This window comes from Terribacillus aidingensis, assembly GCF_900215625.1.
Classification (GTDB): Bacteria; Bacillota; Bacilli; order Bacillales; family Amphibacillaceae; genus Terribacillus; species Terribacillus aidingensis.
Genome location: NZ_OBEK01000002.1, coordinates 755,339 through 870,681, shown reverse-complemented (window position 1 = coordinate 870,681; position 115,343 = coordinate 755,339). Strand labels below are relative to the sequence as shown.

Annotated in this window: 124 protein-coding genes, 6 tRNA genes, 1 other RNA gene and 2 other annotated features (2 of these 133 running past the window's edge); of the genes, 109 read left to right on the top strand and 22 right to left on the bottom strand. The window is 43.6% G+C overall.

The window, feature by feature from the left end:
* The 6 genes in view from ruvA to yajC are tightly spaced (at most 29 nt apart) and all read left to right on the top strand, a layout consistent with a single transcriptional unit that may run on beyond the window.
* Positions 1-313 carry the 3' portion of a Holliday junction branch migration protein RuvA gene (gene ruvA, locus CRO17_RS09755; RefSeq protein ID WP_097041641.1) on the top strand. Its footprint begins 302 nt before the window's first position, so the window shows 313 of its 615 coding nt (coding positions 303-615); its start codon lies off the left edge, out of view; the stop codon is at positions 311-313.
* 12 nt (positions 314-325) lie between these two features.
* Positions 326-1,327 carry a Holliday junction branch migration DNA helicase RuvB gene (ruvB, locus tag CRO17_RS09750; protein WP_097041639.1) on the top strand — a complete coding sequence of 334 codons (1,002 nt, stop codon included), beginning with the start codon at positions 326-328 and terminating at the stop codon, positions 1,325-1,327.
* Positions 1,324-1,524 carry a DUF2905 domain-containing protein gene (locus CRO17_RS09745; RefSeq protein WP_097041637.1) on the top strand — a complete coding sequence of 67 codons (201 nt, stop codon included), beginning with the start codon at positions 1,324-1,326 and terminating at the stop codon, positions 1,522-1,524. Before ruvB ends, CRO17_RS09745 begins: the two co-directional genes overlap by 4 nt.
* A 22-nt stretch (positions 1,525-1,546) precedes the next feature.
* The gene (queA, locus tag CRO17_RS09740; RefSeq protein ID WP_097041635.1) at positions 1,547-2,575 is read left to right on the top strand and encodes a tRNA preQ1(34) S-adenosylmethionine ribosyltransferase-isomerase QueA; all 1,029 of its coding nucleotides are present in this window, start codon (positions 1,547-1,549) and stop codon (positions 2,573-2,575) included.
* 29 nt (positions 2,576-2,604) lie between these two features.
* Complete coding sequence (tgt, locus tag CRO17_RS09735) at positions 2,605-3,741, top strand: tRNA guanosine(34) transglycosylase Tgt (RefSeq protein WP_097041633.1); 1,137 nt, start codon at positions 2,605-2,607, stop codon at positions 3,739-3,741.
* A gap of 15 nt (positions 3,742-3,756) precedes the next feature.
* Positions 3,757-4,020: a preprotein translocase subunit YajC gene (gene yajC, locus CRO17_RS09730; protein WP_097041630.1), complete on the top strand. Its 264-nt coding sequence runs from the start codon at positions 3,757-3,759 to the stop codon at positions 4,018-4,020.
* Between the two features lie 37 nt (positions 4,021-4,057).
* Here yajC and CRO17_RS09725 read toward each other — a convergent pair whose 3' ends face one another.
* Positions 4,058-4,432 (bottom strand): TIGR04086 family membrane protein, encoded by a 375-nt coding sequence (locus CRO17_RS09725; protein WP_097041629.1) that lies wholly within the window; start codon positions 4,430-4,432, stop codon positions 4,058-4,060.
* Positions 4,433-4,604: 172 nt separating this feature from the next.
* On the opposite strand from CRO17_RS09725, the gene CRO17_RS09720 reads away from it, so the two are divergent.
* Positions 4,605-5,204: a DUF421 domain-containing protein gene (locus CRO17_RS09720; protein WP_179636969.1), complete on the top strand. Its 600-nt coding sequence runs from the start codon at positions 4,605-4,607 to the stop codon at positions 5,202-5,204.
* On the opposite strand, the gene spoVB is transcribed toward CRO17_RS09720, so the two are convergent.
* Positions 5,205-6,758 carry a stage V sporulation protein B gene (gene spoVB, locus CRO17_RS09715; protein ID WP_342748975.1) on the bottom strand — a complete coding sequence of 518 codons (1,554 nt, stop codon included), beginning with the start codon at positions 6,756-6,758 and terminating at the stop codon, positions 5,205-5,207.
* 114 nt (positions 6,759-6,872) lie between these two features.
* Here spoVB and CRO17_RS09710 point away from each other — a divergent pair, with 114 nt between their 5' ends.
* From CRO17_RS09710 to ssrS, 11 genes are all read left to right on the top strand, one after another.
* A complete protein-coding gene (locus tag CRO17_RS09710) occupies positions 6,873-7,169 on the top strand; it encodes a post-transcriptional regulator (RefSeq protein ID WP_097041627.1) in 297 nt (98 codons plus the stop codon).
* A gap of 156 nt (positions 7,170-7,325) precedes the next feature.
* Positions 7,326-9,584, top strand: a complete 2,259-nt coding sequence (secDF, locus tag CRO17_RS09705) for a protein translocase subunit SecDF (protein WP_097041625.1) — start codon at positions 7,326-7,328, stop codon at positions 9,582-9,584.
* An 86-nt stretch (positions 9,585-9,670) separates the two neighbouring features.
* Positions 9,671-10,054 (top strand): LapA family protein, encoded by a 384-nt coding sequence (locus CRO17_RS09700; protein WP_097041623.1) that lies wholly within the window; start codon positions 9,671-9,673, stop codon positions 10,052-10,054.
* A gap of 57 nt (positions 10,055-10,111) precedes the next feature.
* Complete coding sequence (gene recJ, locus CRO17_RS09695; protein ID WP_097041621.1) at positions 10,112-12,454, top strand: single-stranded-DNA-specific exonuclease RecJ; 2,343 nt, start codon at positions 10,112-10,114, stop codon at positions 12,452-12,454.
* Entirely contained in the window at positions 12,444-12,959 is a 516-nt protein-coding gene (locus tag CRO17_RS09690) for an adenine phosphoribosyltransferase (protein WP_097041619.1), read from the top strand. The genes recJ and CRO17_RS09690 overlap by 11 nt, the downstream gene beginning before the upstream one ends.
* Before the next feature lie 169 nt (positions 12,960-13,128).
* Entirely contained in the window at positions 13,129-15,345 is a 2,217-nt protein-coding gene (locus tag CRO17_RS09685; RefSeq protein WP_097041617.1) for a RelA/SpoT family protein, read from the top strand.
* A 16-nt stretch (positions 15,346-15,361) separates the two neighbouring features.
* The gene (dtd, locus tag CRO17_RS09680) at positions 15,362-15,823 is read left to right on the top strand and encodes a D-aminoacyl-tRNA deacylase (protein ID WP_097041615.1); all 462 of its coding nucleotides are present in this window, start codon (positions 15,362-15,364) and stop codon (positions 15,821-15,823) included.
* Positions 15,824-15,903: 80 nt separating this feature from the next.
* Positions 15,904-16,074 (top strand): hypothetical protein, encoded by a 171-nt coding sequence (locus CRO17_RS17490; protein WP_179636941.1) that lies wholly within the window; start codon positions 15,904-15,906, stop codon positions 16,072-16,074.
* A gap of 46 nt (positions 16,075-16,120) precedes the next feature.
* Positions 16,121-16,336 (top strand) — a binding site (T-box leader).
* 74 nt (positions 16,337-16,410) lie between these two features.
* Positions 16,411-17,703: a histidine--tRNA ligase gene (gene hisS / locus CRO17_RS09675; RefSeq protein WP_143596006.1), complete on the top strand. Its 1,293-nt coding sequence runs from the start codon at positions 16,411-16,413 to the stop codon at positions 17,701-17,703.
* Complete coding sequence (gene aspS / locus CRO17_RS09670; RefSeq protein ID WP_097041611.1) at positions 17,696-19,480, top strand: aspartate--tRNA ligase; 1,785 nt, start codon at positions 17,696-17,698, stop codon at positions 19,478-19,480. The genes hisS and aspS overlap by 8 nt, the downstream gene beginning before the upstream one ends.
* A gap of 55 nt (positions 19,481-19,535) precedes the next feature.
* Positions 19,536-19,714: non-coding RNA, 6S RNA (gene ssrS / locus CRO17_RS09665), on the top strand.
* Between the two features lie 58 nt (positions 19,715-19,772).
* Here ssrS and CRO17_RS09660 read toward each other — a convergent pair.
* Both CRO17_RS09660 and CRO17_RS09655 read right to left on the bottom strand, forming a co-directional pair.
* On the bottom strand, positions 19,773-20,537 hold the full coding sequence (locus tag CRO17_RS09660) for an RsfA family transcriptional regulator (RefSeq protein WP_097041609.1): 765 nt from the start codon (positions 20,535-20,537) through the stop codon (positions 19,773-19,775).
* 106 nt (positions 20,538-20,643) lie between these two features.
* Entirely contained in the window at positions 20,644-21,912 is a 1,269-nt protein-coding gene (locus CRO17_RS09655) for a replication-associated recombination protein A (protein ID WP_097041607.1), read from the bottom strand.
* 158 nt (positions 21,913-22,070) lie between these two features.
* Between CRO17_RS09655 and cymR the strand changes: the two genes are divergently transcribed.
* From cymR to greA, 15 genes are all read left to right on the top strand, one after another.
* Positions 22,071-22,490: a cysteine metabolism transcriptional regulator CymR gene (gene cymR / locus CRO17_RS09650; RefSeq protein ID WP_077308472.1), complete on the top strand. Its 420-nt coding sequence runs from the start codon at positions 22,071-22,073 to the stop codon at positions 22,488-22,490.
* A gap of 15 nt (positions 22,491-22,505) precedes the next feature.
* Positions 22,506-23,654, top strand: coding sequence for a cysteine desulfurase family protein (locus CRO17_RS09645; protein ID WP_097041605.1), 1,149 nt, complete (start codon positions 22,506-22,508; stop codon positions 23,652-23,654).
* A gap of 5 nt (positions 23,655-23,659) precedes the next feature.
* Positions 23,660-24,772 (top strand): tRNA 2-thiouridine(34) synthase MnmA, encoded by a 1,113-nt coding sequence (mnmA, locus tag CRO17_RS09640; RefSeq protein ID WP_097041603.1) that lies wholly within the window; start codon positions 23,660-23,662, stop codon positions 24,770-24,772.
* A gap of 54 nt (positions 24,773-24,826) precedes the next feature.
* Positions 24,827-25,501: a tetratricopeptide repeat protein gene (locus CRO17_RS09635; RefSeq protein WP_097041601.1), complete on the top strand. Its 675-nt coding sequence runs from the start codon at positions 24,827-24,829 to the stop codon at positions 25,499-25,501.
* A gap of 13 nt (positions 25,502-25,514) precedes the next feature.
* Positions 25,515-27,851: an SF1B family DNA helicase RecD2 gene (gene recD2, locus CRO17_RS09630; RefSeq protein WP_097041599.1), complete on the top strand. Its 2,337-nt coding sequence runs from the start codon at positions 25,515-25,517 to the stop codon at positions 27,849-27,851.
* Positions 27,852-27,910: 59 nt separating this feature from the next.
* Positions 27,911-28,111, top strand: a complete 201-nt coding sequence (locus tag CRO17_RS09625) for a hypothetical protein (protein ID WP_077308482.1) — start codon at positions 27,911-27,913, stop codon at positions 28,109-28,111.
* The gene (locus CRO17_RS09620) at positions 28,077-29,177 is read left to right on the top strand and encodes an AI-2E family transporter (RefSeq protein ID WP_097041598.1); all 1,101 of its coding nucleotides are present in this window, start codon (positions 28,077-28,079) and stop codon (positions 29,175-29,177) included. The genes CRO17_RS09625 and CRO17_RS09620 overlap by 35 nt, the downstream gene beginning before the upstream one ends.
* A 42-nt stretch (positions 29,178-29,219) precedes the next feature.
* Positions 29,220-29,431: a binding site (T-box leader), on the top strand.
* A 50-nt stretch (positions 29,432-29,481) separates the two neighbouring features.
* Positions 29,482-32,118 carry an alanine--tRNA ligase gene (gene alaS, locus CRO17_RS09615; RefSeq protein WP_097041596.1) on the top strand — a complete coding sequence of 879 codons (2,637 nt, stop codon included), beginning with the start codon at positions 29,482-29,484 and terminating at the stop codon, positions 32,116-32,118.
* A 66-nt stretch (positions 32,119-32,184) separates the two neighbouring features.
* Positions 32,185-32,451: an IreB family regulatory phosphoprotein gene (locus CRO17_RS09610; RefSeq protein WP_077308488.1), complete on the top strand. Its 267-nt coding sequence runs from the start codon at positions 32,185-32,187 to the stop codon at positions 32,449-32,451.
* Positions 32,444-32,872 carry a Holliday junction resolvase RuvX gene (gene ruvX, locus CRO17_RS09605; RefSeq protein ID WP_097041594.1) on the top strand — a complete coding sequence of 143 codons (429 nt, stop codon included), beginning with the start codon at positions 32,444-32,446 and terminating at the stop codon, positions 32,870-32,872. The genes CRO17_RS09610 and ruvX overlap by 8 nt, the downstream gene beginning before the upstream one ends.
* 13 nt (positions 32,873-32,885) lie before the next feature.
* On the top strand, positions 32,886-33,173 hold the full coding sequence (locus CRO17_RS09600; RefSeq protein WP_097041592.1) for a DUF1292 domain-containing protein: 288 nt from the start codon (positions 32,886-32,888) through the stop codon (positions 33,171-33,173).
* A gap of 138 nt (positions 33,174-33,311) precedes the next feature.
* On the top strand, positions 33,312-34,439 hold the full coding sequence (mltG, locus tag CRO17_RS09595; protein WP_097041590.1) for an endolytic transglycosylase MltG: 1,128 nt from the start codon (positions 33,312-33,314) through the stop codon (positions 34,437-34,439).
* A gap of 22 nt (positions 34,440-34,461) precedes the next feature.
* Positions 34,462-35,100, top strand: coding sequence for an O-methyltransferase (locus CRO17_RS09590; RefSeq protein WP_097041589.1), 639 nt, complete (start codon positions 34,462-34,464; stop codon positions 35,098-35,100).
* Positions 35,101-35,128: 28 nt separating this feature from the next.
* Positions 35,129-35,761, top strand: coding sequence for a uridine kinase (gene udk, locus CRO17_RS09585; RefSeq protein WP_077308498.1), 633 nt, complete (start codon positions 35,129-35,131; stop codon positions 35,759-35,761).
* Positions 35,762-35,882: 121 nt separating this feature from the next.
* A complete protein-coding gene (gene greA, locus CRO17_RS09580; RefSeq protein WP_097041587.1) occupies positions 35,883-36,359 on the top strand; it encodes a transcription elongation factor GreA in 477 nt (158 codons plus the stop codon).
* 50 nt (positions 36,360-36,409) lie between these two features.
* Here the strand turns inward: greA and CRO17_RS09575 are convergent, their stop codons facing one another.
* The gene (locus CRO17_RS09575) at positions 36,410-36,661 is read right to left on the bottom strand and encodes a hypothetical protein (RefSeq protein WP_143596005.1); all 252 of its coding nucleotides are present in this window, start codon (positions 36,659-36,661) and stop codon (positions 36,410-36,412) included.
* A 223-nt stretch (positions 36,662-36,884) separates the two neighbouring features.
* On the opposite strand from CRO17_RS09575, the gene CRO17_RS09570 reads away from it, so the two are divergent.
* From CRO17_RS09570 to CRO17_RS09560, 3 genes are all read left to right on the top strand, one after another.
* The gene (locus CRO17_RS09570; protein ID WP_179636939.1) at positions 36,885-37,529 is read left to right on the top strand and encodes a YrrS family protein; all 645 of its coding nucleotides are present in this window, start codon (positions 36,885-36,887) and stop codon (positions 37,527-37,529) included.
* Between the two features lie 27 nt (positions 37,530-37,556).
* A complete protein-coding gene (mtnN, locus tag CRO17_RS09565; protein ID WP_097041580.1) occupies positions 37,557-38,249 on the top strand; it encodes a 5'-methylthioadenosine/S-adenosylhomocysteine nucleosidase in 693 nt (230 codons plus the stop codon).
* 80 nt (positions 38,250-38,329) lie between these two features.
* Positions 38,330-38,557 carry a YrhC family protein gene (locus CRO17_RS09560; protein ID WP_097041578.1) on the top strand — a complete coding sequence of 76 codons (228 nt, stop codon included), beginning with the start codon at positions 38,330-38,332 and terminating at the stop codon, positions 38,555-38,557.
* Positions 38,558-38,588: 31 nt separating this feature from the next.
* Here the strand turns inward: CRO17_RS09560 and CRO17_RS17875 are convergent, their stop codons facing one another.
* The 9 genes from CRO17_RS17875 to sda all read right to left on the bottom strand — a co-directional run bounded on the left by CRO17_RS17875 (position 38,589) and on the right by sda (position 45,239).
* Entirely contained in the window at positions 38,589-38,714 is a 126-nt protein-coding gene (locus CRO17_RS17875) for a hypothetical protein (RefSeq protein WP_281253814.1), read from the bottom strand.
* Positions 38,715-38,768: 54 nt separating this feature from the next.
* Positions 38,769-39,467: an RNA polymerase sporulation sigma factor SigK gene (sigK, locus tag CRO17_RS09555; RefSeq protein WP_217321340.1), complete on the bottom strand. Its 699-nt coding sequence runs from the start codon at positions 39,465-39,467 to the stop codon at positions 38,769-38,771.
* Positions 39,468-39,580: 113 nt separating this feature from the next.
* Positions 39,581-39,967, bottom strand: coding sequence for a monovalent cation/H(+) antiporter subunit G (mnhG, locus tag CRO17_RS09550; protein ID WP_097041575.1), 387 nt, complete (start codon positions 39,965-39,967; stop codon positions 39,581-39,583).
* Positions 39,948-40,259 (bottom strand): Na(+)/H(+) antiporter subunit F1, encoded by a 312-nt coding sequence (locus tag CRO17_RS09545; RefSeq protein WP_097041574.1) that lies wholly within the window; start codon positions 40,257-40,259, stop codon positions 39,948-39,950. Before CRO17_RS09545 ends, mnhG begins: the two co-directional genes overlap by 20 nt.
* A complete protein-coding gene (locus tag CRO17_RS09540; protein ID WP_097041572.1) occupies positions 40,256-40,732 on the bottom strand; it encodes a Na+/H+ antiporter subunit E in 477 nt (158 codons plus the stop codon). The genes CRO17_RS09545 and CRO17_RS09540 overlap by 4 nt, the downstream gene beginning before the upstream one ends.
* Positions 40,733-42,217 carry a Na+/H+ antiporter subunit D gene (locus CRO17_RS09535; RefSeq protein ID WP_097041570.1) on the bottom strand — a complete coding sequence of 495 codons (1,485 nt, stop codon included), beginning with the start codon at positions 42,215-42,217 and terminating at the stop codon, positions 40,733-40,735.
* On the bottom strand, positions 42,210-42,548 hold the full coding sequence (locus CRO17_RS09530; RefSeq protein ID WP_097041568.1) for a Na(+)/H(+) antiporter subunit C: 339 nt from the start codon (positions 42,546-42,548) through the stop codon (positions 42,210-42,212). Before CRO17_RS09530 ends, CRO17_RS09535 begins: the two co-directional genes overlap by 8 nt.
* A complete protein-coding gene (mbhE, locus tag CRO17_RS09525) occupies positions 42,548-44,905 on the bottom strand; it encodes a hydrogen gas-evolving membrane-bound hydrogenase subunit E (RefSeq protein ID WP_097041567.1) in 2,358 nt (785 codons plus the stop codon). Before mbhE ends, CRO17_RS09530 begins: the two co-directional genes overlap by 1 nt.
* A 193-nt stretch (positions 44,906-45,098) precedes the next feature.
* Positions 45,099-45,239 (bottom strand): sporulation histidine kinase inhibitor Sda, encoded by a 141-nt coding sequence (sda, locus tag CRO17_RS09520; RefSeq protein ID WP_077308525.1) that lies wholly within the window; start codon positions 45,237-45,239, stop codon positions 45,099-45,101.
* A 389-nt stretch (positions 45,240-45,628) separates the two neighbouring features.
* Here sda and CRO17_RS09515 point away from each other — a divergent pair, with 389 nt between their 5' ends.
* The 8 genes from CRO17_RS09515 to CRO17_RS09480 are packed head-to-tail and all read left to right on the top strand — an operon-like array spanning position 45,629 to position 50,648.
* A complete protein-coding gene (locus CRO17_RS09515) occupies positions 45,629-46,144 on the top strand; it encodes a YqeG family HAD IIIA-type phosphatase (protein WP_097041564.1) in 516 nt (171 codons plus the stop codon).
* A gap of 2 nt (positions 46,145-46,146) precedes the next feature.
* Positions 46,147-47,250, top strand: coding sequence for a ribosome biogenesis GTPase YqeH (gene yqeH / locus CRO17_RS09510; protein ID WP_097041562.1), 1,104 nt, complete (start codon positions 46,147-46,149; stop codon positions 47,248-47,250).
* A 12-nt stretch (positions 47,251-47,262) separates the two neighbouring features.
* Complete coding sequence (gene aroE / locus CRO17_RS09505; RefSeq protein ID WP_097041560.1) at positions 47,263-48,102, top strand: shikimate dehydrogenase; 840 nt, start codon at positions 47,263-47,265, stop codon at positions 48,100-48,102.
* A 1-nt stretch (position 48,103) separates the two neighbouring features.
* Positions 48,104-48,394, top strand: coding sequence for a ribosome assembly RNA-binding protein YhbY (yhbY, locus tag CRO17_RS09500; protein WP_097041558.1), 291 nt, complete (start codon positions 48,104-48,106; stop codon positions 48,392-48,394).
* Between the two features lie 11 nt (positions 48,395-48,405).
* Complete coding sequence (locus CRO17_RS09495) at positions 48,406-48,972, top strand: nicotinate-nucleotide adenylyltransferase (RefSeq protein WP_097041556.1); 567 nt, start codon at positions 48,406-48,408, stop codon at positions 48,970-48,972.
* Complete coding sequence (gene yqeK / locus CRO17_RS09490) at positions 48,962-49,534, top strand: bis(5'-nucleosyl)-tetraphosphatase (symmetrical) YqeK (RefSeq protein WP_097041554.1); 573 nt, start codon at positions 48,962-48,964, stop codon at positions 49,532-49,534. Before CRO17_RS09495 ends, yqeK begins: the two co-directional genes overlap by 11 nt.
* Complete coding sequence (rsfS, locus tag CRO17_RS09485; protein ID WP_077308539.1) at positions 49,534-49,890, top strand: ribosome silencing factor; 357 nt, start codon at positions 49,534-49,536, stop codon at positions 49,888-49,890. Before yqeK ends, rsfS begins: the two co-directional genes overlap by 1 nt.
* On the top strand, positions 49,890-50,648 hold the full coding sequence (locus CRO17_RS09480) for a class I SAM-dependent DNA methyltransferase (protein ID WP_097041551.1): 759 nt from the start codon (positions 49,890-49,892) through the stop codon (positions 50,646-50,648). The genes rsfS and CRO17_RS09480 overlap by 1 nt, the downstream gene beginning before the upstream one ends.
* A gap of 53 nt (positions 50,649-50,701) precedes the next feature.
* Here the strand turns inward: CRO17_RS09480 and comER are convergent, their stop codons facing one another.
* The gene (gene comER / locus CRO17_RS09475) at positions 50,702-51,526 is read right to left on the bottom strand and encodes a late competence protein ComER (protein WP_245864750.1); all 825 of its coding nucleotides are present in this window, start codon (positions 51,524-51,526) and stop codon (positions 50,702-50,704) included.
* Between the two features lie 93 nt (positions 51,527-51,619).
* On the opposite strand from comER, the gene CRO17_RS09470 reads away from it, so the two are divergent.
* From CRO17_RS09470 to holA, 4 genes are all read left to right on the top strand, one after another.
* Positions 51,620-52,228, top strand: a complete 609-nt coding sequence (locus tag CRO17_RS09470; RefSeq protein ID WP_097041550.1) for a helix-hairpin-helix domain-containing protein — start codon at positions 51,620-51,622, stop codon at positions 52,226-52,228.
* Between the two features lie 66 nt (positions 52,229-52,294).
* Positions 52,295-52,870: a ComE operon protein 2 gene (locus CRO17_RS09465; RefSeq protein ID WP_097041548.1), complete on the top strand. Its 576-nt coding sequence runs from the start codon at positions 52,295-52,297 to the stop codon at positions 52,868-52,870.
* A complete protein-coding gene (locus tag CRO17_RS09460; protein WP_097041546.1) occupies positions 52,867-55,119 on the top strand; it encodes a DNA internalization-related competence protein ComEC/Rec2 in 2,253 nt (750 codons plus the stop codon). The genes CRO17_RS09465 and CRO17_RS09460 overlap by 4 nt, the downstream gene beginning before the upstream one ends.
* A 279-nt stretch (positions 55,120-55,398) precedes the next feature.
* A complete protein-coding gene (gene holA, locus CRO17_RS09455) occupies positions 55,399-56,436 on the top strand; it encodes a DNA polymerase III subunit delta (RefSeq protein ID WP_097041543.1) in 1,038 nt (345 codons plus the stop codon).
* A gap of 59 nt (positions 56,437-56,495) precedes the next feature.
* On the opposite strand, the gene rpsT is transcribed toward holA, so the two are convergent.
* Positions 56,496-56,762, bottom strand: a complete 267-nt coding sequence (rpsT, locus tag CRO17_RS09450; RefSeq protein WP_097041541.1) for a 30S ribosomal protein S20 — start codon at positions 56,760-56,762, stop codon at positions 56,496-56,498.
* Positions 56,763-56,892: 130 nt separating this feature from the next.
* Between rpsT and gpr the strand changes: the two genes are divergently transcribed.
* The 37 genes from gpr to CRO17_RS09265 all read left to right on the top strand — a co-directional run bounded on the left by gpr (position 56,893) and on the right by CRO17_RS09265 (position 94,165).
* A complete protein-coding gene (gene gpr, locus CRO17_RS09445; RefSeq protein ID WP_425444435.1) occupies positions 56,893-58,011 on the top strand; it encodes a GPR endopeptidase in 1,119 nt (372 codons plus the stop codon).
* Positions 58,012-58,096: 85 nt separating this feature from the next.
* Positions 58,097-59,290, top strand: a complete 1,194-nt coding sequence (gene spoIIP, locus CRO17_RS09440; RefSeq protein ID WP_245864747.1) for a stage II sporulation protein P — start codon at positions 58,097-58,099, stop codon at positions 59,288-59,290.
* Positions 59,287-59,613, top strand: a complete 327-nt coding sequence (locus CRO17_RS09435) for a hypothetical protein (RefSeq protein ID WP_097041539.1) — start codon at positions 59,287-59,289, stop codon at positions 59,611-59,613. Before spoIIP ends, CRO17_RS09435 begins: the two co-directional genes overlap by 4 nt.
* Positions 59,614-59,728: 115 nt before the next feature.
* Positions 59,729-61,549 carry a translation elongation factor 4 gene (gene lepA, locus CRO17_RS09430; RefSeq protein WP_097041538.1) on the top strand — a complete coding sequence of 607 codons (1,821 nt, stop codon included), beginning with the start codon at positions 59,729-59,731 and terminating at the stop codon, positions 61,547-61,549.
* Positions 61,550-61,612: 63 nt separating this feature from the next.
* The gene (hemW, locus tag CRO17_RS09425; protein ID WP_097041536.1) at positions 61,613-62,773 is read left to right on the top strand and encodes a radical SAM family heme chaperone HemW; all 1,161 of its coding nucleotides are present in this window, start codon (positions 61,613-61,615) and stop codon (positions 62,771-62,773) included.
* A gap of 76 nt (positions 62,774-62,849) precedes the next feature.
* Complete coding sequence (hrcA, locus tag CRO17_RS09420; protein WP_097041534.1) at positions 62,850-63,878, top strand: heat-inducible transcriptional repressor HrcA; 1,029 nt, start codon at positions 62,850-62,852, stop codon at positions 63,876-63,878.
* 68 nt (positions 63,879-63,946) lie between these two features.
* Entirely contained in the window at positions 63,947-64,507 is a 561-nt protein-coding gene (gene grpE / locus CRO17_RS09415; RefSeq protein ID WP_097041532.1) for a nucleotide exchange factor GrpE, read from the top strand.
* Positions 64,508-64,543: 36 nt separating this feature from the next.
* Positions 64,544-66,370 (top strand): molecular chaperone DnaK, encoded by a 1,827-nt coding sequence (gene dnaK / locus CRO17_RS09410; protein ID WP_097041530.1) that lies wholly within the window; start codon positions 64,544-64,546, stop codon positions 66,368-66,370.
* Between the two features lie 149 nt (positions 66,371-66,519).
* Positions 66,520-67,644 (top strand): molecular chaperone DnaJ, encoded by a 1,125-nt coding sequence (gene dnaJ / locus CRO17_RS09405; protein ID WP_097041528.1) that lies wholly within the window; start codon positions 66,520-66,522, stop codon positions 67,642-67,644.
* Between the two features lie 19 nt (positions 67,645-67,663).
* Positions 67,664-68,602, top strand: a complete 939-nt coding sequence (gene prmA / locus CRO17_RS09400; RefSeq protein ID WP_097041525.1) for a 50S ribosomal protein L11 methyltransferase — start codon at positions 67,664-67,666, stop codon at positions 68,600-68,602.
* A gap of 15 nt (positions 68,603-68,617) precedes the next feature.
* Positions 68,618-69,364, top strand: coding sequence for a 16S rRNA (uracil(1498)-N(3))-methyltransferase (locus tag CRO17_RS09395; RefSeq protein WP_097041523.1), 747 nt, complete (start codon positions 68,618-68,620; stop codon positions 69,362-69,364).
* 10 nt (positions 69,365-69,374) lie between these two features.
* Positions 69,375-70,721, top strand: coding sequence for a tRNA (N(6)-L-threonylcarbamoyladenosine(37)-C(2))-methylthiotransferase MtaB (gene mtaB / locus CRO17_RS09390; RefSeq protein ID WP_097041521.1), 1,347 nt, complete (start codon positions 69,375-69,377; stop codon positions 70,719-70,721).
* A gap of 25 nt (positions 70,722-70,746) precedes the next feature.
* Positions 70,747-71,412, top strand: a complete 666-nt coding sequence (deoC, locus tag CRO17_RS09385; protein ID WP_245864745.1) for a deoxyribose-phosphate aldolase — start codon at positions 70,747-70,749, stop codon at positions 71,410-71,412.
* Between the two features lie 141 nt (positions 71,413-71,553).
* Entirely contained in the window at positions 71,554-71,727 is a 174-nt protein-coding gene (rpsU, locus tag CRO17_RS09380) for a 30S ribosomal protein S21 (RefSeq protein ID WP_077308578.1), read from the top strand.
* A 21-nt stretch (positions 71,728-71,748) separates the two neighbouring features.
* Complete coding sequence (locus CRO17_RS09375) at positions 71,749-72,195, top strand: GatB/YqeY domain-containing protein (RefSeq protein WP_097041517.1); 447 nt, start codon at positions 71,749-71,751, stop codon at positions 72,193-72,195.
* Positions 72,196-72,355: 160 nt separating this feature from the next.
* Entirely contained in the window at positions 72,356-73,057 is a 702-nt protein-coding gene (locus tag CRO17_RS09370; protein ID WP_097041515.1) for an NfeD family protein, read from the top strand.
* Entirely contained in the window at positions 73,054-74,046 is a 993-nt protein-coding gene (gene floA / locus CRO17_RS09365) for a flotillin-like protein FloA (protein ID WP_077308584.1), read from the top strand. The genes CRO17_RS09370 and floA overlap by 4 nt, the downstream gene beginning before the upstream one ends.
* A gap of 22 nt (positions 74,047-74,068) precedes the next feature.
* Complete coding sequence (locus CRO17_RS09360) at positions 74,069-74,515, top strand: hypothetical protein (protein ID WP_097041513.1); 447 nt, start codon at positions 74,069-74,071, stop codon at positions 74,513-74,515.
* 92 nt (positions 74,516-74,607) lie between these two features.
* Positions 74,608-74,889 carry a sporulation protein YqfC gene (gene yqfC, locus CRO17_RS09355; protein WP_179106540.1) on the top strand — a complete coding sequence of 94 codons (282 nt, stop codon included), beginning with the start codon at positions 74,608-74,610 and terminating at the stop codon, positions 74,887-74,889.
* Between the two features lie 23 nt (positions 74,890-74,912).
* Positions 74,913-76,148, top strand: coding sequence for a sporulation protein YqfD (gene yqfD, locus CRO17_RS09350; RefSeq protein ID WP_179636937.1), 1,236 nt, complete (start codon positions 74,913-74,915; stop codon positions 76,146-76,148).
* A gap of 2 nt (positions 76,149-76,150) precedes the next feature.
* Positions 76,151-77,107, top strand: coding sequence for a PhoH family protein (locus CRO17_RS09345; protein WP_097041509.1), 957 nt, complete (start codon positions 76,151-76,153; stop codon positions 77,105-77,107).
* A 58-nt stretch (positions 77,108-77,165) separates the two neighbouring features.
* Positions 77,166-79,280, top strand: a complete 2,115-nt coding sequence (locus CRO17_RS09340) for an HD family phosphohydrolase (protein ID WP_245864743.1) — start codon at positions 77,166-77,168, stop codon at positions 79,278-79,280.
* Positions 79,280-79,753, top strand: coding sequence for an rRNA maturation RNase YbeY (gene ybeY, locus CRO17_RS09335; RefSeq protein ID WP_097041507.1), 474 nt, complete (start codon positions 79,280-79,282; stop codon positions 79,751-79,753). Before CRO17_RS09340 ends, ybeY begins: the two co-directional genes overlap by 1 nt.
* Positions 79,722-80,102 (top strand): diacylglycerol kinase family protein, encoded by a 381-nt coding sequence (locus CRO17_RS09330; RefSeq protein ID WP_097041505.1) that lies wholly within the window; start codon positions 79,722-79,724, stop codon positions 80,100-80,102. Before ybeY ends, CRO17_RS09330 begins: the two co-directional genes overlap by 32 nt.
* Positions 80,103-80,574: 472 nt before the next feature.
* Positions 80,575-81,483 (top strand): GTPase Era, encoded by a 909-nt coding sequence (era, locus tag CRO17_RS09325; RefSeq protein ID WP_097041504.1) that lies wholly within the window; start codon positions 80,575-80,577, stop codon positions 81,481-81,483.
* A gap of 110 nt (positions 81,484-81,593) precedes the next feature.
* Positions 81,594-81,752, top strand: coding sequence for a YqzL family protein (locus CRO17_RS17950; protein WP_077308600.1), 159 nt, complete (start codon positions 81,594-81,596; stop codon positions 81,750-81,752).
* 23 nt (positions 81,753-81,775) lie between these two features.
* Positions 81,776-82,519 (top strand): DNA repair protein RecO, encoded by a 744-nt coding sequence (recO, locus tag CRO17_RS09315; RefSeq protein ID WP_097041502.1) that lies wholly within the window; start codon positions 81,776-81,778, stop codon positions 82,517-82,519.
* 295 nt (positions 82,520-82,814) lie between these two features.
* Positions 82,815-83,705, top strand: coding sequence for a glycine--tRNA ligase subunit alpha (gene glyQ, locus CRO17_RS09310; RefSeq protein ID WP_038561406.1), 891 nt, complete (start codon positions 82,815-82,817; stop codon positions 83,703-83,705).
* Entirely contained in the window at positions 83,695-85,782 is a 2,088-nt protein-coding gene (gene glyS, locus CRO17_RS09305; RefSeq protein ID WP_097041501.1) for a glycine--tRNA ligase subunit beta, read from the top strand. The genes glyQ and glyS overlap by 11 nt, the downstream gene beginning before the upstream one ends.
* A 28-nt stretch (positions 85,783-85,810) precedes the next feature.
* A complete protein-coding gene (gene ccpN / locus CRO17_RS09300) occupies positions 85,811-86,443 on the top strand; it encodes a transcriptional regulator CcpN (RefSeq protein ID WP_097041499.1) in 633 nt (210 codons plus the stop codon).
* Positions 86,444-86,464: 21 nt separating this feature from the next.
* Positions 86,465-87,280: a pyruvate, water dikinase regulatory protein gene (locus tag CRO17_RS09295; RefSeq protein WP_097041497.1), complete on the top strand. Its 816-nt coding sequence runs from the start codon at positions 86,465-86,467 to the stop codon at positions 87,278-87,280.
* Between the two features lie 152 nt (positions 87,281-87,432).
* Positions 87,433-88,533, top strand: a complete 1,101-nt coding sequence (locus tag CRO17_RS09290) for an acyltransferase (RefSeq protein ID WP_097041495.1) — start codon at positions 87,433-87,435, stop codon at positions 88,531-88,533.
* A gap of 170 nt (positions 88,534-88,703) precedes the next feature.
* Positions 88,704-89,174, top strand: a complete 471-nt coding sequence (locus CRO17_RS09285) for a YaiI/YqxD family protein (RefSeq protein WP_097041493.1) — start codon at positions 88,704-88,706, stop codon at positions 89,172-89,174.
* A 23-nt stretch (positions 89,175-89,197) separates the two neighbouring features.
* Positions 89,198-91,021 (top strand): DNA primase, encoded by a 1,824-nt coding sequence (gene dnaG, locus CRO17_RS09280; RefSeq protein WP_097041490.1) that lies wholly within the window; start codon positions 89,198-89,200, stop codon positions 91,019-91,021.
* Positions 91,022-91,060: 39 nt separating this feature from the next.
* Positions 91,061-92,182 carry an RNA polymerase sigma factor RpoD gene (rpoD, locus tag CRO17_RS09275; RefSeq protein WP_097041487.1) on the top strand — a complete coding sequence of 374 codons (1,122 nt, stop codon included), beginning with the start codon at positions 91,061-91,063 and terminating at the stop codon, positions 92,180-92,182.
* Positions 92,183-92,352: 170 nt separating this feature from the next.
* Complete coding sequence (locus tag CRO17_RS09270) at positions 92,353-93,063, top strand: tRNA (adenine(22)-N(1))-methyltransferase (protein WP_097041485.1); 711 nt, start codon at positions 92,353-92,355, stop codon at positions 93,061-93,063.
* The gene (locus tag CRO17_RS09265) at positions 93,056-94,165 is read left to right on the top strand and encodes a Nif3-like dinuclear metal center hexameric protein (protein WP_097041483.1); all 1,110 of its coding nucleotides are present in this window, start codon (positions 93,056-93,058) and stop codon (positions 94,163-94,165) included. The genes CRO17_RS09270 and CRO17_RS09265 overlap by 8 nt, the downstream gene beginning before the upstream one ends.
* A gap of 29 nt (positions 94,166-94,194) precedes the next feature.
* Here the strand turns inward: CRO17_RS09265 and CRO17_RS09260 are convergent, their stop codons facing one another.
* On the bottom strand, positions 94,195-95,142 hold the full coding sequence (locus CRO17_RS09260; RefSeq protein ID WP_097041481.1) for a 4-hydroxy-3-methylbut-2-enyl diphosphate reductase: 948 nt from the start codon (positions 95,140-95,142) through the stop codon (positions 94,195-94,197).
* A 175-nt stretch (positions 95,143-95,317) separates the two neighbouring features.
* Between CRO17_RS09260 and CRO17_RS09255 the strand changes: the two genes are divergently transcribed.
* Both CRO17_RS09255 and CRO17_RS09250 read left to right on the top strand, forming a co-directional pair.
* Positions 95,318-96,634 carry a DEAD/DEAH box helicase gene (locus CRO17_RS09255; RefSeq protein WP_097041479.1) on the top strand — a complete coding sequence of 439 codons (1,317 nt, stop codon included), beginning with the start codon at positions 95,318-95,320 and terminating at the stop codon, positions 96,632-96,634.
* Between the two features lie 10 nt (positions 96,635-96,644).
* On the top strand, positions 96,645-97,535 hold the full coding sequence (locus tag CRO17_RS09250; RefSeq protein WP_097041476.1) for a deoxyribonuclease IV: 891 nt from the start codon (positions 96,645-96,647) through the stop codon (positions 97,533-97,535).
* 45 nt (positions 97,536-97,580) lie between these two features.
* Here CRO17_RS09250 and CRO17_RS09245 read toward each other — a convergent pair whose 3' ends face one another.
* Positions 97,581-97,856 carry a DUF2624 family protein gene (locus tag CRO17_RS09245; protein ID WP_097041474.1) on the bottom strand — a complete coding sequence of 92 codons (276 nt, stop codon included), beginning with the start codon at positions 97,854-97,856 and terminating at the stop codon, positions 97,581-97,583.
* A 117-nt stretch (positions 97,857-97,973) separates the two neighbouring features.
* On the opposite strand from CRO17_RS09245, the gene CRO17_RS09240 reads away from it, so the two are divergent.
* Positions 97,974-98,297 (top strand): hypothetical protein, encoded by a 324-nt coding sequence (locus tag CRO17_RS09240; RefSeq protein ID WP_097041472.1) that lies wholly within the window; start codon positions 97,974-97,976, stop codon positions 98,295-98,297.
* Positions 98,298-98,329: 32 nt separating this feature from the next.
* Here CRO17_RS09240 and ispG read toward each other — a convergent pair whose 3' ends face one another.
* Both ispG and CRO17_RS09230 read right to left on the bottom strand, forming a co-directional pair.
* Positions 98,330-99,439, bottom strand: coding sequence for a flavodoxin-dependent (E)-4-hydroxy-3-methylbut-2-enyl-diphosphate synthase (ispG, locus tag CRO17_RS09235; RefSeq protein ID WP_097041470.1), 1,110 nt, complete (start codon positions 99,437-99,439; stop codon positions 98,330-98,332).
* A gap of 117 nt (positions 99,440-99,556) precedes the next feature.
* The gene (locus tag CRO17_RS09230) at positions 99,557-99,904 is read right to left on the bottom strand and encodes a LysM peptidoglycan-binding domain-containing protein (RefSeq protein WP_097041469.1); all 348 of its coding nucleotides are present in this window, start codon (positions 99,902-99,904) and stop codon (positions 99,557-99,559) included.
* 127 nt (positions 99,905-100,031) lie between these two features.
* Between CRO17_RS09230 and CRO17_RS09225 the strand changes: the two genes are divergently transcribed.
* The 17 genes from CRO17_RS09225 (at position 100,032) to phoU (ending at position 112,765) form a co-directional block, all read left to right on the top strand.
* On the top strand, positions 100,032-100,658 hold the full coding sequence (locus CRO17_RS09225) for an NfeD family protein (protein WP_097041467.1): 627 nt from the start codon (positions 100,032-100,034) through the stop codon (positions 100,656-100,658).
* Positions 100,659-100,777: 119 nt separating this feature from the next.
* Positions 100,778-102,400, top strand: a complete 1,623-nt coding sequence (locus tag CRO17_RS09220) for a Na/Pi cotransporter family protein (RefSeq protein WP_245864741.1) — start codon at positions 100,778-100,780, stop codon at positions 102,398-102,400.
* 185 nt (positions 102,401-102,585) lie between these two features.
* Positions 102,586-102,660: transfer RNA gene (locus CRO17_RS09215), tRNA-Asn, on the top strand.
* 1 nt (position 102,661) lies between these two features.
* A tRNA-Met gene (locus tag CRO17_RS09210) sits at positions 102,662-102,738 on the top strand.
* A 24-nt stretch (positions 102,739-102,762) separates the two neighbouring features.
* Positions 102,763-102,835, top strand: a tRNA-His gene (locus tag CRO17_RS09205).
* Positions 102,836-102,851: 16 nt separating this feature from the next.
* A tRNA-Ile gene (locus CRO17_RS09200) sits at positions 102,852-102,928 on the top strand.
* Between the two features lie 28 nt (positions 102,929-102,956).
* Positions 102,957-103,049 (top strand) — tRNA-Ser (locus tag CRO17_RS09195).
* Between the two features lie 4 nt (positions 103,050-103,053).
* Positions 103,054-103,126 (top strand) — tRNA-Phe (locus CRO17_RS09190).
* Between the two features lie 169 nt (positions 103,127-103,295).
* Positions 103,296-103,907: a superoxide dismutase gene (locus tag CRO17_RS09185; RefSeq protein ID WP_097041463.1), complete on the top strand. Its 612-nt coding sequence runs from the start codon at positions 103,296-103,298 to the stop codon at positions 103,905-103,907.
* A gap of 98 nt (positions 103,908-104,005) precedes the next feature.
* Positions 104,006-105,268, top strand: a complete 1,263-nt coding sequence (locus tag CRO17_RS09180) for an MFS transporter (protein ID WP_097041460.1) — start codon at positions 104,006-104,008, stop codon at positions 105,266-105,268.
* 69 nt (positions 105,269-105,337) lie between these two features.
* On the top strand, positions 105,338-107,410 hold the full coding sequence (locus tag CRO17_RS09175; RefSeq protein WP_097041458.1) for a peptidoglycan D,D-transpeptidase FtsI family protein: 2,073 nt from the start codon (positions 105,338-105,340) through the stop codon (positions 107,408-107,410).
* Positions 107,411-107,581: 171 nt separating this feature from the next.
* Complete coding sequence (locus CRO17_RS09170) at positions 107,582-108,508, top strand: phosphate ABC transporter substrate-binding protein PstS family protein (RefSeq protein WP_097041455.1); 927 nt, start codon at positions 107,582-107,584, stop codon at positions 108,506-108,508.
* Positions 108,509-108,637: 129 nt separating this feature from the next.
* Positions 108,638-109,564, top strand: a complete 927-nt coding sequence (pstC, locus tag CRO17_RS09165) for a phosphate ABC transporter permease subunit PstC (RefSeq protein WP_097041453.1) — start codon at positions 108,638-108,640, stop codon at positions 109,562-109,564.
* Positions 109,564-110,451 (top strand): phosphate ABC transporter permease PstA, encoded by an 888-nt coding sequence (gene pstA, locus CRO17_RS09160; protein WP_097041451.1) that lies wholly within the window; start codon positions 109,564-109,566, stop codon positions 110,449-110,451. The genes pstC and pstA overlap by 1 nt, the downstream gene beginning before the upstream one ends.
* An 18-nt stretch (positions 110,452-110,469) precedes the next feature.
* Positions 110,470-111,297 carry a phosphate ABC transporter ATP-binding protein PstB gene (pstB, locus tag CRO17_RS09155; protein ID WP_097041450.1) on the top strand — a complete coding sequence of 276 codons (828 nt, stop codon included), beginning with the start codon at positions 110,470-110,472 and terminating at the stop codon, positions 111,295-111,297.
* 12 nt (positions 111,298-111,309) lie between these two features.
* Positions 111,310-112,083, top strand: coding sequence for a phosphate ABC transporter ATP-binding protein PstB (gene pstB, locus CRO17_RS09150; RefSeq protein ID WP_097041448.1), 774 nt, complete (start codon positions 111,310-111,312; stop codon positions 112,081-112,083).
* A gap of 22 nt (positions 112,084-112,105) precedes the next feature.
* Complete coding sequence (gene phoU / locus CRO17_RS09145; RefSeq protein ID WP_097041446.1) at positions 112,106-112,765, top strand: phosphate signaling complex protein PhoU; 660 nt, start codon at positions 112,106-112,108, stop codon at positions 112,763-112,765.
* 30 nt (positions 112,766-112,795) lie between these two features.
* Here the strand turns inward: phoU and CRO17_RS09140 are convergent, their stop codons facing one another.
* Together CRO17_RS09140 and CRO17_RS09135 are read right to left on the bottom strand one after the other, a co-directional pair.
* Entirely contained in the window at positions 112,796-113,251 is a 456-nt protein-coding gene (locus CRO17_RS09140) for an endolytic transglycosylase MltG (protein ID WP_097041444.1), read from the bottom strand.
* Positions 113,248-113,595 (bottom strand): helix-turn-helix domain-containing protein, encoded by a 348-nt coding sequence (locus CRO17_RS09135; protein WP_097041443.1) that lies wholly within the window; start codon positions 113,593-113,595, stop codon positions 113,248-113,250. The genes CRO17_RS09140 and CRO17_RS09135 overlap by 4 nt, the downstream gene beginning before the upstream one ends.
* Positions 113,596-113,800: 205 nt before the next feature.
* Here CRO17_RS09135 and rpmG point away from each other — a divergent pair, with 205 nt between their 5' ends.
* The 4 genes in view from rpmG to CRO17_RS09120 are tightly spaced (at most 59 nt apart) and all read left to right on the top strand, a layout consistent with a single transcriptional unit that may run on beyond the window.
* The gene (gene rpmG, locus CRO17_RS09130) at positions 113,801-113,950 is read left to right on the top strand and encodes a 50S ribosomal protein L33 (RefSeq protein ID WP_038561326.1); all 150 of its coding nucleotides are present in this window, start codon (positions 113,801-113,803) and stop codon (positions 113,948-113,950) included.
* Positions 113,951-114,009: 59 nt separating this feature from the next.
* Positions 114,010-114,576: a 5-formyltetrahydrofolate cyclo-ligase gene (locus tag CRO17_RS09125; RefSeq protein WP_097041441.1), complete on the top strand. Its 567-nt coding sequence runs from the start codon at positions 114,010-114,012 to the stop codon at positions 114,574-114,576.
* Positions 114,577-114,631: 55 nt separating this feature from the next.
* Positions 114,632-114,820 carry a hypothetical protein gene (locus CRO17_RS17285; protein WP_101896433.1) on the top strand — a complete coding sequence of 63 codons (189 nt, stop codon included), beginning with the start codon at positions 114,632-114,634 and terminating at the stop codon, positions 114,818-114,820.
* A 55-nt stretch (positions 114,821-114,875) separates the two neighbouring features.
* Positions 114,876-115,343 carry the 5' end (the start) of a rhomboid family intramembrane serine protease gene (locus CRO17_RS09120; RefSeq protein ID WP_097041439.1) on the top strand. Its footprint extends 1,074 nt past the window's final position, so only the first 468 of its 1,542 coding nucleotides appear in the window; it begins with the start codon at positions 114,876-114,878; its stop codon lies off the right edge, out of view.

Below are 115,343 nucleotides of genomic sequence, written 5' to 3'. Positions count from 1 at the left end.
TGAGCGGGAAGACGATAAGTTCCTGACCAGTTTCCCTGGTGTAGGGAAGAAGACTGCCCGTCAAATGGTGCTCGATTTGAAAGGCAAGCTGGTTTATATGGTCTCACTCACTGCGATTGAAGCATCGGCAGGAACTGAGAGCAATACATCGAAGAAACGGGCTGCACTAGAAGATGCTGAAGATGCAATGCGCGCACTCGGTTATCAGGAGCGCGAGATTAAAGCAGTTTTGCCGCAGCTTAAGAAGGAAGACAGCGATAGTGCCGATTATTTAATAAAGAAAGGTTTGGCTTTATTAAGTCAAAAGAAATAAAGGAGTGCGAAGATGGAAGATCGCATGATTACGAACGAATTGAAGCAAGAAGACGAAGTAATCGAGTTGAGTTTGCGCCCGACTACACTCAAGCAATATATTGGGCAGCATAAGGCAAAAGAAAATTTAGCCATCTTTATTGAAGCTGCCAAGATGCGTGACGAACCGCTGGATCATGTGCTGCTGTACGGGCCGCCAGGTTTAGGTAAAACGACGATGGCATCCATCATTGCGAATGAAATGGGTGTGTCGTTTCGAACAACAAGCGGACCAGCCATTGAGAAGGCAGGGGACCTTGCTGCGATACTCAGCTCACTTGAAGCTGGTGATGTGCTGTTTATTGATGAGATCCACCGGCTGCCGCGTGCTGTCGAGGAAATTCTTTATCCAGCTATGGAAGACTTCTGCCTGGATATCGTCATTGGCACGGGGCCGAGTGCCCGCAGCGTCCGTCTTGATCTACCGCCATTTACATTGGTTGGGGCGACAACGCGTGCAGGACTTTTATCAGCACCGTTACGAGATCGTTTTGGCGTGTTAAGCCGGCTGGAATTTTATCATACAGAAGATTTAGCTAGTATCGTGGAGCGGACTGCGGTCATTTTTGATGTTGAAATTGAACCTTCTGCTGCGCTTGAAGTGGCATTACGATCAAGAGGAACACCTCGTATTGCAAACCGCCTGCTGAAACGGGTGCGCGATATCTCCCAAGTAAAGGGAGAAGATTATATAACGCAGGAAACGACGCATGTAGCCTTAAATAAGCTGCAAGTGGACGCAAAAGGGCTTGATCATATTGACCACAAGCTGCTGACGACTATTATCGATCACTTCCGCGGCGGACCGGTCGGACTGGATACAATCAGCGCAACAATCGGAGAAGAATCACAGACGATTGAAGACGTCTATGAGCCGTATTTGCTGCAGATTGGTTTTATACAGCGTACACCGCGCGGGCGGATTGTCACGCCGCTTGCCTATGCCCACTTCGGCCGAGAGGTGCCAAAGGCTTGACCGGCATTGGAAAAATCTTTATTCTTATAGGCGTTGTGTGTATTTTAATCGGCCTTATTATGTCGTTTATCGGCAAGCTGCCGGGAGATATCGTTTTTAAGAAAGGGAACACGACAGTTTACTTTCCAATTGTCACATCGATTGTAATTAGTATTGTACTGTCGCTCATTTTGTTCCTATTCAACAAATTTCGCTGATACAGACTAGGAGTTAACAGGAATGGATATACAGGATTATGATTTTCATTTACCAGAAGAACTGATTGCCCAAACACCGCTTCAGGACCGTACATCGTCAAGGCTGCTCGTGCTGAATAAGGAAGCGCAATCGATGGAGCACCGTCATTTCGCAAATATCGGTGACTATCTGCATCCTGGTGACTGTCTTGTCCTAAATGATACACGTGTGCTGCCGGCAAGGCTGTACGGTATCAAGTCGGACACAGGAGCTAAGTGTGAGATACTGTTGCTGAAACAAGTGGAAGGTGACTGCTGGGAAGTGCTTGTCAAACCAGCTAAAAAAGTAAAAGTAGGCACAGAGCTTTCCTTTGGAGATGGCAAGCTGACTGCTGTGTGTAAGGAATTATTAGAGCATGGCGGACGAATTGTCGAGTTTCACTATGAAGGTATTTTTTATGAAGTACTAGATCAGTTAGGTGAAATGCCGCTTCCGCCGTATATTAAAGAACAGCTTCCTGACCAAGAACGTTACCAAACGGTATATGCAAAAGAGCAAGGTTCAGCTGCGGCACCGACAGCAGGCTTGCATTTCACAAAAGAATTGCTTGCCAGTCTGCAGGAGAAAGGCGTAGAGATTGCTTTTATCACGCTTCACGTTGGGTTGGGTACTTTCCGCCCTGTGAGTGTAGAGTCGATAGAAGAGCATGAAATGCATGCGGAATTTTACCAGATGTCACAGGAAACAGCAGATCAGCTGACAAGAATCCGTGAGAACGGCGGTCGAATTATCTCTGTAGGTACGACATCCACACGTACGCTGGAAACAATTGCAAGAGATAATGAAGGTAAATTCGCAGCGGCGAGCGGCTGGACAGACATATTTATCTATCCAGGCTTTACGTATCGCGCCATTGATGGCTTAATCACGAATTTCCATTTACCAAAATCAACGCTGATTATGCTTGTCAGTGCATTCGCTGGCCGGGATTTTGTACTCGATGCTTACCGTACAGCTGTTGAAGAACGTTATCGTTTCTTCAGCTTTGGCGATGCAATGCTGCTCGTATAGAATGAGAAAAGAAAGGGAATTACTATAATATGGCAATTCGTTACGAATTCATCAAACAAGATAAACAAACAGGCGCGAGGCTCGGTATTGTACATACGCCGCATGGCAGCTTTGAAACGCCTACATTTATGCCGGTAGGTACATTAGCAACAGTAAAAACGATGAGCCCGGAGGATTTAACCGAGCTTAACGCGAAGATTATTTTATCAAACACCTATCATCTATGGCTGCGTCCAGGACATGAGATTATCCGCGAAGCTGGCGGATTACACAAATTCATGAACTGGGATGGTGCGATTCTGACAGATTCGGGCGGTTTTCAAGTGTTCAGCTTGAGTGATCTGCGTGATATCCAAGAGGAAGGTGTTCACTTCCGCAATCACATCAGCGGAGAAAAGCTGTTTCTTTCTCCAGAGAAAGCAATGGATATTCAAAACGCACTTGGCAGTGATATCATGATGGCGTTTGATGAATGTCCGCCGTACCCTGCGTCATTTGATTATATGAAAGCCTCTGTGGAGCGGACGAGCCGCTGGGCAGAACGATGCCTGACTGCACATGCACGACCTGACGTACAAGGCCTGTTTGGTATTGTACAAGGGGGCGAGTATGAAGATTTGCGTAAGCAGAGTGCGCAGGATCTTGTCAGCCTTGATTTCCCGGGTTATGCTGTCGGAGGACTTTCGGTAGGAGAACCAAAAGATGTCATGAACCGAGTATTGGAGTTTACAACGCCTTGGCTGCCGCAAGATAAACCGCGGTACTTAATGGGTGTCGGTTCGCCGGACTCGTTGATTGACGGAGCTATTCGCGGGATTGATATGTTTGATTGTGTGCTTCCGACTCGGATTGCCCGGAATGGAACATGCATGACGTCAAACGGCCGTTTGGTTGTCCGTAATGCACAGTACGCACGTGATTTTGGTCCAATTGATGAAAATTGTGATTGTAAGGTATGCAAAAATTATTCCCGAGCTTACATTCGCCATCTAATCAAATGTAACGAAACTTTCGGATTCCGTCTTACTACTTACCATAACTTGCATTTTCTGATAGAATTGATGAGGAAGGTCAGAGAGGCGATCAAAGAGGATCGACTTGGCGATTTTCGAGATGAATTCTTCGAGAGTTATGGTTTCAACAAGCCGAATGCGAAGAATTTCTAGAAAGGGGGAGCAGTAATGAATGTACAAAGTATAATACTTATCGTATTAATGTTTGTTATTTTCTACTTCCTGTTGATTCGTCCGCAGCAGAAGCGTCAAAAGCAGGTTAGAGAAATGCAGGCTAGCTTGAAAAAGGGAGACAGCATCGTTACTATTGGTGGTTTACATGGTAAGGTGCATGCGATAGACGAGGCTTCTGTAGTATTGACTACGGAAGATGGCAGCAAGCTTACGTTCGATCGTAATTCGATCCGTGACGTAAAGCCAGCAGAAGTATAAAAAGATAAAAGACAGGAGAGCCGCTCTCCTGTCTTTTTTATGTGGTGCTCGTTTTAATATTAACGCCAATCATACCGCCGACAAGGGAAGCGAGCAGAAACCCGCCATGAGTCAGCAGCTGGGCTCCAGAGAAGCCGACCTGATAACCTAGGTATTGATAGAGAAGAACGAAGAGTGTAAAGCCAATTGCTGTCATACCGCCTAGCATCCACCCCTTGTCTTCTCCTTTCACTCCGGCAATAAACCCGCCAATAAAGAGACTGAGTATACCTGCTCCCAGGGTTGTCCAGTCGAGCATCTCTTCCCCCATCTTTGTAAAGCGAAGCAGCAAAGCCAACGTAAAGCTAATAAACAATAGCAGCGAAAAAACAGTAATCCAACCATACAAGATTGCTTGTACATTTTTTTTCACAAAGATCCCTCCAGCATGTCTATATGACTACTGTATGCCTGTTAATACAGTTTGAGAACGTATATAACCTCTCCGCTTGCACAAAATAGGCAAAAAGGGAGGCGAATGTTTGTTGGATACGTTGGAATGGGCAATTATAGGCAGAACAATTCTCTCCTATATTGTTATCGTAATGATTTTCCGCTTGATGGGAAAACGTGAAATTGGTGAACTGAGCATAATTGATTTAGTTGTATTTTTAATGTTAGCCGAAATAGCCGTCTTCTCTATAGAAGACCCGAGCAGCCATTTGCTTCACTTTATTGTACCGATGGTCGTTCTTTTAATCATTCAACGGAGTACTGCATTTCTTGCCTTAAAATTTCCTAAAATGCGTGACTTTATGGAAGGAAAACCATCGATTATTATAAGCAGAGGTAAGATAGATGAACATGAAATGCGTAAACAGCGCTACAGTTTCTCTGACTTGCAGCAGCAGCTGCGTGAGAAAGGAGCAAAAAGTATACAAGATGTTGATTTTGCAATTTTGGAAACGTCCGGTGAATTATCTGTATTTGAAAAAAAAGATACTGCTGATGGAAGCAGTGGTTATGTCACGCCGCTAATTGTCGATGGAGAAATTCAGCAGGAAGCCTTAGAGAAGATAGATAAATCTCCTTCCTGGCTCCGTGGTGAGATGAAACGGCATGGTCACCCTGCGATTGATACTATCTCTTACTGCACGCTGGATAAAGATCATAAGTGGTATATTGATCGAAAAGATGAGAAATGATTATCGCTTTTTCCTCGAAAGGAATTGTTCGTATTCCGCTTTCGTAATAAATCCGAAACAGAGCAGAAACAGACAATAAAGGATGAGTAAGCAAAGCAGCAGCAGCAGGAAAGAAGGAAGCTGATATAAAGAGCCTGCAAATATTCCTTTCAGCATATAGGCGGTAACAAATGTCAGTCCCAGCAGACTGAACATGCGGCCTAGTTCTTTCCATGACAGTTTAAAGCCTGCCACACGAGCGAGTGAAATCAAATGTAAGAGCGTGATCAGTACGACTGTGACTATAAGACTGATAGCAATGCCGATAATACCGAACTTGGCATTGGAGCCTAAAGAGACGAGTATAACGATTTTTGCACCAGCACCGATAACCGTATTCCACATCGCTGACTTGGCAGCATCCAGCGCTTGCAGAGCGGTACTGAGCGGCATCTGGATGTACATCATAATATAGAATGGCGCCATCAGCAGGATAAATCGCTCTGCGCTCTCGCTTCCATACATATAATGCAAAATTGGTCCGGCAAAGATGGTCAGTGTTACAGTCGCAATCGCGCCGGAAGCGAAGCTGAGCCGAATTGCTTGGTGAATACGATAGTGAACGAATTGATGGCGATTCTGTTCATTTGCTTCGCTGATAGACGGTAATAAAGCAGTTGCTAACGAATGGGTAATGAAAGTTGGCAGGAACAGCAGCGGCAGGGCGTATCCTGTCAGCTCACCGTATTGTCTTGTCGCCAATGCGGTCCCAACACCTGCCAGCGCCAAGCTTTGGGCAGTTAGAATTGGTTCTAAGAAATGTGTGCCGCTTGCGATTAGCCTGCTTCCTGTTGCCGGAAGTGCAATCGAAAATAACTGCTCCAGCGTTTCTTTACCTCCTTTTAATGCTGTGAGAAATTGAGATCGTATTTTTACGGTCTTTTTTCGTTTAAATTGATACAGCATATACAGCAGTGAAATAAACTCCCCGATAATGACAGAAATCATTGCTCCTAAAGCAGCGAATTCCACTCCATAAGGCAGCAATAGCTTTACAAGAAAAACAGTACAGCTGATTCGGACAATTTGTTCAATAACTTGGGAGAAGCTTTGCGGCTTCATGTTTTGCTTTCCTTGGAAATACCCTCGCAATACGGCTGCAACCGCTAAGATTGGAATAATTGGCCCAATTGCGAACAGCGGATAGATAACACGTGCATCTTTCAGCAGCTTGTCCGCTAGGAACGGCGCAATAAAATAAAGAAAACCAACAAATACAATACTAATACTCAAGGTGATGGATAAGGAAACGACCACAATTTTTTTAATCTGTACCGTATCTCCGCGTACATCCGCTTCGGCTACCCGTTTGGAAATAGCAATAGGTAAACCGAATTGCGTGATGGCAATGGCCAAGAATAGTGTTGGCATCGCCATCATGTATAGTCCGACCCCCTCTTCTCCCATGACACGTGCGACGACAATCCGATTCACGAATCCTAGGAAGCGGGTGATCAAGCTGGCAGCAATCAAAATGAGAGCTCCTTGTAGAAAAGTCTGCTTTGTCACATCCACAACCTGCCTTCTCAAATAATAGTTTTTCGGCTACAATTAAGTGTATGCAGAAGATGTGTCCAAGCATGACTGGCCTGCACAAAAGCAAGGCAAGTTGTTACAGGAGGTAAAAGCGTGTACGAATTGAAAACAGTAAACGAATGGAAGGCAGAAGTGATGCCTGCTGTCATCAGCAAGAAGGATGAATTTCACTTGCTCGGTTATGAAAAAGCATCAGCTGCAGATATTTGGAGCTGTATGGAAAAAAAAGTGTGGAAAAAAGATGCAGAGAAACCGAAACGATTATATGAAGTAGTTGCAGATATTATGCAGCTCAATATATCGGTTTATATGGGTTATTTGACCATGTCTGTATATGAGGAAGATGAAGATTTAATGGCTTCAATTGCAGCAATCAATGGTCAATCCTGATGGAGGGTATCGTTGACAGTGCTTGCTCGGCTTTTCTATACTATGGAAGTATTTGACGAACGAGCACAGCAGGTACATACATGCAGTACACAATGCAGGCATTTGCTTGCAATATATTAGGTTTCCGTTTTAGCGGATATGGGAGGCAGTTGCATCATGGTGAAAAGAGGCAGAATTGTTGCCTTCTTCTTAATCGTCCTTTTACTTTTGGGAGCGATGGGAACGACAATTCAAGGTATTGCGAAAGATTTGAATTTAGGTCTTGATTTGCAGGGCGGATTTGAGGTGCTTTATGAAGTAAAGCCGCTTGAGGAAGACGACGAGGTGGATACGGCTACGCTGAACGCAACAGCACAGGCGCTGAATGAGCGTGTTAATTCACTTGGAGTCAGCGAAACAAATATTGATATTGAGCAGCCGAACCGAATACGCGTTCAGCTTGCTGGTGTAGAAGATCAGGATCAAGCGCGCGAGATGCTGTCTACCACTGCAAATCTATCATTCCGGGATACGAACGACAAAGAATACTTGAACGGAACAGATATCGAAGCTGGCAGTGCCAAGCAGGCGTTTGATCCGCAAACCAATCAGCCGCTTGTTACAGTAGATATGAAAGATGCTTCAAAATTCGCTGAAGTGACAAGCGAAATCGCTGAGTTACCATTTCCCGAAAACAGACTAGTTATCTGGCTGGATTATGAAGAAGAAGATTCATACGAAGAAGAAGCGCAAAAGCCGGAAGATGAACAAAAATTCATCTCTGCGCCATCCGTTTCGCAGACAATTAATAGTAAGTCTGTTCAAATTGAAGGGAATTTCACAGTTGAAAGTGCCCAAGAACTTGCTGATCTTTTGAATGCCGGTTCTCTCCCAGTGAAAATGGAAGAAGTATATTCAAATTCAGTCGGTGCTCAATTTGGACAACAAGCGCTAGATGAAACAATGCTGGCAGGTTATATTGCATTTGCCCTTATCCTGCTGTTTATGATTGTTTATTACCGACTTCCAGGTTTGATAGCATCGATAACGCTCGCTGTTTTTGCTTATTTAAACCTTGTTGTCTTTGATATGCTGAATGTGGTACTGACATTGCCAGGAATCGCTGCTTTGATTCTCGGTGTCGGTATGGCAGTAGATGCGAATATTATTACTTATGAACGAATTAAGGATGAACTGAAAACGGGCAAGTCACTGAAAGCAGCCTATAAAGCTGGTAATAAGAATTCACTAGCAACAATTACCGATGCCAACATAACAACTTTAATTGCTGGTATTGTGCTGTTTATTTTCGGTACTAGCTCTGTAAAAGGCTTTGCGACAACACTTATTATCAGTATCCTGCTAAGCTTTATCACAGCTGTAGTAGGTTCACGAGCTTTGCTTGGTTTGATGGTGAAGAGCCGAGCATTTGATAAAAAGCCAGCATGGTTCGGCGTCTCCAAGGAAAATATCCGTAAACTGAGTGATAAAGAAGAACGAAGCGCCACTTTCTATGGCATGAGACTAAATCTAGTAAAACACCGAAAAGCGTATTTCACATTTTCGATTGCGCTCACAATTGCCGGTATTATTTGCTTGAGTATTTTCAAACTAAACCTAGGCATTGATTTTACGAGCGGTTCGCGTGTTGAGTTTGATTCGAATAAGACGTTAACAACAGAGCAGGTGGAGCAGCGGTTCGAGGATATCGGATATACATCTAAAGAAACACAGTTATCTGCAGATGGGAAACATGCTGCTGTCCGCTTGGATGATACGCTTTCCAAAAACGAGGAAGATGATGTGAAAGACAGTATTACAGATGCGTATGGAAGCGCGCCTAGCATTAGTACCGTTTCGCCTGTTATTGGGAAGGAACTGGCAAAAAATGCAATGTATGCTGTCATCTTTGCATCGATTGGGATTGTACTGTATGCAACAATCCGATTTGAGTTTAAATTTGCGATGGCAGCAATTGTTGCACTCGTACACGACGCCTTCTTTATCTTGGCGATATTCAGTATTACCAGATTGGAATTTGATATCACGATTATCGCGGCTATCTTAACCATCATTGGTTATTCGATCAATGATACGATCGTAACGTTTGACCGAATTAAGGAGAATATACGTCTGAAGCGGAAAGTGAAAACGTTCGAGGAGCTGGCAAAGATTGTGAATGACAGCTTGCTGCAAACACTAGTCCGAAGTGTAAATACAGTAGCTACGGTCATTGTGGCAGCGATTATTCTCTGGATCTTCGGAGCTGCACCGATTACAAACTTCTCGATTGCACTGGTTATCGGATTAGCAGCAGGAACATACTCCTCGCTATTCATCGCAGCCCAGTTGTGGCTTGTGTGGCGCGGCAAGAATATTGACAAAAAGCCGATCATTCACGAAGAGAAAAAGAAAGTGGAAGGTCCGCAAGTTTGATAATCTAACTCCCGTAGTAGTACGGGGGTTATTTTTTTGTGAATTAGGGAATGTAAGTAATAGCCGCATTCGAAAGGAGACAGCATATGAAAGCACAATGGTACATCATTCTAGCAGTTATCTTTGCAGTACTTATTGCAATATTCGCAGTTATCAACGTTGACAGTGTACAGGTGGACTATCTATTTGGAGTTGGGTCTGCTCCCCTGATTTTAATCATTTTGTTCTCCGTTTTGATGGGCGTTTTAATTACAGCATCTGTAGGAGGGTTGCGTATGTTTAAATTAAACCGAGAAGTACGCACTTTGCGAAAAGATAATGATAAGAAAGCAGCTGAAATAACAGAAATGCAAGAAAAACGTGCAGCTCAAGGACACGAGGAAACGGAGAGAAAGACAACAAATATTTCGGATCCGACAACAAACACGTATCCTACTTCCGAACGTATGAAAGACGAATACAATAGATAACACATTGCCCCGCTGGCCAGGCTCTAGTATAATAGCTTGGTTAGGGGGTCTTTTTTTATGTTGAAAAGCACAATGAGATGGAAGGAAAACAGCGGCCCTTCTGCTCATACAGCACTGGGTTTCGGTGTGTCACCGCTTGTCGAGCAATTGCTGATACAGCGTGGAATTACATCGGCAGAGGAAGCAAAGCGGTTCCTTCGTCCGTCTCTTGAGGACCTACATCGCCCGGAACACTTACGTGATATAGATGTTGCAGCTGAACGAATCCATGCTGCAATAGCGCAAGAAGAAAAAATACTCGTATTCGGCGATTACGATGCAGATGGTGTTTCTTCCACTGTTGTCCTGCTAGAAGCGCTTCGGGAGCTTGGCGCTGATTGCGATTATTATATACCGAACCGTTTTACGGAAGGGTACGGACCGAATGAGGAAGCATTCCGTGCAGCGAAAAACAATGGCTACGGGTTAATTATAACTGTCGATACAGGCATTGCTGCCAATCATGAAGCAGAGGTTGCGAAGCAGATTGGAATTGATGTGATTATTACAGATCACCATGAGGTGCAGGAATCTGTTCCGGCTGCTATAGCGGTTGTGCATCCGAAATGCTCACCTGATTATCCGTTCCACGAACTTGCTGGGGTAGGCGTGGCATTTAAACTTGCAGAGTACTTGCTCGGATACTTTCCAAAACAGCTGCTCGATTTGGTTGTCATTGGAACGATTGCGGATTTGGTTCCGCTTGTTGATGAAAACAGAGTATTAGCTGCCGAAGGATTAAAGGCAATTACTTCGTCCCAAAGACCTGGAATACGTGCCTTAAAGGACAGCTGCGGTTTGGATGGAATTGTAACGGAAGAAGATATCGGCTTCAAAATCGGACCGCGCATTAATGCAGTCGGACGCTTACAAGATGCTGACTTAGCAGTAGAATTACTGCTGGCAGCGACGTATGAAGAAGCAGCCGAAATGGCAGAAGAAATTCAGTCACTGAACACCGAGCGGCAGAATATTGTTGCTAAAATTGCCAAAGAAGCCGAAGCAATGGTCCGAGAACAGCCGGCAGAAGACAGCAGCCACGTTATTATTGTAGCGAAGGAAGGCTGGAACGAGGGTGTTTTAGGAATCGTTGCATCAAAATTGGTGCGCACTTTTGATCGCCCCGCTATTGTGCTGGCAGTACATCCGGAAAAAGGTACAGCGAAAGGTTCGGCCAGAAGTATCGATGCTTTTGATTTATTCCACCACTGCATGCAAGTCCGGGATCACTTTGTTGCTTTTGGAGGACATGCCCAAGCAGCGGGAATGACATTAGAGCTTGAACAAGTGGACAAGCTGCGGAAAGCTTTAAATAAGGCAGCCAGTGATGCGCTGACTCCAGAAGACTTTAAACAGTCATTGTCCATTGATTTAGAAGTGAAGGTACAGGATGTTTCCATTGATCTAATCAAAGATATGTCACAGCTGGCGCCATTCGGTATGCAAAATCCGAAGCCGCTCGTCAAACTTTCTGCGCCAATGCGGGAAGTGAAGCTGATCGGAGCAAATAAAAATCACTTGAAGTTTGTTTTTGCGGAGGAAAATATACAGTTGGATGGTGTTTGTTTCGGAAAAGGAGACCTTTATCCGTTCTTAGCACCAGCAGACGAGCTGGAAGCTGTCGGAGAACTGTCTATTAACGAGTGGAATGGCAGGCAGAAAGCCCAAATCCTAATTGAAGATGTCGCAGTCCGTTCTTGGCAGCTGTTTGATCACCGAGGCAGCAAGCAGCTTCAAAGAACAGTACAGCTAAAGCAGGAAGAAGAAACAGCTGTCATCCGTTTCCGTACAGAGACGGATATAAACTGGCTGTCAGAACAGGTGCGCGTGCTTGATTACGAAACGGAAGGCTTGGCAAATGCAGCAGGCAATATAACAGCTGTTGTGCTGGCAGATCTGCCGCATCGGCTGGAGGACCTTACGTTTGCTTTACGTCATCTACAGCCAGATCTTGTTTATGCTTGCTATGATGTGAAAGAGAACGCCTATTTGCAAGGATTTCCGGATCGGGAACAGTTTAAAATATTCTACGCTATACTGCTGAAACAGAAGATGATAGCTTATCAGCAGCTGGAGGATCACCTTAAAAAGAGCCGTGGCTGGAGTGCGCAGCGGACCAAGTTTATTTCCGACGTGTTTTTTGAGCTCGAATTTGTTAAACTAGATAAGGATCAAATTTCAATCAACCCAAGTCCTTCCAAACGAGATCTGGCAGATTCACAAGTCTACCAGGGATTGAAGGAAGCGATAGAAGTCGAGAAGATCTTATATTATTCCGGCTACAACGATTTGAAGCAATGGCTGGAACAGGCGCTGGAGCGCAGGGAAGTTATCGAGGAGGAAGCAGTAAATGGATTATAAAAAATATATTACAGTCGTAGAGGACTGGCCAAAACCGGGCATTAAGTTCAAAGATATTACAACTTTGATGGATAACGGTCCGGCATATAAATCAGCAGTTAACGAAATTGTTGAATTCGCGAAAGACAAAAATGTAGACTTAATCGTCGGTCCGGAAGCACGCGGTTTTATCGTAGGCTGTCCGGTATCTTATGCGTTGGATATTGGCTTTGCGCCTGTCCGGAAAGAAGGCAAGCTGCCGCGTGAAGTGATCAAGGTATCTTACGGTCTTGAATACGGCGAAAATGTTCTGACTATCCATAAAGATGCAATCAAACCTGGTCAGCGTGTTCTGATTACGGATGACTTGCTTGCCACTGGCGGTACAATTGAAGCAACAATCAAGCTCGTTGAACAGCTTGGCGGTGTCGTTGTGGGTTGTGCATTCTTCGTTGAATTGGGTTATCTTGACGGCAGAGAAAAGCTTGATGGCTACGAAGTCCTTACACTGACTACTTACGAATAATAGCAATTATGATCAAGAGTGCTCCATTTGGGGCACTCTTTCTTGCATCTGCAGGAGAGAGATACTTGTCGAATTGATTGGATATTTGTTAAGCTAATTAAAATAACATGTGACAGTTTATAATCCTCGTCGCATTCGCGGACGATGAGAAGGAGTTTATGGAAATAGAATGCCAAAGGATAAAGTTCTAACGGCCGAAGAGGTCATTCAAGAAGCAACTGGATATCTGTCGGACGAGCATGTCGCTTTTATCCGGAAAGCGTATGAGTTCGCTGAAAAAGCGCATGAAGGCCAATACCGCCGTTCTGGGGAAGCGTATATTATCCATCCCATACAAGTAGCAGGAATACTCGTTCACTTGGAACTAGATGCGGAAACAATAGCTGGCGGGTTCCTGCATGACGTTGTAGAGGACACACCAGTAACTATTGAAGAGTTGGAAGCCGCGTTTAATGCCGAAGTAGCAATGCTTGTCGATGGGGTTACCAAGCTAGGCAAAATCAAATATAAATCAAAGCAAGCCCAGCAGGCAGAGAATCACCGGAAAATGTTTGTAGCAATGGCGAAGGATATGCGTGTCATTCTTATCAAACTGGCGGATCGTTTGCATAATATGCGGACACTCAAGCATCTGTCTCCTGAGAAGCAGCGGCGTATTTCCAATGAAACATTAGAGATATTCGCCCCGCTTGCGCATCGTCTTGGTATTAGCACAATTAAGTGGGAGCTGGAGGATACCGCACTTCGTTATATGAATCCGCAGCAATATTATCGGATTGTCCATTTAATGAAGCAAAAGCGTGAAGAACGGGAAAGCTACATCGGAGACGTAATGGGCGAAATTCGCAGTCAGCTCCATGATATTCATATTGACGCGGATATATTCGGCCGGCCAAAACATTTGTATAGTATTTACCGCAAGATGGAGCATCAGCATAAGCAGTTTAACGAAATCTATGATTTGCTGGCAGTGCGTGTGATCGTGAAAAGTATTAAAGACTGCTATGCCGTGCTAGGTGTTATCCATACTTGCTGGAAACCGATGCCAGGCCGTTTTAAGGACTACATTGCGATGCCAAAGCTGAATCTTTATCAATCGCTTCATACTACTGTAATTGGACCAAAAGGCGATCCGCTTGAGGTGCAAATACGAACAGAAGAGATGCATGAAATTGCCGAGTACGGAATTGCGGCGCATTGGGCGTATAAAGAAGGCAAGCAGCTGCAAGCGAATAATCCAAAGAAATCATTCGAAGAAAAGCTGACGTGGTTCCGTGAAATTCTCGATTTCCAAAATGAGTCGGAAAATGCAGAAGAGTTTATGGAGTCGCTCAAGCTAGATTTGTTTAGTGACATGGTATATGTGTTCACGCCCAAAGGAGACGTCGTAGAGCTTCCGTCTGGCTCGGTACCGATTGATTTTGCTTACCGTGTGCATACCGAGGTGGGCAATCATACTGTCGGCGCGAAGATCAATGGAAAGATGGAGCCGCTGGAGTATAAATTAAAGAACGGTGACATCGTGGAAATGATGACATCTAAGCATTCTTACGGTCCTTCCCAAGACTGGGTGAAGCTTGCGCAAACGACGCATGCGCGAAATAAGATTAAGCAGTTTTTTAAAAAGCAGCGCCGCGAAGAGAATGTTGCAAAAGGAAAAGAGCTTGTAGAGGAAGAAGTAAAACAGTCCGGCTTCGATCCGAAACTCATCTTTACACCAGAGAACATGCGCAAAGCGGTTGAAAAGTTCAATTTTACATCTGAAGAAGATATGTATGCTGCCGTCGGTTACCAAGGTATAACTGCTGCACAGATTACAACCCGTCTGACAGAAACGCTCAGACGTCAAAGCGAGAAACAAGAAGCGATAGACAAAACAATCGAAACAGTCAAGATGGCGAATGCGTCGAAATCGGCAGCTTCCAGCCGAAAACGTGATTCAGGTGTTCGGGTTGAAGGTGTAGATAATATGCTGGTCCGCTTGTCTAAATGCTGCAATCCAGTACCTGGTGACGAGATTATCGGCTATATAACGAAAGGCAGAGGTGTTTCTGTTCACCGTAACGACTGTCCGAATATGCAGACAGAAGAAGCGCAGACTCGCAAGCTGCAAGTCGACTGGGAAAACAGTGCAACAAGTGCCAAACAATATCATGTCGATTTGGAGATTAGCGCGTTTGACAGACATGGATTAATGAACGAAGTCTTGCAAGCTGTCAATGAGACGCGTACACAGATTACAGCAGTTGATGGAAAGTCTGATCGCAATAAGATTGCAACTATCCACCTGACGATACTGATTCATAATGTCGGCCACCTGCGGAAAATTGTCGAGCGGATTAAGCAGATTAAAGATATATATACCGTAACGAGAATGCTGCAATAGAAGAGAGGCTGGAAAAATGAAAGTAGTAGCACAGCTGGCAAAAGAGGCTTCTGTCACAGTCAATGACAAAGTTATTGGCAAGATTGGCAAGGGATTTATGCTGCTAGTCGGTATGACGCATGAAGATACAGAGGCAGACTTGGATTATATCGTAAATAAATTAATCCATCTCCGCGTTTTTGAAGATGCTGATGGGAAAATGAATGATTCCCTTCTTCAAGTAGGTGGGGAAGTTCTGTCTGTTTCGCAATTCACTTTATATGCGGATACTCGGAAAGGGCGCCGTCCCAGCTTTACAGATGCCGCTAAGCCGGAAATTGCCAATACGTTATATAAAAAATTCAATCAAAAACTGACAGAAGCAGGTGTTACTGTCGAAACAGGCGAATTTGGTGCGCATATGGAAGTCCAGCTTATCAATGACGGCCCTGTTACGATTTTGCTTGATAGTGCAGATAGACCAAACAAGGAAGCATAATGCTTTCTTGTTTTTTTGTATAGAGAAATGGAAATAGGTAAATGATAGTAGCAGAATAAAACGATAAAGGTGTGAAAAGCATGCGCAGCAGCGAAGCACAGAATCGTGTATTTGGCACTGTTGGATTAGAAGGTATGCAGCAAAGACAGGATCCGTCTTCTCTATCAAGTGATCCGTATATTCCTGCATTTGGCGGAGCAGCAGATGCACTGGAACGAAAAAAAATACAAGAACAACTAAAACAATCTTGACAATCTTTCTTACAAACAGGTACTATTATTACAATCTAAAGAATCCGGAAATCCAATGAGGGAAAAAGTAAGTCGAACTACCTGTGAACAGAGACTAGGCGCCATAGGCTGGAAGCGCCCGGCACAGCTTCGACTGAAAGACATTCCTTAGGAGCATTGTCGAACTAACAGTAGACAGTGACGTAGCAGGCGTTAACTGCCCAAAGTGGGATACAGTGTATCCAACTAGGGTGGCAACGCGGGAAAAACTCCCGTCCCTTGATGCAAAGGGACGGGGGTTTTTTGTCGTTATTTGGGATTTCCGGAGATTGGGTCACTAGTCGAGGAGGTAATCGTATGGACATGAAAGCGCCAAGAGGCACGCAGGATATTTTACCTGGTACATCAGAAAAATGGCAGTACGCAGAAAAAGTGCTGACAGATTTGGCAAGCAAATTCAATTACAAAGAAATTCGGGTGCCAATTTTTGAACACACAGAATTATTTTTGCGCGGAGTTGGAGAAACAACAGATATTGTACAAAAAGAAATGTACACATTTAAAGATAAAGGTGACCGCAGCTTGACGCTCAGACCGGAAGGAACAGCTTCCGTGGTCCGTGCGTATGTACAAAACAAGCTTTACGGTCAGCCGGAACAGCCAACTAAACTTTTCTATCATGGTCCAATGTTCCGCTACGAACGTCCGCAGCAAGGCCGTATGCGTCAGTTCGTTCAGTTTGGTGTTGAAGCTTTAGGAAGTGAAGATCCGTCCATCGATGCGGAAGTGATTTCTTTAGCGATGAGCGGTTATCAGCAATTTGGCTTGAAATCATTGAAACTGATCATCAACACGCTTGGTGATAAAGAGAGCCGTGATGCACACCGAACAGCTTTGATTGAACACTTCACACCTGTAAAAGATGAGCTGTGCAGTGACTGTCAAAACCGTTTGGAAAAGAACCCGCTGCGTATCCTTGACTGTAAAAAGGACCGGGAACACCCGAAAGTGAAAAGCGCACCATCTATCCACGATTACTTAAATGCAGAATCAAAAGCTTATTTTGACGAAGTAAAAGCAAATCTGGATGCGATGGAGATTCCTTATGTAGTGGATCCTAATCTAGTAAGAGGATTGGATTACTATAACCACACAGCATTTGAGATTATGAGTGATGCTGAAGGCTTCGGCGCGCTGACAACATTAACAGGCGGCGGACGCTACAATGGGTTGGTCGAAGAAGTGGGCGGTCCTTCTACTCCTGGTATCGGTTATGCACTAAGTATTGAACGCCTTTTGTTCGCACTTGAAGCAGAAGGCATCGAACTGCCTGTGAACACAGGCACCGATGTTTATGTTGTTGCTCTAGGTGATGATGCTGTTCAGAAAGAGGCTGCGAAGCTTACATTCCAGCTTCGTCTGGCAGGAGTAACAGCAGATAAAGATTATCTTGGCAAGAAGATGAAAGGTCAATTTAAATCAGCTGATCGTCAGCAAGCGAAATTCGTTGTTGTATTAGGAGAAGATGAGCTGGCAAAAGGTGTTATCTCGCTTCGCAACATGCAGGACGGTCAGCAATATGAAGTAGCAATCAAGGAAGCTGTAGAGACTATTAAGCAGAAGTTGGATGGAGGAAAAGCGGATGAGTGAAAGACAAAAGGCAGGTTTGCTGCGAACGAGCCATGCAGGCGAAACCGTAACAATTAAAGGATGGGTGCAGAAGCGACGTGACTTAGGCGGTTTAATTTTCGCAGATATTCGCGACCGCTCAGGTATTGTGCAAGTTGTCTTTAATCCGGATGTTTCCAAGGAAGCACTGGCAACTGCTGAGCAAATCCGTTCTGAATTCGTTGTAAGTATCACTGGTAAAGTGCTGGAAAGAGAAGAAGCGACGAAAAACGGAAACATGGCTACGGGTGCTATTGAGATTGCAGCAGAAGAAATAAGCATTTTGAACAAAGCGAAAAGCCCAGCGTTCCAAATTGAAGATGATGTTGATGCATCCGAGGACGTGCGCTTGAAATACCGCTACCTGGATTTGCGCAGAAAGCCGCTGCAAGAGACATTCCGTCTTCGCCATCAGGCTACACAAGCAATTCGTAATTTCTTGAATGAAGAAGAATTCTATGAAATGGAAACACCAATGCTGACGAAGAGCACACCAGAGGGCGCTCGTGACTATCTAGTTCCAAGCCGCGTGCATCCTGGAGAATTTTATGCCCTTCCACAGTCTCCGCAGCTATTCAAACAGCTGCTGATGATTTCTGGTTTTGAAAAATACTATCAAATTGCTCGTTGTTTCCGTGATGAAGATTTACGTGCTGACCGTCAGCCGGAATTTACGCAGATTGATATCGAGACTTCATTCATGACTACAGAAGACATCATCAGCATGACAGAGCGGATGATGATGCGTGTCATGAAAGAAGTAAAAGATGTAGACGTACAAGTGCCATTCCCGCGCCTTCCATACGCAGAAGCGATGGAGCGATTTGGATCTGACAAGCCGGATACACGTTTCGGATTAGAGCTGGTAGATGTGAGAGAAGCTGTGAAATCTGCAGAATTCAAAGTCTTCCAGGATGCCATTCAGAATAACGGCCGCGTTAGTGCCATCAACGTCAAAGGACAAGCAGCTAACTTCTCCCGAAAAGATATTGATGCGCTAACGGACTTTGTCAAAATTTACGGAGCAAAAGGTTTGGCATGGGTGAAAGTCGAAGAAGACGGCGCTTTGAAAGGGCCAATTGCTAAATTCTTGGACGAGAACGTACAAAGTCAGCTGAAAGACGTTCTTTCTGCTGAAGCTGGCGACTTCCTTGTATTCGTGGCGGATAAAACGAAAGTTGTCTTTGACAGCTTAGGTGCGCTGCGCAGCAAGCTTGGCCGTGAGTTAGGTTTGATCGATGAATCTCTGTTCAACTTCCTATGGGTAACGGATTGGCCGTTGTTTGAATACGACGAAGAAGAGGGCCGCTACTATGCAGCACACCATCCGTTCACAATGCCGGCAGCTGCAGATATCGACAAACTTGAAACAGACCCTGCATCTGTTAAAGCAGAAGCTTATGATATCGTATTGAACGGTTATGAGCTGGGCGGCGGTTCTCAGCGTATCTACCAAATGGATTTGCAAAATCGCATGTTTGAAGTATTAGGATTCTCCAACGAAGAAGCACAGGAGCAATTCGGTTTTCTATTGGATGCCTTGGAATCTGGTGCACCTCCGCATGGCGGGATTGCACTTGGTTACGATCGTTTTATTATGCTTTTGTCTGGCAGCACAAACCTTCGAGACACCATTTTGTTCCCGAAAACAGCTTCTGCGACCGATCCATTAACAGATGCGCCAGATCCTGTCAGCAAAAAACAGCTGGATGAACTTTATCTGGATATTCAACAGAAATCTGCTGGAAAAGACGAATAGACTTACCAGTTGAAATATGAATTTATCCATGCTAAGATAAGTTCATAAACAAATAGCAATCCTGATGTGTACGTTCTTCATATGTTTTGACCGATTACAATGAAGTACGGGAGTCCGAAAGTCTTCACATGGCGTGCAAGCCTCCAACGAGTGGACGCATAAAGTGTGAATCAGGGCACCCACCTGCTGAGAGCGGGTTCAAAACTTCAATAGGACGGCACGATTGGGATTGCTATTTTCCTTTTAAAACGAACAAAGCAGCACAACCTCCTTTAGGAGATGTGCTGCTTTTTTATTTGGCAACTTGTTCTAAGTTGCCGTTTTTGTCCATTCGGAAAGCGGCTGGAGAGAATGCATCTTGATCGTCGAAGATTACCATTTTTCGTGCACGATCCATGATTTGGATGAGTACTTGGTAGTCTCCTTTCATCGTTTTTAACTGATTTTTTAAAGACTCACATTCGTCAGCCAACTGCTGGTTTTCTTGTCGGAGATTATAATTTTCTGCTTCCAGCTGATGAATCGTATGCTGGTTTGTTTCGCTAGTTTGATAACCTTGCTCCAATGTTTGCAAGAACGTAATAACTTGGGACAAATTTAATTCGTCAGTTTGCTGCTTTTCGCTGACAGTTGGCTGCTTTTCGGTATCATGATTAGGATACTCGGTATGTTCACCAACAATAAATGTCTCTTGCGCTATTTCGGCCTCAAAGCGAGCTGTATCTTCGTCCATTGTAATTGGGAAAGCACCTTGTCTTTCGGGAACTTGTGCCACAGGCTCGGTGCGCATTGCCGGAACAGCTTTTGACTGTGCTCTTTGTTCCGCACGCTTTTTCTCTTTGCGCTGGCGTTTGGCAATTGCTACTGCTTGTTCGTAGCGGTTGCGAATCTCGGCATTCCAGCGGAAACCGCAAGCAGCTGAGGTTCGGTTCAGTTTGTCTCCAACTTCATCAAAAGCGCGCAGCTGGGTGCTGCCTTCTCTTATATGACGAAGCACGGTCTCGGCTAGTAATAAATCGTCTTCATGACTCCAAGCATCCTGTCTTACTTTAACCATATGAGCTAACACTCCATTTCTTATCTGTTAATCTACAAACATAGAAAGTAATAAAAACTGTTAGCCACATTGTTGCCGCAAGCAGCTGCTCCTATACATGGGCAAGTTATTTTCTTTTTGTTACTCGTTCATAGACTAGCTTGAGTGCTTGTTCAAATTTACCAGTGTCGACCGGTTCATAATAGCGTCGTTTCTTTAATAGATCCGGCAAATACTGCTGTTCTACCCAGGCACCTGGATAGTCATGCGGGTATTGATAGCCAACACCGCGTCCCATCTGTTTTGCACCTGTATAATGCGCATCCTTTAAGTGAGCAGGTACCTCGCCGACTTTTCCGGAACGGATGTCAGACAGCGCGGCATTAATCCCTTTATAGGCACTGTTTGATTTCGGCGACAAGCATAGCTCAACGAGGGCATTAGCGAGAGGAATACGAGCTTCTGGGAAACCGACGCGCTCTGCTGCTTCCACAGCAGCCAGGGTCCGGGGCCCTGCTTGCGGGTTAGCTAGACCGATATCTTCATATGCACATACAATCATACGGCGACCAATGCTATCAAGATCACCGGCTTCAATTAAGCGAGCCAAATAATGCAATGCTGCGTCCACGTCACTTCCTCGGATGGATTTTTGAAATGCGCTAAGCACATCATAATGCGCATCGCCATCTTTGTCGTGAGAGAAGCTTTTTTTCTGCATACAAGCTTCTGCTACTTCCAGGTCGATATTGACGATACCATCATGTGCTGGTGTAGAATAAGCAGCTAGTTCGAGTCCATTCAATGCAGATCGCAAATCGCCGCCAGAAGACCCCGCCAAATGATCTAGTGCGTCTGCAGTTATTTCCAGCTGCATGTCGCCTAATCCTTGTGTGCTGTCATGAACTGCTCGCTGCAATGCTTCTTTCACGTCGCTAGGTTCCAGACTATGCAATTCAAACAAATGACAGCGGCTTCGGATTGCCGGATTTATAGAATGATAGGGATTGCTGGTTGTACAGCCGATTAAAGTAATCAAATTTTTTTCGATGTGCGGCAGGAGAAAATCCTGCTTTGCTTTGTCGAGTCGATGCACTTCATCCAGTATAAGAACAAGCTGTCCGCTCATTTTTGCTTCTTCGACAGCGATTTCCATATCTTTCTTCTTATCTACTACAGCATTTAATAATTTATAACGAATTTGCACACTTGAAGCAAGTGCGATTGCCATAGAGGTTTTTCCTGTGCCGGGCGGACCATAAAGAATCATCGAGCTTAAGCGGTCTGCTTCCACCATTCGGCGAATCATTTTTCCTTCTGCAACGAGATGTTTTTGTCCGATGATTTGGCTGATGTCTTTCGGCCGCATACGGTATGCTAATGGTTGCTTCGCCAATTTTATTCCTCCATCCTGTTTCTGCTTGTCTTAGCGTATCCACCAGTTCGGTAAAATGCAAGCCACTTGCTATTCATGATATAATATTTTCTGGTATAATAATCGGTATTGTTTTTGGACTAAAGAATTATTGAAGCAGTTATGAGGAGTTTTTAGAGATGAAAATATCGACTAAAGGACGATATGGCTTAACAATTATGATCGCTTTAGGAAAACAGTATGGAGAAGGACCTGTTTCCTTGAAGACGATAGCGACTGAACATAAATTATCTGAGCATTATTTGGAGCAGCTCGCTGCTCCGCTTCGAAATGCCTGTTTAGTGAAAAGTATCCGCGGAGCAAAGGGCGGCTATATGTTAGCATCACCGCCTGCTGATATTACAGCGGGAGATATTATTCGAACGTTGGAAGGACCAATCACGCCTGTTGAAGGAATTGAAGAAGAAGAGCCGGCAAAGCAGCAGCTGTGGCTTCGTATTCGTGATGCGGTGAGGGATGTTTTGGATACAACGACGTTAGAGGATTTGTGCCGTCATGGTGATGAAGAAAGCAAAGATCCTTATATGTTCTATATTTAATGGAGGCCAGCAGTTATGAAATCAATTTATCTTGACCATGCGGCTACGTCACCGATGCACCCGGATGTCATACAAGCGATGATTCCAGTGATGGAGGGCACGTTTGGCAATCCATCAAGTGTGCACGCCTTCGGCAGAGAAGCGCGTCATATCGTCGACGTTGCACGTGATAAAGTTGCCGCAAGTATCGGCGCATCAGATAAACAAATTATATTCACAAGCGGCGGAACAGAAGCAGATAATATGGCGCTTATCGGTACAGCGATTGCTCGTAAGGAACAAGGTAAGCATATTATTACAACTGCAATTGAGCATCATGCTACACTACATGCAGCCAACTATCTGGAAAGCCAAGGTTTTGACGTCACCTATTTGCCTGTAGATGCGACTGGTGCAGTTAAACTGGAAGACTTGCAAGGAGCGCTTCGTCCGGATACAATTCTTGTTTCCATTATGATGATTAATAATGAGACAGGTATCATCCAGCCGGTGCAAGCAATTGGCGAATTGCTGAAGTCACATTCTGCGTATTTTCATACAGATGCTGTCCAGGCTTATGGGACCGAGGAAATCGATGTGGTTTCACTTGGCGTGGACCTTTTAAGTGTTTCTGCTCATAAAATCAACGGACCAAAAGGAATTGGTGCGTTGTATGTTGCAGATCATGTTCGTATTAAACCGATAACCTATGGCGGAGAGCAGGAGCGAAAACGCCGTGCCGGGACAGAAAATGTCGCATCCATAGCCGGCTTTGGCAAAGCTGCGGAATTGGCAATGAACCAACGCGCAGAACGAAAAGCTGCTTATCAGCAGCTGCAAGATACATTTGTGTCCGAGCTTGAAGCAGCAGGTACCAACTTTTTCATTAATGGAGATACAGGTCCTCGTTCAGCTGGAATAGTCAATCTTAGTTTTCCGGGGACGAATGTGGAGTCTTTGCTGATGAACTTTGATTTATCTGGTGTTACCGTATCGAGCGGAAGTGCCTGTACTGCAGGTTCTGTTGATCCATCACATGTGCTGAAGGCTATGTATGGAGAAGATGAGCGTGTTACAAACAGTATTCGTTTTAGTTTCGGATATGGCAATACAGCAGAAGCTGTCGCAGAGGCTGCACAGACGGTCGCTGCTATTATAAAACGTCTGACAAAAGGAAAGGAGTGACAGAAATGAAAGAAAATAAAGATATCCGTGTTGTGGTCGGTATGAGCGGCGGTGTCGATTCTTCCGTTGCAGCTCTATTGCTTAAACAGCAAGGCTATGACGTAGTCGGCATCTTCATGAAAAACTGGGATGATACGGACGAAAATGGCTTCTGTACTGCTACAGAAGATTATGAAGATGTGAAAAAAGTCGCCAACCAAATTGGCATTCCATATTACGGGGTGAACTTTGAAAAGCAATATTGGGATAAAGTTTTCACTTATTTCTTGGATGAATACAAAGCAGGACGCACACCGAACCCCGATGTGATGTGTAATAAAGAAATCAAATTTAAAGCTTTCATGGATCATGCTATGAGCCTGGGAGCGGATTATTTGGCAACAGGTCACTATGCACAAGTGGCGGAGCGCGACGGCAAAACTGTTATGTTGCGCGGACTTGATGAGAATAAGGACCAAACGTACTTCTTGAACCAGCTGACGGAATCCACGCTTTCTAAAGTAATGTTCCCGCTCGGCGGAATGGACAAGAAAGAAGTGCGCCGCATTGCAGCAGAGCACAACCTTGCTACGGCGACAAAGAAAGATTCAACAGGAATCTGTTTCATCGGAGAGCGTAACTTCAAGAGCTTCTTAAGCGAATATTTGCCTGCACAGCCAGGTGTGATGGCCACACTTGATGGCGTTGTAAAAGGCCAGCATGACGGCTTGATGTATTATACGATCGGGCAGCGACAGGGTCTGCGAATTGGCGGAGAAGGCGAGCCATGGTTTGTTGTTGGTAAGAATCTGAAAGAAAACATTCTTTACGTGGAGCAAGGCTTCGAGCATGACAGCTTGTATTCAGATGCATTGATTGCAAGTGATATGAGCTGGGTTTCTGAAACAGAACTAACTGCTCCGATTCATGTAACAGCGAAATTCCGTTACCGTCAAAAAGACAGCGGCGTAACTGTTACCCCGTTAAGTGATAACAAAGTACGTGTTGACTTCCACGAAGCGCAGCGTGCGATTACACCAGGACAAGCTGTAGTCTTTTATGATGGCGATGTTTGCCTGGGCGGCGGAACGATTGATGAAATCATAAAAAATGAACAACAATTAGAATACGTCGGTTAATTTAGAAACCCTTGTCATTAGGCAAGGGTTTCCCTTACATAGAGGAGTGAAACAATGGATCATATAAAAGAAGGAATTGACTGTCTGCAAAAGCAGGATCTAGAGGGAGCGGCGAAGCATTTTAACGCATCTATTGAAGAAAAACCAAATGACCCTGTCGGTTACGTTAACTTTGGTAATTTGTTAATGCGTATGAATGACTTGGAAAAAGCGGAGCGCTTCTTCCAGCGCGCTATTGAACTGGACAGCAAAGCAGCGACTGCTTACTACGGTTTGGGCAGCTTGTATTACACGGCTGAGCAGTATGAAAAAGCGGTGAAACAGCTGATGGAAGCAGCAAAGCTTGGCCTGGAAGAAGCTGATGTGCATTTTCTTCTAGGTATGTCTTTGCAGCAGACAGGCAAGGAAAAGCTGGCATTGCCTTACTTGCAGCGGGCGGCAGAACTCGAAACACGGGATGCAGCAATTGTATTTCAATATGGTTTAGCATTAGCCAATGCTGGAGAAGTCGATACGGCGCAGCAAGTGCTGCTTGATTTACTGGAATGGAGTCCAAAGCACAGTGATGCGCTTTATAATGTTGGCGTTGCTTATCTGTACCAGCAGCAGCTCGACAAAGCGCATGCGTACATGGAGAAGGCAATTGAAGCACAGCCGGATCACGAGATGGCGATTCACGGCAAAGCGCAAATTGAACTGATTAAGGAGCAAATCGAGAACGAAGAGTAAGGAGCACAGCCGTATGGAATATGGGGAGACAGCCGAAAGCCCAAAAGGTTTCGTCAAAGGTGAATTGCTGCATACGATTTTCAGGAAAGAAGAAGAACAGTTTTCCATCGTGCGCATCAAGGTATTGGAAACGAACGAAAAAATCGAGGAAAAGGATATTGTGATCAAAGGATATATTGGTGAGCTCGATCAAGGCGAGCCATATATGTTTTTCGGCTCGATGGTCAGTCATAAGCGTTTTGGTGACCAATACGAAGTTACAGAATATAAGCGTTATGTACCGGAGACGAAGGATGGGCTGATTCAATACCTTTCCAGCGATCTGTTTTATGGTATCGGCAAACGAATCGCCGAACGGATTGTAACGAAGTTGGGAGAAAACGCGATAGCTGATGTTTTGTCTAACCCTGACTTACTGGACGGCATCCAAGGACTGAACGATGAGAAAAAGGAACGTTTCCTCCATGATTTACGCTCCCACCAAGGCTTTGATCACGTGATGGTGCATTTGTCGAAGTATGGTATTGGCTTGAAGCTCGCACAGAAGATTTACAAAGCATACCGCGTCGAAGCAGTGGCTGTATTGGAAAATGATCCGTATCAATATGTATTTGATATTGAAGGCTTTGGCTTTCACCGGGCAGATGAGGCGGCACGAAAAAATAACCTGCCAATGGACCATAACAGCCGGCTGCAGGCAGCTTGTATGATGGTGCTGCAAGATAGTATGCAGGCGGGCCACGTATACTTGCCAAATGAAGAAGTACTAAAGCAAGCCGGTGTTTTGCTGCGCAGCTCTCAATTCGGCATTAGTCCGGAACAAGTGGAGGAGCAGCTAGGAGTGCTGCATGCCGAGAAGAAACTCGTCAAACAGGAAGACAGAATATATCATCCTATGCTTTATTACGCTGAAACAGGGTTCTGCAGTTCTTTACAGCGACTAGCAGAAAAAGAAACAGAGACAGAAATCGTGCAAGCAGAACTTCTCAAGATCATCGGAAAGCTGGAAGAAGCAGAGACAATCAGCTATGGAAAAGAACAGTTCGAAGCGATTGAACAAGCGCTCCAGTCGAAAGTGATGATTTTAACCGGTGGGCCGGGTACCGGGAAAACGACTGTCATCAAAGGCATCATAAAATCGTACGCTGAGCTGCACGAGCTCTCGCTTGATCCGCAAGATTATAAAGATAAAGATGAAAGCTATCCTTTCGTTTTGACGGCTCCGACGGGAAGAGCAGCAAAGCGCATGCAAGAATCAACGGGAGTGCCGGCTAAGACAATTCACCGGCTGCTGGGCTGGGATGGTACGGAATCTTTTGAACGTGACGAAGATAATCCGCTTGCTGGGAAGCTGCTTATTGTTGATGAGTTTTCTATGGTTGATATCTGGCTGGCAAACCGTTTATTCAAAGCAATCCCAGACGATATGCAAGTGCTGCTTGTTGGCGATGAAGACCAGCTGCCTTCTGTCGGACCTGGACAAGTGTTAACCGATTTGCTTCGTTCGGAGGCAGTGCCGCGTGTCATGCTGAAGGATGTGTACCGACAGAAAGAAGGCTCAAAAATCATTACCATCGCCCATGCGATTAAAAATGCTTCTCTTACGGAGAATGAGCTGGAGAAGGACAAGGACTTCAATTTCATTCCGTGCCGGGAGCATCAAGTGGTTGATGTTATTACCCAGATTGTCGGAAAAGCGGTCGATAAGGGCTGGGATTTACGTGATGTCCAGCTGCTTGCTCCTATGTACCGTTCACAAGCGGGTATTCATGAACTAAACAAACAGCTGCAGCAGCTCGTCAATCCGAAAGACAAGCAAAAGCGGGAAATGAAAACAAAAGATACTGTCTTCCGTAAAGGCGATAAAGTGATTCAGCTAGTCAATGACCCGGAAGAGGGAGTTTTTAATGGGGATATTGGCGAAGTAGTTGCGATTTTCCGAGAAGAAGAAAATGTCGAACAAAAAGAGCAGCTTGTCGTTGCTTTTGAGGAAAAAGAAGTAGTTTATGAAAGCAAGGATCTATCGAATTTGATGCATGCTTACTGTATCTCTATCCATAAATCACAAGGAAGTGAGTTTCCGATTGTCATTTTGCCAGTTGTGCCTGGCTATCGCCGAATGCTGCGGAAAAACCTTCTTTATACTGGTATTACGAGAGCGCAAAAGTCTTTAATTCTAGTGGGGGAAAAACAAGCGTTTCTGCAAGGCATTCAAACGGAAGATACGAACCAGCGCTATACGTCTTTGCTAGAACACCTTGGCGTTTCAGAAGCGGGTGATCTTATCGACCAAATGCTTAAAGAAGCGGAAGCAGAACAGGAAGATATCTCTCCTTACGATTTTATGTAGTATAGACCCGGTAATAATTGGACATTCTAACATGTAAAAAGGATTTGGAGTGATCCAATATGTTAAAATGTCCAAATTGCACAAGCAAGGATATCGGAAAGATTGGTCCTGAGCAGTATTATTGTTGGAGCTGTTTTATCGAATTGTCATATAAGGATGAGATGCTTTCGCTGCATCAAGTAGAAGAAGATGGTTCACTGAGTTCGTTAGACGACTTGTTCACTGATGAAGAACGGAAATGCGACGGCGCATCATTCTAGCCACATGAAAGAGGTATCTCGTCTGTATCGTGTGCTTTTATGGATGGTGACGGTTGTCGTCGCATTGCTGCTCTGTTTTCTATTAATCAAACTCTATCCTTTCTATCGTTCGTTTTTGCTATTTTTAGGCGGGTTATTCCTGCCTTTCATTATCGCTGGTCTAATTGCCTATTTGCTGCATCCTGTTATTGACCGGCTCGCTGCCTGGCGACTGCCTCGCTGGCTTTCAATCCTGATTATTTATGTGCTGTTCTTCGGCTTTAGCGGTTTTTTGTTATACAAAGGCGTCCCAGCCTTGATTAACCAGGTAAAAGATTTCAGCCATAATCTTCCGGAGCTGACCCAGCGCTACGATCATTATGTGCAATATATGTATCAAAGAACTGCATTTCTGCCAGAGACAGTGCATGACAAGATGGATCAAGTGCTGCATAACCTGGAAAATCGTGCTGAAAATTTCCTTACAAAGCTGCTTCGCTTGTGGAATAAGCTGCCGCAGCTGATTATCTTTCTCGTCGTGACGCCTGTTATCGTTTTTTATATGCTGAAAGATGCAGATAAGATTGGATATGCCGGCTTGCGGCTGCTGCCGCGCAAGTACAGAAGCAAGGTAAAAAGTCTCGTGCTGCGAATTGATGATAATCTCGGTCGCTATATTCGAGGTGTTCTGCTCGTCAGCTGTATTGTAAGTTTGCTGACATGGACAGCATTTACATTTATTCGACTGCCATATTCCTTAGTGCTGGCACTTGTGGTAGGAAGCACGAACATCATTCCCTATTTTGGCCCAATTATTGGGGTCATTCCAGCCATATTAGTCGGCATTACAATTAGTCCGAAAACGGCGATTCTTGCCGGAATTGCTGTTTTTATCATTCAGCTGATTGAAGGGAATCTGTTGTCTCCTTACATTGTTGGGAAAAGCATTCATATTCACCCGCTTTTGATCATCTTTGCTTTACTCGTAGGAGGAGAGCTTGGGGGGATTATCGGGATGATTGCAGCTGTGCCTGTCCTGACAATTATCAAAGCGTGTGTGGATACAGCAAAAGATACGGATGTTTGACAAATTCCGCTTTTTTCTCTATACTAACGCTTAGATTTATAACAAGAAGCAATGAAGGTACAAGTACATGACGTCCTTTTATAAAGAGAGGAGATTCCTTGGCTGGAAGAATCTCCATAAAAGTGTGATGGAAAGCTATACCGGAGCTCTGAGTTAATCCTTATCGGCTGCGCACCGTTATCTGCGCCTAAAGGTGATAGGCTGTTTGCAGCCTATAATCAGGGTGGTACCGCGACCATACTCTCGTCCCTGCTATTGCAGGAACGGGAGTTTTTTGTGTTTACATACTAAAGGAGGCTTATTTATGGAAAATTTAACGTCTGCTCAAGTAAGACAGAAGTTCCTTGATTTTTTCAAGGAGAAAGGGCATAGCGTCGAGCCTAGTGCGTCGCTTGTTCCAGTAGAAGATCCAACGCTGTTATGGATTAACAGCGGTGTGGCTACATTGAAAAAGTATTTTGATGGCCGAGTTGTACCGGAAAATCCGCGCATCGTAAACGCGCAGAAAAGTATTCGGACCAATGATATCGAGAACGTTGGCTTTACTGCACGTCACCATACATTTTTCGAGATGCTTGGAAACTTCTCAATAGGTGACTATTTCAAAAAAGAAGCTATTATTTGGGCGTGGGAATTTCTAACGGATAAAAAGTGGATCGGATTTGATCCGGAACGCCTATCTGTAACGGTTCATCCAGAAGATGAAGAAGCATTCCAAATGTGGCGTGATCTTGTCGGTCTTCCGGAAGAACGTATTATTCGTACGGAAGAAAACTTCTGGGACATCGGGGAAGGCCCAAGTGGTCCGAACTCGGAGATCTTCTATGATCGCGGTGAGGAATTTGGCAGCGATCCGGCAGACCCGGAACTGTACCCAGGCGGAGAAAATGAACGTTATTTAGAAATCTGGAACTTAGTATTCAGTCAGTTTAACCATAACCCAGATCACACGTATACACCGCTTCCAAAGCAGAACATTGATACAGGTATGGGCTTAGAGCGAATGGTTTGTGTTATTCAAGATACGAAGACGAACTTTGAAACAGATTTATTTATGCCGATCATTGAAAAGACTGCACAATTCGCTAATGCAGCGTACGGAAAAAACACGGCTGATGATACAGCATTCAAAGTAATTGCCGACCATATTCGTACGGTTTCGTTCGCAATCAGCGATGGCGCACTGCCATCCAATGAGGGCCGCGGCTATGTGCTGCGCCGTTTAATTCGCCGAGCTGTGCGTTATGCGAAAAATATCGGAATTGAAAAGCCATTTATGAAAGAGCTTGTGCCAGTTGTAGGCGAAATCATGGATGCCTTTTACCCGCAAATCATGGAGAAGCGTGAGTTCATTGAGACAGTTATCCAAACAGAAGAAGAACGTTTCCATGAAACACTTGCTGATGGTCTCGCTATCCTGAACCGTATCGTGGCAGAAGAAAAGGAAAAAGGCAGCAACGTCTTTCCTGGTACAGAAGTATTCCGTCTGTATGATACGTATGGATTCCCAAAAGAGCTGACGGAGGAATATGTTAGCGAAGAAGGGTTCACCATTGATGAAGCAGGCTTCGAACAAGAGATGAAACAACAGCGTGAACGTGCGCGTGATGCACGTCAAAAAGTGAACAGCATGCACGTACAAGATAGTGTGCTGCAAGAAGTAGAAGCAGAAAGCACGTACGTTGGTTATGACCGGACCGAAACGGAGTCTAAGATTGCAGCAATCATAAAAGAGAAGCAGCTTGCTGATGTAGCGGTCGAAGGCGATGAAATTTTCTTCATCTTGGATGAAACACCTTTTTATGCAGAAAGCGGCGGCCAAGTATCAGATGAAGGCTGGATAACAACGGAAACAGCGACTGTTTTTGTTCAAGCGGTCAAGAAAGCTCCAAAAGGTCAGAATCTGCATCAAGGAATCGTGAAGCAAGGACAAATTCAAGTAAAAGAAAATGTTCATGCAAAAGTAGATACAAAGAGACGTCAGCATATCGTCAAGAACCATACAGCAACGCATTTGCTGCACCAAGCATTAAAAGATGTTTTGGGCACGCATGTTAACCAGGCTGGTTCTTTAGTAGCACCAGACAGACTTCGATTTGACTTCTCTCATTTCAACGCAGTAACAAAAGAAGAGATGGGGCAAATAGAAGAAATCGTCAATCAAAAAATCTGGGATGAACTTTCCGTCAGCACGTCTTACCAGAGCTTGAGCGATGCGAAAGAAATGGGAGCAATGGCGTTATTCGGTGAAAAATACGGAGACGTTGTACGTGTTGTGCAGGTTGGCGATTACAGTTTAGAGCTTTGCGGCGGTGTACATGTTCAAAACACTTCCCAAATCGGCTTGTTTAAAATTGTATCCGAAAGCGGAATCGGTGCTGGAACACGACGTATTGAAGCAGTTACGTCTAAAGAAGCTTATCGTTATACACAAGAACAGCAGCAGACGCTTGCGCAGGCTGCAGCTGATTTGAAGACGACGAATGAGCAAGTTCCTGCTCGAATCGAAGCAGTGTTTGCAGATCTTAAAGAAGTACAGCGGGAACGCGACAGCTTGCGTGCTAAATTGTCACAGCTTGAGGCTGGCAGCATTCTCGACAAAGTCAAAGAAGTGAAAGGTGTTCATGTACTTGCAGAGCAAGTAGATGTTACCGATATGAACCAGCTTCGCGGCATGGTGGATGACTTGAAACAGAAGCTTGAGAGCGGTGTAATTCTGCTGGCTGCTACTGCTGGAGGAAAAGTCCAGTTGGCTGCCGGTGTGTCGAAGGATCTCATTGGCCGCGGCTTGCATGCGGGCAACTTGATTAAAGAAACAGCAAAACGCTGCGGAGGCGGCGGAGGCGGTCGACCTGATATGGCACAGGCCGGTGGTAAGAATCCAGAACAAGTACCAGAAGCACTCGCATATGCAACAAGATACGTCGAAGAACAGCTTTAATTTTTCAAATCCGACAGAAAAGTATATACTGAAGAAAAGATTGGCAAATTAAGTGAGGTGGCTTCATTGAGTTCGATGGATAACACGATGAAATTCAATTTCCCGGAAGAGCCAATGGACGAAAATGTCCGGGAAGTGCTAATGTCCGTTTATGAGGCATTACGGGAAAAAGGGTATAATCCGATCAATCAGATAGTTGGCTATCTTTTGTCAGGAGATCCGGCTTATATCCCGCGGCATAATGATGCCCGCAACCTCATCCGCCGTATGGAACGTGATGAGATTGTGGAACAGCTGGTAAAATTTTATTTGGAACAGAACCACAATGACTGACATACTAAAAACAATTGGCTTGGATGTCGGATCCAAGACGATTGGTGTGGCAGTCAGTGATGGACTTGGCTGGACTGCTCAAGGTCTGACTACGATCAAATGGAACGAAGAAGATTATGAAACGGCAAGACTGGAATTAGAACAGATTATTAAGACACATGAAATCGCAAAAGCTGTCATTGGCATGCCGAAGAACATGAATGGTACAATTGGTCCGAGGGGAGAAGCATCGCTTGCTTTCTCCCAGTGGATCGAGGAACAATTTGGTATCGAGACAGTACTTTGGGACGAGCGTCTGACGACGATGGCGGCGGAGCGTGTATTACTGGAAGCTGATGTGAGTCGAAAGAAACGGAAAAAAGTAATCGATAAGATGGCAGCGTCCATGATTCTGCAAGGTTATCTTGATTCAAAACAATAAGGAGTGAAGCCGCATGGCATTAGAAGAAAAAGAACGTATCGTAATCCCGGATGAAAACGGAGAAGAGCATTTATTTGAAGTATTATTCAACTTTGACGTTGATGAAACAGGTCATTCCTACATTGCAGTTGTCCCAGCTGAACAAGCTGAGTCAGAAGATGAGGTAGAAGTATTCGCTTTCCGTTACGAGGAAACAGGCGATGATAAAGATTTGACATTATTCCAGATTGAATCAGAAGAAGAATGGGAAATGGTCGAAGAAATGCTGAATACACTAACTGATGAGGAAGACGGCATCTAATCTTGTAATAGGCAGTCCTCTCTTTCCGATAAGGCAGAGAGGATTTTTTCTTGCCTTTTATCCGCATTTATTGTCAAGCGGCTGGAGATATGCTTGACGTTTATTGTATAATAAGGCGGATAAAGGAGGAAAGATAGCTTGACTGCCTCGAATGATGATCTTTATCAACAGAATCAGGACAGAAGATTGGAGGAAGCAAGCGTCGTGCGGAAAATAGTACTAATGACCATATCTGTAATAATTGTACTTCTGCTAATTGGAGCACTAGGAACCTTTATTTACGTGAATGCCAGTATGAAAGCAGTCGATTCAGACAACGATACGACACAGGTAGTCGAAGTTCCGATGGGATCAACGGCATCCTCAATTGCTGCATCTCTGGAAGAACAAGGTCTGATAAAAAATGCCTTCATTTTCCGGCTATATGTAAAATTTTCTGGTGAAGCCAATTTCCGTGCGGGAAACTTTGAGCTGTCCCCTTCCATGTCCATGCAGCAGATCGTCGACAAACTGAACGATCCAGAGGCGGGGAGCACCCCCTCTGCGTCGGCTGCAGTTCCGGAAGGTTCTGACATCGAGGAAATTAGCAGCATCTTGTCTGAAACAATAGGAATAAACCAACAGGATTTTCTGGATAAGATGAAGGATGAAGCTTATATCAGGCAATTAATCAGCGAATATCCAGATATACTGACAGATGACATTCTGCAAGAAGATATCCGTTATCCGCTCGAAGGGTATTTGTTTGCAGCAACGTATAACTTTATATCTGATGACAATTTATCTATAGATAAGATTGTGCATATGATGCTCGACAAGTCACAGCAGATTATCACGCCTTACTTGGACGACTTCAAGCAAAGAGATTTGACTATTCATGAAGCAGTTACTTTTGCCTCGCTTGTTGAGAATGAAGCGAGGAATGAAGATGAGCGTAACATGATTGCCGGTATTTTTTATAATCGACTGGCTGATGATATGAAGCTGCAGACGGACCCGACTGTTTTATATGCGCTAGGCGAGCATAAGCCCCGCGTGTATTACAAGGATCTGGAAGTGGATTCTCCTTATAATACATATAGAATTAAAGGGCTTCCAGTTGGGCCAATTAGTAATTTCTCGGAGAGCTCGCTGCAATCAGTCGTGAATCCGAAGACTTCCGACTACTTATATTTCCTGGCGGGAGACAACGGACAGATTTATTACGCTAGAACTTTTGATGAACACGAAGAGCTGATTGAGAAGCATATGCATGTGAATGAGTAAGCAGGCAAAGTGAGGAAATGATATGTTACAAGCAATAATGGAATATCTGGAGGAGCACGTTGAACCTTCTCCGGAGTGGGCTGTGAAATTGGAAGAGTTGGCTGCAGCAGATCAAGTACCGATTATGGAGCCGCTTGGCATCCAGTTTCTGATGCAAGTCATTCGGCTGCAGCAGCCAAAGAAGATTCTGGAGATTGGCACAGCAATCGGTTATTCCGCACTAATGATGCGGCATGCCAAGCCGGATGTCAGCATCGTGACTGTGGAAAGAGACGAAATTCGTTACAACCAAGCGGTCGCTCATATTCAAGAGCTAGGTGCACAGGACGATATTGTAACGCTTAAAGGAGATGCGTTTGATTTAGAAGAAACAATCAAAGCGCACGGCCCGTATGATTTTATATTTATCGATGCAGCCAAAGGGCAGTATCAGCGGTTTTTCGAAGCTTATAGCAGCATGCTAAGTGATCGCGGTGTTATCGTCAGTGACAATGTCCTTTTCAAAGGCTATGTAGCCGACGATAAAGAAGCGACACCTCGCAAAGCGAATATAGCCAAAAAAATCCGCAAGTACAATGACTGGCTTTTTGAGCATGAAGCATACCACACGACAATCCTGCCGGTAGGCGATGGAGTAGCTGTCAGTGTGAAAAAGAAATGAATGAGCAGCAGGAAGAGGAGTAGAAACAATGGCAAAAAAACCTATCATTATCGGTGTTGCAGGGGGTTCGGGGTCAGGTAAAACGTCTGTTACCAGATCCATTTACAAACGTTTTACGGATAAGACGATTCTCGTAATAGAGCAAGATTCGTATTATAAGGATCAATCTCATCTTCCTTTTGAGCAGCGTCTCAATACGAATTACGACCATCCGTTTGCTTTTGATAATGAGCTGCTAATGCAGCACCTGCGTGATCTTGGCAGTCAAAAGCCAATTGAAAAGCCGATTTATGATTATAAGATTCATACCCGTTCGGAGGAGACAATACCTGTAGAACCGAAGGATGTTATTATCTTGGAAGGTATACTGATCCTGGAAGATGAGCGTTTGCGTGATATGATGGATATTAAAGTATTCGTAGATACCGATGCAGATCTTCGTATCATCCGTCGTCTGCTGCGTGATATCAAAGAACGAGGAAGGACAATCGATTCGGTTATAGAACAATATGTAAATGTTGTCCGGCCGATGCATCTTCAATTTATTGAACCAACAAAACGTTATGCGGATATTATCATTCCTGAAGGCGGCGAGAACCATGTTGCCATCGATTTGATGTCTGCTAAGATCGAAACAATCCTATCTGGCCGGACGAACTGAACTTGTACAGATAAGTATTGAATTTTTAACGTTAATCTGCCATAGTATGGAATATGTATGAAAACGCTATAGCGATTAGGCAAAGGGAAAGCAATCTTTTAGAGCTCAAGGAGTGTTTGAATTGGCTACAGAAAAACAATATTACATGACTAAAGAAGGTTTGGCGAAATTAGAGGAGGAATTGGAGTTTCTAAAGACAACACGTCGTCAGGAAGTTGTAGAGCGTATCAAGATTGCTCGCGGTTTCGGTGACTTGTCCGAGAACTCTGAATATGATGCGGCGAAAGATGAACAAGCATTCGTTGAATCTAAAATCGCTACAACAGAAAATATGATCCGTAATGCGGTCATTATTGAAAGTGATACAGATAACCCTGACATGGTCGGTATGGGTAAGACAGTTACCTTTATCGAATTGCCTGACGGCGACGAAGAAAGCTACACAATCGTCGGCAGCGCAGAAGCAGATCCATTTGAGGGCAAGATCTCAAATGACTCTCCAATTGCCAAAAGTCTGATTGGCCATGAAGTTGGTGAAGAACTTTCTGTCGCGACACCAGGCGGCGATATCCAAGTTAAAATCACAAAAGTTGAATAAGCTAGACATAAAACAAAAGCTGCTTCCGAATTGTATGGAAGCAGCTTGTTTTATTGTGCCTGATTTACGAGTTGCCCGGAAGACTTCTCTAACGGGAAAAAGGGTATAAGTTTTTGCAGGATAAAACGCTCTTTATCAAGTGCGAGCAGAAAAGAGAAGACGACATGTTCTTTCACGCTAGTAAAGGATAAACAACATCCTTCTAATAAGAAGATAGAGAAGGTCTCGGCTTCCTTGTCATAGCCGACATACTCGAACGATTCGTGTCCCCAAAGGTTCGTATCCATTCTTGTCACATTCATCATGGTTATCTTCCTCTCTTTCCACAGGAAGCTTGAAGACTGACGAAAGAAGTTCCACCTGCTTTTCTTGTTTATATAGTTAGATACTTATGCACGTATTCCTTCCTGTATGCCAAAATTAGCGAGTCTTCAACAAAAATACCGAATTAAAAATCTGCCTATATTATGACTTTGGCTATGATGCTGTTCATAGTATAATAGAAACCAATGAGGAGGGATGAACATGGCTGATGAAAATAAGGATTATTCCAGATTAAATAATCGGAACCAGCGAAGAAAACCGAAAAAGTGGCTGAGCCTCGTCTTGGCTTTAGTTGGAGCAGCAGTAGTCGTCGTGTTGCTTATCGCAGTTCTGAATAATAAACCAACTGCCTCAAATGAGACAGCGGATGACGACCAAAATAAGCAGACCATCGCAGATCAGGTGTCAGGTAACAGTGCTTCTGATGACGAGAATAAAGAGCAAAGCGATGAAGAAAAGAAAGAAGAAGAAGATAAAGAGGAAAAAGACAGCAAAAAAGAAGAAGTCGAGCCATCCGATGATAATGTGAAAGAAGCATACAAGAAAGATTGGGAACCGATTGGTACAGAGCAGTCTGGTGCCCATACGACGACTTTCCAAAAAGGCACAACAGATTGGAATGAGATCCTACAGGCGGTAGGAGGAGCAGTTGGATTAGATCCAGCGACTATGACACCCTGGGCCATTGAGAATAACGGAAATGGCGGTAATGATATTTTAGCGACGATTTCTGGTCCTGGTTCGGACGAAACATTCCGTGTATACGCAAGCTGGGTAGATGGAGACGGCTGGAAAGTAACAAAAGTAGAAGTATTGAAAGAAAACGATAAAAAGAATTCTTACTAGATATAGAGAAGTAAAGGAGCAAACAGTATGACTATCGGTATTATCGGAGCAATGGACGAAGAAGTAGCATTACTAAAAGAAACAATGACAAATAAGAAGGAAACAGTTGTAGCAGGCTATGAAATTACCGAGGGTACCTTATCGGAGAAATCTGTTGTACTTCTTAAATCCGGAATCGGTAAAGTAAATGCGGCACTTGCGGCAGCTATGCTGATTGAGCGTTACGCACCTGAAGCAATTATTAATACAGGATCAGCTGGCGGATTCGCGGAAAAGCTTGAAGTAGGTGATATTGTCATTTCTGATGCAGTCGTTCATCATGACGTAGATGTCACGGCGTTCGACTATGCTTATGGACAAGTACCTCAAATGCCTCCAGCATTCCAAGCGGATCAAGCGCTTGTAAAGCTGGCTAAAAGTGTGATTGACCAATTCCCTGATACAAATGCAGAAATCGGTTTGATCGCTACAGGTGACAGCTTTATGTCAGATCCGAATCGTGTTGCATTTGTCAGAGAGAAGTTTCCAGCGATGCTGGCAGCGGAGATGGAAGCTGCTGCTGTAGCGCAAGTTGCTTATCATTACGGCACACCTTTCGTCATCGTGCGTGCATTATCCGACATAGCAGGTAAGGAATCATCTGTATCCTTTGATGCATTCTTAGATCAAGCGGCACGTAATGCGGCTAATCTGATAATGAAGATGGTAGAACACTATTAAAAAGAGTGACAGCAATTACCAGGTAATTGCTGTCTTTTTTTGTGTTACAATGTTGCTAGATTAGAAGAGGGGGCGACAAAATGGAGAAAAGACAGCAGCAGCTGCTAGACAAGATTGCAGATTATCGCCGTTTTGCATTGGCGCTTCTGATTCTTGGAAGTTATTTATATCTTGGATCAATAATTAATGTCTATTTGGAACCTTCAGATAAAGCAAATATACTTTTCGCACTTACCGGTGGATGTGTCGTTACGGCGATACTTATCTGGTTTGCAATAAAGCGCTGGCAGAAAAAATTAGAAAGCTAAAACTCCGATTATCAAATCGGAGTTTTTTTGATTAATCCCATATATTTTCCCAAGCGTAAGTGCCGCCGATAAAGAGTAAAACGAGAAATGCTGCAATCAGTGCACCGGTACTGACACGCTGCTTGTAGGATCCGGGAGGAAGAGGATGAGGGTGCATAATGGTTTTACCTCCTTTTACCTTAGCGTATGCAGAAAGCGAGATATAGGCCTCTCACGTACGGTGCTGACGGTAATATTCATGGAAAATTTTCATTAACGCTCGTTTCTCAATACGAGAAACGTAACTGCGTGAAATATTCAACTTTTTTGCAATCTCCCGCTGTGTCATATCTTCCTCATTATTAAGACCATATCGGCTGACGATCACTTCTTTTTCCCGTCCATCAAGAATACCAATGTATTCCTTAATCTTTTCTACTTCCATATTAAGCTGGATGTATTCAATAATGTCGTCATTCTCGGCTTGAAGGATATCGATCAGGCTGATTTCGTTGCCTTCTTTATCCTGACCTATTGGATCATGCAGGGAAATATCTTTCTTTGTCTTTTTTAAAGCACGCAGATGCATGAGTATTTCATTCTCAATACATCTTGCCGCGTATGTAGCAAGTTTGGTTCCTTTGTCACTGGAGTAGCTTTCGATGCCTTTAATTAAACCAATCGTACCAATCGAGATGAGATCCTCTGCATCTTCACCTGTATTCTCAAATTTCTTAACAATATGGGCGACAAGACGCAAATTATGTTCAATTAATTTGTTGCGGCTCACTTCATCCCCTTGTTTCATACGTTCAATATGGACTGCTTCTTCCTCAGGGGGGAGGGGCTGCGGAAATGCATGGTTCTTCACATAGGAAACGAAGAACATAGCTTCTTTTAAGAGGAGTCCAATTGCACCAATGATACTCAATTTCTTACACCTCCTAATGCGCTTCAGGCAAAAGCCTATACGACACTTTATGTAAAGGAGTCTCTGAAAGTGTCTGTCCATTAGAAAAAGAAAAAGTGAATGCCCCCAGGCATTCACTTTGCATTTTTATCTTGTTTCCGTTTTTCTGCATCAATTGCTTCTTGGTATTGATCCTTTAACGTACCGTATGGTTTGGCTCCGCGCAGGTGAGCCGCCCTGGAAATTAAGTGGCTGGCTACCGGTGCAGTCAGCATGATAAACAGCACACCCAGAATCAGCCTGCCGCTGACAATTCCATATTCCATGTAGTGAAAGATGAAAGCGCCGATAAGGATACCTGCCACGCCAAGTGTGGAGCCCTTACTCGCAGCGTGGAGTCTTGTATAAATATCAGGGAAGCGCAGGACACCAACTGAAGCGGTAAACACGATAAATGCACCGCCAAGTAAGAGTAGAATGACAAGGACATCAAGGATGATCTCAATTATCGTCTGTATCAATCAAATCACCCTTTTCCAAATAAATTGCGATAGCTACTGTTCCGATAAACAGCAGGATACCAATCAGAAGTACGATATCATTAAAGTTCGGTGTTACCAAAATGATAGCCAGTAAGGCTGCAAAAGCCATAATATTAACTCCAATAGCATCCAAAGCAACTGCTCGGTCTGCATTTGTCGGTCCCTTCAGCACACGGATAATCAACAAAATGATAGAGACACTTAGGACAATCAAGCAAATAATCGATACCATCTGAACAATTGAAGCGAAATCATCTTGCAAGGCACTCATCGTGTCACCTCCATGATATGTTTCTCAAAGCTGTTCTTGATGGAATGAACGGCATCTTGCATATCGACAATGTCCATCGCATGGATATAGAGTTTCTTCTTATCAGGAGAAACAGCAACTGTCACCGTACCAGGCGTTAGCGTTATTAAACAAGCTAAGAGTGTAATTTCCCAATCTGTTTCTAGTTCTGTTTCTAACGTAAAGATACCAGGATTGATATCCAAGCGTCTTGCATATACGAGCTTAGTTATATCTAAATTCGATAACAGCAGCTCTTTTATAAAAATGAACACCAGGACAAGCATTTTGTACACGCGCTTCAGATAAAACGGACCTCTAAGGAATCGTCTTAAGAAAAACAATAAAACAATACCGACCAGATAACCGATTACAAAACCGGAGAAGTTATAGGACTCGCCAAGAAAAGTCCACATTACGGCAATCAGTAAATTTATACATATTTGAAAAGCCATTTAGTGATCCCCCTTCAAAACGAGTTCAATGTACGTTTGCGGTTCAAGCAGGTAATCCGCGATCTGTTGCACGCTAGGCAGGATAGCTTCTGCACCGATGCCAAGAAAGACGGTAAACAGCATGAGAAAACCGGCTGAAAAGATTTGAGATCCATGTTTGCCTGCAGGTTCTGCTCCTGTATTGCCTTCTCCCCAGAATACACGGATAAACGCTCTAACAATGGAAAGCAAAATCAGCAAGCTAGTGATCAGCATAATAATAACTGTTACTGTTTCTCCTTTTTCGAAAGCACCGCGGACGAGCAATAACTTGCCGATGAAGCCGCTGAACGGGGGAACACCTGCTAACACAAGTCCTCCAATAAAGAACATCCATCCAAGCATTGGGTGAGAGCGAATCATACCGCCCATTTTATTGATATCTGCTGTACCTGCAAGGCTTGCAATCGTACCAGCGAGCAAGAATAGAGCGGCTTTAATAATCATGTCCTGAAGCAGATAATAAATGCTTCCGCTCAAGCCGTCGATATTGAACATGCCGATACCTACTAGCATGAACCCGATTGCCGGAATAATGTTATAAGCGACAATCAATTTTATATTTCGAGAAGCGAGCGCACCGAGGACACCGAATAGCATTGTCAAATTGCCGACCCAGATGAACAGATTATCAATGATTTCCGGCTGCTGATGAAAGATTAGCGTGAATGTCCGAATTAAGGAGTAAACACCGACTTTCGTCAATAACGCACCAAATAAAGCGGAAATAACCGGATTAGGAACAATATAAGAACGCGGCAGCCAATAATAAAGCGGGAATGCTGCGCCCTTTGTAGCAAAGACAAAGAATAACAGTATGGCGACAGTTGTAATAATACCTGGTGAATCAGATGCCGCTGCACGCTCTGCCAGCTGTGCCATATTTACTGTCCCTAGCACCGCATATACATAAGAAACAGTTGTAACAAAAAGCATGGACGAAAAGAGATTAATGAGTACATACTTGATAGACTCTCGCAGCTGTACTTTTTTTCCGCCATGCGTGATAAGCGCATAAGAGGCCATTAATAAAACCTCGAAGAATACAAACAGGTTAAATAGATCGCCTGTTATGAATGCTCCAGATACGCCTGTTATTAACAGGAAAACAAAAGCATAGAAATAAAAACTTTCCTGCTCTTCTGACACGCTGGATGGTGCATACCAGACAGCTGCAACTAAGATGATGCTTGTTGTCAGGACGAGCAGAGCACTTAAAGGATCCAATACAAGTACAATTCCGTATGGAGCGATCCAATCCCCTGCTTCGAGTACAATACTTCCTTCTGTAAGCACATGGAACGATAGGAAACCCATCGTAATGAGGTGAACGATAGCAAGAAGCATGGCTAATGTTCGCGTCAACCCCAGCCGATTGTGGGTGAATGCAACTAGTACACCAGAAAGGAAAGGGATTAAAATCGGTAAAATAGCAAGATTAGTCATGGTTATTACCTCTTAATTCTTCCATATTATCTGTCCCGTTCGTTTTGACTGCCCTGTATGCTAAAACGAGAAGCAAGCTCGTAACACCGAAACTGATAACAATGGATGTCAGGATCAGCGCTTGCGGCAGCGGATCAGAATAATTCTCTGCACCTTCTCTGAGAACGGGTGCAGCACCACGCTTCAATTTCCCCATTGTCAGGATGAAAAGGTGGGCAGCATGGGATAGCAAGGCAGTTCCGATAACGATACGGAGCAGCCGTTTTTGTAAAATGTTATAAACAGCAAATCCGAAGAGGATGCCTGCGAGTACAATCATTATGATTTCCATTAGCGATCCTCTCCTTTATGGCGCAGCTTGATAAGTGAATAAATGCCTAAAGCTGCAATGGCTAGTACCGTAATTTCAAATAGCGTATCCAATCCGCGGAAGTCGACCAGGATGACGTTAACGATATTATCCCCGCCGCCCAGTTTGTACGAATACTTAACAAAGTAGTCGGAGATGGAAGGGAACAGACGCTGACTGTAAGCTGCCAGTCCGACAAGCGTCATCATAAGTCCGCAGACAGCAGCTATAATGATATTTGTAACTTTCTTTGATAATTTCTCTTTTATGTCCCGCTCCATTTCTGGCAGATGCCGGAAGCATAACAAGAAGAGAACAACTGTAATTGTTTCAATACTTAATTGGGTTAAAGCAAGATCCGGTGCCCGGAAAAGAACGAACAAAATGGATAAGCCATAGCCGACCACACCAAGGATAATAATAGCTGTCAGTTTCTTTTCTGACACAGTCGTACCAATTGCTGCTGTGATCATAATCAGAGCTACTGCCAGTTCAGGCAGACTTCCTGGCAAGGTCACAGGAGACACATCAATATTAGTTAAATCGAAGGCATTTGTTCCGAATAATATGGCTAATGTCACAACCGAAATGACGCTGATGATGACCATATTGTATTGGCGGAGTGAGCCGTTAACTAGACGGTCATTGACTGTTTTTGTTTGTTTTTCACTTACAGTCAGCAGCGCTCTGTAAACAGCATTACCAGACAGCTTTCCGGGAAGAACTTGATACAGACCAGCCCAGTATTTTCTCGTCAGGTAGAATGCAGTACCGAGAATGACGACAATTAATGACATAACCAATGCAGGTGTGAACCCATGCCAGAAGTGAATATGATGCTCCTTTAATGCTTCTCCATAGACTGCGTTAGCTGCCGGGTGAAGCAAATGATGACTAAACCAATTCGGAAAGATACTTATAATCACAACGCCGCAGACAAGCAAAATCGGTGAAATGAGCATGCCAAAATTCGGATCATGCGCTTTTTCAGCTATGTCCTTGTCCCTTTTTCCGGTAAACGTACCGAAGAAGAAGTACATGCTGTAAACGAATGTGAATATACTTCCAGCTACAGCAGCGTACGGGACAACGTGCATTAAGACATCAGCGAATCCGGTGCTGAATGTACGAGTATGCGCAAGTTCCCAAGAACTCGTAAAGAACTCCTCTTTACTTAAGAAGCCATTTAATATCGGCAGCGGTACACCAGCCATTGAGAAGGATGCTAGTACGCTGATGATTCCTGTGACCGGCATGAGCTTCCATAACCCGCCAAGCTTGCGAATATTACGTGTGCCGGTTTCATGGTCGATGATTCCAACTGCCATGAACAAGCTTCCCTTAAACGTAGCATGGTTTAGGATATGGAACATGGCAGCAAAAAGAGCAGCTTCTGTTCCGTAACCGATCATAGACATAATCATTCCGAGCTGGCTGATAGTAGAATAAGCCAGTATGCCTTTTAAATCTGTCTGTCTGACTGCCATATAAGATCCCCAGAATAAAGTCAAGAGACCGATGACCGAGACAGCAATGAAAAATGATTCACTTTCTCTGAATACAGGAGTAAAGCGAAGAAGCAGGAATAAACCGGCTTTTACCATCGTGGCAGAATGCAAATATGCACTGACTGGAGTCGGTGCTTCCATTGCATCGGGCAGCCAGATATGGAAAGGAAACTGTGCTGACTTTGTACAAGCTGCCAGAAGCAGAAGAACAATAATAAGCGGAAACCAATCACTGCTTAAAATTAAGCTTCCTTCTGAAAGAATGGTACGTATGCTTGTGCTGCCGGTAACGATTTGCAGCAGAACCAAGGCTCCAAGCAAAGAAAATCCGCCCAAAACCGTAATGAGCAAAGATTTCAAGGCACCGTCGGTAGAAGCTTTTTTAGTAAACCAAAAACTGATCAATAAGAAGGAAGAAACAGAAGTCAGCTCCCAGAAAGAATAAAGAGCATAAATATTATCAGATGTGACGATACCGAGCATTGCCCCCATAAATAGAAGCAAATAGACATAAAAATGTCCGAGCCGTTCATTTTTAGATAGATAATGAACGGAGTAAAATGCTACTAGTGCTCCTATTCCGCTAATCAGTAAAGCGAAGAACAAAGCAAGTCCATCTGTATAGAATGTTAAATCCAGTCCAAGGGATGGAATCCAGCTGTAATGGTAGAATATGTCCGTCTCTCCGCTGACAAGGAGTGTGAGGAAATAAATGAAAATAGATAAAGCAGTTGCGAAGACTGCATACCCAGTATGTATCTTAGATTTAAATCTTGCGATGAATGGGATGCACATTGCAATTATAAATGGCATCAGGATGGCAAAAATCATGTATTGGCAATCCTCCTCTAGAGATGGTTAGTAGCTAGTTAATTTTGAAAGAGATCCCTCAACAAATGAAACACTATTTCAAAGCATACTATACCCAATTGTAAAGGAGTTCAAGCCCACACTGCAACCGCGATGTGTCTACTTTATGAAAAAAAACCCCGCCATGCCGGCAGGGCTTGCTGGAGATCTTGTTTTAGCTGGTGTAACGGATCTTATGTGATAAGCCCCGTGATTGAATTTCTTTTTCTATTAGATGAATAAACTCTTGGCTCAAGTGGAGTTCGTTGGCCTTGTGGTAAGATTCGATCAGCAATTCGTCAGACATATGTTCCATCTTGCATTCCTCCTGATGGGAGATCTTAATACCTTGCAGATCTTTCTATGCGTGGGTTGGGGAGTTGATAAGTTATTAATAATGTATCACGAAAAAAAAAGGTGGACAAGGCGATAGTTATCTACACTTAACTGTTCATAACCTGTAGATAATTTGTTTATAACTGTTAATAATGACTGTTTCTTGCAGTGGATATTGTGGACATAGTTATCCACAAAACGAAGTATGTAGAGATTTGTCGAAAGATTTTACTTCTAAAATGAGCTTCCAAGACTATACAAAAGTCGAAATTAAGCGATTTGATGAAAGATTTTTTTGAAACCGTCGTAAAAATGCCTTATGATGGGTAAGTAACTGTTGAAGTGTACGAGAACGGAGGAATTCCACAAATGCTAAAGAAGTTCTTGCCGAACGAGCATGTGAAGAGCATATTTGACATAAAACCGGAAAAATTGAAAGCGCAGGGAATCAAAGGAATAATTACCGACCTGGACAACACACTGGTGGCCTGGGACGTAGCTGATGCCACACCAGAAGTGACAGAATGGTTCCGTGAAATGCGCGCACATGATATTAAAATTACGATTATATCTAATAATAATGAACAACGGGTCAAACTCTTTTCTGAACCGCTTGATATACCATTTGTTTACAGCGCCAGAAAACCGCTTGGGCGAGCTTTCAAGCAGGCTGTAAAACAAATGAAGCTGGAGAAGGATGAAATTGTTATGATCGGTGATCAGCTCCTAACAGATGTGTTAGGCGGGAATTTAGCTGGTTTCTATACGATTGTTGTCGTACCGATTGTCAAGACGGATGGTAAGATTACGAAAATCAACCGGATGATTGAAAGACGGATACTAAATTATTTCAAAAGAAAAGGAAAGATAACGTGGGAGGAATAAATGTGGAAGAATTGATTTGCCAAGGCTGCGGTGCGCCAATTCAGACAGAGGATGCTTCGCTGCCTGGTTATATCCCCGCATCAGCATTAGGGAAAAATGATGAAGTCATCTGTAAGCGCTGCTTCCGGCTAAAGCATTACAATGAAGTCCAGGATGTCGCAGTGACCGACGATGACTTCTTTACTTTAATTAGTGAAATTAGTAACAAAGATGGTCTCGTTGTGAAGCTCGTCGACATTTTTGATTTTAACGGAAGCTTCATCGGCAGTATCAAACGTCTAGTCGGAGACAAGCCAATCATCCTTGTGGGAAACAAAGTAGATTTGCTGCCAAAATCAACAAACCATGAGCGTGTTAAGCAATGGCTTCGAGGCGCTGCAAAGGAATATGGTATCCAAGTAGCGGATGTGCATTTGATTTCGGCGAAGCGCGGAATTGGAATGGCCGAGCTTGAGGACAGCATTCAGGAATTGCGACAGGGCGAGGATGCCTTTGTAGTCGGAAGCACAAATGTGGGTAAATCCACATTTATTAATGCGTTGATCAAGCATTCCACTGGCATTAATGATGCAATCACAACATCTTATTTCCCAGGGACAACACTTGGGTTTATTGATATACCGCTAGATGATTCCAGTTCGCTTTATGATACACCAGGAATTGTTAACAGACAGCAGATTGCACATTATGTGACAGACAAGGAATTGAAAACAGTTACACCGAATAAAGAGATTAAATCGCGTATCTTCCAATTAAATGAAAAGCAAACACTTTTTATCGGCGGGCTAGCGCGTATTGATTTTGAATCTGGTGAAAGACAGCCATTTGTTTGTTATTTCTCCAATGCACTTGATATACATCGGACGAAGCTGGAGAATGCGGATGACCTGTACGAACGGCAGAAAGGGGAATTACTCGCGCCGCCTCATAAAGATCAGCTCGATAACTTCCCGGCATTCCAGAAGTCTTCATTCCGGATAAAACAACAGAAAACAGATATCGTTATACCTGGACTCGGCTGGATTACATTGACAGGGGAGCCTGCATCCATAACCGTGCATACACCAAAAGGCGTGCCAGCTACTGTACGCCGGTCGCTAATCTAAGGGGGAATTTTCATGAAGACGTTGAAGCTAGGCTTAATTGGCCATCCTGTAAAGCATTCTTTATCACCATGGATTCATCACCAGTTTATGAAGCAAGCTGGTATAGAAGGAGAATATCATCTCTATTCCATTGAACCAGAAGTATTTGAAGATAAGATCAGCAAATTACTGGAAAGCGGCATCAACGGCTTCAATATCACTGTTCCATATAAACAGCGTATCATTCCGTTTTTGGATGAACTCGATCCGGATGCCGAAAAAATTGGCGCAGTCAACACCGCTGTATACAAGGATGGCAAATGGATTGGGTATAATACCGATGGAGCAGGATATGTCCGCGCTTTAAAACAAGTGTTACCTGCTGACAGCAGTACGCAGCGCGTGCTTATGCTCGGAGCGGGCGGAGCTGCCAGAGGAATTTATCGCGCATTAGTGACGGAAGGTTTCTCTTATGTAGATATCGCAAATCGTACACGTGAGAAGGCTGAACAGCTGCTTCAATTACAAGAGCCTGAAACGGTGACAGAAATTCTAACATTCGCAGAAGCGGAAGAACAAATTAAAAAATATGACATCATCATTCATACCACAAGTGTAGGCATGAGCCCTGCTGATAACGAACAAATTGTTTCTTTATCTGGGTTGAAACCTAATGCAGTTGTAAGTGATATCGTATATAAGCCGATTGAGACGAAACTGCTACGCTCTGCGAAAGAGCAGGAAGCAACAATCCATCATGGTCACAGCATGCTGCTGTATCAAGCGCAATATGCGTTTGAGATATGGTCTGGCAAGCAAATAATCATTGGAGACTTGCTTGATCGGCTGGAACAAAAAGTAACGGAGGCATAATATGTTAACAGGTAAGCAAAAGAGATTTCTACGTGCAGAGGCACACCATGTAAAACCAATTTTCCAAGTAGGAAAGATCGGCGTGAACGATAATATGATCGTTCAAATCAGCGAAGCATTGGAAAAGCGGGAACTAATTAAAGTAAGCCTGCTGCAAAATTGCATAGAAGATAAAGACGAGGTAGCGGAAGCAATTGCAGCAGGAACAGACGCGCACGTTGTTCAAATTATCGGCAGCACAATCGTCCTGTATAAAGCATCTCAGGAGAATAAGCAAATCAAGCTGCCATAAAGGAGTACCTTATGAAAAAAGTCGGGTTATTGGGCGGCACATTTGATCCGCCGCATATAGGGCATCTATTTATTGCACAAGAAGTCCAGCACCGGCTCGGACTAGATGAAGTTTGGTTCATCCCAGCTTATGAAGCGCCTCATAAGGCGAAGTCCAATACCGATGCAGATCTGCGTTTGCAGATGGTTCAAGCTGCAATCAATGATAATCATCAGTTTCGCATGAATGCGATCGAGGTGGAACGTTTAGGTAAGTCGTATACGTTTGATACAATAAAGCTGTTACAGGAAAAGCATCCAAATACTGCATTTCACTTTATCATCGGTGCCGATTTGGTTGAAAGCCTGCACACATGGCATCATATTGATGAGTTAGTCAATATGGTGACCTTCGCAGGTGTTGGCAGACCTGGCTATAAGCTGGAAACCGCCTACCCGGTTACCTTTATAGAGATACCTGAACTTGAGATTTCTTCAAGTATGATTCGGTCTCGCATCGAACAAGGCGCCTCTGTGCGCTACCTTGTCCCAAATGCAGTGTTTGATATGATAAAGGAGCAAGAGCTGTATGCAGAGTGATAAGGCTTTAGCAATCGTTGAAAAACAATTAAAAAAACCGCGTTATGAACATACCGTTCGCGTAATGGAAACAAGTATAAAGCTTGCAGAAAAGTATGGTGCGGATGTGAAAAAAGCAGAAACCGCAGCCATTTTTCATGACTATGCGAAATACCGTCCGCTTGAAGAGATGCAGCGCTGGATTGAAAAAGAACAGCTTCCGAAAGACTTGCTGCAATACCACCATGAATTATGGCATGGTCCGGTAGGTGCATTAATGATAGAACGGGAAGTCGGCATTCGTGATCCAGATGTACTGCACGCGATAACAGTGCACACCACTGGCTGTGCGGGAATGTCTGTATTAGATAAGGTTGTATTCCTTGCTGACTACATTGAACCAGGCCGTGCATTTCCTGGCGTAGATGAAGTACGCAAGGTAAGTGAAGATGATTTAGACAAAGCGTGCTGGATGGCATCACGTAACACGATTAACATGCTCGTCTCGTTACATCGAAAAGTGTATCCGGATACGTTCCACGCTTATAATGATTTATTAAACCCTAATGGAGGTAACGCTTAATGGAGAGTATTGATTTAGCACAAATAGCGGCAAATGCCGCAGACGCAGTAAGAGGGGAAGATGTAGTATTAATGGAGATGACAGAAGTCTCCCTTATTGCTGATTATTTCATGATTTGCCATGGAACGAGTGAAAGACAAGTGCAAGCGATTGCCAGACGTATTAAAGAGAAGGCCGAAGAAGCTGGTGTTGAGGTTAAACGGCTGGAAGGGCTTGAGCAGTCTCGATGGGTGCTTGTTGACCTTGGCGATGTAGTTTGTCACGTATTCCACGTTGATGAAAGAAGATATTATAACTTGGAACGCCTGTGGGGAGATGCACCGCAAGTGGAACCAGTATTTTCTCAGGAAAGCTAATGGCAGCTTATGAACGGCTTGCTGCCGTCTATGAGCGGCTCATGCAGGATGCACCGTATGAAGAATGGCAGCAGTTTATGCAGCAAATATTTCAACGTTACGCAAAGATTCCCATTAAAACAGTAGCAGATTTAGGCTGCGGTACAGGGTATGTGACGAGGCAGCTTGCAGAATCAGGTTATGAGATGACAGGAATTGACCAATCTGAAAATATGCTTGCTTACGCTGCAAGCATGGATGACAAACAAGCTGTCCGTTGGATGCAGCAGGATTTGCGTTCGTTGGAAAACATTCAGGCAGATGCGGCTATCAGCATGTTTGATGTGGTCAACTATATTACGTCACCGGAAGATGTACAAGCAGCTTTCGGACGTATTTGGGACATGCTTGCTCCAGGCGGAGTCTTTCTTTTTGATGTCCACACGATAAGACATATTGAAGAAGATTTGGCTGGGGAGCTGTTCGCTGAGGTACATGAGGATCTTGCCTATACGTGGTTCTGTGAAGCAGGACAAGAACAAGGCGAAGTATACCATGACCTCACTTTCTTTACGAAAGAACTGGAGTCAGAAAAGTATGACCGATTTGACGAATATCATCACCAGCGTACATATCTGCCAGATACGTATATGAAGTGGCTCGAATCAGCAGGATTCCAGGTTTGCGGGCTATTTGGTGACTTTGATATAGAAAAAACAGAGCAATTGGACCAGGCGGATCGACTCTTTTTCGCTTGTTTGAAAAACCAGGAGGCATAATGCTGCAACCTGGTTTTTTTTGTGCAGGAATAAAGGGGAATATGTCGAAAGTTTTATTTGTACGCCCCTTTTTTAATCGCATCTTTCTCTTCGTAGTATTTCCGGTGTGTCGCTTGGAAGAGATGAGAGAACATACCACCTGTTTCCTTCTCCAATACTGCGATACCCTCTCCGGTAATACCGCCCTTCACGCAAACCTTCTTGATGAGTTCATCCAATGTATAATGACCTTTCCCCAGTAAAGTGCCGAGCCCAATCAGCATTTCAGCAGTGAGCTGTGTTGCTTGTTCGCGAGATATATCCGTTTCTTCGGCTGCTCCTTCAATAAAGCGCTGTGCCAGATAGCTGAAAAACGCCGGTCCGCATGAAACGATATCTGAAGCAACGCGTGTTATGTCTTCTGGGATATAAACAGGATCAGAGTAACTGCTGAACAGATTAATAAGGGCAGCTTTATTTTTGTTAGTCAGTGTTGACCCAAACGTTAAAAGTGTTGTACCAGCTGCTGCGCGATTCGTGATGCTTGGTATGGCTCGAGCAACCTGGGAAGGTAAGCGCGTTTCCAATTCCTCTACTGAAAAAGGGCTGGTGATAGAGACGATGACTTGATCCGGGCGTACCAGAGAGTAAAGCTCGGAACATACACCTGGCAAATGCGGCGGTCTTACGCAAAGGAATAGATAATCAGCATAATCTGCTATCGTGCTGAGTGCATCGGCTATTTGTATACCGGGATAAGACCTTTTTAGCGCCACTGCTTTCTCGGCTGACCGATTCAGCACCATAATATCTTCTTCCTGAATTGCTCTAGCAGTTACCCAGCTTTCAAGCAACATACTGCCCATATTTCCGGTCCCAATTATTCCCCATTTTGTCAATGTAACTCCTCCTCTGCAGTTCTGCTGTCTGCGCCCAATACGCTGTTACCCAGTTTATGCTCACTAGTAAAGTAATATGAGAGGAGGCAGTTCATGCAAATCTTGAAACAATACAGCTGGCTTATATTGTTGGCGGCTGTCGCAGCTGTGTTTTTGTTCAGCCGAATATCAAAGCAGGAGGCAGAGACAGTGATGCAACCGGCTGCAAAAGCGGATGCGGAGCTGGAACTAGCAGCTTCTGCAAATGAGACAACTTTGGAAGAACCTGGAGAAGCAGCAATAATGGTAGACATTAAAGGGGAAGTAATAAATCCGGGAGTTTATAAACTTGCTCCAGGCAGCAGAGTAGAAAAAGCGATTGAAGCGGCAGGAGGACTGACTGAGAAGGCGGAGCCGCGCAGCATTAATCTTGCACAAAAGGTAAAAGACGAGCAAATGATTTATGTGACAGCTATTGGCGAAGCTTCATCCGCTGCTGCAATTCAGACTTCCGGCACAAGTGATGCCAGTGAAAAAATTAATATTAACCAGGCAGATGCAAAGCAGCTGACGGAGATAAATGGTGTAGGAGAAGCAAGGGCACAAGCGATTATTTCTTATCGCGAGGAGAATGGGCCGTTTACTTCCATCGACCAGCTGACAGAGGTATCCGGGATTGGGGAAAAATCGCTGGAAAACATGAAAGATCAAGTTAGCTTATAAGGGCTAGTTGACGGATGGAGAGAGGGGATTGTACACTTATTCTAGAATAGAAAGGTGGCTAGCACCATGGAACGAATAGCATGGAATCAATACTTTATGGCGCAAAGCCATTTGCTCGCCTTGCGCAGCACCTGCCAGCGGCTGATGGTAGGAGCGACAATCGTCCGCGATAAACGAATGATTGCCGGCGGCTACAATGGCAGCGTATCAGGCAGTAAACATTGCATAGACGAAGGCTGTTATGTAATTGACGGACATTGTGTACGTACTGTACACGCCGAGATGAACGCGCTTTTGCAATGTGCTAAATTTGGTGTGCCGACGGAAGGAGCAGAAATTTATGTCACCCACTTTCCTTGCCTCCAATGCTGCAAAGCACTAATCCAAGCAGGTATCAAAACAGTATATTATGCAAGTGATTATAAAAACCATCCTTATGCAATTTCATTGTTTGCAGAAGCAGGAGTTGACACGCAGCAAGTAGCTTTGGAAGAGGTGGTAGTAGATACACACCATCGGGAAACACGTCACTTGATGAAGAAGGTTGTAGACAAGCTGAAACAATCTGGTGATCAAGAAAGCCAAGATCTTGCAGTTCAAACGCAGAATCGTTATCAGCTGCCTGATAAAGAACATATATGACGGGAAGATGGCATATTGTTGCGCTAGCGGCCCTCGGCGGGCTGCTGGCGCATACATTACATGCAGCAGTATTGGCAGCCCTGCTTACCTGGCTGGCTCTGTTGTTACTTACAAAACGAATCCCTTTTGTTTTATTTATTTTCTCGATGCTAGTTTGTCTGCTGTTTTTCTTTATTAGCACCCTCAATCAAAATTCTCCGCCTGTTCTTCCTCTTGATGAGCCCTTGCAGCTCACTTCAACCATTTCCCATCTTTCCGAAACAGATGATCATCTATCATTTCGGGTTCAAACACCAACACATTCATCCTTCATTTTAGTAACTTATTTCAAGCAAGATGCGCTCGATCATTTGCCTGGTTTAGCACCTGGTGCAACATGTGTGCTGCAGGGAACGCTCAGTGAGCCTGAACCTGCCACTAATCCAGGTGAATTCGATTATAAGCAATACTTGCAGAAAAAAAAGATTTATTATGAGCTCGAAGTAAAAAAGGTGCAAGATGTTTCTTGTAAAGGTACATCTTTTTTTACATTCCCCCTAAAAATTCGCAGTGCATTCCTGGAAAAAACAGATAATATACTTGATGGTCATACTGCTGCTTGGGTGCAGGCAATGATTGCAGGAGAAGACAGCAATTTGGATGAGCAGACGGTACAATTGTTTAATCGCTGGAGTTTATCTCACATTTTGGCGATTAGCGGCATGCATATTGCACTATTTTCTGCTATTCTTTACTTTCTTCTGACAAAACTTCAGCTTTTGACTCGGGAGAAAACGTATGCCTTCCTTTTTGGATTTCTGGCTATTTATCCTATATTTGCTGGCGGGGAGCCATCTGTTTGGCGGTCAGCGCTTATGGTCATGCTGATCATGCTGTTTAAAGTATTAGGAATTAAACTTTCGATTATAGATAGCATCAGTATTGTTTTTTTACTTCTGCTTATCTTTGATCCGAATTACCTCTTCCATGTAGGCTTTCAATTCAGCTTTCTTGTCAGCTTGGCATTGCTTTTATCCGCAAGAATTTATACGGGATCTTTTGCAAGTGCATTGCTGGAAACAAGTTTGTTAAGTCAGCTCGTTATTCTTCCTCTCCAAGTTTCACAATTCTTCTTTTTAAATCCGCTGTCTGGTTTGATGAACTTGTTTGCTATCCCGTTTTACACGTTTCTCGGAATTCCGCTTCTTCTGCTTATTAGTGTCTTACTTTTTCTGTTTCCAGCTGCCGCAAATAAGCTTGGATATGTGTTTAAACTGCTTAATGAGGCAGTCATTCAATTATTCCATTTGGTGGATGATGTTGCTTTCTTTCCGTGGGTCACAGGAAAACTGCCTATTGGCCTTTCTGTGCTTTATTTTGCAGCACTGGTGCTATTTTGTTCTGCGTGGGAAACAGGTAAACGGAAAAAAGCAGTACACTTTGGTGCTGTTCTTACGGTCATTCCGCTTGCAGCAGCACTTTGGCCATATGCAGATAATACAGGACGCGTGACGATGCTTGATATTGGCCAAGGAGATGCATTTGTAGTCGAATTGCCGTACCGAAGAGGTGTATATTTGATTGATGCTGCCGGCAGTGTCGGGATGGATTTTCAGCCGACCGACAAGGCTTTTGAACAAGTAATAAAGCCATATTTGTATCAAAGAGGGATTAGCAAGGTAGATGGTATTTTTGCCAGTCATGCAGATCATGACCATATTGGCAGTATCGGAAAGCTGACAGAGGAATTCCATGTCGATTGGGTGCGAACATCTCTTTATTTTGATAAGCAGCAAGCGCAGCAATGGAATCCGGATACTAAACTAATCTCGTGGAAAGCTGGAGAGCTATTGCAGTTACCCGGCTGGGAAATCCAGTTATTAGGTCCTGTAACCGATAAGTCAGAACCAAACAAAAATTCACTAGTCATGTACACGATGCTGGGAGGAAAAAGCTGGCTGTTTATGGGGGACGCAGGAAAGGAGGAAGAGATGGAAATACTGAAGCGCTATCCTTCTTTGCGTGCAGATATCTTAAAAATTGGCCACCACGGCAGCAATACGTCAACTGATCCAGCATGGCTGCGTCAGCTGAATCCGCGAGAAGCGCTTATTTCTGCAGGCCGTAAAAACAAATACGGCCACCCCGCTCCAGAAGTAGTGGAAGCTCTAGATAATAAAAACATCCGTATCTGGCGTACAGATACGGATGGGGCAGTCGTCTACAGCTTCTCCAGTAAGACAGGCACATTTAGCCCGTATCTTCCATAAGATACGGTAGATATCATCGAGGCAAACAAACTTCCTCAATTGTTGTAACGGCATGTACTTACCTCCATTGACAAGAGTTGTCACCTATAAGCTGAAGCATATAGGGAGAAGCTAGGGGTAAGAAAAATACCGCTTCGCGTTACAGCCTCCGGAGCTGGTTAACAAGAGCGTTTATATAGATAGGAGGGGAGCAATAAATTTTGTTCTCCTCTGTTCCATCTTGCGTTAATCCTGATTTGCCGATACGATAAAGGGTAGGATTTACGTAGGAGTGAGAGCATGTCATATACTGACGCTTTAAAAGCAATCAAGAAAAAGGATTTTTCACCTATATACTTACTATATGGCACAGAATCTTATTTCATGCAGGATATAAAGGAAAAAATAGAGAAACAATTCGCCCTTTCTGACGGAACAAATGTATCTGTGTATGATTTAGAAGAAACACCGATTCAGGAAGTCATTGCGGACGCAGAAGAATATCCCTTTTTCAGTGACCACAAACTCATCGTGGCCCACCATCCATTCTTTTTAAAAGCAAAGCCGGACAAGTCTGCTGTCGATCATCGTTTGGAAAGCTTGGAACAGTATGCGCAAACGCCAGCTGAATGGACAACGCTTGTATTGCTGGCGCCATATGAAAAAGTAGATGAGCGGAAAAAAATTATCAAGACAATCAAAAAAAACGGACAAGCTGTTGCTTGTATGCCGGTGAAAGAATGGGATCTATCAGATTGGATCGTTACACTGTGTAAGGAAAATAATATCTTACTGGAGGATGCAGTTACTGATTTACTCATCCAAGAATCGGGCAGTGACTTATCCATGCTTCGCAGTGAGATCGAAAAACTTGCATTATATGCGGGCGAAGGCGCGAAAGTTTCTTTAGAAATGGCAGAACCGCTCGTATCCCATCAGCAAACTAGCTCTGGTTTAAAACTGGTGGATGCGTTAATGGCAGGCAATTTAGCAAAAGCTATCTATATTTATCACGACTTAATCAAGTTAAAAGAAGAGCCGATCGCTTTGATTGCACTGTTAGCTTCGCAATTCAGAACCATATTGCATGTGAAGCTGCTGAAGCAAAAAGGATATAATCAAGCCAAAATGGCTGAAGTAATAAAAGGCCATCCATTTGTAATTAAATTGGCTTTGAAGCGGGAAGCACATTTTTCCGAAGATGAATTAAAACATATCTTGTTACGTGCGGCTGAAACGGATGCAGATTTAAAGCAAGGACGCATGGAGAAGAACTTAGCATTTGAACTGCTGCTGCAGCAAATTGCAGCAATACGGAAAAAAGCCCGGATGGTTTAACCTCCGGGCTTTTTCCTATTAAAAAACGATTCCCAGAAGGAATCGTTTCTCTTAGCTTATTATGCACCAATAGCGTTGACTTTTTTAGTCAAGCTAGACTTTTGACGGTTAGCTTTATTGCGGTGGATTACGCCACCTTGAGCTGCTTTGTCAATTTTGCTGGAAGCAGTTAGAAGTGCTTTTTTAGCAGTTTCTGCATCGTTGTTGGAAACAGCTGTTTCCACGTGCTTCACTGCAGTACGCAAGTCACTTTTCAAAGCTTGGTTTCTTAGACGGCTATCGTTGTTCACACGAATGCGTTTAACCGCTGATTTAATATTTGCCATGTTTGTTTCACCTCCGGCACATTTCATCTTACAACAAAAGCCATTGTACCAAAGCACAGCGATGTTTTCAATAGTTGTTTCATTGTTGATGTCACTTTTCGTATGAATAGCAGCGAATCTGCTTATGCTAATGCTGACATTTGTAGAAATGGGAGGGACAACATTGATCAAACAGCTGCAAGTACGTACAGATTTAGCTATCGAGGCAAAGGATCTCTATTTATCCAGTGAACAGAAACAAGGAACGGCAGCAGGTATTTCTGTTACAGAGAAAAAAACGGACGAGATAACCGTAAATTATGTGCAGGTAAATGAAGAAGGCGCCCAGCAGATCGGAAAAAAAGCCGGTATATATATTACCATCTATACCGAAGGAGTAAAAAATCAAGATACAAAGCAGCAGCAGGAAACAGCGCTCGTACTGGCGAAAGAACTGGAACAGATGTTAAAAGAAAATAAAATTGCTTCGGACGCAACCGGTTTGATCGTCGGATTAGGAAACGGCAATGTGACACCTGATGCACTTGGACCGGATGTAGTGGAAAAGATTATGGTAACCAATCATCTTTTTCGTCTGCAGCCTGAATCAGTAGCAGAGGGATACAGACCTGTATCAGCTGTGTCACCCGGGGTAATGGGTACAACAGGCATTGAGACAAGCACCCTCATACACGGAATCATTGAAAAAACGAAACCTGATTTTGTCATAGCTGTCGACGCATTAGCGGCCCGCTCTGTCGAACGAGTGAATAGCACCATCCAGCTTTCTGACACGGGAATTCATCCTGGTTCAGGTGTTGGAAACAAACGCAAAGAACTAAGCAAGGAAACACTCGGAATTCCTGTTTTTAGTATCGGTGTCCCAACCGTCGTTGATGCAGTGACAATTACAAGCGATACAATTGATTATTTATTTAAGCATTTTGGGCGAGAGTGGAATGAGAAAGATAAACCTTCCAAGGCGTTAGTGCCAGCAGGTATGCAATTTGGCAAAAAGGAGCTGACAGAAGAAGATATGCCTAGTGATGAGCAGAAACATGCTATATTTGGTATGGTAGGCGGTCTCAATGAAGCAGAGAAACGGCAGCTGATTCACGAAGTATTGACTCCGCTTGGGCATAACTTGATGGTGACACCGAAAGAAGTAGATGGTTTTATCATTGATATGGCACACGTGATTGCATCAGGTATTAACGGTGCTTTGCATGAAAAGGTTGATCCATCTAATACCTCTGATTATACACGCTGATTTCTTTCAGCGGTTCTACTTGCAGCTTCTCTCTCATAGATTCTAGTAGAGTTCAGCTAGATTCGAAAAGAGAGGAGCTTCTTTTGTGAGAAAAAAGAAGAAAGGCTATCAGCGCAAACGTACGGGTGTGCTGTTTATTTATAAACGTACCTTAATTCTTATATGTTCTGTTTTGTTTTTGCTGATTAGTATAGCAGCAATGACATCTGCTGGTCCGGCTTATCGACTATCCTCTCAGGCGCTCACAGAGTGGACAAGACAGATGGACAGCGGTATCTATCTGCATCTGCTCAGTAATGAAAATAAAGTTTTTCAAAGTATGCAATCAGAAGAAACAGCTTCCATCCAACTAGCAGATCTTTTGCTTCAGATGATGACTACGATAAAGCCAGATGATCCGAGAACACTGCTGGGATCGGAAATTCCGGGCTTCTCTCTCTATGAGAATCAAATCGTTATAGCAGGTGAAGGAACGAACTATACAAACCTTCCGATAGAATCCGGCCAGCCGGACCATGTTATAGAAGAAGAACCTCCAGCCGGTACAGAGGAGGAAAAGGAACCAGAAGAGGAGAAAGAGACAAAACCGGAAGAAAAGAAAAATACAGCTCCTTCTACTGGTGATAAAGATGTTGTGTTCATCTACTATACCCACAACCAAGAGTCTTACCTGCCATCATTAGATGCTAAGCAGCAAGAAACAGCGTATAACAAGAATGCAAATGTAACTGATGCGGGTGAAGCAATGGCGAAACGATTGGAAGAACTTGGTATCGGAACAGTTACTGACCAGACGGATATAGGTGCTATTCTCAATGAGAAGGGCATGGCATATCACCAATCATACGAGGCATCGCGCCCTGTAGTTGAAGCGGCTGTATCAAAGAATAAAAATCTTGCTTTTGTTTTTGATATTCATCGTGACAGCTTGAAACGGAAAGATACGACCAAGGAAATTAACGGAGATGTGTATGCCAAAGTAGTATTTGTAGTTGGTGCGGAAAACAAAGAATACGAAAAGAATTTAAAACTGGCGACAGATCTTCATGAGAAAATTGAAGCTGAATATCCTGGGCTGAGTCGCGGTGTTATCACAAAACAAGGTGCGGGCGTCGATGGGGTGTATAACCAGGATGTTTCTGATAAAGCTGCACTTTTGGAAATCGGAGGAGCTGGCAATACTGTAGAAGAAGCGACTAGAACAGCAGAGCTGTTTGCGGAAATATTTGCAGATTATTACTGGGATGCTGAAAAAGTACAAGGAGGGCAAGCGCAATGAAATATGTAGTAACGATACTTGCTATGCTGACGTTGTTTTTTGGCGGTATTCTGATTGGCATGGAAAAGGAGGATGTCCAGCAAGCTGAGCTGCCGGCAAGTCAGCAGAGCGAGCAGCTGACCGCCTCTGCGTCCATTGGTATTCCTGAGAGTGAGGCAGCAATGGGAGAGCAAATAAATGAAAAAACAGCACCTATTTCGGATGAAGACGCAGACAGCTCTATCATCGAGCAGCTGGCTAGCGGCCTTGGAAGTGTGTTCACTGGTATCTGTTCTGTTATCATTACAGCGATTGAACAGCTCTCTATCGCCTTGTTTGGCTGATGCAAAAGCGCGTAAAAACATTGAATAAACGTGGTGCAATTGCTATAATCAATGCTAGTTATTGTTACGGCTGTCTCTTAGCAGACAGCTTCGGACAATTTAGGAGTGATTTTGATTGGTAGAGAAGAACAGACGAAATCAGCAGCATGTGCGTAATTTCTCGATCATTGCCCACATCGATCACGGGAAGTCTACATTGGCTGACCGTATTCTGGAGAAAACAAAAGCATTAACTGCGCGTGAAATGAAAGCACAGTACTTGGATGGAATGGATCTGGAAAGAGAACGCGGCATTACGATCAAATTAAATGCAGTACAGCTGGAGTATGAACGTGAAAACGGCGACACTTATATATTCCACTTGATAGATACACCGGGACATGTCGATTTTACATATGAGGTTTCTCGGAGTTTGGCAGCCTGTGAGGGCGCAATCCTGGTAGTGGATGCAGCGCAAGGTATTGAAGCCCAGACATTAGCCAATGTCTATTTGGCGATGGACAATGACTTGGAAATCATTCCGGTTATCAACAAGATTGATTTGCCAAGTGCCGATCCGGATCGCGTGAAACAGGAAATTGAAGATGTTATCGGTATTGATGCAAGTGATGCTATTTTGGCATCCGCAAAAGCTGGTATCGGAATAGAAGAAATTCTGGAGGCGATTGTGGATCGAATTCCGCCGCCGCAAGGAAATGATGAGGAGCCGCTGAAGGGGTTAATCTTTGATTCTTTATACGACTCCTACCGTGGTGTTGTAGCGTATACGTGTATCAAAGAAGGTTCTGTAAAAGTCGGAGACAAGATAAAGATGATGGCGACTGGCAAGGAATTTGAAGTCAACGAAGTCGGTGTCTTCAATCCAGTACCTATTAAAAAGGACGAGCTCGTAGTCGGTGATGTTGGTTACTTAACGGCTTCCATAAAAAATGTCAGTGACACACGTGTGGGTGATACAATCACGCTTGCCAACAACCCAGCCACCGAGGCGCTGCCTGGCTATAGAAGATTGAATCCAATGGTGTATTGTGGGTTGTTCCCAGTTGATGCGAGCAATTACAATGACTTGCGAGAAGCACTTGAACGCCTGGAATTGAATGATAGCTCCCTGCAATATGAAGCTGAAACTTCCCAAGCGCTTGGCTTTGGCTTCCGCTGCGGATTCCTGGGGCTATTGCATATGGAGATCATTCAAGAACGTATTGAACGTGAATTCAATATTGATTTAATTACTACAGCTCCAAGTGTTATTTATAATGTTATTATGACTGACGGCAGTGAAGTGCGTGTCGACAACCCGGCAGATATGCCAGATGCGCAATCTCGTACAGAAGTACAAGAACCGTACGTGAAAGCAACAATCATGGTGCCGAATGATTATGTTGGTACTGTAATGGAACTATGTCAGAAGAAACGCGGCGATTTCCAAGATATGCAGTACTTGGATGATGTCCGAGTGAATGTTGTCTATGAGATTCCGCTTTCAGAGATTGTTTACGACTTCTTCGATCAATTGAAGTCCCAGACAAAAGGCTATGCCAGCTTTGATTATGAGCTGATCGGCTACAAAGCATCTGAGCTTCAAAAAATGGATATTCTCCTTAATGGCGATACTATTGATGCACTATCCTTTATTGTACACAGAGACTTTGCCTTTGACCGTGGTAAATCCATTGTAGAAAAACTAAAGGCGCTTATACCTCGTCAGCAGTTTGAGGTACCGGTGCAAGCGGCAATCGGGAACAAGATTGTGGCACGATCAAATATTAAAGCAATACGTAAAAACGTTCTTTCCAAATGTTACGGCGGGGATATCTCTCGTAAACGTAAATTGCTTGAGAAGCAAAAAGAAGGTAAGAAACGGATGAAGATGGTTGGTTCCGTAGAAGTTCCACAAGAAGCATTTATGGCCATCCTTCAAATGGATGATGAATAATAGAAAACAGACAACCCTTGTCCTTCCCGACAAGGGTTTGTCATTGCGGAAGGAGGCATCACGATGGACAAAGTAAAATCCGCTTATATCCATATCCCATTTTGTGAACAGCTCTGTCATTATTGTGATTTTACAAAGTTTTTCTACCGGGAAGACAGCGCAGACGATTATGTCGAAGCATTGCGGAAAGAAATCCAGTATTATGTTCCGAACAGAAAGCAAATGAATACAATTTTTGTCGGCGGCGGTACACCTACCGCTTTGAATATGCGGCAGCTGGAGCATGTGCTGAAAAGTGTCGATCAGGCATTTGATGTACATAGAGCGAAAGAATATACGTTTGAAGCAAACCCTGGTGATTTGACGAAGGAAAAGGCAGACCTGCTGAGAGCGTACGGCGTAGACAGGATTTCTCTTGGTGTGCAGGTTTTTGATGATAAGCTATTGGAGGCCATCGGCAGGCTTCATCGTGTAAAACATGTTTATGAGAGTCTTGATTTGCTAAAGCAAGCTGGTTTTGACAATATTAGTATTGATTTGATTTATGCCTTGCCAGGGCAGACATTGGAGCAGTTTGGGCATACTGTGGAAGAAGCACTGCAGTTTGATCTTCCGCATTATTCTTCTTATTCGCTGCAAATTGAGCCGAAGACGGTCTTTTACCAGCGTTATAAAAAAGGTACGTTAAAAAAAGCGCCAGAAGAATTAGAAGCAGAGATGTACAATCTGCTGCGTGATGAAATGAAAGCGCACGGCCGCCAGCAATACGAAGTAAGCAACTTCGCAGTTCCTGGCAAAGAGAGCCAGCATAATCTTGCTTATTGGAACAATGACTTTTATTATGGTCTTGGTGCGGGTGCGCATGGCTATTTGCCGGAACGCCGTATTATTAATATTCGTCCGCTTCCTGCTTACTTAAAGCAAGCTAACGAAAACGGTATACCTGTACTGCACGAAGATCCTATTGGCCGGAAAGAGCGGATTGAAGAAGAACTGTTCCTCGGACTGCGCAAAAAATCCGGAGTCAGTAAAGAAGCATTTCTACAGAAATATGGCATTGCCCTGACAGATGTATACCGCGAGGCGCTGGATCGGCTTATTGCGAAAGGCTGGCTCATTGAAGATGACGCACATGTTGCAATGACGGAGGACGGTTTCTTGTTCGGAAATGACGTTTTTCAAGAGTTTCTTTTAGAGGAAGAACCGGCAAGCGTTTCGAATTGACAATTTATCTAGGCTTTGTTACCTTATATGTATATTTAGCACTCACCAAACAAGAGTGCTAATCGAGGTGATGATCATGCTGACAGAACGACAGCTGCGTATCCTTCAAGTGATTGTCGACGACTTTATTGAAACAGCGCAGCCAATAGGCTCGCGCGCTATTTCAACGAAGCAGGAAGTTTCCTACAGCGCGGCGACGATCCGCAATGATATGGCTGAACTGGAACAGCTCGGCTTGATCGAGAAGACGCATACCTCTTCCGGAAGGGTTCCTTCCGAAAAAGGATATCGCTTCTACGTGGATCATCTACTGACGCCGTTTCATCTATCGCGGCAGGATACGTCAGCAATTAAACAGACATTCTCGGCTAATATGCGCGAGATGGAGGAAGTTGTGCAGCAATCAGCAGCACTTTTATCTGAGTTGACCAACTACACTAGTATTATATTGGGACCAGAGATGCTGGAGACGAAGCTGAAGCACATACAGATTCTGACTCTATCTGATTTTACTGCTGTCCTACTCCTTGTAACAGATACAGGACATGTGGAGCATAAATCTTTTCGTATACCGGATGGAATGCACCATAGCGAGATGGAACGAGTGGTGAACATCCTGAATGACCGTTTAGCTGGCGTGCCGCTCATGATGGTGCCTGGCAGGTTGCGAACGGAAGTACAGGAACTGCTGAAGCAGCATACGGAAAACTTTGATACGATTTTTGCATATCTGCGTTCGTTCATCGATTCCGACCAGCCGCTGAAGCTTTATTTTGGAGGCAAGGCGAACATTTTGATGCAGCCTGATTTTCAAGATATAAATAAGATACGCTCCCTTTATACAATGATTGAGGAAGAAGGCGAGAGTTTGGCCCATCTTCTTAGAGGCGAGCAGAATGGTTTGCATGTTGCAATCGGCACAGAAAATAAACTTGATGCTATGCAGGATTGCAGCTTTGTGACTGCCAGCTACTCAGCGGACGGCGTGCATATGGGAACAGTTGCACTGCTTGGGCCTACGAGGATGGAATATTCCCGAGTGCTGTCGCTGATGCACGTCTTATCGAACAAACTGACCAGTGCGTACCAGGACTGGCAGAAATGAAGTTGAATATGGCTTGCTACACTAGCAGGCCTTTCATATAAGCAATGCTTTTCCAGGAGGTGACCATCATGGCAAATGAAGAAAAAGAAAATTTGAACCAAAGCGAAGAACAGGAAGCTGCAGAAGCAGAAGTAATTGATGCAGACACAGCTGAAGAATCCGAAACTAATGCTGAAGGCAGCGAAGGTCTGACACAGATTGAACAGGAGAAAAATGATCTCCAGGAGCGTCTGTTGCGCGTTCAAGCGGAATATGATAACTTCCGCAAACGTACACAGAAGGAAAAGGAAGCTGCCAGCAAATATAGATCACAGGATTTAGCGGAAGCTTTGCTTCCAGTTGTCGACAACTTGGACCGCGCTCTTCAAACTGTACAGGATGAGGAAGCGAACAAAGGGTTTGTCGATGGAATCCGCATGGTACATCGTCAATTGTTAGAGGCTTTCGACAAGCAAGGAATCGAAGCTATCGAAACAGTTGGACAGCCTTTCGATCCGCATCAGCACCAAGCAGTTATGCAGGTGGAAAATGCAGATTACGAGCCAAATACAGTTGTGCAAGAACTGCAAAAAGGCTATAAGCTAAAAGACCGCGTCATTCGACCGGCTATGGTACAAGTGAATTCATAAGCACTACATATGCTTTAAAAGGAGGAAAAATACAAAATGGGTAAAATCATTGGTATTGACTTAGGTACAACAAACTCTTGTGTGTCTGTAATGGAGGGTGGCGAGGCACGCGTCATTCCGAATCCGGAAGGAAACCGTACAACGCCATCTGTTGTTGCTTTTAAAAACGGAGAAAGACAAATCGGTGAAGTAGCGAAGCGTCAAGCGATCACAAACCCGAACACAATCCAGTCCATTAAGCGTCATATGGGTACAGATTATAAAGTAGAAATCGAGGGAAAATCTTATACTCCACAAGAGATTTCTGCCATCATCTTGCAGTACATCAAGTCATTCGCAGAAGACTATCTTGGTGATACAGTTGATAAAGCAGTTGTAACTGTTCCTGCATACTTCAACGATGCAGAGCGTCAAGCTACGAAAGATGCTGGTAAAATTGCAGGTCTTGAAGTTGAGCGTATTATCAACGAGCCTACTGCAGCAGCACTTGCTTACGGTATCAACACAGAAGAAGATCAAACAATTCTTGTTTATGACCTTGGCGGCGGTACGTTTGATGTATCCATCCTTGACATCGGTGACGGTACGTTTGAAGTAGTATCCACTGCAGGTGACAACCGTCTTGGCGGTGACGATTTCGACCAAGTAATCATTGATCACCTTGTTGCAGAATTCAAAAAAGAAAACGGCATTGACCTTTCTAAAGACAAGATGGCAATGCAGCGTTTGAAAGATGCTGCTGAAAAAGCGAAAAAAGATCTTTCTGGTGTAACACAAACACAAGTTTCCTTGCCGTTCATCACAGCAGGAGCAGAAGGTCCGCTTCACTTGGAACTTTCTCTATCTCGTGCGAAATTTGATGAGCTGTCTGCTGATTTAGTTGAACGTACAATGGGACCAACTCGTCAAGCATTGCGTGATGCAGAACTTTCTGCAAGCGAAATTGACAAAGTTATCCTTGTAGGTGGTTCTACTCGTATCCCTGCAGTTGTAGAAGCAATCAAAAAAGAGACTGGTCAAGAGCCTTCTAAAGGTGTTAACCCGGATGAAGTGGTTGCACTTGGTGCAGCAATCCAGGGTGGTGTCTTGCAAGGTGATGTGAAAGACGTTGTACTTCTTGACGTTACACCACTTTCTCTAGGTATTGAAACGATGGGCGGCGTATTCACGAAGCTGATCGAAAGAAACACAACAATCCCTACAAGCGCGTCTCAAACTTTCTCTACTGCAGCTGACAATCAGCCTTCTGTAGATATTCACGTACTTCAAGGGGAACGCGAGATGGCAGCAAACAATAAAACGCTTGGCCGCTTCCAATTGTCCGATATCCCGCCAGCACCACGCGGCGTACCGCAAATCGAAGTATCCTTTGATATCGATTCAAATGGTATCGTAAACGTACGTGCGAAAGATATGGGTACAAATAAAGAACAATCCATTACAATTAAATCTTCTTCAGGTCTTTCTGACGAGGAAGTAGAAAAAATGGTAAAAGAAGCGGAAGAAAACGCGGAAGAAGATAAAAAACGTCGTGAAGAAGTAGATCTTCGCAACGAAGCAGATCAGCTTGTATTCCAAACAGATAAAACATTGAAAGATCTTGCTGAGAATGTTTCTGATGAAGACAAACAAAAAGCAGAAGCAGCAAAAGAAGAACTTCAAACAGCATTAGAAGGTACTGATCTTGAAGAGATCAAAGCGAAGAAAGATGCGCTATCTGAACAAGTTCAAGCACTTTCCATGAAACTGTATGAGCAAGCTGCACAAGCGCAGCAAGCGCAAGCAGACCAAGATGGCCAAAATACGGGCGATGATGTTGTCGATGCTGATTTTGAAGAAGTAAAAGACGACGATAAGAAATAAGCAATTAGCAGAATGATGTAACACCCTACAAGTCAAAGCCGCTCGTGAGCAGGCTTTGACTTGTTACATGTTCAGCGGGTTTGCTGACTGTAATGCTTAATGGTATGATAAAATTTATGCAAAAAGAAGAGTCGGGAGAGTGATTGTCAGTGAGTAAGCGGGACTACTACGATGTGCTGGGCGTCGGTAAGGACGCACCAAAGGAAGAGATTAAGAAAGCATATCGTAAACTTGCGCGCAAATACCACCCAGATGTGAACAAAGCAGATGACGCTGCTGATAAGTTCAAAGAGGCAAAAGAAGCGTATGAAGTACTAGGGAACGAACAAAAGCGGGCACAATACGATCAATTTGGCCATGCTGGACCGCAAAGTCAAGGATTTGGCGGAGCAGGAGCGCAGGACTTCGGTGGTTTCGGTGATATTTTTGATATGTTCTTCGGCGGTGGCGGCCGTCGCCAAGACCCTAATGCACCGCGTCAGGGTGCAGATTTGCAGTATACAATGACACTCAAGTTTGAAGAAGCAATATTCGGAAAAGAGACCGATATCGAGATTCCGAAAGAAGAAGAATGTGATACATGCCACGGATCCGGAGCCAAACCGGGAACGCAGCCGAAAACATGTACGCATTGTAACGGAAGCGGCCAGCTTAATGTGGAACAAAACACGCCATTTGGCCGTGTCGTAAACAAACGTGTATGTAATACATGCAGCGGAACGGGTAAAATCATTCCGGATAAATGTAAGACATGCGGCGGATCCGGGCGTGTACGCAAACGCAATAACATTCATATTAAAATTCCAGCAGGTATTGATGATGGTCAGCAAATTCGTGTATCTGGAAAAGGGGAAGCCGGCGTCAACGGAGGACCTCCAGGAGACCTATACGTCGTGATTCAAGTTCGCGGTCATGAATTCTTTGAGCGTGAAGGCGACAACATCTACTGTGAGATGCCGATAACATTCGCGCAAGCTGCACTAGGTGATGAGATTGAAGTACCGACAGTGCATGGCGCAGTAAAACTGAAAGTTCCTGCAGGTACGCAAACAGGACGCGTTTTCCGACTGAAAGGGAAAGGTTCGCCAAATGTCCGCGGGTATGGTCAAGGAGATCAGCATGTCAAAATCCGTGTTGTGACACCTACCAACTTGTCAGATCGTCAGAAAGAACTCCTGCGTGAACTAAATGATATTAGCGGCAATGATGCAGCTGATGAGCAGCATGACAGCATCTTTACACGTATGAGACGTGCGTTCAAAGGTGAGTCTTAATAAAAGGAGTGACGTGTACGTGAAATGGGCGGAACTGTGTATCCATACGACGAACGAAGCGATAGAACCAATTTCCAACATCTTGCATGAGGCAGGTGCTAGCGGCGTTGTAATTCAAGATCCAGAAGACTTGGTAAAGGATTATGAAACAACGTTTGGAGAAATTTATGAGTTAAATCCAGCTGATTATCCTGCAGAAGGTATTTATGTGAAGGCGTATTTGCCGACAAATAGTTTCCTGAATGAATCAGTAAATGAAATCAAAGCAGCTATTACCAACTTGATAGAATATCAAATAGATATCGGTGCAAATCACGTGACGGTAAGTGAGGTAGACGAGGAAGATTGGTCTACAGCTTGGAAGAAATACTACAAACCAGTCAAAATATCTGAGAAATTTACGATTATCCCCACATGGGAAGAATATACGCCTGTGGCTAGTGATGAAGTAATCATGGAACTTGATCCTGGTATGGCTTTTGGAACAGGAACTCACCCGACTACTGTGTTGAGTGTTCAGGCCATCGAACGTTATATCCAAAAGGGAGATACAGTTATTGACGTTGGTTCTGGATCTGGTGTTTTAAGTATTGCTGCTGTATTACTCGGTGCCGCCCATGTACATGCTTTCGATTTGGATGACGTTGCAGTGAAGAGCACCATGATCAATGCCGAACTTAATCATACTGCAGACAAAATTACTGCGAAGGCAAATAACTTGCTTGAAGGAGTAGCTGTTGAAGCAGATGTTATTGTTTCAAACATCCTTGCTGAGATTATATTGAAGTTTACGGATGATGCATACAAACGAATTAAACCAGGCGGCTTGTTCATTACGAGCGGTATTATCAGCCAGAAGAAGGGCGACGTCAAACAAGGATTACTAGATGCCGGTTTCGAGATTGTCGAAGTAAATGAAATGGAAGATTGGGTTGCGATTATTGCAAGGAAGAATTAAGGCAGAGGTGAGCGGATGCAGCGCTATTTCGTAGAAACTGCCAATTGGCAGGACGACCAAATTACGTTAGATGGACAAGATGCTCATCACATTATTCGTGTTATGCGTATGAATGAAGGAGATCAAATTATCTGTGTCCATCCAGACGGACATGCGGCAAAGTGTACGATAGACGCTTTTACTGCCGACAGCGTCTTGGTTTCTGTGACAGAACCCCTGGACATGGATACTGAAATGCCGATATCGGTCACAATCGCACAGGGATTGCCAAAAGGCGATAAGCTGGAGTTGATTGTGCAAAAAGGTACAGAACTTGGCGCAGCTGGTTTTGTGCCTTTTCAGGCAGCCAGGTCCGTTGTAAGATGGGATGAGAAAAAGAAAGACAAGAAGCGCCAAAGGCTTGAGAAAATTGCCAAGGAAGCTGCAGAGCAGTCAAGCCGTCAGACAATACCTTTAATAGAAGATGTAGTATCTTTTCAGGCATTGCTGCAGAGCAGTGATACATACAAGCATAAACTGTTCGCTTATGAAGAAGCGGCTAAAGGACTGAAAGCTGCCCCGCTGCGTGTGGTATTTGAGCAAATTTCTCCTAAAGATAACGTACTGGTTGTTGTTGGGCCAGAGGGCGGCTTTAGTGAAACAGAGGCAGATTCGCTGCAGCAGAAAGGCTTCTTGCCTGTTCGTTTGGGACCGCGTATTTTACGCACAGAAACTGCTCCCATGTATATGTTGGCTAGTTTATCGTACCATTTTGAAGAATGAGGTGTTTTTCATGCCTACAGTGGCATTTCATACATTAGGCTGTAAAGTGAATCATTACGAAACAGAAGGAATCTGGCAGAAATTTAAGGCAGAAGGCTATGAAAGAGTTGATTTCGACCATCAATCTGATGTGTACGTAATCAACACCTGCACAGTTACGAATACGGGTGATAAAAAGAGCCGTCAAATTATTCGCCGAGCTGTACGTAAGAACCCGGAGGGCGTTATTTGTGTAACTGGCTGTTATGCACAAACATCACCTGGTGAAATCATGGAAATTCCGGGAGTTGATATCGTAGTTGGTACACAGGGCCGCGATAAAATGATTGCGCACATCGAAGAGTTCAAGAAGACGAAGGAACCAATTAATGGTGTTTCCAACATTATGAAGAACCGCGTATTCGAGGAAATGGATGTGCCGGCATTTACGGATCGTACACGTGCCTCTCTGAAGATACAGGAAGGCTGTAACAACTTCTGTACCTTCTGTATCATCCCATGGTCCCGCGGTCTTTTGCGCTCTCGAAACCCCGAGGATGTGATGAATCAAGCGCAGCAGCTTGTAGATGCCGGCTATAAGGAGATTGTTCTTACAGGCATTCATACGGCTGGTTACGGCGAGGATATGCAAGATTACAATTTTGCTAAATTATTACGTGAATTAGAAGCGAACGTTCGCGGTTTGAAACGTATTCGTATTTCTTCTATTGAAGCGAGTCAAATAACCGATGAAGTGATTCAAGTGCTGGATGAGTCCGAAAAGATTGTCCGTCATTTGCATATCCCGCTGCAGTCGGGTTCTGACTCCGTGCTGACACGTATGCGTCGTAAATACTCCGCAGATTATTACCGCAGCAAGATTGAAAAAGTGAAGAAAGCACTGCCTAATTTAGCGATTACAAGTGATGTTATCGTTGGTTTTCCAGGTGAGACGGAAGAGGAATTCATGGAGACATACCGTTTCATCCAAGAAGTTGGTTATAGCGAGCTGCATGTGTTTCCATACTCCAAGCGGACCGGAACACCGGCTGCGCGCATGACGGATCAAGTGGATGATGAAACCAAAAATGAGCGTGTGCATCGTTTGATTGCGCTTTCTGATCAGCAAGCGAAGGAATATGCTTCCCAGTTTGAAAATGAAGTGTTAGAAGTTATTCCGGAAGAGCTTTATGATGAGAACGAATCAGATACAGTATATGTTGGCTATACAGACAACTATTTGAAAGTGAAATTTGAAGCAACACCAGATATGATCGGTAAAATTGTCCGCGTAAAACTGACAAAAGCCGGTTATCCATATAATGAAGGCCAGTTCGTCCGCGTCATGGAAGAAGAAAAAACAAGCGTATCTATTTAACTTGACTATAAAGGGGTTATTTCACTTGGAAAACATTGCAGCATATATTGATCATACACTCTTAAAACCGGATGCTACGAAAGATCAGATTGATGTCATTTTAGAGGAAGCGGCCGCGCATAAGTTTGCTTCTGTTTGTGTTAATCCATACTGGGTTTCTTATTGTGCAGATAAATTACAAGGCACAGATGTAAAAGTTTGTACGGTTATTGGCTTCCCGCTTGGTGCATCAACTAGCGCTGTAAAAGCGTTGGAGACAAAGGATGCAATTGAAAAAGGCGCTGGAGAAATTGATATGGTCATTAATATTGGTGCTTTAAAATCGGGTGATTTGGTAACGGTTGAATCTGATATCCGTGCGGTTACAGAAGCAGCTGACGGCGTGCTGACAAAGGTTATCATTGAAACAGCATTGCTGACAGAAGAAGAAAAAGTAACAGCTTGTGAGCTTGCAGTAAAAGCTGGAGCAGACTTTGTTAAAACTTCTACTGGCTTTTCCGGCGGCGGAGCGACAGTGGCTGATATCGCCTTGATGCGTAAAACTGTCGGACCAGATATCGGTGTCAAAGCTTCCGGAGGTGTCCGTGACCGGGAAGCAACACTGGCGATGATTGAGGCGGGTGCTACTCGAATTGGTGCTAGCGCAGGCGTGCAAATCATTGCAGGCGGTGCAGGTGCAAGCGACTATTAATAGTAATTTTTATGAAATATGCTGTATTATGCACCTTTCTATTGACCAGGATTTAGCATTATATTATAATGAGCAAAGACATATGCAGCAGTGCATATGAGATAGCACATTGTTGTATGCTTCGGAGGGAGGGAAATTAGCATGTCAAACACTACTCGCGTTCGCAAAAACGAGTCTCTTGAAGATGCTCTTCGTCGCTTTAAGCGCACAGTTTCTAAAAGCGGTACTCTATCTGAATACCGTAAGCGTGAATTCTACGAAAAACCTAGTGTTCGTCGCAAGAAAAAATCTGAGGCGGCTAGAAAGCGTAAGTAAGTAAAGAGGGTGCAAAGAGATATGTCATTAACAGAACGTCTGAACCAGGATATGAAGACTGCGATGAAAGCAAGAGACAAGGAAACGCTTAGCGTGATCCGGATGGTGAAAGCCAGCTTGCAAAACGAAGCAATTCGTACTGGTAATGACACGCTGTCAGAAGATGAAGAACTTACCGTTTTATCTCGAGAGGTAAAACAACGAAAAGATTCCCTCCAAGAATTCCAAGAAGCTGGACGCGATGACCTGGTACAAAAACAAGAAGCTGAGCTTCAAGTTTTAAAAGGTTATATGCCGGAACAGCTTTCGGAAGAAGAACTTGAAGACGTTATTAAACAAACCATCGCGGAGGTAGGAGCTACTTCCAAGAAAGACATGGGCTCAGTAATGAGCGCTGTCATGCCGAAAGTAAAAGGTAAAACTGATGGTTCTTTAGTTAATAAAATCGTGAATAAGCACTTGTCTTAACTGATAGTTATATGAATATCTGAGAAAATCCCAGTCACGAAGGTGGCTGGGATTTTCTTTTTGAAAATACTGATGCAAAAATGAAACCTTTTCTTATTTGAGACGTAAGAGTAAACTGTACATAACAACTGCAACACACAAGTCGTTCAGGAGGATTCACATGCTGCACTATATCAAGGTTACTACCCTGCAAACGGCAACATTCTCTTTTGGCGATACAATTGCATCGTGGATCACATCTCCAATAATCGTGACCATTCTTTTGTCCATCGCATTTGCTGGACTGGCGGTTGAATTGTTCACTCCAGGTTTTGGTGCAGGGGGCATACTTGGAGTAGCCGCTGCTGGTGTTTTCCTTTATGGTCACATGGCAGGAGGGCTCTTAACCGGTACGGATATTCTTCTTTTGACTGCAGCTATTATCTTACTTGTCCTGGAGTTATTCGTACCAGGCGGCATTATGGGACTGCTTGGTATGGTCGGACTGTTTTGGGTTTTATTTCGCATAGCGGCAGATAAAACGGATATGATGATAAGTGTAAGCATTGCATGTATTGTAACCGTTGGGGCTGTTGTTTATGTTATCCGCATTGTCGGATTTGAAAAAGGCATGTTCAAACCGATGATTCTTCAAGATACGCTAAGACCCGATAGCATCCCCAGTTTAGATTCGCTTATTGGCAAACGCGGCAGAACGACTACGCCCTTGCGTCCAACAGGTGTGGCGGAGATTGAAAACAGGAAGATGGACGTAATCACCGATGGAAGATACATTGCCAGTGGAGAAGAAATAGTTGTTATTCGTACAGAGGGAACGAAAATCATCGTCAGCTCCTTGGCGAATGAGGAGGAAAACAAATGAACCAAGAAATTCTTGTACCAATTATTATCGCTGCGGTCATTTTGATTGCATTGATCATCTTGTTTACATTCGTACCAGTGGCATTGTGGATCAGTGCTTTGGCAGCGGGCGTTAAAATCAGCATCTTTACGCTCGTTGGAATGCGATTGCGACGTGTTATTCCATCGCGTGTCATCAGCCCGCTCATTAAAGCGCATAAAGCGGGACTGAAGGTCGATACCAATCAGCTGGAGAGTCATTACTTGGCTGGAGGTAATGTAGACCGTGTCGTCAACGCGCTCATTGCAGCGCATCGTGCGAACATTGAACTGCCATTTGAACGCTCAGCGGCAATTGATTTGGCAGGCCGTGATGTACTGGAAGCTGTGCAAATGAGTGTTAATCCAAAAGTAATCGAAACACCTTTCATTTCCGGCGTTGCGATTGATGGTATCGAAGTAAAAGCGAAAGCTCGAATTACTGTGCGAGCGAATATCGACCGTCTAGTCGGTGGTGCCGGCGAAGATACTATTATTGCACGTGTCGGTGAAGGAATTGTTAGTACAATTGGTAGCTCTGAGAATCATTCGAATGTCTTGGAAAACCCAGATAAAATTTCTCATAATGTATTGAACCGCGGTTTGGATTCCGGAACAGCTTTTGAAATTCTGTCTATTGATATTGCTGATATTGATATTGGCAAAAACATTGGTGCTATATTACAGACAGATCAAGCTGAAGCGGATAAAAATATCGCACAAGCAAAAGCAGAAGAGCGCCGGGCAATGGCGGTTGCACAAGAGCAAGAAAACTTGGCGCGTGTACAAGAGATGCGTGCAAAAGTTGTGGAAGCGGAGGCAGATGTACCGCTTGCCCTAGCTGAAGCACTTCGTTCCGGGAACATGGGTGTAATGGATTATATGAACTACCAAAACATCAATGCTGATACGACGATGCGAGACAGCATCGGCGGTTTACCGCAAGGCGACAAAGAAGACAACGAGCTGTAAGCTTTAGAAAGGTGGCGGGAACATGTCCGACTTACTGCAGTTTCTCGTTCCGCTCGTAATTGCTGGGATTATATTTTTGGTTAATCAAGCTGGCAAAAAAGGTGACCAAGAAAAACAAGATCCAAGGCGGACGCAGCCTCCAGTGAAAAACTGGCAGGAAAAACAGCATCGCAAAAGCAAGGAGCGCCCCGCAGCGCAGCATACACAAACAAAAGCACCTGAATCAGTCCAAGCAGAGCAGACAGCAGAAGAGCTGATTCACACAGCTGATAATGCAATTGAACGGGTAACGTCTGTACAAAAAGCCGTTCCTGCTCGGCAGCATGCCAAAAAAAGTTCTGTTGCCAAACCAATTCGTATAACGCGTCCAACTAGCAGACAGCTGGCAGAACAGGTCATCTGGTCTGAAATACTTGGAGAATCACGTGCAAAAAAACCGCATCGAGCATTCGGGAAGCGAGTCCATTAGGGGCTCGCTTTTTTGCTTTCCAATCTGCTTCTTATCGATTGTTCTTTCTTGCTTCTCTGCAACATAGAATGTGCTGAGGGGAGCTGATGAGAATGAAAAAATGGCAGCAGCGGATCGGAAACTGGTTCACAGAGCACCTAGATATGCCTGCTGATGTGGTGCTGGAACTCCCTCGTATAACGACCATTGGTCACTTTCACGCCTATATCGAGAATCACAGAGGGTTGATCCTCTTTTCCGATAATGAACTCCGACTGCGGCTTAACACAGGTTTCCTGCTCATAACAGGAGAGTCCTTCGTATTGAAGGTCATGCTGCCGGAGGAAATTCTGCTTGAGGGAAAAATGAAGGAATTTAAATTCATCGAATCATAAGCATGCGGAGCGGGGAGGTACGTATGAAGAAACACACACAGGACATTTACTTTACCGGATATGTAACAGTCCTAATAAAAGGTGACAGACCAGAGCTGTTTTTTAATCAGCTTGTTCAGGAGAAGGTTTTGGTCTGGGATATCATCAAGAAGGACTATCAAACATGCGAAGCGAAAATCAGGAAACAGGATATCAGCAAGCTTCGCATGAAACGAAGGAGGACAGGCTATAAAGTTCAATTTCGTTCGAAGCATGGGTTTCCGTTTCTCTTTACTTCTATATTGCGTAAAAAACCTTTGCTGCTGGGTATTTTTATAAGCATATTAAGTATCTTTCTCCTTTCCAATACCGTATGGAAAATTGATATTAAAGGCGTTAGTCCCGAATTGGAACATCAAATCGAGACGCAGCTCGATGAATATGGCGTACGCTTAGGAGCATTCAAATTGACCTTGGGTGCGCCAGTTGATATTCAGCAGCGGTTATTACAGGATATTCCTGAGCTTTTATGGATAGGAGTGCAGGAAAAAGGGACAACCTATGCATTAGAAGGTGTGCCAAAAACGATTGTGAAAGAAAAGGAACAACCCGGACCACGTCATCTTGTTGCGAAGAAAAAGGGTGTCATTGTGGACATGTTCGTCTCAGAAGGGGCGCCGCAAGTAGGAATCCATGATTATGTGGAACCTGGAGATGTTTTAGTATCCGGTTTAATTGGTAAGGAACCGCCTGCTGCAACAGAAGAAGAGGAAACGGAAAAACCGGAAGACACGCGTAAACAGGTTGCTGCTACAGGCAATGTTATTGCTCGTACGTGGTATAATGTATCTGTATCTGTTCCGCTTAACGAAACGTATACCGTACTGAGCGGCAACCAGGAGACGAAATACGCTGCACAGTTTGGCGATAACTTTCGCGTACCGTTTTGGGGGTTCGGTGATTCCGGCTATCAAGATGCACAGGAACAAACCTCTACCCGTTATTTACGTTTTCTCCGCTGGAAGCTTCCTTTAGGAGTTACGAAAACCACCGAATATGAGCGGGTATCCAAACAGGTGAAGCGGACGAAAGAAGAAGCCAAAGCGCAGGCGGTAAAGCTGGCTAAACAAGATCTGCAGCTGCAAATCGGCAAAGAGTCTGACATTATTTCTCAAAAAATTTTACATGAGACTGTCGAGAATGGTAAAGTTAAATTAATCTTATACTTTCAAGTAAATGAAGATATTGCAACATCTCAACCTTTATCTCAAGGAGATTGATTATGCCCGAAGACGTGAAACGTGTGAACTTACAATTAAAAGATACCAACGAAACATTAGCTTTATTCGGTACAGAAGACCGCCATCTTAAGCAAATTGAAGAACAATTTCAAGTATCCATCGTTACTCGCGGTGAAGAAGTTCGGGTAACCGGAAGAGAAGAAGATGTACGATTAACCGAAGAGCTGCTGCAAGCCCTGTCAGCTGTCATTAGACGCGGTATCCCAATTGGGGAACGTGATGTTGTATATGCAGTTGAATTGGCCAAAAAGGACAGCCTTGATCAGTTTGAAACATTATTTGATGATGAAATAACAAAGAATGCCAAAGGAAAATCAATTCGAGTCAAAACGTTAGGTCAGCGCAGCTATGTGAATGGCATCAAATCGCATGACCTGGTTTTCGGTATTGGTCCTGCCGGTACGGGTAAAACTTACTTGGCAGTTGTCATGGCCGTCAATGCTTTGAAGAAAGGTATTGTCAAACGAATTATCCTGACACGGCCAGCAGTGGAAGCGGGAGAAAGCCTTGGATTCCTTCCGGGGGACTTAAAAGAGAAAGTCGATCCGTACCTCCGTCCTTTGTACGATGCACTGCATGATGTAATGGGACTGGAGCAGACAACACGGCTGATCGAGCGCGGTACAATTGAGATTGCGCCGCTTGCTTATATGCGCGGACGTACTTTGGATGACGCATTTGTCATTTTGGATGAAGCACAGAATACAACAAATGCTCAGATGAAGATGTTTCTGACACGACTTGGTTTTGGTTCTAAAATGGTTATTACAGGAGATATTACACAGATTGACTTGCCAAAAGGCGCAGCTTCTGGTTTACGCTCTGTAGAAACAAGGCTTAGCAATGTAAAAGGTGTCTTTTTCACATACTTGAAACAGACAGACGTTGTACGTCACCCGCTTGTACAACGTATCATTGACGCATACGAATCAGAATAAAAAAGCGAAAGGCCCGATATCGGGTCTTTTTCGGTTCGAGCGGACAGGAGGATACAAAGTGGCTGGTAAAAAGTTCACAAATCTGTTCAAAAGGAAAGGCAAAACCGGTAATCGTGCGATTATCCTAATCGGATCTTTACTGCTTGGGTGCTTTTTCTTTATTGCGACAGCTTCTAACGTAACGACGAGAAATTATGATGTGCAGGTCTATGATACAGCGAGTGAAACAATCCGGTCGCCTATTACAATTGAGAACGAAGCAGAGACAGAAAGGCAGCGGCAGGAGGCGGGACAGCAAATAGACGATCGTTATACCGTTTCCGCAGAAATCACCAAGGCTAAAACGGACGCTGTAGATGAAATCTTCACTGCAATCGGGCAAGTGAATGATAGTGAAAAGTCGACAGATAAAAGAGTCGAGGACATAAAGCAGCTGCTCTCCGAATCGATTAAGGAAGAGTTGACTGATCAGCAAATCGCCCAGCTTGTCCAAATACCAACAGAAGAAAGACAGGTTAGTGAAAAGGTCTTTAAAGATGCGATGACAGACTTTCTGGAGGATGGTGTAAAGCGGGATGAGGTGCAGCAGACGCAGGAAGAAATGCGTGAGCGAATTGGGTATGCGGATGTTTCCAGTACCACGAAGGAAGCGCTGCGTTCTTTGACAAGCTTTGCAATTGTGCAGAATGCTTCATTTGATGCGCAAGCGACTGCTTCTCAAAAAGCAGAAGCTCGGCAGAACGTTGCATCGGTTATGATCCGCGCAGGAGAGGTTATTGTACAAGAAGGTCAGACAATTACAAATGATGTATATGAGGAATTAAAACTTGTTGGCTTGTTAAATTCAACGAGGAATGTGCTGCCGCTGATTGGACTCGTCTTGTTAATAACTCTCCTGACTGGCATATTGACATTTGAAACAATACATACGACAAAGAAAAATGCTGGAACGAATAAATCGGTACTGCTGTTTGTATTCTTGCTTATTTGCGTATCTGTTATCCTGCTAAAGTTAATTAGTGTGATAGGATCTACAGAAACGCATCATTACTTACTGCTGCCAACTGCAGTTGCAGCTGTGCTATTCCGTCATTTATTAAGTGAGCGATTTGCTATCTGCTATGCCATTGTCTACAGTATACTGGCTGGGGTTATCTTAAATGATGAGATACCTGGTTCACTCAATATGGAGGCTGCGCTTTACTTTCTCTTTGCACAGCTGGCAGCAGTTTATGCTATCCGTAATGTGAAAGATAAAGGGGCAATGGCAAAGGCGCTATTATTCTTGGCAAGTGTACAAATTATTAGTGTTTTGTTATTTGTATTCTTTGCTTTCGAGAAATATACATGGGATGTAATAATCCTTTATTGCGGTTTTGCAGCCTTGTCAGCCTTGCTTACTGTTATTCTGGTTGCTGGTATCCTGCCGTTTGCAGAGACGGGTTTTGGGGTTCTATCGGAGACAAAACTGCTCATGCTTTCGAAGCCAAATCATCCGCTGCTGAAAAAGATATTGACCGACGCACCAGGAACATATCATCACAGCATTATGGTGGCGAATTTGAGTGAAGCGGCATGTGAAGCTATCGGGGCTAATGGGTTGCTCGCCAGAGTAGGTGCTTATTATCATGACCTCGGCAAAACGAGACAGCCGCAGCTGTTCATCGAGAACCAAATGGGCCGAAAAAACCCGCACGATCACTTATCACCGCGCCAAAGCGCGGAGATTATTATCCGTCATCCTTATGATGGAGCAAAGATGCTGCAGGACAACCATTTCCCGAAAGAAATTGTAGATATGGCGAAACAGCATCATGGTACTTCGTTATTGAAGTTTTTTTATTACAAAGAAAAGGAATATAATAAAGATGTAACCGAAGACACGTATCGTTATCCTGGTCCAAGACCAGCGACGAAAGAAATTGCAGTTCTGTCAATTTGTGATTCGGTGGAAGCAGCTGTCCGTTCTATGAAAGAACCGACACAGGAAAAGATTCGCAGTCTGGTCGATTCTATTATCAAAGACAAACTAATGGATGGACAGCTTGATTGCGCACCTTTGACCATGCAGGATTTGCAGGAGATTAAAGAAGCAATCTGCCAGGCGCTTACGGGGATATTCCATTCCCGTATTGAATACCCAGATGAAGAGAAAGTGAAGGAGGTAAACTAATGCATATAGATTTTCATGATAATACAAATTCTGTCACAGAAGACTATATTGATCTGATCGACAGATTGATTCAATACGCTGCTGATGCAGAGGACATTACTAAGGAGGCGGAGATCTCTATCACCTTTGTTGATAATGATGAGATTCAGGTGATTAATCGAAATTATCGCCAAAAAGATACGCCGACAGATGTTATCTCGTTTGCCATGCAAGAAGAAGGAGAAGGCGAGACACAAATCATTGGAGAAGAGCTTCCAGTCGTATACGGTGATATTATTATTTCCGTTGATATGGCGAAAGGGCAGGCGGAGGAGTATGAGCATAGTATAGAGCGAGAGCTTGGTTTTCTTGCTTTACATGGGTTCCTCCACTTGCTTGGCTATGATCATATGAATGAAGCAGATGAAAAGAAGATGTTCGGAAGACAAGAGGAGATTTTGAATGGCTTCGGACTCAAACGAGAAGAAAACTAAAACTGGCATTGGATTTCGGTATGCATGGAACGGCATTCGATGGACATTCGCCCATGAGAGGAACTTCCGGATCCATACAATAGCGACGTTCATTGCTCTGTTAGCAGGCTTGCTGTTTCGTATTGAAGCAGCTGAGTGGGCGGCTGTGCTCTTAAGCATCGGTTTTGTCATTGTGACGGAGATGATTAACACAGTCGTCGAACTTATGATGGACCACCTGTCACCAGAACAAAGCAAAGCAGTCGGCCTGATCAAGGATATCTCCGCAGGCGCTGTTTTTGTTGCAGCCATTACCGCAATTTGTGTGGGCTTAATTGTTTTCATACCCGAATTGCTGTCTGTTTTGTGAAAACCGTTCTTTAGGGACGGTTTTTCTTGTGAGGAAGGGATGCAGGAGAGACTTCAAGTTTCAACGCTTATTTTTACGTTTCCAACCGGTTCTCTCCACTTTTAATTTTCGTCTGGCTCCGAAGACCAGAAACTGCGTTGTAAGCAATAAATCCCGACGTGGGAACTACGCCCCCTCTGGGCTTTCTTGCTTACCACTTCGTTTCTAAACGGTCTTCTCCGCTTTTGATTTTCGTCTGGCTCCGAAGACCAGAAACTGCGTTGTAAGCAATAAATCCCGACGTGGGAACTACGCTCACTCTGGGCTTTCTTGCTTACCGCTCCGTTTCTAACCGGTTCCTTACGCTTTTGATTTTAATAAGACCTTTTGTCGAATGGGTGAAGTGGCGGGGGATTTGTAGTAAGATAGAGATACAACAATTTAATAGTACTTGAGGTTATTGTCGTACTAGTACTTGGAGGAATATAACAGCATGGTAGAAGAATTTCGTTCTGGTTTTATTTCCATCATCGGGAGACCGAATGTAGGAAAATCAACTTTGTTAAATCGTTTCGTGGGGCAGAAGATTGCTATTATGAGTGATAAGCCGCAAACGACGCGTAATCGGATCCAAGGGGTGCTCTCACAAGATGACGCACAGTTCATCTTTATTGATACGCCTGGTATCCACAAACCGAAGCATAAGCTCGGTGATTTTATGGTGAAGACTGCAGAAAACACAATGAATGAAGTGGACGCTGTCATGTTTATGGTCAATGCCGAGGAAGGCTATGGCCGGGGAGATCAGTTCATTCTTGAACGGCTGCAGAAAGTCAATAATCCAGTTTTCCTTGTTTTGAATAAAATTGATAAGATTCACCCAGATAAGCTCTTTGAACTTATCGAGCAGTATAAGGACAAGTTGGATTTTGCAGAGATTGTTCCTATTAGCGCACTGGAAGGAAACAACACGGCTCATTTATTGGATACATTGAAGGGCTATCTTCCAGAAGGACCGCAGTATTACCCTGAAGATCAAGTAACAGATCATCCGGAACGTTTCATCGTCAGTGAATTGATTCGTGAAAAGGTGCTGCATTTAACACGGGAAGAGATACCGCATTCCATTGCTGTCGTTATTGAAGCAATTGAGAATCGTCATAGCACAACGGAGAAAGTTTTCATTCAGGCGACGATCGTAACAGAGCGTAAATCCCAAAAAGGGATTATTATTGGTAAACAAGGCAGTATGCTCAAACAAGTTGGTAAACTTGCGCGCAGAGATATAGAAATGCTGCTTGGCAGTAAGGTGTTTCTTGAGCTTTGGGTGAAAGTGCAGCCAGACTGGCGGAACAAGCAAGCGCAGCTTAATGATTACGGATTTAGCCGCGACGAATATTAAGTCAATGGTAATATTTGAAGCACATGGTTTCTGAAGAAGGTGTCATCCTAAGAAGGAGATAGTTTTGTATTTCATTTCTAAAAAAAAACACATAGAAAGGTGGACTTCCTGTGATTGATTTCCATTGGCAAATCTTTAGCAAGACCGGGAGTATTGAAACCTACTTATTGATGAAAGAAATTGAAACGATGTACAATTCACTCATACCTCCAAGACAAGATAACATCATAGAACTTCCGAACTATAATCGGCTTCAATCGAAAATGTAAGCAACAGGAGTGGGGAGAGAGCGTTGCTCCAAAACGTAGAAGGAATTATTCTGCGCACGCAGGATTACGGGGAAACTCATAAGATAATTACGATCTTTACGGAAGATCGCGGCAAGATTGCAGTGATGGCCCGAGGGGCGAAGAAACCAAAGAGCCGGATGGCGGCTATCGCGCAGCCGTTTATCTATGGATCGTTTCTTGTACAAATCGGCTCAGGTATGGGAGCCATGCAGCAAGGCGAACCGCTTCAAAGTTTCCGTGCCATTCGAGAAGATATCGTAAAGACAGCTTATGCTTCTTATATCGCAGAAATGACAGATAAACTGACAGATAACAATAAGCCTGATCCAGATTTGTTCCGTCAGCTGCTTCAAGTACTTGAATGGATCAATGACGGGAAAGATGCAGATGTTTTACGTATTATTTATGAGTTGAAGATGTTTCGCCGCGGCGGCTTTGCGCCTGCAGTGCATCAATGTGTAAATTGCGGAAACACGGAATTGCCTTACAAGTTTTCTATACCAGAAGGCGGCATGCTTTGTCGTCGGTGTATGCATTTGGATCCGGACGCTTACGTCCTATCCGATAAGGTGATAAAGCTTTTGCAGCTTTTTACAAGTATTGATATTACCAGGATTGGTAATATTTCCGTCAAGCCGGAAACAAAACGGCTGCTCAATGAGCTGCTGGATGCCTATTACGAACGTTATGGCGGTTACTTCTTAAAAAGTAAAAAGTTTTTATCTCAATTAGACAAACTGCAATAAAGCTTTGTTGACAAGTAGTATGGCATTTTAGTATCATTAAGACAAAATCGACGGCTTGCGTTGAAGAAGAGTAGTATCCGTCTTACCCCCTTTGGATAGCGAATCTGGGATAGTGAGAGCCAGATCAAAGGCAGACGGAGAAGGCACTTCTGAGCAAAAGGCAAAAAAGTGGCTTCCATTTGGAGGCAAATAGGGTGGAACCGCGGTAATCCCGTCCCTATGCTGTTCAAACAGCATAAGGACGGGATTTTTTCGTCCATCCTGACGTTGATGAAAACAAGATGGAGGGAATCCAATGAATATCCAAAATATGATTTTGACATTACAAAAGCATTGGTCAGACCAAGGCTGTCTTCTAATGCAGGCATATGATGTAGAAAAAGGTGCCGGAACGATGAGTCCGATGACTTTACTGCGCAGCCTCGGGCCTGAGCCGTGGAATGTGGCTTATGTTGAGCCTTCACGCCGTCCGGCAGATGGCCGCTACGGTGAAAATCCAAACCGTCTTTATCAGCATCACCAATTCCAGGTTATTATGAAACCATCGCCTGATAATATTCAGGAACTTTATTTAGAGTCTCTTCGCAAACTTGGTATTGATCCATTAAAGCACGATATCCGATTTGTAGAAGATAACTGGGAAAACCCGACACTTGGTGCAGCTGGACTTGGCTGGGAAGTATGGCTGGATGGTATGGAAATTACACAGTTCACGTACTTCCAGCAAATCGGCGGACTAGAAGCAAAACCAGTCTCTGTTGAGATTACATATGGTTTGGAGCGTCTTGCTTCCTATATTCAGGATAAAGAAAATGTATTTGAACTTGAGTGGACAGATGGTGTGACGGTTGCTGATATTTTCAAGCAGCCTGAATTCGAGCATTCCACGTATACATTCAAGGAGTCTGATACGGACATGCTGTTCCAGCTGTTTGATATGTACGAAAAAGAAGCAAAGCGAATCATGGATCAAGGGCTTGTTTTCCCAGCTTATGACTATGTACTCAAATGTTCGCACACATTTAACTTACTTGATGCGAAGGGAGCTATCTCTGTAACAGAGCGTACCGGCTATATCGGCAGAGTGCGAAACCTGGCTAGATCCATCGCGAAGAGCTATGTAGCAGAGCGGGAGCGATTGGGCTTCCCAATGCTGAAAGAAGGAGCGGATGAGCATGCAGAATAAGGATGTATTATTCGAAATCGGTTTAGAAGAAATGCCGGCGCGTTTCTTGCCTGGAACAATTAACCAGCTAGAAACAAAAACAGCAGAATGGCTGCAAAAACTAGGTCTTTCCTTTGATAAAATAAAGGTACAGGCAACACCAAGACGTGTCGCAGTCTCTATTCTGTCTCTATCTGAAAAGCAGCCGGATATTGAAGAAGAAGTAAAAGGACCAGCACTTCGTATCGCGAAAGACGAAGCAGGTGAATGGTCAAAAGCAGCGCAAGGTTTTACACGCGGTCAGGGCGCGACTGTCGAAGATATTTACACAAAAGATGTAGATGGAACAGAATATATTTTTGTGAAGAAATTCGTTAAAGGACAGCGTGCCGAAGAGCTGCTCCCATCTTTCAAGGATGTGCTTTTAAGCCTGCACTTCCCGAAAAATATGCGCTGGGGCTCCGGCAGTTTGCGTTATGCACGGCCAATACGCTGGATTGTTGCTCTTTACGGTAAAGCAATCATACCAATGGAGGTTGCTGGAACGACAGCATCCAATTTGACGTATGGCCACCGTTTCCTTGGAGAAACAGCAGCAATTGATGAGCCGGCTAATTATGAAAAGGTATTGGCAGATCAGTTTGTTGTTGTAGATCAAGTGAAACGCCAAGAGATGATTGTTGACGGCATTCATCAATTGGAAACAGCGAATGGCTGGCAGATTCCAATTGATGAGGATTTGTTGGAAGAAGTATTGTATCTGGTCGAATACCCAACCGTGTTCCATGGTGATTATGCAGCTGAATTCCTGGAATTGCCGCAAGAAGTGTTAATTACAAGCATGAAGGAACATCAGCGTTATTTCCCTGTCAGAGATACAGCTGGCAATCTGCTTCCGCATTTTATCGGCGTGCGTAACGGGAATAGTGACCACTTAGAAAACGTTGCAAGAGGTAACGAGAAAGTTTTACGTGCAAGACTTCAAGATGCGGAATTTTTCTACGCAGAAGATAAGGCGCAGTCAATTGAGAAAAACGTAGAAAAGCTTTCTAAGATGATTTATCAAGTAGAGCTTGGCACCTTGCAGGATAAAGTCAATCGCGTGACGAAGATTGCAAGCATGATCAGTGACGCTGCAGGCGTAGACAAAGAAACTGCTGCTCGCGCTGAACGCGCAGCAAGTATTGCTAAATTTGATCTTGTGACGAATATGGTAAATGAATTCACCGAACTTCAAGGGATCATGGGTGAAAAGTATGCCCGTCATTTCGGAGAAAACGAACAGGTAGCACAAGCAATTCGGGAACAATATATGCCAAACTCTTCCCATGGCGCGCTTCCTGAGTCAACAGAAGGTACAATTGTTAGTATCGCAGACAAACTGGATACGATTATCGGAAGCATGGTCATCGGCAATGTCCCGACAGGTTCTCAGGACCCATACGGGTTGCGCCGTCAAGCAGCTGGTATTATCCAGATGCTGTTGAAAACCGATTGGCAGGTTACGGTTGAAGAACTTGTAGAGCGTACGGTTGCACTATTCGAGGAACAATCGCTCCCAACTGTCGAAAGAGAAAAATACACAGAGGATATTCGCAGCTTCTTTTATCAGCGTGCGAACCAGCTGTTGAAAGAAGATCATATAACGTATGATGTAATTGATGCTGTACTGGCCGTTCAAATTGGCAATTATCCATATGCGGTTGCCAGAGCGAAGACGCTTGAACCGCTGCGTCAAGATGAATCCTTTAAATCTGTCCAAGAAGCGCTTGGCCGTGTTATTAACTTAGCGAAAAAAGGAACAGATAAAGGAGTAGATGAGGCTCTATTCGAAAACGAATATGAAAAAGAGCTATATCGTATGCTGCAAGAAAAGCGTACTGTATACATGGATGCGGCAGCGAACAGGCAGGCGAAAGAAGCGCTGGATACACTTGCTTCATTTGCTGACAGCATCCACGCATTCTTTGACCATACGATGGTAATGGCGGAAGATGAGAAGCTGAAAACAAACCGCCTGTCGCTGTTAAATCAATTGGCTGCATTGATTTTAAGCTATGCAGATGTGACAAAAATACAGTGGAAGCAGGTCCAATGAGGGCAGTTCTTGGATAGAGGTGATGAACATGGATTTGTCTAAACGACAACAGCAAATAATTGCGATTGTAAAAGAAGCAGGTCCGATAACGGGTGAACAGATCGCGGAACGTTTGAATCTGACTCGGGCAACGCTTCGTCCAGATTTAGCGATTTTAACGATGGTCGGTTTCCTTGATGCAAGACCGCGTGTTGGATACTTCTATACAGGCAAGACAGGGTCGGAGATCATTACAGAAAAACTGATGAAATACAAAGTGGATACATTCCAATCAATGCCTATTGTCGTAAAGGAAGACGATTCTGCTTATGATGCCATCAGTGCCATGTTCCTCAGTGATGTCGGTACGTTATTTGCAGTGGACCAGGATAGTAATCTTGTTGGGGTTGTTTCTCGCAAAGATTTGCTGCGAGCTAGTATCGGAAATCAAGTACTGCAGGAAATTCCAGTCCACATTATCATGACGAGGATGCCAAACGTTGCGGTCTGCTATCCAGATGAGCTGTTGGTAGAAGCGGCCAATCGTTTGATTGAAAAACAAATCGATAGTTTGCCTGTTATCGAAAGATCGAGTGAAGCAGGTGCCAAGGTAGTTGGCCGTATTACAAAAACGACGATCACCAAAGCATTCGTTGAACTTGCAAGAAATGAACTTATGTAAATGAATCCGGGAGGGAAACCGATGGAGAAACCAATTGTCTTTGTCGTATCAGATTCGGTAGGGGAAACGGCGGAGTTAGTTGTGAAAGCGGCGCTCAGTCAATTTCACATGGATGAGCCTTTTGAATTGCTGCGCGTTCCTTATGTAGAAAACACGACGATACTAGAAGAGACGCTAAGGCAAGCCAGTGAACGGCCATCCATCATTGCATATACGATGGTGAATCCAGATTTTCGCTCATACCTTACCAATGAAGCGAAAGCTAAGGGAATTGCTTGTATTGATTTAATGGGGCCGCTTATGGATGCAATGGCGGATATGTTCCACCAGGAACCAAAGCTGCAGCCTGGTCTAGTTCACCGTCTGGATGAAGATTATTTCCGCAGAATTGAAGCGATTGAGTTTGCCGTTCGCTATGATGATGGTCGCGACCCGCGCGGTATCTCTCGTGCGGATATTGTGCTTATCGGTGTATCTCGCACATCTAAAACGCCGCTATCTCAGTATTTAGCACATAAACGATTGAAAGTAGCCAATGTCCCAATTGTCCCGGAAGTCGAACCGCCTCGAGAATTGTTCCAAGTTGACCCGGCCAAATGTATCGGTCTTCGTATCAGTCCGGAGAAGTTGAACAATATCCGTAAAGAACGTTTAAAAGCACTTGGACTTGGTGATCAAGCAAGCTATGCTAATATTGATCGTATCAATCACGAATTGGAGCATTTTGATAAGATTGTGGATCGTATTGGATGCCGCGTTATCGATGTATCCAATAAAGCAGTTGAGGAAACAGCGAACAGCATCTTAACAGTGCGCAGCCAGCTGTTTTCAGATTAAGAAAAAATAAAGTTATTGTTAAGACTTTGTAATTCATGTTGCTGAACAATCCTTTAAGGGTATCTTTTTCAAAACCAACAAAAGAGGTAACGACAGACAGACTGTTGTTACCTCTTCTGTTACGTAAGTGAATTAGATAAGGAGACTAAAACATGAAGAAAAAGCAGATTCAATCCATTTATTTAATGCGGCTATTAGCAATGTCACTAGTCGTGCTCGTTCACGTTACAGGTGCCTATGCAAGTGTATTGCCGTTTGCAAGTGATGCATATGAAAAGTACCACTTCCTTAACCGAATAATCCGGATCGAAGCAGGTTTATTTATCGCAATCACAGGATTGGTCTTCTTTTATCAATACAAGCATAAGACACTGACAAAGAAATTATGGAAAGATTACTATAAGAAGCGGGTCAGCTTTATACTGATTCCCTACATTATTTGGGCACTCATTTATGAGCTGCATAAACTGATGCTCGGTTTCGGAGATTTAAATCCGGCCGCTGTTGCTAAACGAATCTTTTTTGGAGAAAGCTATTATCAGCTGCATTTTATCTTTCTTATCGTTCAAATTTATCTTGTGCTGCCGCTGTTCATTTGGCTGGGTCACAAGGTTGCTTTCTTTAGAAAATACATGTTTGTCTTTGGCGGTTTCTTGCAGCTTGTCTATATTGCCCTTACAACATATTGGCCTGTCAGTCCGTTTCCGCTGTTTCTTCAGCTAATGGGCACGCTTCTTCTCGGCGGATGGATTGGTCTCCACTATGATAGGGAAAAAGCTAAAAGCCGCAGGTGGACAACTGCAGTTTGGTTATCTGTCAGCTTATTAGCAGGTTCTGCTATCGCAATATATTATTATAATGCTGGAACACTTAATAAAATGGAATGGGACAATATTCCGTATGAAACAGTGAACTACATCTTCTTGGCGGCTGGGTGCTATGGAATCTTCAGGCTGGCGGAGGCAATTTCTGACAGGATTTCCGTTTCCGCGATGTCCAAAATACAGCAAATTGCGAGTTATTCCTTCGGGTTTTATTTATTACATCCGCTTGTTTTAGATTATGTATCAAGAAGTATACCGGCATACAGCAACTATCTGTTTCACGTTCAAATTTTGCTGCGCTATTTTCTTACAATGGGGATTTGCTTTTTTATTATTTACCTCTTTCATCGTTTTGTTCCGTTTGCGGCACTGTTTTTTGGAAAATTACCGAGGCGGGGCCAGCAGATCAAGCAGGATAAAGCATCTTGATAATTGGTCAAAATGATGGCAATTTTAATTAGTTTGTATTATAATTGATTTTTGTGAAAAAATGTTGTTAGTATGATTTACGTGTAAATGGCAACGCTTGTGTTAAAAAGCTTTATAAAAATTTTACGAAAAAGGAAGGATTCCGCAATTTATTGTAGAATTAGTGAGTCATGAAATTGCATAAGCCTTTTGTTTATGTGGATGCGGATAGCTGTCCTGTTAAACAGGAGATTGTCTCTACATGTGCAGCCTATCACGTACCCGTACGTTTCGTAACAACAATCAATCATTTGAGCGGTGAATCTGATGAAAATTGGATCGTGCTCGATCCAATGGATCAGGCAGTGGATTGGTATATTTTAAATCGCGTTCGCCCTGGTGCGTGTGTTGTAACGCAGGATCTTGCCCTGGCTACCTTGCTTACTGCCAAGGATGTAACAGTTATTACACCGCGCGGAGAGCAGATAACGGATGCAGATGCAGATGAGATACTTTTGCGAAAGCATATACGAATCCAAAACCAGCGGCAAGGCAAACGGATAAAAGGACCTTCCAAGCTTACAGCAGCAGATAAACAAAGATTTCTTGAATTTTTTTCGTCATATTGTCGAAAAATGCAGGAATTCGACGGGCGTTGTTGAATTATATAAGTTGGTGATGTGAGATGGCTGGTACGATACCAGAGGAGTTAGTGGAAACAGTCCGTAAATCGAATGATATTGTCGACATTGTCGGCGAGCATGTTCAATTGAAAAAACAAGGCCGTAACTACTTTGGTTTGTGTCCTTTTCACGGGGAGAAATCCCCATCTTTTTCTGTTACACAAGAAAAGCAGATTTTCCATTGCTTTGGGTGCGGTAAAGGCGGGAATGTGTTCACTTTTCTAATGGAACTGCAAGGTCTTTCCTTCTCCCAAGCAGTTCAGCAGCTTGCACAAAGAAGCGGAACAGAAATACCAGACCATGTGGCTCAACAGCAGGATAGCGGCACATCTCGTGAAGAACAGACAGCCTTAGAAGCGAATGAATGGGTTGTAAAACTTTATCATAACTTGCTTCGCAATACAAAAGAAGGTAAGTCTGGCTATGAATACTTGCTCAGCCGAGGGCTAACAGAGGAAACAATTGACACGTTTAAGCTTGGCTTTGCACCGAACAGCCGGGATTTTACAGTGAAATTCCTCGACGGAAAAGGGTACAAGCCGCAAGATTTGCTTCATACCGGCCTGTTTTCGACCGATAAAGAAGGTAACCCTCAAGATCGCTTTCGCGGGAGAGTTATTTTCCCTATTCGAAATCATCTTGGAAAAACAGTCGGTTTCGGCGGACGTACTTTGGGAGATGGACAAGAACCAAAGTACCTGAATAGTGCAGAGAGCGATCTTTTCCAAAAAGGAAGAATGCTCTTCAATTTCGATTTGGCTCGGAGTGAAATACGCAAAACTGGCCAAGTTGTCGTATTTGAGGGCTATAATGATGTAATTGCCGCGTATCAAGCTGGCGTACGGAATGGTGTGGCAACGCTTGGTACTTCTCTGACTGAAACGCAGGCACGGCTATTGAAACGATATGCAGAGCAAGTTGTCATTTGCTACGACGGTGATAAGGCAGGATTTGAAGCGTCTTATCGAGCGCTGCAAATTCTGAAAAAGACAGGTAATCATGTGCGCATCGCTATGCTGCGAGACGGGCTTGACCCTGACGATTATATTCGTGAGCATGGAGCAGAGAAGTTTAAGCGCTCCATTATTGATGCCGGACTGACGGCGACGTCCTTCATGATGCAATATTTAAAACAGGACTTCAACTTATCGGTAGAAGGAGATCGTCTCCAGTATGTAGAAAAAGTGTTGGATGAGATTGCGCAGATTGAAAGCTCTGTAGAAAGGGAACACTATTTGCGGGAGCTTTCTCATGCAATGGATCTATCCCTAGAGACGCTTGCCTCTGATTTGGAGCCGCGGCTCCGAAAACGTGCTGCGAATAAGCAAGTGAGCAGTCCGGATGTGACTCCGGCAGCGAAGCAGAAATCGCGTCATTTTGAAAAAAAAATGCCATCTGCATTTCAAGCGGCAGAAAAACAGCTGTTGGCGCATATGCTTAGAACAGCGACAATTGCGGATAAGGTGCAAGAGGAAGTTGGCGCTTCTTTTATAACCGATCAGTTTCAAGTAATTGTCACACATCTGTATGCTTTTTATGAAGAAGGTAATGAAGCGGATGTCAGTCAATTCGTTTCAACATTGGAAGATCCAAGCTTGCAGCAGCTGGTCATTCAGACAGCTATGCTGCCGGTGACCGAAGATGTAAGTGACCAGGAAATCAGTGATTATATTCGTACGATTAAGCGCGAACAGGTTAATAAAACGGATATTGGTCAACTGCTTGCCGAACAGCGGCAGGCGGAACAGGAGAATGACCCGATTCGGGCAGCGCAAATAGCCATGAAGATCATGGAAATACGTAGAACTTTAAAAAGTTCTCTGTAATAATAGATAGCTTTTGATGTTTTGGAAGGAGGAGGACTAATGGCAGAGAATAAGCCAGCAGGTTCTAAAGTGAATGAGACTGAAATGACATTGGAGCAAGCAAGAGATCTCCTTGTTGAAATGGGTAAGAAGCGCGGAGTTCTCGCTTATGAAGAGGTAAGTGAGCGTTTGGCGAACTTCGAATTGGATTCCGATCAGATGGATGAGATCTACGAACACTTGAACGAACAAAATGTAGAAGTAATCGGAGAATCTGACCAAGACCCTAATATGAAGCAAATAGCAAAAGAGGAAGAATTTGATCTGAATGATCTTAGTGTGCCGCTTGGTATTAAGATCAATGATCCTGTTCGTATGTATTTGAAAGAAATCGGCCGCGTGGATCTTTTGTCAGCGAAAGAGGAGATTGCACTCGCTGAGCGAATTGAAGCCGGAGATGAAATGGCGAAACGCCGTTTGGCAGAAGCAAACTTGCGACTAGTCGTCAGTATTGCAAAACGTTATGTTGGTCGCGGTATGCTGTTCTTGGATTTAATCCAGGAAGGTAACATGGGACTAATTAAAGCAGTAGAAAAATTCGACTATCGTAAAGGTTTCAAATTCAGTACGTATGCAACATGGTGGATTCGCCAGGCTATTACGCGTGCCATTGCAGACCAAGCTCGTACGATTCGTATTCCGGTACACATGGTGGAAACAATTAACAAGCTAATCCGCGTGCAGCGTCAGCTATTGCAAGATTTAGGACGTGAACCTTCACCAGAAGAAATCGGTGAAGAAATGGAGCTTACACCAGAAAAAGTAAGAGAAATCCTTAAAATTGCGCAAGAACCAGTTTCACTCGAAACGCCAATCGGTGAAGAAGACGATTCCCATCTTGGTGATTTCATTGAGGACCAAGAAGCAACTTCTCCTTCTGACCATGCAGCGTATGAATTGCTGAAAGAACAGCTGGAGGATGTATTGGATACGTTAACAGACCGTGAAGAGAACGTTCTTCGCCTTCGTTTCGGTTTAGATGATGGCAGAACGAGAACACTGGAAGAAGTCGGCCGAGTGTTCGGCGTTACTAGAGAGCGTATTCGTCAGATTGAAGCGAAAGCACTTCGTAAGCTTCGTCATCCAAGCCGAAGCAAGCGGTTGAAAGATTTCCTAGAATAAGAAGGCTGCGCTCAGCTGTTATGCGTTTAACCGCATATGGCTGGGCTTTCTTATTGCCTTGGATACATATATTTTACAGAATCTGATAGTCGATTGCAAATTACCGCGGGAAAAAGAATAAGAGGATATATTACAAAAAATACGTATATTTGACAAAGGAGTTGGACATAATGAATGTTTTATCGTTGTCAGAGCGGCTTACAGCGGTGGCGGCACATTTGCCAGAATCGGCGCATTTTGTCGATGTAGGCTCTGATCATGCTTATTTGCCTTGCTATGTGTGCCTGCAGGATCCTTCCAGCCGTGCTATTGCTGGTGAAATCAACGATGGCCCTTACAAAAGTGCCGAAAAGCAAGTAAAGCTCCAGGGATTAACCGATCGGATTGAGGTACGCAAAGGAGACGGACTTGCAGTTGTAGAACCGAATGAAGTGAAGCAAGTTGTTATCGCTGGGATGGGCGGACCGCTGATTGCCTCCATCTTGGAACAAGGTAAGGATAAGCTTGGTCAAGTCGAACAGCTAATTGTACAGCCTAATATAGACGCCAGAGTATTGCGCAAGTGGTTTCTGGCCAATGGGTTCGAATTGCAAACAGAAGAGATCCTAGAAGAAGCGGGACATATTTACGAAGTGTTGGTGGCCGTACGAGCGGGTAAGGAACTGTATGATGAAGACGCGATTATCCGTGATAAGCAGCTCTTATTTGGTCCGCAGCTGCTGCAAGAGAAAAATGCAGCTTTCCGAGCTAAGTGGCAGGAATACAAACGAAAGCTAGAGCGAAACGTTGCAAATATGCAGCGCGCACAGCAAGTAGATGAAGCGAAGCTGGCATCTTTCAAAACAGAACTTTTATGGCTTGAGGAGGAATTGGATGACTGATAAGCGATTACGTATAGCGGATGTGGTGACGCATTTTGAGTCTTGGTGTCCGCCATCGTTGGCTTATAAGTGGGATAACGTTGGTTTGCAGGTTGGAGAGCTGCATCAAAAGGTGACAGGGGTACTAACGACTCTTGATGTAACCGAAGCAGTAGTGGACGAAGCAATCCAGCTAGGCGCAAATCTCATTATCGCGCATCACCCGCTTTTATTTGCAGCTCCAAAAAAACTGGACACCACTGCACCAAAAGGGCGCGTAGTAAAGAAACTGATGCAGCACAATATCACTGTGTATGCAGCACACACGAATTTAGATATTGTAGAAGGCGGCGTCAATGACTTAATGGCAGATGCCCTCGATTTGAAAGAGGTTCGCGTGTTTCTCCCTGAAGGGCATGACACCTACAAAAAGGTCGTCGTTTTTGTTCCCGCTACACACGAACAAATTGTAAAAGATGCGCTGCATACAAATGGTGCGGGTAACATTGGTAATTACGAAAAAGTAAGCTTTGTTTCACAAGGGAATAGTTACTTCCAGCCTAATGCAGAGGCGCAGCCTTTTATTGGAGAAGCTGGCAAGTTGGAAAAAGTGGAAGAAGTACGCATTGAAGTGCTTGTTCCAAGTAAGCATGTAAACCAAGCGGTGAAAGCAATGGTTGCTGCCCATCCTTACGAGGAAGTGGCTTACGATATATTTGCAGACGAAAAAAAAGGTAAACCTTTTGGGTTAGGACGTGTCGGTGAATTGCCTGCACCTACTACGCTGAAGGATTTAGCGGCACTCGTAAAACAGCGGTATAACGTCCCGCATGTTCGCTTTGCAGGAGATGCATCGGCCACGGTAGAGACGGTTGCAATTCTTGGCGGCAGCGGCAGAGATTACGTTGATCAGGCGCTGCAGCAGGCTGACGTTTACATCACAGGAGATTTAACCTTCCATGAAACACAGGATGCTGTGGAAGCGGGCTTGCAGCTAATCGACCCAGGCCACTATGCGGAACAGATTATGAAGAAAAAAGTAGCTGATTACGTTCAAACTGCGTTCAGTGATGTAGCAGTACATGTTTCGGAAACAGATACGAATCCATTTCAGAGCATATAAAAAACCGAGTCCAGCTGGACTCGGTTTTTTTATGCTTTTTTCACTTTTACTTTTGGAAGTATCTTTTTCGGGTCAACATTGAACTCCAATTTTACATCTTCTAAATTAGCCGGATCAAATTTTTCAATAAAGTTAATAACTTCTTTTGTTACCGGAGTAGGAGTAGAAGCTCCTGCAGTGATGGCAACTGTTTCAACGCCTTCTAACCATTCCAGTTTCAACTGAGAGAGGTCTTCAATACGATAAGCCTTTGTACCAGCAACTTCTTCTGATACTTGGGCAAGGCGGTTGGAGTTATTGCTTCGCGGATCACCGACAACCAAAGTGAGGTCAGCTTCTTTTGCCTGTTCAGCAACAGCTTCTTGGCGTACCTGTGTTGCCATACAGATCTCTTGAATCATTTCAGTTTGCGGGAATCTCTCTTTTACGAGCTGCATGACATCGTATACGTCCCATTGACTCATCGTCGTTTGATTGGTAACAATTAGCTTGTCTGCATTGAGTTCCAGCGCTTGTACGTCTTCTTCGGTTTGTACAAGGTGAACCTTGCCAGGTGCAACACCTACAGCGCCTTCAGGCTCCGGATGACCTTTTTTACCGATGTAGACAACTTCATATCCTTCAGCTACTCTTTCGCGAATAAGGTCATGTGTGCGAGTTACGTCCGGGCAAGTAGCATCCAGGACAGTCAAACCTTTTTCATGTGCGCGTTGTTTTACTTCAGGTGAAACACCATGAGCGGTAAATACAACCGTACCGCTTTCTATTTGTTCTAAAAGCTCCATTCGGTTCTGCCCATCAAGTGTGATGACACCTTCCGTCTCAAATGCATTGGTCACATGCGCATTGTGCACAATCATGCCAAGAATGTAGATTGGACGGGGCAAATTCTCATCCCGCACGGCATTCTGGGCAATTACCATAGCATCGACCACACCGTAGCAGTAACCTCGAGGTGCTATTTTTATTATGTTCATTCGCTGTGTTTCCCCCTTCTCCGTTTGCACGGTTCATCTATTTCTGGGTCTACTCTATTATAAAGGCAAATAAAGAATATGACAAAGATTGTTTATTATCCGTATGCAATCGTGCAAAATAAGACAAAGTCCTCTATAATGAAAGTAGTAAGAGAATGCCCAAAAGGAGTTACACATGAAAAATCATCATTTTAAACAATATGCGCTTCAGCCGATCATCAATGAAGCGATTGATAAACTAGGCTTTACCAAACCAACTGCAATTCAAGAAAAAGTCATTCCTGCAGTTTTGCGTGGAGAAAGTGTTATCGGTCAGTCACATACTGGATCGGGTAAAACACATTCTTATTTAATTCCTCTGTTCAGCAAATTGAAAGAAGAGGATCAAAACGCCCAATTTGTTGTGACAGCACCAACACGCGAGTTAGCTATTCAGATTTATGAAGAAGCTCGTCATTTTATAAAACTTGCTGGAAAAGAAAACGATTGGCATACAAAGCTATTTATCGGCGGTACAGATAAGAAGCGGTCAATTGAGAAACTGAAAACACAGCCGCAAATTATTATTGGTACACCAGGACGTATTTTGGATTTAATGGAAGAGCAGGCACTTGATTTGTATCCTGCTACCAGTTTCGTTGTCGATGAAGCAGACTTAATGCTGGATCTTGGTTTTATTAAAGAAGTGGATCAAATCCTAGCACGGATGAATCAAGATGTTCAGCTGCTTGTTTTCTCTGCAACAATTCCAGAGCGTCTGCAGCCATTTTTGAAAAAGTATCTGGATAATCCGAAGCATTTTGAAATTGGCGGTCATCTTTCTCCGGAAACAATGGAACACCGCTTAATTCCAATGCGTCACCGTGACGAAGCCGAATTGATTATGAAAATAGCAGGTGTGATTCAGCCGTATATGGCGATCATCTTTGTTAATGGAAAAGATGCAGCCAATCGATTAGCTGCTGAATTGACGGACAAAGGACTGGAAGTCGGTCTTCTGCATGGCGGACTGACACCGCGTGAACGAAAACGCGTGCTTCGCGACATTCAGGAACTTCGTTTCCAATACCTTGTTGCGACAGATCTTGCTGCACGCGGTATCGATATTAAAGGTGTCAGCCATGTTATCAACGCGCAGCTTCCGAAAGAGGAGCCATTCTATGTACACCGTGTCGGCAGAACGGCACGAGCTGGTTTGGAAGGAACAGCGATCAACCTTTATCATGATTATGATTTGGAGCTTATCCAGAAACTTGATAAAAAAGGTCTTGAATTCACTAACTACGATATCAGCAATGGCGAATGGAAAGAATTGAAACCATGGAACGAGCGGGTTACACGTAAGAAAACGGAATCCGATAACGAAAACCAAGCATGGAAACAAGTTCGTAAACCGAAAAAAGTAAAACCAGGCTATAAACGAAAAATGAAATATGAAAAAGATAAAATTAAGAAAAAGCTAGACCGTAAAGATCGTTTTAAACGGAAGTAAGGAGAAAGAAATTATGATTATCGGATCACATGTAAGTATGAGCGGCAAAAAAATGCTGTTAGGATCAAGTGAAGAAGCGCATTCTTATGGCGCTAATGCGATGATGATTTATACTGGCGCACCTCAAAACACAAGAAGGAAGGCCATTGAAGACCTGAATATCGAAGCGGGCCGCGCGCACATGCAAGCGCATGGTATCACCGATATTGTGGTCCATGCCCCGTATATTATTAATATTGGCAACTCCATAAAACCGGAGACATTCGAATTGGGTGTGAACTTCCTTCGCAGTGAAATTGAGCGTACAGAAGCAATCGGAGCTAAACAGATTGTACTGCATCCAGGCGCGCACGTAGGGGAGGGTATCGCAGCCGGTATCCATAAAATTATCGAAGGTCTGAATGAAGTGCTGGAGAAGGATCAGCAAGTTCAGATTGCCTTGGAAACAATGGCTGGTAAAGGATCTGAAGTTGGTTCCAACTTCGAAGAAATAGCGCGCATTATTGATGGTGTCAACCATAATGACAAGCTTTCCATTTGCTTTGATACGTGTCATACGCATGATGCAGGCTATGATATTGTAAACGATTTTGATGGTGTCCTAAATCAATTCGACAACGTAATTGGTCTGGATCGATTAAAAGTTCTTCACATTAATGATAGTAAAAATGAATGCGGAGCACGCAAAGACAGACATGAAAACATCGGCTTTGGACATATCGGTTATGATGCACTTCGATATGTCGTGCACCATGAGCAGCTGATGACGGTGCCGAAGATTTTGGAAACGCCATTTGTTGGAGAAGATAAGAAAAATAAAAAAGCGCCGTACGCGCATGAAATTGATATGCTGATGAACAACAGTTTTAATCCAAATTTAAAAGATCATATCATGGCATAAATAATACCCAGCTTGAGGTCTACCCCTCGAAGCTGGGTATTTATTTTATAATTTAATACCATGTTCTTTTGCCAGCTGCAGAAAGATCTGATGCGTTTTTTGTGCAGTTTCGGCATCCGTGATCTGTGCTAGTGCTTTTAACATTTGCATGCGGTCTGCTTCTTTGAATGGATCCAATTTGTTCTGGCGCAAAAATTGTACAATTTGAGATGCCTGCAGCTGCGTAAGCTGTACTTGATAAGCTTGGCTTTGTTCCATGATTTCTTCAACGGTTAAATTGCGCAGCTTATTCAGAACAAGCTTGTGAACAATAAAATTCATGTGAAACCTCCGCTCTAAGATGGGAATGGCCTTTGGATTCCTTTATCTACCTGGTTAGTTTATGTCCTGCGTACACAGACTAGAACCATACCTTACCCCAGATAAGGAGGATTTCACATGGATAAAGAAAAATACGAGCAAGATATTCATTCAAAAGATGATGTTGAAACAGCAGCTGAAATATCTCCAGCTGAAAACAGTTACCAGCGTTCTGCGAAAACGGAAGGAAATCAAACAACAGGTTCCGGAAAGATGTTTGGTTATATTGCTTTAATTTTATCAATCGCTTCTTTCTTTATTGCGCCGATCCTTGTCGGGGCAGCTGGTATCGTTTTTGGCGTCTTAGCGAAGCGCAAAGGTGCCAATGCACTAGGGAATATAGCTTTAATTGTAAGTATCATTGCCATTGTTCTTTCTTTATTTACAGCACCATATGTATAAAAAAATCTGACTCCAATTTGGAGTCAGATTTTTTATGCTTCTGCAGTTTCTTTTTCTGCTGCTTGCTTGGCGAAGTATTCTTGAGCAAGCTTGTCAATTTCGATTTTCAGCTCATCAACCATTGTTTCTTCCGGTACTTTACGAATTATTTCTCCATGACGGAACAATAAGCCTTCACCGCGAGCGCCAGCAATGCCGATATCGGCCTCACGAGCCTCACCAGGGCCGTTTACCGCACAGCCTAATACCGCAACCTTAATTGGAGCTTTAATCGTACTGATGTACTCCTCAACGTCATTGGCAATGCTGATCAAGTCAATCTCAATTCTGCCGCAAGTAGGGCAGGAGATAAGCGTCGCAGCGTTAGAAGACAAGTTAAAGATCTTCAGCAGCTCACGCGCAACTTTTACTTCTTCAACTGGGTCGGCACTCAAGGAAATACGCATCGTGCTTCCGATACCTTTACTTAAGATTGCGCCAAGTCCGGCTGCACTTTTCACTGTTCCGGCAAACAATGTACCGGACTCTGTTATACCAAGATGCAGCGGATAAGGGATAACCTCAGCTGCTTTTTCGTATGCTTCAATCGCTAACGACACATCGGACGCTTTTAACGAAACGATGATATCATGGAAATCGAGTTCTTCAAGAATCTTAATGTGGTGCAATGCACTTTCCACCATACCGTCAGCAGTCGGATAACCGTATTTCTCTAAGATATGACGTTCCAACGAACCAGCATTTACACCGATACGGATTGGTATACCTTTTTCTTTAGCCGCATTTACAACAGCTTCAACTTTTTCTCGTTTACCGATATTACCAGGGTTAATCCGGATTTTATCTGCTCCGCCTTCAATTGCTTTTAAGGCTAGTTTATAGTTGAAATGGATATCCACTACAAGTGGAATGTTAATGCGTTTTTTGATTTCAGGAATTGCATCAGCGGCACGCTGGTCTGGGCAAGCAACTCGTACAACTTGGCAGCCTGCTTCTTCCAATCTGTTGATTTCCGCAACAGTAGCTTCCACATCATGTGTTTTTGTTGTTGTCATCGACTGGATAACAACTTCATTTTTACCGCCGATTGTAATATCGCCTACTTTAACCGGACGGGTGTCTTGTCTGTGTATTAATGCCATTTATATATCGCTCCTTTGATTATCGCGAGGAAAAACAGAGAAATATCCTTATATTTTCCCATTATAATGCTAATACTGCTAAATTAGAAGTAACTAGGCTCAAGTTTAATAAAATCTTCATCTTGTGTAATGGGGAAAATAATAAGCTGAACCTGCATGCAGTGCATATGGATCCTTCTCCGGATTCAATTCCTTGAAATCCAGGATCACTTGTTCCATCGTAACTCGCAATTCGTGATTGTTCAACTCATTTGTAATGGAAAGAAGTGTGTCACCTTGCTTTACCTGCAGGAGGACGGGCTGAAACGTCTTTTTTACATTATTCTTTTGCGTGACTCTGTCGGGCTGTATTGGTTCATTCCCGGCAGTAGAAGCGGTGGGGATGGGGCTTCCTATCGTAAGATCCTTCCAAATACTAAGAATTAAAGCACAGCAAAATAGAAACACACCAATCCGTTTCCACATGGAAGTTCCTCCGATCCTGTTACTATTCATTCTATAAAGTATTAGATATCCGATAGAAAAAACCTTTAATATGAAACAAAAAAGCGCTGTCTTCGTATATAAATAGTAGGAGAAAGGAGCATGAAGAATGCTGGACTATAATTGGGTTTCCATATTTATGACTGGTCTTGGAACGATGTTTCTCATTGGTGAGATACTTGTAAAAGCTAGAGGAATTCTTTTCTTATTAGGTGCAGGCTTTATCGGTACGTTCTTTATTAGCTATCTCGACCCATCTGCAATTTGGTATATGCTGCCGCTTTACTTTGTTGGGATGCTGCTGATTATTATCGATGGAAAATTACTGAATGATGGCACGCTTAGTGTAATAGGATTGTTAACCATGCTGTTGACGGTTGGATTTACTGCGCCAAATTGGACAGCCGGCATATATGCAATCATAGGCGTCATTATTGGCGCGTTCGCTTCTTTCCTTTTCTTGAAGGCATTTCCGAAAAGAGACATGTGGGGCAAGATTACGCTTTTGGACTCACTAAGCTCCGACAAAGGCTACAATAGCGTAAACGAAACATATGCAGCGCTTTTGGAGCAAGAAGGCGAAACAATTACCGATATGCGTCCTTCTGGTACTATTCGAGTGGATGGCCGGGAATTGAGCGCCATAACAGATGGAAAATGGCTGGATCGCGGTACCCGAATTAGAGTGAAGCATGTTAGCGGGGCAAGAATACTAGTAGAAAAAGTAGAGCTGTAATCAGGAAATTAACCAAATAAAGTAATTTTAATCGTAAATTTCCTAACAAGACCTTTACAACCCTTCAAACTAATTTAATAATTAAGAGGGAATATTTGAGAAGGGAAGGAAGGCTTGTATTGTCTAATTGGGAATATATCATCTTTGAATTTATAGGCGGCTTAGGCTTGTTTCTCTTTTCCATCCGCTATTTAGGCGATGGATTACAGCGAGCATATGGCAAGCAGCTGCAACTGGCAATGCACAGATTTACGGTCCATCCGCTAATTGGAATTCTTTCCGGGCTTATTGTAACAGTACTCGTTCAGAGCAGCACGGCGACCAGTATTTTGGTTGTCGGGTTAGTGAATGCGGGGTATCTAACATTAAGACAGGCTATTTCTGTTATTATGGGCGCAAATATTGGTACAACATTAACTGCCTTTTTTATTGGAATTAACTTAATTCAATTTGGTCTTCCGATCATGTCGGTCGGGGCGTTTTTGATTTATTTCTTTACAAATCAGCGAACACAGCAAATTGGTAAAGTGCTGTTTGGAGCGGGCGGCATTTTCTTTGGTCTGACGCTGATTGGCGACGGATTGCATCCTATCCTGCATATAGAGGCATTTCAATCTTTATCTGCCAGTATGCACAGCAATCCAATTGCTGGTGCGGCAATTGGTACCTTTATGACAATTGTTGTGCAAAGCAGCGGCGCTACTGTAGCGATTCTTCAAGAGCTGTATGCACAAAATGGTATTGATTTACAAGGAGCTTTGCCGGTATTGCTAGGAGATAATCTCGGCACAACATTAACAGCCATGCTAGCCGCAATCGGAGCTACCGTCCAGGCAAAGCGAGCGGCGCTAAGCCATGTGCTGTTCAATGCAATTGGTGCAGTAATTTTCCTGTTGATTCTGCCGTTATTCGTAGATGTTGTTGCCTGTATGCAAGGCATATTCAACTTGAATGACAAATTAACTATTGCCGGAGCGCATGGACTATATAATATTGCAAATACATTTATATTGCTTCCGTTCCTCGGTTTCTTCGTTTGGCTTATTACAAAAGTGATCCCAGGAGAAGAAGAGCGGCCGATGGCACTGACAAATCATCTGGATCCGTTATTCATCCAGCAGTCTCCTGTGCTGGCATTGGAACAAGCAAAACTGGAAGTTTTACATATGGGAAGATTAGCAGTGGACGGCTTAGAACAGGCCAGTACATATGCGAACAACCATGAGAGGCAATTTGCAGACCTTGCCATGCAGCTGGAGAAGGAAGTCAATCGCAAGGACCGTGAAATTACCGACTATCTTTCTAAAATTTCTACAAATACGCTTTCTGATGAGGAGAGCACCAGGCATGCAGCCTTGCTGGATGCTATTCGGGATATTGAACGTATCGGAGACCATTTCGAAAATATTGTTGAATTTGTCGACTTTCAAATATCAAGTAATATTAAATTAACCAGAGAAGCGCAGCAGGAACTTAACAGCATGTTTGATTTGACAATTATCACAGTGAAACAGGCAGTGGAGGCGCTGGACAAACAAGATCGGGAAGTTGCCATTGCGGTATTGCAGAAGGAAGATCAAATTGACAGGATGGAACGCAGCCTGCGCAAAACGCATCTGATTCGATTGAATGAAGGAAAGTGCACTGGTTCTGCTGGAATAGTTTTCGTAGATATTATTAGTAACTTGGAACGTATCGGAGATCATGCTGTAAACATTGCGCAGTTGATTCTGAACGAGTAGACAGAGAGCCAAACTCTCTGTCTTTTTATAATTTTCTCTTGTAATGAAGGAAAGGACATGCTATAGTATTCCTGTCAGTTAAAAGGACGCAAAAATTATAACAAAAACTTATAGAAAAAAGATTGACAAGTTATCGAATGCATGATAAATTATATATCGTCGCTAATACATAACATATTAATTATTCCACAGTAGCTCAGTGGTAGAGCTATCGGCTGTTAACCGATCGGTCGCAGGTTCGAATCCTGCCTGTGGAGCCATGGCGGTGTAGCTCAGCTGGCTAGAGCGTACGGTTCATACCCGTGAGGTCGGGGGTTCGATCCCCTCCGCCGCTACCATAAATCTTAATAATTTGTAACATGGCGGTTGTGGCGAAGTGGTTAACGCACCGGATTGTGGCTCCGGCATTCGTGGGTTCAATCCCCATCAATCGCCCTTGAAAAAATGTATTGGACCCTTAGCTCAGTTGGTTAGAGCTATCGGCTCATAACCGATCGGTCGCAGGTTCGAGTCCTGCAGGGTCCACCATACGATTTTTAACTTTATATTGCAACGCGGAGGAATACCCAAGTTTGGCTGAAGGGATCGGTCTTGAAAACCGACAGGGGCTTAACGGCTCGCGGGGGTTCGAATCCCTCTTCCTCCGCCATTTTGGCTCGGTAGCTCAGTCGGTAGAGCAACGGACTGAAAATCCGTGTGTCGGCGGTTCGATTCCGTCCCGAGCCACTCCAGTAACAGCTGTTCAAAGGAACAGCTGTTTTTTTGTTCCGAAACTAAAGCTGCGGGTATTTCATGAAGGACTGCGTGCAAAATACTTGCCGTTTCAGACAAGCTTTGGTACGCTTTACGAAAAGGTGATAACCTTTGATTACATATCACTTAAGGAGGAATAATCATGGCTAGATTTGAACTACCAGAATTGCCTTACGCATACGACGCACTTGAGCCTCATATCGATAAGGAAACAATGAACATCCACCATACGAAACATCACAACACATATGTGACAAAGTTAAACGGTGCAATCGAAGGAAAAGCTGACTTAGAAAGCAAATCCCTAGAAGAACTTGTTGCAGGTGTGAATGACCTTCCTTCTGACGTACAAACAGCAGTTCGCAACAACGGCGGCGGTCACTACAACCACAGCCTATTCTGGAAGCTTCTTTCCCCGAATGGCGGCGGAGAGCCTACTGGCGAAGTAGCTACTGCAATTGCTAACAAATACGGTACACTAGATAAATTCAAAGAAGAATTCGCAGCAGCAGCAGCTGGCCGTTTCGGTTCCGGCTGGGCATGGCTTATTGTAGAAAACGGCGAAGTTGATATCGTATCAACTCCAAACCAAGATAACCCAGTAATGGATGGTAAAACACCTATTCTTGGACTTGATGTTTGGGAGCACGCTTACTACTTGAAATACCAAAACAAACGTCCGGATTACATCAGTGCTTTCTGGAATGTTGTAAATTGGGATGAAGTAGAGCGCTTGTACCGCGAAGCTAAATAAGTAACAAAAAAGACATCAGCTAAAAAGCTGGTGTCTTTTTTTGTGCATATCTCCTTTTCATTAGAAAATACTAACTAGAAGTAAAAGGAGATGGCATTATGAAGCCGAACTTATTTACCATGGATTCGAGCAGAAAAGAACTGAATATGCTCCTTATTATCGGAGCGCTTTATTCTCTAGGGATTTTCCTATCGAACACGTTTGTTAATATTTACTTATGGAAGCAGACAAATGATTTAGTTAACATCGCCATGTATAACTTGGCAATTTATGTGGCGCAAGCCATACTGTTCACCTTATCCGGGCGCTGGGCTAAGCGGATTGACCGCATCATCATACTTCGTATCGGCGTCGTTTTCCTCAGCATCTTTTTCCTTCTTGTTTTGTTTACCGGAGAGAAAGCTGCCACTTATAATGTACTGCTTGGTACCGTGCTAGGTATTGGTTATGGCATGTATTGGCTGGCTTACTCCGTATTAACATTTGAAGTGACAGAACCGGAGACGCGTGACTTCTTTAATGGTGTATCTGGTTTACTGCAATCATTTACAGGTATGATTGGACCATTTGTAGCTGGGTATATCATCACCAGGATGAACAATAGCCATGGCTATACGCTGATATTTGCTGTGAGTTTTGTCCTTTTTCTTTTGGCTGTTATATGTACAGCGGGGCTTGGCAGAAGAAGGGCAGAAGGGAAATTCGGCCTCAAGCTTGCATGGAAAGAAATAGGGCGTGATCCAGCTTGGCGCAATATTGTTGTTGCGCATGTTTTTCAAGGAATAAGAGAAGGAATTTATACGTTCATCATTTCCGTATGGATTTTTATAGTCACCAACAGCGAGCTGTCACTTGGTACATTCAATCTGGTGTATTCCGCTTTTTCATTAATCTTCTATTATATAGCAACTCGGTATATCAAAAGTCCGCAGCGAAAAATGGCAATTTTCTTAAGCGGTGTCGCTTTGTCGTTAAGTATTGTGTTATTGCTCGTAAAACTGAATTTTACTACTTTGTTGATATATGCAGCATTAATAGGCGCATTTTACCCAGTTCTTTATGTGCCTTACTTATCCCTATCTTATGATGTTATTGGCAAAGCGAAAGATGCTAGAAGTTTACGGGTCGAGTACATTGTTTTAAGTGATGCAGCTACAAATGCAGGAAGGATCTTGTCCGTTCTGGCACTGCTGGTTGGGATGGGTATTTGGAAGGATGCTTCTATTCCATACTTGATGCTCCTGTTAGGAGCTGGACCGTTTTTCATATACTACTTTACCAGGCGTATTACCAGCTTTGCCGCAGAACCCTCCATCAAAAAGCTGCCTAAAAACGAAATTGCTGGGGATGACAAACGCTGACAGACTTTAGTAGAAGGAGACGGAAGTTGATGATATAATGGGAGCAGTATGTAAGAATGGGGGAACATTATGTCTAAAAAAAGGAAGAAAAAGCGTGCACTGCTTCCTTTCCGTCTCAATGTCTTGTTTGCAATCGTTTTCCTGCTGTTCTCTGCTTTGATTCTGCAGCTTGGAGTAGTGCAGATCATCAACGGAGAAGAACACCAGGCAGTCCTAGAAAAAACAACAAACGATATAGCAGAAATATCTGTTCCGCGCGGTATGATTTATGATAGCGAAGGGAAAGTAATTGTCGGCAATGAACCTGTTTATTCAATTACTTATACACCGCCTAAGAATGGTGACTCCGCTGACGAACGATTAGAACTTGCAAAACAGCTAGCGGATATCATTAAGATGGATGATGAAGCAATTGAGAAGATTACCGAGAGGGAATATAAGGAATATTGGTATCTTCTGAATACAAAAGAAGCTAACAGCAGAATAACTGCTGCTGAAAAAGAGTCGCTTGATGATAGTGAAATCTATAATCTGACGCTCGAGCGTATCACGGAAGCGGATTATAAAGAGCTCATGACCGATGATCAGGCAAAGCAAATCATTGCAATAAAGCGTGAACTAGACAGTGCCACAGAGCTTGTTCCTCATGTCATAAAAAATGAAAATGTTACGGAGAAAGAATACGCAACCATAGCAGAAAATATGGGGCAAATGGCAGGCATCAATGTTGCCACCGACTGGAAACGCTACTATCCATATGAGGGATCTCTCCAAGGTGTTCTTGGCAGTATCAAAACAGGAATACCGCAAGGAGAAGAGGATTATTATAAATCCCGGAATTATCAGCTGAATGACCGAATTGGTACAAGCGGCCTGGAAATGGAATACGAAAGCCTGCTTAAAGGCGATAAAAAACGTGTTCGTTATATAACAGACAATAATAACAATATTGTCTCTCAGGAAGTCATTTCGGAAGGACAGCGCGGACAGGATCTGCAGCTTTCCATTAATATGGACTTTCAGAAAGAATTGGATAAGATTGTACGGGAAGAGTTGAAAGGTGCTATTAACAAATATCCCGGTGCCAACCGCTACCTGGAAAATGCAATGGCTGTCATGCTTAATCCTAATACGGGTGAGATATATGCAGCCAGCGGACAGCATTACAATCGAGAAGACAATAAGTATGAGTCTGCTGATATGAATACTGTATTTACCGCTGGAGCGGTTGGATCCACTGTTAAAGGAGCGACATTGCTTGCTGGGTATCAGGAAGGCGTAATAGATCCAGGGAAAAGTTTTTATGATACCCCAATGAAAATTAAGGGTACACCAGAGAAAAAATCATACAAGAATATGGGATTGATTAATGATTTAGAAGCATTGCAAATGTCTTCTAACGTATATATGTTTAATGTTGCATTGCGAATTGGGGGAGAGTACAACTATCAGAAAAATCAATCTGTTTCATTTAATCAAGACGCTTTCCGTATTTTACGTAATTACTATAATCAAGTCGGACTTGGAGTAGAAACTGGCATAGATTTGCCTTCTGAGTCTGTTGGGTACGTCGGATCAAAAGGTCAAGCCGGTAACCTACTTGACTTCTCTATCGGTCAGTTTGATACTTATACTACAATGCAGTTGGCCCAGTATGTCTCTACAATAGCTAATGGTGGTTATCGAATTAAGCCACATTTTGTCAGCGAAATACATGATCCCTCTAATGAAAAAGACAAGTTGGGACCACTTGCAAAGACAAAAAATCCAGAGGTGCTGAATAAGATTACAGCAACTGAAGAGCAAATAAATCGGATTAAAAAAGGATTTAAAATGGTGTTCCAAACACCAAGAGGCACAGCTTACAGCCACCTGAGCAATGAAGCAAAAACGTATGATATATCAGGTAAAACAGGAACTGCACAGACAAGTATTGATGGCACTGATTTAGAGAATTGGACTTTGATTGGCTACGCAGATTCTGAAACACCGGATATTGCGTTTGCTGTTATGGTTCCGAACCTCGGCATAATTAGCGGCGGCCAGCAGTATCCAATTACCTACAATATCGTTAACCGTGCACTAGAATATTACTACGAGCACACAGCGCCAGACGACAAAGATAAAGAAGAAGCTGAATAAAGTATTACCGAAGAAGCACCCGAACAAACGGGTGCTTCTTCTTTTTTTCTACAAAAACTGACGTGATTTACACAACCTTTACATTGAGTTTATTATTCCTTAACGATGACAAGCTATTATGTAGTTGTAAGGCAAAGGAACTAATCGAATTTCGTAGGGGGAAAATCAAACATGAAGAAAATGAAACTATCTGTATTGCTTGCAATGTTTGCACTTGTAATTGGTGTACTTGCAGCATGTGGCGGGAACGCTGGCGGCGAACAATCTGAAGAAGACAACAGCGGGAGCAGTAACAGCGGAGGCGGAGATGCATCTGAAACTTCTATTGTAGTAGCAGGTTCCAGTGCAATGCAGCCATTAGTAGCAGCAGCAGCTGAAATGTACCAAGAAGATAACACAGACGCTGACATTCAAGTAAACGCAGGTGGTTCCGGAGCTGGCTTAAGCCAAGTTCAGGAAGGTTCAATCGATATCGGTAATTCCGACGTATTCGCAGAAGAAAAAGAAGGCATCGATGCTGATGCACTTGTAGATCATCAAGTAGCAGTAGTTGGTATGACTGCAGCTATCAACCCTGAAGCAGGCGTTGATAATCTTACAAAAGAGCAATTGATTGATGTATTCACTGGCGAAGTTACAAACTGGTCTGAAGTAGGCGGAAATGACATGAAAATTACTCTTGTAAACCGTCCGGATTCCTCAGGTACTCGCGCAACTTTCGTAAAATATGGTCTTGAGGGTGCTACTCCAGCAGAAGGAATCACAGAGGATTCATCTAACACAGTTAAACAAATCGTTGGAGATACTGATGGTGCAATCGGCTACCTAGCTCTTTCTTACTTTGATGATGATTCTATCGTAAAGGCTAAAATCGATGGCGTAGAAGCAACTAACGAAACAATCGGATCTGGTGACTTCCCAATTTGGGCTTATCAGCACTCTTACACAAAAGGAGAAGCTGAAGGACTAGCAAAAGAATTCCTGGATTACCTATTGAGCGATGAAGTGCAAAGCTCTATCGTGCCAGATCAAGGTTATGTTCCAATGACGGACATGCAGGTTGAGCGCGATGCAGAGGGTAACCTAACAGACAAATAAGATGTAAAACACAAGGTAGATGCAGTGTATCACTGCATTTACCTTACTGTGGTTTTAAACTAGCTATTACATGCAGCAGAGACTGATTAAATTTTTCTTTTCTGCTGTTCTTAAGAGGAGTTGTAGAAGTTGGCAAAAGCATCAGTTTCTTCATCAGCCCACGATAGGCTGATCTTAACAAAGAATAACAGACGGTGGGATGAAGTGCGGGGACGTGCACTGGTAACCACATGTGCAGTTATTATGATTGCTGCTACTATAGCAATCACAATCTTTCTTGCCCAAAAGGGCCTGCAATCATTTTTTGTCAATAATATTCATCCAATTGCATATCTAACCAGCACGAATTGGAATCCAACAGGTGAGAATGCATCTTACGGCATTTTCCCATTCATCTTCGGCTCCTTGGCTGTTACTTTTCTTTCAGCACTGGTAGCAGCACCTCTAGGGATAGGAGCAGCAATATTTATGAGTGAGATATCTCCTAAATTTGGTAAGAAAGTACTGCAACCAGTTATCGAACTTTTAGTAGGTATTCCTTCAGTTGTGTATGGTTTTATAGGACTGGTTGTTTTGGTGCCTTTAGTGCGTGATCACCTGCCAGGTAACGGATTCAGTCTATTTGCAGGGGTTGTTGTTTTAACAGTTATGATCCTCCCTACGGTTACAACTATAGCAACAGACGCAATGAGATCACTTCCTAACAGTCTGCGCCAAGGTTCTCTTGCGCTGGGAGCAACTCGCTGGCAGACAATACGAAAAGTTTTAATTCCAGCGGCACTTCCATCGTTACTAACAGCTATTGTTCTTGGAATGGCTCGAGCTTTTGGAGAAGCACTCGCAGTTCAGATGGTAATCGGAAATACGAGAGACATACCTGGAAGTATATTTGATACATCTGCGACTTTAACAACCATCGTAACATTGAATATTGGGCATACAACAGATGGAAGTATAGAAAACAATACCTTATGGTCCATGGGTCTGATTTTGCTGATAATTTCGTTTATCTTCATCCTAGTTGTCCGTTACTTATCAGGTAGGAGGAAAGTCTAATGAACAGCAGAATCACAGATAGAATTGCAACAGGTGTATTTTATACCATAGCAGCGATCATGGTTGCTTTGCTGCTATACCTATTTTATTTCATTTTGGCTAATGGGTTACCGCAAGTTACGTGGGACTTTTTGACTTCTGAATCAAGTTCTTACAAAGCTGGAGGCGGTATCCGAGATCAGTTATTTAACTCACTATACATTCTAGTCATTACGATGATTATAACAGTACCGCTAGGTGTTTTTGGCGGTGTCTATATGGCAGAATATGCAAAGCCAGGTAAACTTACTAGCTTTATACGCAGTTGTATCGAGATGCTGGCATCCTTACCTTCTATTGTTGTGGGTCTTTTCGGCCTTCTGATCTTTGTTAACAAGATGGGGCTGGGTTACACCATTATCGGTGGTGCGCTAGCTTTAACAATCTTCAATATACCAGTTATGGTTCGTGTTACAGAAGATGCCATTAACAGTGTTCCAAAAGAACAAAAGGAAGCTAGTCTGGCATTAGGAATAACAAGATGGCATACAATCAAGACAGTTCTTTTGCCATATGCATTCCCTGGAATCCTTACGGGTGCAATCTTGGCATCAGGACGCGTGTTTGGGGAAGCGGCAGCTTTGCTCTATACAGCAGGACTTTCTACTCCTTCTCTCGATTATGGGAATTGGAATCCATTGGCAGATAATTCTCCGCTGAATATTTTCCGGCCTGCAGAAACATTGGCAGTTCATATTTGGTCGGTAAACACACAAGGTCTGATACCAGATATCCGGGAAGTTGCTAACGGAGCCTCAGCTGTTCTAGTTATTGCTGTATTAGTTTTCAACATTCTCGCTCGATGGTTAGGCAGTGTTATCCATAAAAAACTTACTGCAGGTAAATGATAGAGAGGAGAATAGGATATGAATTATACAGTTGATAGCCCAAAGGAGACAAAGAAAGAAAAATTGCTAAATTATTCAACACAGTTCAATAAAGAAGTTGTGCTGGATGTGAAGAATCTAAGTATATTTTATGGGAATAAAGAAGCGGTAAAACGTGCTAATATGGGAATTGAAAAAAATGCTGTAACAGCATTAATTGGACCATCTGGCTGTGGGAAATCAACATTCATCCGTTCTATTAATAGAATGAATGACTTGATTCCGTCTAGTCGAGCAGAGGGGGAGATCATCTATGATGGCATTAATATCCTCCGCAGTGATGTGAATGTAGTTGCTCTTCGTGCTGAGATTGGGATGGTATTTCAAAAGCCAAATCCATTTCCTAAATCAATTTACAACAATATTACGCACGCATTGAAATATAACGGACAAAAAAATAAACAAGCTCTCGACCAAATTGTTGAAGAAAGTTTGCGTAAAGCTGCCCTGTGGGATGAAGTGAAAGATCGATTGCATCAATCTGCTTTATCTTTATCTGGCGGTCAGCAACAGCGGCTTTGCATCGCTCGAACGCTTGCAATGGAGCCGCGAATCCTATTGTTAGATGAACCGGCATCTGCACTCGACCCGGTTTCTAACGCTAAAATAGAGGAATTAATTCTTCAGCTAAAAGAAGATTATTCTATTGTAATTGTTACCCACAATATGTCTCAGGCATCACGTGTGTCTGATAAAACAGCATTCTTCTTTAATGGTGATGTTGTGGAGTATGACGACACAAAGAAAATCTTCACTAACCCTTCTGAGACGAAAACAGAAGAATATATTTCCGGAAGATTCGGGTAGGAGGCATTTGCGATGCAAGCGGCACCAACGAAAGAGACAATATTCCAAGTTAATGATTTGAATTTATGGTATGACGACTTTCATGCATTGAAAGACGTTAATCTCGAAGCGAAAAATAATGAAATATACGCGATTATTGGACCATCAGGTTGTGGAAAATCCACTTTCATTAAGACACTTAACTTAATGATTAATATGGAGCCTGGTGTACGAATGACAGGAGAAATCAACTACAAAGAAAAGAACCTGCTTGATTCCAGAGTTGACTTAGTTGATTTACGCCGTAATGTCGGAATGATTTTCCAAAAGGGAAACCCTTTCCCACAGTCAATTTACGATAATATTGTTTACGGGCCAAAGATTCATGGTATAAAGAAAAAGAGCGAGCTAGATGAAATCGTTGAAACGACACTGAAAGATGTAGCGTTGTGGGATGAAGTAAAGGATCGTCTGAAAACCTCTGCGATGGGACTTTCCGGGGGACAGCAGCAGCGTTTATGTATCGCACGTGCGCTGGCAACAACACCAGATGTAGTATTAATGGATGAGCCAACATCAGCGCTTGATCCGATTTCTACTTTGAAAATTGAAGAGCTTATGACAGAACTGAAAAAGAAATATTGTATTGTTATCGTAACGCATAACATGCAGCAAGCTTCTCGTATCTCTGACAAAACTGCTTTCTTCCTGCATGGTCATGTGGTGGAAGCAACAGAAACAAGTAAGTTATTCTCAAATCCTGAGGATAAACGGACAGAAGACTATATTAGCGGTCGTTTCGGTTAAATGATGCACTGGAGGAGAACATATGGTAGCTAGAGAACAGTTTTCAGCAGATTTAGAAGCAATTCAAAAATCAATCATTTCTTTTGCGTTTGAGGTAGATACTGCACTAAAACAAGCAATTGATGCATTGTATGAAAGGAACAGTGACCTTGCGTATAGAGTTATTGAGAATGATGAGATTTTGAATAAGCGCGACCAAGATATAAATGAGGCAACGATTCAGCTTATTGCGATGCAGCAGCCAGTAGCAACTGACTTGCGCCGGTTGGTGGCATTTCTTCGTGTATCCACTGATTTGGAACGCATGGCTGATCACGCAAAGAATATCGCCAAAAGTGTAAATCGGTTAAATGTGCTCAGTCCGTATGAAATTCCTTTGGCAATTCGTGATATGCAGGAAGTTGTCAGCAAAATGATCCATAGCGCTATACAAGCCTTTGAGGAAGAAGATATTAGTAAAGCGAAAAAGTTAGCTGACCTTGATAACGTAGTAGACAGTATGTACGGCGAATTGTTCCGTGATATGCTGGATGAGCGTAAGGCAGAGGCAGGCAAACATCAGCAGATGATGCAGCTTGTATTCGTAGGACGTTTCGTTGAACGAATCGGGGACCATATTACAAATATCGGTGAAGGTATTTTGTATTTGGTTAAAGGTACATCCATTGATTTAAACAAATAAAAAGCAGCGGCTGCTGGATGCCGCTGCTTTTTATTTTGTTAGTAAGTCCGTAATTTCTTCATAGGACATATCAGAACTGACATGATAGGTTCCTACTTGTAATGCTTTACTTGCTTTCGTAACGTTCAAATAAGTGAGAAAAGCCTCTCCATCTTCGAGAATGCTCTTTTCCTCTAATAGCTGAGCTACTTCATCACTCGTCATACCGCTTTTAAGCTTCAATTGGAACTTCTCCGTTTGTGCTGTTTCTGTTTTTTCTTTCGTTTCTGTTTTTTTCTGGAGTTCTTCATATTCTTGGCTGCTTAGAATATAATAATCATCTTCTGCTAAACGTGTTTTCATTTCTTCTGTGCTAAGTTGTTCCTTTTTAATTGGAGCTGTCGAGGTTGTTTTTGTTGCACTATCGTCAGACGTGATATATAGAAACAGCATACATACGCCTGCGAGCAGAAGAGCGGCGGCGAAGCCTTGTAGTACTTGCTTCATCGTTGTCCTCCTGTTTGTCTGGCAACGCGGTATACATCGTCCTCTGCTAAACCTGTCTCGTTTGCAATTTCTTTGATGCTGTATCCCTGTTGATGCAGTTTTTGAACCTTCTGGAAGATGGCTGGTTTTTGCGAGCGGTTTTGTTTTGATTCACGCTGTGTTGTCGGCAGCAATTCTTCTTCCAGTACTTTAATTTTTTTGTTCATTGTATATGTTTCCTGCATGGTGGATAAGGTCAATTGTTCGATTTGCTGATCCATATTCTTAAATTTATCCTGCATAAAGAAAGAAAAAATCCAAAGAATGATGCCTGCTGCAAGAAAGGTGATGGCAGCGATTAACATGATGTGTGTTACCTCCTAATTATTGCTATCCTATTTATATCATATTGATGGAGACAGTGATATAGAGATTTCGACAAAATACTAGCTTCTTATTAAATTGTTGAGGATAAAGGTTGATATAGCACCATAATTCTGCTATTATTAGGTGGTCTGAAGATCGTTATGTTTTCATACAATTATTTAAGATTGTTGGGAGGGATTATACATGCGTGTAAACATTACTCTCGCCTGCACAGAAACAGGAGATCGTAACTACATTACAACAAAAAACAAGCGTAAACATCCAGAACGCATGGAGCTTAGAAAATATAGCCCACGCTTGAAAAAGTATACGCTGCACCGCGAAACAAAATAAGTTTGTATAAAAGACTCCCCCTATTGGCGGGAGTTTTTTGCATACAGGGAGGTTTCGTGATGGAAGAGAAGAAACGTCTTCGTCAGGAAGGGCTTCAGCTGCTGAGAGAAATACCGCCAACTGAAAAGCTTCGTATAGAACATCAATTGGCTTCGTTTCTTTTTTCATCAGCTGTCTGGAAACATGCGAACACGATTGGTCTCACAATGGCGCTGCCGCATGAATGGGATACAACGAGGATTATTCAGCAAGCTTGGCTGGAAAAGAAAAATGTGTGCGTGCCGCTTACGCTGGAGAATAGAGGAATGCAGTTTTACTATGTAGAAAGCTATAATCAGCTGACAGACGGTGCTTTTCAGATTAAAGAACCCGTTCCGGACCGATGCACACCTGCTTTCAAAGAAGACATCGATTTGCTCCTTGTTCCTGGGCTTTTATTTGATAAGGCAGGGTATCGGATTGGGTATGGCGGCGGTTATTATGACCGGTATATTGCCGATTACCGTCATACGACCATCGCCATTGCCAGCAGTCAGCAGTTTAGACAATCTTTGCCTGCTGGTCCTTATGATCGACGTGTCGGGCATCTTCTGACAGATGATGGTTTTATTGACTTAACCGAATAGCAGCCTTCTGGTTCGGGACACACTAAGGTTATCCCGGAGGAAAGGATGGGTGCTGATGTGGAAGTCGATTATCACTGCAGTGTCACTCACAGCCAGTGTGATATTTTTAATACGAGAGCGCTATCGTGTGCTGAATGCAATTTTGGCCGTTACGGTTCTTCGAAAAGGACTTATTCGGCTGTCGATGGGATTCGGACCCTTGCGTTCCCGGATGCTGCCAATGTTATTTAAACGCTCAGTGTAAACTGAGCGTTTTTCCATGACTTTTTTGATACACTGTAGGCAAGAGGGGGAGAGGTATGACCTACAACGAAGAAACGGCTTACTATCGAATGATTAATCATCTGATTGCCGCGCATGATTTTACTTTTGTTAGAGCAAATGAAGACTTGCGTGTTTGCTGGCTGGAAAGAAAGCGGAATGGGATAGTGCAGATGGTAAGATTAACGTCACGCACCTTCGCGTGGGCCAACCATTTGAAACGGGACATTCTAAAGGCAGCTAGCGATATACAGCAAATGACAAAAGGCATCTTCGCTAAGAAGGTTCAGATACATAACGTCTATTTTGGTGATCAAGGACCTGCGGATGAGTGGTCAAAATTAAAGAAGCCAATGATCATTAAAAGCAGAAGACCAATTCCGATGCAAACGTATTACTTGGATCGAGATACTTATCAGTCTGAAATGGAGAAACTCTTTCGCCATTTGAAGCTGAGCGATTCGGTGTCGCTTGTATCGGATGAGGAAAGAAGTGACGAGAAGCTG

Bases quoted from the DNA above. Each gene is read 5' to 3' on its own strand.
- CRO17_RS09600 (WP_097041592.1), top strand. From the start codon at position 32,886: ATGGCATTAGAAGAAAAAGAACGTATCGTAATCCCGGATGAAAACGGA.
- mnmA (WP_097041603.1), top strand. From the start codon at position 23,660: ATGAAAGAAAATAAAGATATCCGTGTTGTGGTCGGTATGAGCGGCGGT.
- CRO17_RS09545 (WP_097041574.1), bottom strand. From the start codon at position 40,259: ATGAGTGCCTTGCAAGATGATTTCGCTTCAATTGTTCAGATGGTATCG.
- rpoD (WP_097041487.1), top strand. From the start codon at position 91,061: ATGGCAGAGAATAAGCCAGCAGGTTCTAAAGTGAATGAGACTGAAATG.
- CRO17_RS09480 (WP_097041551.1), top strand. From the start codon at position 49,890: ATGGCAGCTTATGAACGGCTTGCTGCCGTCTATGAGCGGCTCATGCAG.
- pstB (WP_097041450.1), top strand. From the start codon at position 110,470: ATGAATTATACAGTTGATAGCCCAAAGGAGACAAAGAAAGAAAAATTG.
- recJ (WP_097041621.1), top strand. From the start codon at position 10,112: ATGTTGAAAAGCACAATGAGATGGAAGGAAAACAGCGGCCCTTCTGCT.
- CRO17_RS09245 (WP_097041474.1), bottom strand. From the start codon at position 97,856: ATGAATTTTATTGTTCACAAGCTTGTTCTGAATAAGCTGCGCAATTTA.
- udk (WP_077308498.1), top strand. From the start codon at position 35,129: ATGGCAAAAAAACCTATCATTATCGGTGTTGCAGGGGGTTCGGGGTCA.
- yqeK (WP_097041554.1), top strand. From the start codon at position 48,962: ATGCAGAGTGATAAGGCTTTAGCAATCGTTGAAAAACAATTAAAAAAA.
- CRO17_RS09175 (WP_097041458.1), top strand. From the start codon at position 105,338: ATGTCTAAAAAAAGGAAGAAAAAGCGTGCACTGCTTCCTTTCCGTCTC.
- alaS (WP_097041596.1), top strand. From the start codon at position 29,482: ATGGAAAATTTAACGTCTGCTCAAGTAAGACAGAAGTTCCTTGATTTT.
- CRO17_RS09370 (WP_097041515.1), top strand. From the start codon at position 72,356: ATGCTGCACTATATCAAGGTTACTACCCTGCAAACGGCAACATTCTCT.
- sda (WP_077308525.1), bottom strand. From the start codon at position 45,239: ATGGAACATATGTCTGACGAATTGCTGATCGAATCTTACCACAAGGCC.
- CRO17_RS09260 (WP_097041481.1), bottom strand. From the start codon at position 95,142: ATGAACATAATAAAAATAGCACCTCGAGGTTACTGCTACGGTGTGGTC.
- floA (WP_077308584.1), top strand. From the start codon at position 73,054: ATGAACCAAGAAATTCTTGTACCAATTATTATCGCTGCGGTCATTTTG.
- CRO17_RS09530 (WP_097041568.1), bottom strand. From the start codon at position 42,548: ATGGAAATCATAATGATTGTACTCGCAGGCATCCTCTTCGGATTTGCT.
- glyS (WP_097041501.1), top strand. From the start codon at position 83,695: ATGCAGAATAAGGATGTATTATTCGAAATCGGTTTAGAAGAAATGCCG.
- CRO17_RS09360 (WP_097041513.1), top strand. From the start codon at position 74,069: ATGTCCGACTTACTGCAGTTTCTCGTTCCGCTCGTAATTGCTGGGATT.
- rpmG (WP_038561326.1), top strand. From the start codon at position 113,801: ATGCGTGTAAACATTACTCTCGCCTGCACAGAAACAGGAGATCGTAAC.
- era (WP_097041504.1), top strand. From the start codon at position 80,575: ATGGTAGAAGAATTTCGTTCTGGTTTTATTTCCATCATCGGGAGACCG.
- dnaK (WP_097041530.1), top strand. From the start codon at position 64,544: ATGGGTAAAATCATTGGTATTGACTTAGGTACAACAAACTCTTGTGTG.
- gpr (WP_425444435.1), top strand. From the start codon at position 56,893: ATGCTGACATTTGTAGAAATGGGAGGGACAACATTGATCAAACAGCTG.
- CRO17_RS09470 (WP_097041550.1), top strand. From the start codon at position 51,620: ATGCAAATCTTGAAACAATACAGCTGGCTTATATTGTTGGCGGCTGTC.
- CRO17_RS09240 (WP_097041472.1), top strand. From the start codon at position 97,974: ATGGATAAAGAAAAATACGAGCAAGATATTCATTCAAAAGATGATGTT.
- CRO17_RS09700 (WP_097041623.1), top strand. From the start codon at position 9,671: ATGAAAGCACAATGGTACATCATTCTAGCAGTTATCTTTGCAGTACTT.
- CRO17_RS09170 (WP_097041455.1), top strand. From the start codon at position 107,582: ATGAAGAAAATGAAACTATCTGTATTGCTTGCAATGTTTGCACTTGTA.
- hrcA (WP_097041534.1), top strand. From the start codon at position 62,850: ATGCTGACAGAACGACAGCTGCGTATCCTTCAAGTGATTGTCGACGAC.
- secDF (WP_097041625.1), top strand. From the start codon at position 7,326: ATGGTGAAAAGAGGCAGAATTGTTGCCTTCTTCTTAATCGTCCTTTTA.
- grpE (WP_097041532.1), top strand. From the start codon at position 63,947: ATGGCAAATGAAGAAAAAGAAAATTTGAACCAAAGCGAAGAACAGGAA.
- CRO17_RS09645 (WP_097041605.1), top strand. From the start codon at position 22,506: ATGAAATCAATTTATCTTGACCATGCGGCTACGTCACCGATGCACCCG.
- cymR (WP_077308472.1), top strand. From the start codon at position 22,071: ATGAAAATATCGACTAAAGGACGATATGGCTTAACAATTATGATCGCT.
- ruvB (WP_097041639.1), top strand. From the start codon at position 326: ATGGAAGATCGCATGATTACGAACGAATTGAAGCAAGAAGACGAAGTA.
- yhbY (WP_097041558.1), top strand. From the start codon at position 48,104: ATGTTAACAGGTAAGCAAAAGAGATTTCTACGTGCAGAGGCACACCAT.
- CRO17_RS09560 (WP_097041578.1), top strand. From the start codon at position 38,330: ATGGAGAAAAGACAGCAGCAGCTGCTAGACAAGATTGCAGATTATCGC.
- CRO17_RS09255 (WP_097041479.1), top strand. From the start codon at position 95,318: ATGAAAAATCATCATTTTAAACAATATGCGCTTCAGCCGATCATCAAT.
- CRO17_RS09225 (WP_097041467.1), top strand. From the start codon at position 100,032: ATGCTGGACTATAATTGGGTTTCCATATTTATGACTGGTCTTGGAACG.
- CRO17_RS09465 (WP_097041548.1), top strand. From the start codon at position 52,295: ATGGAACGAATAGCATGGAATCAATACTTTATGGCGCAAAGCCATTTG.
- CRO17_RS09540 (WP_097041572.1), bottom strand. From the start codon at position 40,732: ATGGCTTTTCAAATATGTATAAATTTACTGATTGCCGTAATGTGGACT.
- CRO17_RS09570 (WP_179636939.1), top strand. From the start codon at position 36,885: ATGGCTGATGAAAATAAGGATTATTCCAGATTAAATAATCGGAACCAG.
- CRO17_RS09295 (WP_097041497.1), top strand. From the start codon at position 86,465: ATGGAGAAACCAATTGTCTTTGTCGTATCAGATTCGGTAGGGGAAACG.
- yqfC (WP_179106540.1), top strand. From the start codon at position 74,608: ATGAAAAAATGGCAGCAGCGGATCGGAAACTGGTTCACAGAGCACCTA.
- CRO17_RS17875 (WP_281253814.1), bottom strand. From the start codon at position 38,714: ATGCACCCTCATCCTCTTCCTCCCGGATCCTACAAGCAGCGTGTCAGT.
- CRO17_RS09720 (WP_179636969.1), top strand. From the start codon at position 4,605: ATGATTTTCCGCTTGATGGGAAAACGTGAAATTGGTGAACTGAGCATA.
- CRO17_RS09625 (WP_077308482.1), top strand. From the start codon at position 27,911: ATGTTAAAATGTCCAAATTGCACAAGCAAGGATATCGGAAAGATTGGT.
- pstB (WP_097041448.1), top strand. From the start codon at position 111,310: ATGCAAGCGGCACCAACGAAAGAGACAATATTCCAAGTTAATGATTTG.
- ybeY (WP_097041507.1), top strand. From the start codon at position 79,280: ATGCATATAGATTTTCATGATAATACAAATTCTGTCACAGAAGACTAT.
- holA (WP_097041543.1), top strand. From the start codon at position 55,399: ATGTCATATACTGACGCTTTAAAAGCAATCAAGAAAAAGGATTTTTCA.
- CRO17_RS17490 (WP_179636941.1), top strand. From the start codon at position 15,904: ATGCGCAGCAGCGAAGCACAGAATCGTGTATTTGGCACTGTTGGATTA.
- hemW (WP_097041536.1), top strand. From the start codon at position 61,613: ATGGACAAAGTAAAATCCGCTTATATCCATATCCCATTTTGTGAACAG.
- CRO17_RS09620 (WP_097041598.1), top strand. From the start codon at position 28,077: ATGAAGAACGGAAATGCGACGGCGCATCATTCTAGCCACATGAAAGAG.
- pstA (WP_097041451.1), top strand. From the start codon at position 109,564: ATGAACAGCAGAATCACAGATAGAATTGCAACAGGTGTATTTTATACC.
- CRO17_RS09330 (WP_097041505.1), top strand. From the start codon at position 79,722: ATGGCTTCGGACTCAAACGAGAAGAAAACTAAAACTGGCATTGGATTT.
- rpsT (WP_097041541.1), bottom strand. From the start codon at position 56,762: ATGGCAAATATTAAATCAGCGGTTAAACGCATTCGTGTGAACAACGAT.
- mtnN (WP_097041580.1), top strand. From the start codon at position 37,557: ATGACTATCGGTATTATCGGAGCAATGGACGAAGAAGTAGCATTACTA.
- ispG (WP_097041470.1), bottom strand. From the start codon at position 99,439: ATGGCATTAATACACAGACAAGACACCCGTCCGGTTAAAGTAGGCGAT.
- CRO17_RS09180 (WP_097041460.1), top strand. From the start codon at position 104,006: ATGAAGCCGAACTTATTTACCATGGATTCGAGCAGAAAAGAACTGAAT.
- tgt (WP_097041633.1), top strand. From the start codon at position 2,605: ATGGCAATTCGTTACGAATTCATCAAACAAGATAAACAAACAGGCGCG.
- CRO17_RS09660 (WP_097041609.1), bottom strand. From the start codon at position 20,537: ATGGTTAAAGTAAGACAGGATGCTTGGAGTCATGAAGACGATTTATTA.
- CRO17_RS09495 (WP_097041556.1), top strand. From the start codon at position 48,406: ATGAAAAAAGTCGGGTTATTGGGCGGCACATTTGATCCGCCGCATATA.
- CRO17_RS17285 (WP_101896433.1), top strand. From the start codon at position 114,632: ATGTGGAAGTCGATTATCACTGCAGTGTCACTCACAGCCAGTGTGATA.
- ruvX (WP_097041594.1), top strand. From the start codon at position 32,444: ATGACTGACATACTAAAAACAATTGGCTTGGATGTCGGATCCAAGACG.
- CRO17_RS09460 (WP_097041546.1), top strand. From the start codon at position 52,867: ATGACGGGAAGATGGCATATTGTTGCGCTAGCGGCCCTCGGCGGGCTG.
- yqfD (WP_179636937.1), top strand. From the start codon at position 74,913: ATGAAGAAACACACACAGGACATTTACTTTACCGGATATGTAACAGTC.
- CRO17_RS09690 (WP_097041619.1), top strand. From the start codon at position 12,444: ATGGATTATAAAAAATATATTACAGTCGTAGAGGACTGGCCAAAACCG.
- CRO17_RS09590 (WP_097041589.1), top strand. From the start codon at position 34,462: ATGTTACAAGCAATAATGGAATATCTGGAGGAGCACGTTGAACCTTCT.
- CRO17_RS09435 (WP_097041539.1), top strand. From the start codon at position 59,287: ATGAAATATGTAGTAACGATACTTGCTATGCTGACGTTGTTTTTTGGC.
- CRO17_RS09140 (WP_097041444.1), bottom strand. From the start codon at position 113,251: ATGAAGCAAGTACTACAAGGCTTCGCCGCCGCTCTTCTGCTCGCAGGC.
- CRO17_RS09575 (WP_143596005.1), bottom strand. From the start codon at position 36,661: ATGAATGTGACAAGAATGGATACGAACCTTTGGGGACACGAATCGTTC.
- mtaB (WP_097041521.1), top strand. From the start codon at position 69,375: ATGCCTACAGTGGCATTTCATACATTAGGCTGTAAAGTGAATCATTAC.
- CRO17_RS09685 (WP_097041617.1), top strand. From the start codon at position 13,129: ATGCCAAAGGATAAAGTTCTAACGGCCGAAGAGGTCATTCAAGAAGCA.
- CRO17_RS09185 (WP_097041463.1), top strand. From the start codon at position 103,296: ATGGCTAGATTTGAACTACCAGAATTGCCTTACGCATACGACGCACTT.
- CRO17_RS09345 (WP_097041509.1), top strand. From the start codon at position 76,151: ATGCCCGAAGACGTGAAACGTGTGAACTTACAATTAAAAGATACCAAC.
- rsfS (WP_077308539.1), top strand. From the start codon at position 49,534: ATGGAGAGTATTGATTTAGCACAAATAGCGGCAAATGCCGCAGACGCA.
- CRO17_RS09285 (WP_097041493.1), top strand. From the start codon at position 88,704: ATGAAATTGCATAAGCCTTTTGTTTATGTGGATGCGGATAGCTGTCCT.
- CRO17_RS09230 (WP_097041469.1), bottom strand. From the start codon at position 99,904: ATGTGGAAACGGATTGGTGTGTTTCTATTTTGCTGTGCTTTAATTCTT.
- CRO17_RS09515 (WP_097041564.1), top strand. From the start codon at position 45,629: ATGCTAAAGAAGTTCTTGCCGAACGAGCATGTGAAGAGCATATTTGAC.
- CRO17_RS09135 (WP_097041443.1), bottom strand. From the start codon at position 113,595: ATGTTAATCGCTGCCATCACCTTTCTTGCAGCAGGCATCATTCTTTGG.
- CRO17_RS09265 (WP_097041483.1), top strand. From the start codon at position 93,056: ATGACTGATAAGCGATTACGTATAGCGGATGTGGTGACGCATTTTGAG.
- aroE (WP_097041560.1), top strand. From the start codon at position 47,263: ATGAAGACGTTGAAGCTAGGCTTAATTGGCCATCCTGTAAAGCATTCT.
- CRO17_RS09270 (WP_097041485.1), top strand. From the start codon at position 92,353: ATGAATGTTTTATCGTTGTCAGAGCGGCTTACAGCGGTGGCGGCACAT.
- hisS (WP_143596006.1), top strand. From the start codon at position 16,411: ATGGACATGAAAGCGCCAAGAGGCACGCAGGATATTTTACCTGGTACA.
- CRO17_RS09635 (WP_097041601.1), top strand. From the start codon at position 24,827: ATGGATCATATAAAAGAAGGAATTGACTGTCTGCAAAAGCAGGATCTA.
- CRO17_RS09395 (WP_097041523.1), top strand. From the start codon at position 68,618: ATGCAGCGCTATTTCGTAGAAACTGCCAATTGGCAGGACGACCAAATT.
- queA (WP_097041635.1), top strand. From the start codon at position 1,547: ATGGATATACAGGATTATGATTTTCATTTACCAGAAGAACTGATTGCC.
- dtd (WP_097041615.1), top strand. From the start codon at position 15,362: ATGAAAGTAGTAGCACAGCTGGCAAAAGAGGCTTCTGTCACAGTCAAT.
- mbhE (WP_097041567.1), bottom strand. From the start codon at position 44,905: ATGATTTTTGCCATCCTGATGCCATTTATAATTGCAATGTGCATCCCA.
- CRO17_RS09125 (WP_097041441.1), top strand. From the start codon at position 114,010: ATGGAAGAGAAGAAACGTCTTCGTCAGGAAGGGCTTCAGCTGCTGAGA.
- rpsU (WP_077308578.1), top strand. From the start codon at position 71,554: ATGTCAAACACTACTCGCGTTCGCAAAAACGAGTCTCTTGAAGATGCT.
- yajC (WP_097041630.1), top strand. From the start codon at position 3,757: ATGAATGTACAAAGTATAATACTTATCGTATTAATGTTTGTTATTTTC.
- CRO17_RS09375 (WP_097041517.1), top strand. From the start codon at position 71,749: ATGTCATTAACAGAACGTCTGAACCAGGATATGAAGACTGCGATGAAA.
- aspS (WP_097041611.1), top strand. From the start codon at position 17,696: ATGAGTGAAAGACAAAAGGCAGGTTTGCTGCGAACGAGCCATGCAGGC.
- ccpN (WP_097041499.1), top strand. From the start codon at position 85,811: ATGGATTTGTCTAAACGACAACAGCAAATAATTGCGATTGTAAAAGAA.
- CRO17_RS09290 (WP_097041495.1), top strand. From the start codon at position 87,433: ATGAAGAAAAAGCAGATTCAATCCATTTATTTAATGCGGCTATTAGCA.
- CRO17_RS09535 (WP_097041570.1), bottom strand. From the start codon at position 42,217: ATGACTAATCTTGCTATTTTACCGATTTTAATCCCTTTCCTTTCTGGT.
- glyQ (WP_038561406.1), top strand. From the start codon at position 82,815: ATGAATATCCAAAATATGATTTTGACATTACAAAAGCATTGGTCAGAC.
- recD2 (WP_097041599.1), top strand. From the start codon at position 25,515: ATGGAATATGGGGAGACAGCCGAAAGCCCAAAAGGTTTCGTCAAAGGT.
- phoU (WP_097041446.1), top strand. From the start codon at position 112,106: ATGGTAGCTAGAGAACAGTTTTCAGCAGATTTAGAAGCAATTCAAAAA.
- dnaG (WP_097041490.1), top strand. From the start codon at position 89,198: ATGGCTGGTACGATACCAGAGGAGTTAGTGGAAACAGTCCGTAAATCG.